Annotated in this window: 89 protein-coding genes and 2 pseudogenes (1 of these 91 only partly in view); 57 read left to right on the top strand and 34 right to left on the bottom strand. The window is 71.3% G+C overall.

Translation table 11 applies throughout. The features are described from left to right. Positions 1 to 967: hypothetical protein (locus ABXJ56_RS06580; RefSeq protein WP_353998906.1), on the bottom strand; the 967-nt coding region annotated here is incomplete at its 3' end. An 83-nt stretch (positions 968 to 1050) separates the two neighbouring features. Beyond that, positions 1051 to 2058: a hypothetical protein gene (locus ABXJ56_RS06575; RefSeq protein WP_353998905.1), complete on the bottom strand. Its 1008-nt coding sequence runs from the start codon at positions 2056 to 2058 to the stop codon at positions 1051 to 1053. 567 nt (positions 2059 to 2625) lie between these two features. Here ABXJ56_RS06575 and dnaB point away from each other — a divergent pair. Further along, positions 2626 to 3999 (top strand): replicative DNA helicase, encoded by a 1374-nt coding sequence (gene dnaB, locus ABXJ56_RS06570; protein WP_353998904.1) that lies wholly within the window; start codon positions 2626 to 2628, stop codon positions 3997 to 3999. Positions 4000 to 4023: 24 nt separating this feature from the next. On the opposite strand, the gene ABXJ56_RS06565 is transcribed toward dnaB, so the two are convergent. Next, positions 4024 to 4248: a hypothetical protein gene (locus tag ABXJ56_RS06565; RefSeq protein ID WP_353998903.1), complete on the bottom strand. Its 225-nt coding sequence runs from the start codon at positions 4246 to 4248 to the stop codon at positions 4024 to 4026. Between the two features lie 98 nt (positions 4249 to 4346). Between ABXJ56_RS06565 and ABXJ56_RS06560 the strand changes: the two genes are divergently transcribed. Both ABXJ56_RS06560 and ABXJ56_RS06555 read left to right on the top strand, forming a co-directional pair. Then, the gene (locus ABXJ56_RS06560; RefSeq protein ID WP_353998902.1) at positions 4347 to 5153 is read left to right on the top strand and encodes an alpha/beta fold hydrolase; all 807 of its coding nucleotides are present in this window, start codon (positions 4347 to 4349) and stop codon (positions 5151 to 5153) included. A gap of 70 nt (positions 5154 to 5223) precedes the next feature. Then, a complete protein-coding gene (locus ABXJ56_RS06555) occupies positions 5224 to 6159 on the top strand; it encodes an NAD(P)/FAD-dependent oxidoreductase (RefSeq protein ID WP_353998901.1) in 936 nt (311 codons plus the stop codon). Between the two features lie 28 nt (positions 6160 to 6187). Here ABXJ56_RS06555 and ABXJ56_RS06550 read toward each other — a convergent pair whose 3' ends face one another. From ABXJ56_RS06550 to ABXJ56_RS06540, 3 genes are all read right to left on the bottom strand, one after another. Further along, on the bottom strand, positions 6188 to 6556 hold the full coding sequence (locus tag ABXJ56_RS06550; protein ID WP_353998900.1) for a rhodanese-like domain-containing protein: 369 nt from the start codon (positions 6554 to 6556) through the stop codon (positions 6188 to 6190). 198 nt (positions 6557 to 6754) lie between these two features. After that, positions 6755 to 7564 (bottom strand): SDR family oxidoreductase, encoded by an 810-nt coding sequence (locus tag ABXJ56_RS06545; RefSeq protein ID WP_353998899.1) that lies wholly within the window; start codon positions 7562 to 7564, stop codon positions 6755 to 6757. Positions 7565 to 7658: 94 nt separating this feature from the next. After that, complete coding sequence (locus ABXJ56_RS06540; RefSeq protein ID WP_353998898.1) at positions 7659 to 8600, bottom strand: LysR family transcriptional regulator; 942 nt, start codon at positions 8598 to 8600, stop codon at positions 7659 to 7661. Between the two features lie 122 nt (positions 8601 to 8722). Between ABXJ56_RS06540 and ABXJ56_RS06535 the strand changes: the two genes are divergently transcribed. From ABXJ56_RS06535 to ABXJ56_RS06525, 3 genes are read left to right on the top strand one after another with little or no spacing between them, the layout of a single operon-like run. After that, positions 8723 to 9715: a putative oxygenase MesX gene (locus ABXJ56_RS06535; RefSeq protein ID WP_353998897.1), complete on the top strand. Its 993-nt coding sequence runs from the start codon at positions 8723 to 8725 to the stop codon at positions 9713 to 9715. A gap of 31 nt (positions 9716 to 9746) precedes the next feature. Beyond that, the gene (locus tag ABXJ56_RS06530) at positions 9747 to 10784 is read left to right on the top strand and encodes a methionine synthase (protein ID WP_353998896.1); all 1038 of its coding nucleotides are present in this window, start codon (positions 9747 to 9749) and stop codon (positions 10782 to 10784) included. Continuing rightward, positions 10771 to 11376 (top strand): flavin reductase family protein, encoded by a 606-nt coding sequence (locus tag ABXJ56_RS06525; protein WP_353998895.1) that lies wholly within the window; start codon positions 10771 to 10773, stop codon positions 11374 to 11376. The genes ABXJ56_RS06530 and ABXJ56_RS06525 overlap by 14 nt, the downstream gene beginning before the upstream one ends. A 21-nt stretch (positions 11377 to 11397) precedes the next feature. On the opposite strand, the gene ABXJ56_RS06520 is transcribed toward ABXJ56_RS06525, so the two are convergent. Then, on the bottom strand, positions 11398 to 12810 hold the full coding sequence (locus ABXJ56_RS06520) for a phytoene desaturase family protein (RefSeq protein ID WP_353998894.1): 1413 nt from the start codon (positions 12808 to 12810) through the stop codon (positions 11398 to 11400). Further along, positions 12807 to 13643 (bottom strand): UbiA family prenyltransferase, encoded by an 837-nt coding sequence (locus tag ABXJ56_RS06515; RefSeq protein WP_435404960.1) that lies wholly within the window; start codon positions 13641 to 13643, stop codon positions 12807 to 12809. Before ABXJ56_RS06515 ends, ABXJ56_RS06520 begins: the two co-directional genes overlap by 4 nt. A 262-nt stretch (positions 13644 to 13905) precedes the next feature. Between ABXJ56_RS06515 and ABXJ56_RS06510 the strand changes: the two genes are divergently transcribed. Both ABXJ56_RS06510 and ABXJ56_RS06505 read left to right on the top strand, forming a co-directional pair. Beyond that, a complete protein-coding gene (locus ABXJ56_RS06510) occupies positions 13906 to 14799 on the top strand; it encodes an aminoglycoside phosphotransferase family protein (RefSeq protein ID WP_353998893.1) in 894 nt (297 codons plus the stop codon). A gap of 13 nt (positions 14800 to 14812) precedes the next feature. Next, entirely contained in the window at positions 14813 to 15538 is a 726-nt protein-coding gene (locus ABXJ56_RS06505) for a tyrosine-protein phosphatase (RefSeq protein ID WP_353998892.1), read from the top strand. Here ABXJ56_RS06505 and ABXJ56_RS06500 read toward each other — a convergent pair. The 8 genes from ABXJ56_RS06500 to ABXJ56_RS06465 form a co-directional block, all read right to left on the bottom strand. After that, the gene (locus tag ABXJ56_RS06500) at positions 15516 to 16358 is read right to left on the bottom strand and encodes a GNAT family N-acetyltransferase (RefSeq protein ID WP_353998891.1); all 843 of its coding nucleotides are present in this window, start codon (positions 16356 to 16358) and stop codon (positions 15516 to 15518) included. The two genes, ABXJ56_RS06505 and ABXJ56_RS06500, sit on opposite strands and share 23 nt — an antisense overlap. Before the next feature lie 10 nt (positions 16359 to 16368). Next, entirely contained in the window at positions 16369 to 17016 is a 648-nt protein-coding gene (locus ABXJ56_RS06495; RefSeq protein WP_353998890.1) for a dihydrofolate reductase family protein, read from the bottom strand. Positions 17017 to 17141: 125 nt separating this feature from the next. After that, entirely contained in the window at positions 17142 to 18539 is a 1398-nt protein-coding gene (locus ABXJ56_RS06490; RefSeq protein ID WP_353998889.1) for an NtaA/DmoA family FMN-dependent monooxygenase, read from the bottom strand. Next, the gene (locus tag ABXJ56_RS06485; RefSeq protein WP_353998888.1) at positions 18536 to 20242 is read right to left on the bottom strand and encodes an ABC transporter ATP-binding protein; all 1707 of its coding nucleotides are present in this window, start codon (positions 20240 to 20242) and stop codon (positions 18536 to 18538) included. The genes ABXJ56_RS06490 and ABXJ56_RS06485 overlap by 4 nt, the downstream gene beginning before the upstream one ends. 1 nt (position 20243) lies before the next feature. After that, positions 20244 to 21107: an ABC transporter permease gene (locus ABXJ56_RS06480; protein ID WP_353998887.1), complete on the bottom strand. Its 864-nt coding sequence runs from the start codon at positions 21105 to 21107 to the stop codon at positions 20244 to 20246. Beyond that, complete coding sequence (locus tag ABXJ56_RS06475; RefSeq protein WP_353998886.1) at positions 21104 to 22120, bottom strand: ABC transporter permease; 1017 nt, start codon at positions 22118 to 22120, stop codon at positions 21104 to 21106. The genes ABXJ56_RS06480 and ABXJ56_RS06475 overlap by 4 nt, the downstream gene beginning before the upstream one ends. Then, complete coding sequence (locus ABXJ56_RS06470) at positions 22098 to 23744, bottom strand: ABC transporter substrate-binding protein (protein WP_353998885.1); 1647 nt, start codon at positions 23742 to 23744, stop codon at positions 22098 to 22100. Before ABXJ56_RS06470 ends, ABXJ56_RS06475 begins: the two co-directional genes overlap by 23 nt. A gap of 227 nt (positions 23745 to 23971) precedes the next feature. Further along, positions 23972 to 25648 carry an FAD-binding dehydrogenase gene (locus ABXJ56_RS06465; RefSeq protein ID WP_353998884.1) on the bottom strand — a complete coding sequence of 559 codons (1677 nt, stop codon included), beginning with the start codon at positions 25646 to 25648 and terminating at the stop codon, positions 23972 to 23974. 38 nt (positions 25649 to 25686) lie between these two features. Between ABXJ56_RS06465 and ABXJ56_RS06460 the strand changes: the two genes are divergently transcribed. From ABXJ56_RS06460 to ABXJ56_RS06445, 4 genes are read left to right on the top strand one after another with little or no spacing between them, the layout of a single operon-like run. Beyond that, positions 25687 to 26964, top strand: coding sequence for an MFS transporter (locus ABXJ56_RS06460; RefSeq protein ID WP_353998883.1), 1278 nt, complete (start codon positions 25687 to 25689; stop codon positions 26962 to 26964). After that, positions 26961 to 28124, top strand: coding sequence for a PQQ-dependent sugar dehydrogenase (locus tag ABXJ56_RS06455; RefSeq protein ID WP_353998882.1), 1164 nt, complete (start codon positions 26961 to 26963; stop codon positions 28122 to 28124). Before ABXJ56_RS06460 ends, ABXJ56_RS06455 begins: the two co-directional genes overlap by 4 nt. After that, on the top strand, positions 28124 to 28975 hold the full coding sequence (locus ABXJ56_RS06450) for an endonuclease/exonuclease/phosphatase family protein (protein ID WP_353998881.1): 852 nt from the start codon (positions 28124 to 28126) through the stop codon (positions 28973 to 28975). Before ABXJ56_RS06455 ends, ABXJ56_RS06450 begins: the two co-directional genes overlap by 1 nt. A gap of 48 nt (positions 28976 to 29023) precedes the next feature. Continuing rightward, the gene (locus ABXJ56_RS06445; protein WP_353998880.1) at positions 29024 to 29314 is read left to right on the top strand and encodes a DUF2277 domain-containing protein; all 291 of its coding nucleotides are present in this window, start codon (positions 29024 to 29026) and stop codon (positions 29312 to 29314) included. A 29-nt stretch (positions 29315 to 29343) separates the two neighbouring features. Here ABXJ56_RS06445 and ABXJ56_RS06440 read toward each other — a convergent pair whose 3' ends face one another. After that, positions 29344 to 29676, bottom strand: coding sequence for a hypothetical protein (locus ABXJ56_RS06440; RefSeq protein ID WP_353998879.1), 333 nt, complete (start codon positions 29674 to 29676; stop codon positions 29344 to 29346). Positions 29677 to 29759: 83 nt separating this feature from the next. Between ABXJ56_RS06440 and ABXJ56_RS06435 the strand changes: the two genes are divergently transcribed. After that, positions 29760 to 30842, top strand: coding sequence for an ATP-binding protein (locus ABXJ56_RS06435; protein ID WP_353998878.1), 1083 nt, complete (start codon positions 29760 to 29762; stop codon positions 30840 to 30842). On the opposite strand, the gene ABXJ56_RS06430 is transcribed toward ABXJ56_RS06435, so the two are convergent. Then, positions 30799 to 31293, bottom strand: coding sequence for a hypothetical protein (locus tag ABXJ56_RS06430; RefSeq protein ID WP_353998877.1), 495 nt, complete (start codon positions 31291 to 31293; stop codon positions 30799 to 30801). The genes ABXJ56_RS06435 and ABXJ56_RS06430 overlap by 44 nt on opposite strands. Positions 31294 to 31300: 7 nt before the next feature. Next, positions 31301 to 31720 carry a DUF6855 family protein gene (locus ABXJ56_RS06425; protein ID WP_353998876.1) on the bottom strand — a complete coding sequence of 140 codons (420 nt, stop codon included), beginning with the start codon at positions 31718 to 31720 and terminating at the stop codon, positions 31301 to 31303. Positions 31721 to 31834: 114 nt separating this feature from the next. On the opposite strand from ABXJ56_RS06425, the gene ABXJ56_RS06420 reads away from it, so the two are divergent. The 7 genes and pseudogenes from ABXJ56_RS06420 to ABXJ56_RS06390 all read left to right on the top strand — a co-directional run. After that, entirely contained in the window at positions 31835 to 32572 is a 738-nt protein-coding gene (locus ABXJ56_RS06420) for a CDP-alcohol phosphatidyltransferase family protein (protein ID WP_353998875.1), read from the top strand. A gap of 33 nt (positions 32573 to 32605) precedes the next feature. Continuing rightward, positions 32606 to 33079: a DUF2231 domain-containing protein gene (locus tag ABXJ56_RS06415; RefSeq protein WP_353998874.1), complete on the top strand. Its 474-nt coding sequence runs from the start codon at positions 32606 to 32608 to the stop codon at positions 33077 to 33079. Continuing rightward, positions 33076 to 34068 carry a zinc-dependent alcohol dehydrogenase gene (locus tag ABXJ56_RS06410; RefSeq protein WP_353998873.1) on the top strand — a complete coding sequence of 331 codons (993 nt, stop codon included), beginning with the start codon at positions 33076 to 33078 and terminating at the stop codon, positions 34066 to 34068. Before ABXJ56_RS06415 ends, ABXJ56_RS06410 begins: the two co-directional genes overlap by 4 nt. Positions 34069 to 34099: 31 nt before the next feature. Continuing rightward, positions 34100 to 34489 (top strand): 6-pyruvoyl trahydropterin synthase family protein, encoded by a 390-nt coding sequence (locus ABXJ56_RS06405; protein WP_353998872.1) that lies wholly within the window; start codon positions 34100 to 34102, stop codon positions 34487 to 34489. Then, positions 34464 to 35522 carry a glycosyltransferase family 4 protein gene (locus tag ABXJ56_RS06400; protein WP_353998871.1) on the top strand — a complete coding sequence of 353 codons (1059 nt, stop codon included), beginning with the start codon at positions 34464 to 34466 and terminating at the stop codon, positions 35520 to 35522. The genes ABXJ56_RS06405 and ABXJ56_RS06400 overlap by 26 nt, the downstream gene beginning before the upstream one ends. Further along, on the top strand, positions 35477 to 36334 hold the full coding sequence (locus tag ABXJ56_RS06395) for a hypothetical protein (RefSeq protein ID WP_353998870.1): 858 nt from the start codon (positions 35477 to 35479) through the stop codon (positions 36332 to 36334). The genes ABXJ56_RS06400 and ABXJ56_RS06395 overlap by 46 nt, the downstream gene beginning before the upstream one ends. Positions 36335 to 36348: 14 nt before the next feature. Further along, a pseudogene (locus ABXJ56_RS06390) lies at positions 36349 to 36852 on the top strand (lysylphosphatidylglycerol synthase domain-containing protein); the annotation flags it as partial. A gap of 432 nt (positions 36853 to 37284) precedes the next feature. Here ABXJ56_RS06390 and ABXJ56_RS06385 read toward each other — a convergent pair. Further along, entirely contained in the window at positions 37285 to 38064 is a 780-nt protein-coding gene (locus ABXJ56_RS06385; RefSeq protein ID WP_353998869.1) for a RibD family protein, read from the bottom strand. Between the two features lie 83 nt (positions 38065 to 38147). Between ABXJ56_RS06385 and ABXJ56_RS06380 the strand changes: the two genes are divergently transcribed. The 3 genes from ABXJ56_RS06380 to ABXJ56_RS06370 all read left to right on the top strand — a co-directional run bounded on the left by ABXJ56_RS06380 (position 38148) and on the right by ABXJ56_RS06370 (position 41319). Next, entirely contained in the window at positions 38148 to 39089 is a 942-nt protein-coding gene (locus ABXJ56_RS06380) for a hypothetical protein (protein WP_353998868.1), read from the top strand. 137 nt (positions 39090 to 39226) lie between these two features. Beyond that, on the top strand, positions 39227 to 40105 hold the full coding sequence (locus tag ABXJ56_RS06375; protein WP_353998867.1) for an SDR family oxidoreductase: 879 nt from the start codon (positions 39227 to 39229) through the stop codon (positions 40103 to 40105). Positions 40106 to 40296: 191 nt separating this feature from the next. Then, entirely contained in the window at positions 40297 to 41319 is a 1023-nt protein-coding gene (locus ABXJ56_RS06370; protein WP_353998866.1) for a TerC family protein, read from the top strand. Here ABXJ56_RS06370 and aztA read toward each other — a convergent pair. Next, on the bottom strand, positions 41279 to 41956 hold the full coding sequence (aztA, locus tag ABXJ56_RS06365) for a zinc ABC transporter ATP-binding protein AztA (RefSeq protein WP_353998865.1): 678 nt from the start codon (positions 41954 to 41956) through the stop codon (positions 41279 to 41281). The two genes, ABXJ56_RS06370 and aztA, sit on opposite strands and share 41 nt — an antisense overlap. Before the next feature lie 55 nt (positions 41957 to 42011). On the opposite strand from aztA, the gene aztB reads away from it, so the two are divergent. From aztB to ABXJ56_RS06340, 5 genes are all read left to right on the top strand, one after another. Next, on the top strand, positions 42012 to 42866 hold the full coding sequence (gene aztB, locus ABXJ56_RS06360) for a zinc ABC transporter permease AztB (RefSeq protein WP_353998864.1): 855 nt from the start codon (positions 42012 to 42014) through the stop codon (positions 42864 to 42866). A 13-nt stretch (positions 42867 to 42879) separates the two neighbouring features. Further along, positions 42880 to 44121 carry an ABC transporter gene (locus tag ABXJ56_RS06355; RefSeq protein ID WP_353998863.1) on the top strand — a complete coding sequence of 414 codons (1242 nt, stop codon included), beginning with the start codon at positions 42880 to 42882 and terminating at the stop codon, positions 44119 to 44121. A gap of 1 nt (position 44122) precedes the next feature. After that, positions 44123 to 45040, top strand: coding sequence for a zinc ABC transporter substrate-binding protein AztC (gene aztC, locus ABXJ56_RS06350; protein ID WP_353998862.1), 918 nt, complete (start codon positions 44123 to 44125; stop codon positions 45038 to 45040). Between the two features lie 36 nt (positions 45041 to 45076). Continuing rightward, positions 45077 to 46297 carry a zinc metallochaperone AztD gene (aztD, locus tag ABXJ56_RS06345; protein ID WP_353998861.1) on the top strand — a complete coding sequence of 407 codons (1221 nt, stop codon included), beginning with the start codon at positions 45077 to 45079 and terminating at the stop codon, positions 46295 to 46297. 73 nt (positions 46298 to 46370) lie between these two features. Beyond that, positions 46371 to 47120 (top strand): YqjF family protein, encoded by a 750-nt coding sequence (locus ABXJ56_RS06340; RefSeq protein ID WP_353998860.1) that lies wholly within the window; start codon positions 46371 to 46373, stop codon positions 47118 to 47120. 18 nt (positions 47121 to 47138) lie between these two features. Here ABXJ56_RS06340 and ABXJ56_RS06335 read toward each other — a convergent pair whose 3' ends face one another. From ABXJ56_RS06335 to ABXJ56_RS06320, 4 genes are read right to left on the bottom strand one after another with little or no spacing between them, the layout of a single operon-like run. Further along, positions 47139 to 47534 (bottom strand): DUF2256 and DUF3253 domain-containing protein, encoded by a 396-nt coding sequence (locus ABXJ56_RS06335; RefSeq protein WP_353998859.1) that lies wholly within the window; start codon positions 47532 to 47534, stop codon positions 47139 to 47141. Positions 47535 to 47541: 7 nt separating this feature from the next. Further along, positions 47542 to 47853 (bottom strand): hypothetical protein, encoded by a 312-nt coding sequence (locus ABXJ56_RS06330; protein WP_353998858.1) that lies wholly within the window; start codon positions 47851 to 47853, stop codon positions 47542 to 47544. Further along, entirely contained in the window at positions 47850 to 48440 is a 591-nt protein-coding gene (locus ABXJ56_RS06325) for an Asp23/Gls24 family envelope stress response protein (RefSeq protein WP_353998857.1), read from the bottom strand. The genes ABXJ56_RS06330 and ABXJ56_RS06325 overlap by 4 nt, the downstream gene beginning before the upstream one ends. Continuing rightward, complete coding sequence (locus tag ABXJ56_RS06320; RefSeq protein WP_353998856.1) at positions 48437 to 49018, bottom strand: RNA polymerase sigma factor; 582 nt, start codon at positions 49016 to 49018, stop codon at positions 48437 to 48439. Before ABXJ56_RS06320 ends, ABXJ56_RS06325 begins: the two co-directional genes overlap by 4 nt. A 145-nt stretch (positions 49019 to 49163) precedes the next feature. Between ABXJ56_RS06320 and ABXJ56_RS06315 the strand changes: the two genes are divergently transcribed. Both ABXJ56_RS06315 and ABXJ56_RS06310 read left to right on the top strand, forming a co-directional pair. Beyond that, a complete protein-coding gene (locus tag ABXJ56_RS06315) occupies positions 49164 to 49655 on the top strand; it encodes an Asp23/Gls24 family envelope stress response protein (protein WP_353998855.1) in 492 nt (163 codons plus the stop codon). Between the two features lie 68 nt (positions 49656 to 49723). Continuing rightward, positions 49724 to 51457, top strand: a complete 1734-nt coding sequence (locus tag ABXJ56_RS06310; protein WP_353998854.1) for an alpha-glucosidase — start codon at positions 49724 to 49726, stop codon at positions 51455 to 51457. Here the strand turns inward: ABXJ56_RS06310 and ABXJ56_RS06305 are convergent, their stop codons facing one another. Continuing rightward, positions 51458 to 52483 (bottom strand): hemolysin family protein, encoded by a 1026-nt coding sequence (locus ABXJ56_RS06305; protein ID WP_353998853.1) that lies wholly within the window; start codon positions 52481 to 52483, stop codon positions 51458 to 51460. After that, positions 52480 to 53898 (bottom strand): hemolysin family protein, encoded by a 1419-nt coding sequence (locus ABXJ56_RS06300; protein ID WP_353998852.1) that lies wholly within the window; start codon positions 53896 to 53898, stop codon positions 52480 to 52482. The genes ABXJ56_RS06305 and ABXJ56_RS06300 overlap by 4 nt, the downstream gene beginning before the upstream one ends. A gap of 180 nt (positions 53899 to 54078) precedes the next feature. Here ABXJ56_RS06300 and chrA point away from each other — a divergent pair, with 180 nt between their 5' ends. The 4 genes from chrA (at position 54079) to ABXJ56_RS06280 (ending at position 57936) form a co-directional block, all read left to right on the top strand. Continuing rightward, the gene (chrA, locus tag ABXJ56_RS06295) at positions 54079 to 55278 is read left to right on the top strand and encodes a chromate efflux transporter (protein WP_353998851.1); all 1200 of its coding nucleotides are present in this window, start codon (positions 54079 to 54081) and stop codon (positions 55276 to 55278) included. 81 nt (positions 55279 to 55359) lie between these two features. Continuing rightward, the gene (locus ABXJ56_RS06290) at positions 55360 to 56736 is read left to right on the top strand and encodes a pyridoxal phosphate-dependent decarboxylase family protein (protein WP_353999979.1); all 1377 of its coding nucleotides are present in this window, start codon (positions 55360 to 55362) and stop codon (positions 56734 to 56736) included. 85 nt (positions 56737 to 56821) lie between these two features. Further along, the gene (locus ABXJ56_RS06285; RefSeq protein ID WP_353998850.1) at positions 56822 to 57616 is read left to right on the top strand and encodes an acyl-CoA synthetase; all 795 of its coding nucleotides are present in this window, start codon (positions 56822 to 56824) and stop codon (positions 57614 to 57616) included. After that, positions 57613 to 57936: an amino acid transporter gene (locus tag ABXJ56_RS06280; RefSeq protein ID WP_353998849.1), complete on the top strand. Its 324-nt coding sequence runs from the start codon at positions 57613 to 57615 to the stop codon at positions 57934 to 57936. Before ABXJ56_RS06285 ends, ABXJ56_RS06280 begins: the two co-directional genes overlap by 4 nt. Before the next feature lie 54 nt (positions 57937 to 57990). Here the strand turns inward: ABXJ56_RS06280 and purB are convergent, their stop codons facing one another. Beyond that, a complete protein-coding gene (purB, locus tag ABXJ56_RS06275; RefSeq protein ID WP_353998848.1) occupies positions 57991 to 59370 on the bottom strand; it encodes an adenylosuccinate lyase in 1380 nt (459 codons plus the stop codon). 53 nt (positions 59371 to 59423) lie between these two features. Beyond that, positions 59424 to 59930 (bottom strand): low molecular weight protein-tyrosine-phosphatase, encoded by a 507-nt coding sequence (locus ABXJ56_RS06270; RefSeq protein WP_353998847.1) that lies wholly within the window; start codon positions 59928 to 59930, stop codon positions 59424 to 59426. A gap of 157 nt (positions 59931 to 60087) precedes the next feature. Here ABXJ56_RS06270 and ABXJ56_RS06265 point away from each other — a divergent pair, with 157 nt between their 5' ends. Then, the gene (locus ABXJ56_RS06265; protein ID WP_353998846.1) at positions 60088 to 60369 is read left to right on the top strand and encodes a hypothetical protein; all 282 of its coding nucleotides are present in this window, start codon (positions 60088 to 60090) and stop codon (positions 60367 to 60369) included. Then, the gene (locus ABXJ56_RS06260) at positions 60366 to 61751 is read left to right on the top strand and encodes a hypothetical protein (RefSeq protein ID WP_353998845.1); all 1386 of its coding nucleotides are present in this window, start codon (positions 60366 to 60368) and stop codon (positions 61749 to 61751) included. Before ABXJ56_RS06265 ends, ABXJ56_RS06260 begins: the two co-directional genes overlap by 4 nt. Here ABXJ56_RS06260 and ABXJ56_RS06255 read toward each other — a convergent pair. Further along, positions 61726 to 62115 carry a phage holin family protein gene (locus ABXJ56_RS06255; protein WP_353998844.1) on the bottom strand — a complete coding sequence of 130 codons (390 nt, stop codon included), beginning with the start codon at positions 62113 to 62115 and terminating at the stop codon, positions 61726 to 61728. The genes ABXJ56_RS06260 and ABXJ56_RS06255 overlap by 26 nt on opposite strands. A 68-nt stretch (positions 62116 to 62183) precedes the next feature. Between ABXJ56_RS06255 and ABXJ56_RS06250 the strand changes: the two genes are divergently transcribed. The 11 genes from ABXJ56_RS06250 to ABXJ56_RS06200 all read left to right on the top strand — a co-directional run bounded on the left by ABXJ56_RS06250 (position 62184) and on the right by ABXJ56_RS06200 (position 73536). Beyond that, the gene (locus tag ABXJ56_RS06250; protein ID WP_353998843.1) at positions 62184 to 63296 is read left to right on the top strand and encodes a histidinol-phosphate transaminase; all 1113 of its coding nucleotides are present in this window, start codon (positions 62184 to 62186) and stop codon (positions 63294 to 63296) included. Positions 63297 to 63300: 4 nt separating this feature from the next. After that, positions 63301 to 64458, top strand: a complete 1158-nt coding sequence (locus ABXJ56_RS06245) for a thiamine pyrophosphate-dependent dehydrogenase E1 component subunit alpha (protein WP_353998842.1) — start codon at positions 63301 to 63303, stop codon at positions 64456 to 64458. Between the two features lie 50 nt (positions 64459 to 64508). Beyond that, on the top strand, positions 64509 to 65474 hold the full coding sequence (locus ABXJ56_RS06240) for an alpha-ketoacid dehydrogenase subunit beta (RefSeq protein ID WP_353999978.1): 966 nt from the start codon (positions 64509 to 64511) through the stop codon (positions 65472 to 65474). 19 nt (positions 65475 to 65493) lie between these two features. Next, the gene (locus ABXJ56_RS06235; RefSeq protein WP_353998841.1) at positions 65494 to 66861 is read left to right on the top strand and encodes a dihydrolipoamide acetyltransferase family protein; all 1368 of its coding nucleotides are present in this window, start codon (positions 65494 to 65496) and stop codon (positions 66859 to 66861) included. A gap of 157 nt (positions 66862 to 67018) precedes the next feature. Continuing rightward, entirely contained in the window at positions 67019 to 68131 is a 1113-nt protein-coding gene (locus tag ABXJ56_RS06230; RefSeq protein WP_353998840.1) for a metal ABC transporter solute-binding protein, Zn/Mn family, read from the top strand. Next, on the top strand, positions 68128 to 68958 hold the full coding sequence (locus ABXJ56_RS06225) for a metal ABC transporter ATP-binding protein (RefSeq protein ID WP_353998839.1): 831 nt from the start codon (positions 68128 to 68130) through the stop codon (positions 68956 to 68958). Before ABXJ56_RS06230 ends, ABXJ56_RS06225 begins: the two co-directional genes overlap by 4 nt. Next, a complete protein-coding gene (locus ABXJ56_RS06220) occupies positions 68955 to 69845 on the top strand; it encodes a metal ABC transporter permease (protein ID WP_353998838.1) in 891 nt (296 codons plus the stop codon). The genes ABXJ56_RS06225 and ABXJ56_RS06220 overlap by 4 nt, the downstream gene beginning before the upstream one ends. A gap of 45 nt (positions 69846 to 69890) precedes the next feature. Beyond that, entirely contained in the window at positions 69891 to 70304 is a 414-nt protein-coding gene (locus ABXJ56_RS06215) for a Fur family transcriptional regulator (protein WP_353998837.1), read from the top strand. Then, positions 70291 to 71313: a permease gene (locus ABXJ56_RS06210; protein WP_353998836.1), complete on the top strand. Its 1023-nt coding sequence runs from the start codon at positions 70291 to 70293 to the stop codon at positions 71311 to 71313. The genes ABXJ56_RS06215 and ABXJ56_RS06210 overlap by 14 nt, the downstream gene beginning before the upstream one ends. Continuing rightward, positions 71306 to 72124 carry a TIGR03943 family putative permease subunit gene (locus ABXJ56_RS06205; RefSeq protein ID WP_353998835.1) on the top strand — a complete coding sequence of 273 codons (819 nt, stop codon included), beginning with the start codon at positions 71306 to 71308 and terminating at the stop codon, positions 72122 to 72124. Before ABXJ56_RS06210 ends, ABXJ56_RS06205 begins: the two co-directional genes overlap by 8 nt. 5 nt (positions 72125 to 72129) lie before the next feature. Then, on the top strand, positions 72130 to 73536 hold the full coding sequence (locus tag ABXJ56_RS06200; RefSeq protein WP_353998834.1) for a hypothetical protein: 1407 nt from the start codon (positions 72130 to 72132) through the stop codon (positions 73534 to 73536). Here ABXJ56_RS06200 and ABXJ56_RS06195 read toward each other — a convergent pair. Then, positions 73518 to 75137, bottom strand: coding sequence for an MFS transporter (locus ABXJ56_RS06195; RefSeq protein WP_353998833.1), 1620 nt, complete (start codon positions 75135 to 75137; stop codon positions 73518 to 73520). The genes ABXJ56_RS06200 and ABXJ56_RS06195 overlap by 19 nt on opposite strands. 191 nt (positions 75138 to 75328) lie before the next feature. Between ABXJ56_RS06195 and ABXJ56_RS06190 the strand changes: the two genes are divergently transcribed. Both ABXJ56_RS06190 and ABXJ56_RS06185 read left to right on the top strand, forming a co-directional pair. Continuing rightward, positions 75329 to 75631: a hypothetical protein gene (locus ABXJ56_RS06190; protein WP_353998832.1), complete on the top strand. Its 303-nt coding sequence runs from the start codon at positions 75329 to 75331 to the stop codon at positions 75629 to 75631. An 80-nt stretch (positions 75632 to 75711) separates the two neighbouring features. Beyond that, positions 75712 to 76380: a DNA-3-methyladenine glycosylase gene (locus ABXJ56_RS06185; RefSeq protein ID WP_353998831.1), complete on the top strand. Its 669-nt coding sequence runs from the start codon at positions 75712 to 75714 to the stop codon at positions 76378 to 76380. 3 nt (positions 76381 to 76383) lie between these two features. Here ABXJ56_RS06185 and ABXJ56_RS06180 read toward each other — a convergent pair whose 3' ends face one another. Next, positions 76384 to 77016, bottom strand: coding sequence for an HAD family hydrolase (locus tag ABXJ56_RS06180; RefSeq protein ID WP_353998830.1), 633 nt, complete (start codon positions 77014 to 77016; stop codon positions 76384 to 76386). A 77-nt stretch (positions 77017 to 77093) separates the two neighbouring features. On the opposite strand from ABXJ56_RS06180, the gene ABXJ56_RS06175 reads away from it, so the two are divergent. The 6 genes and pseudogenes from ABXJ56_RS06175 (at position 77094) to rpsN (ending at position 79812) form a co-directional block, all read left to right on the top strand. Beyond that, positions 77094 to 77558: a GNAT family N-acetyltransferase gene (locus ABXJ56_RS06175; protein ID WP_353998829.1), complete on the top strand. Its 465-nt coding sequence runs from the start codon at positions 77094 to 77096 to the stop codon at positions 77556 to 77558. A gap of 20 nt (positions 77559 to 77578) precedes the next feature. Then, positions 77579 to 78591: pseudogene (locus ABXJ56_RS06170) on the top strand (DUF222 domain-containing protein); the annotation flags it as partial. Positions 78592 to 78660: 69 nt separating this feature from the next. Then, the gene (locus ABXJ56_RS06165) at positions 78661 to 78918 is read left to right on the top strand and encodes an HNH endonuclease (protein ID WP_353999977.1); all 258 of its coding nucleotides are present in this window, start codon (positions 78661 to 78663) and stop codon (positions 78916 to 78918) included. Between the two features lie 177 nt (positions 78919 to 79095). Then, complete coding sequence (gene rpmB, locus ABXJ56_RS06160) at positions 79096 to 79332, top strand: 50S ribosomal protein L28 (protein WP_053546896.1); 237 nt, start codon at positions 79096 to 79098, stop codon at positions 79330 to 79332. Continuing rightward, complete coding sequence (gene rpmG, locus ABXJ56_RS06155) at positions 79332 to 79502, top strand: 50S ribosomal protein L33 (protein ID WP_005051772.1); 171 nt, start codon at positions 79332 to 79334, stop codon at positions 79500 to 79502. Before rpmB ends, rpmG begins: the two co-directional genes overlap by 1 nt. Before the next feature lie 4 nt (positions 79503 to 79506). After that, on the top strand, positions 79507 to 79812 hold the full coding sequence (gene rpsN, locus ABXJ56_RS06150; protein ID WP_353998828.1) for a 30S ribosomal protein S14: 306 nt from the start codon (positions 79507 to 79509) through the stop codon (positions 79810 to 79812). 78 nt (positions 79813 to 79890) lie between these two features. On the opposite strand, the gene ABXJ56_RS06145 is transcribed toward rpsN, so the two are convergent. Next, on the bottom strand, positions 79891 to 81666 hold the full coding sequence (locus ABXJ56_RS06145; RefSeq protein ID WP_353998827.1) for a M20/M25/M40 family metallo-hydrolase: 1776 nt from the start codon (positions 81664 to 81666) through the stop codon (positions 79891 to 79893). A 310-nt stretch (positions 81667 to 81976) separates the two neighbouring features. Here ABXJ56_RS06145 and ABXJ56_RS06140 point away from each other — a divergent pair, with 310 nt between their 5' ends. After that, positions 81977 to 82264 (top strand): HU family DNA-binding protein, encoded by a 288-nt coding sequence (locus tag ABXJ56_RS06140; protein WP_053546899.1) that lies wholly within the window; start codon positions 81977 to 81979, stop codon positions 82262 to 82264. Positions 82265 to 82397: 133 nt separating this feature from the next. After that, positions 82398 to 84374, top strand: a complete 1977-nt coding sequence (locus ABXJ56_RS06135; protein ID WP_353999976.1) for a cytochrome c oxidase assembly protein — start codon at positions 82398 to 82400, stop codon at positions 84372 to 84374. A gap of 39 nt (positions 84375 to 84413) precedes the next feature. Here ABXJ56_RS06135 and ABXJ56_RS06130 read toward each other — a convergent pair whose 3' ends face one another. Next, positions 84414 to 84510: the 3' portion of a hypothetical protein gene (locus ABXJ56_RS06130; RefSeq protein ID WP_353998826.1), read on the bottom strand. 968 nt of this gene lie beyond the right edge of the window; 97 of the gene's 1065 nt are visible here — the last part of the coding sequence; the start codon falls outside the window, past its right edge — the gene reads right to left on this strand; its stop codon occupies positions 84414 to 84416.

Raw genomic sequence — 84510 nt, 5'->3', positions numbered from 1 at the left:
TGTGTCCGGTTCCGTGGGTTCCGCTGGGGGTGGTGGAGTCGACGGTGGTGGCGTCTCCGATGACGGAGATGGCGTTGCCGTCGGCGGTGAGGGGTGCGGTGATGGGGGCGAGGATCTGGGTTCCGCCGAGGATCGAGTCCGATCCGTTGGTGATGCCCAGGAGCCCGTCTCCGTTGTGTCCGGTTCCGTGGGTTCCGCTGGGGGTGGTGGAGTCGACGGTGGTGGCGTCTCCGATGACGGAGATGGCGTTGCCGCCGGCGGTGACGGGTGCGGTGATGGGGGCGAGGATCTGGGTTCCGCCGAGGATCGAGTCCGATCCGTTGGTGATGCCCAGGAGCCCGTCTCCGTTGTGTCCGTTTCCGTGGGTTCCGCCGGTGGTGGTGGAGTCGACGGTGGTGGCGTCTCCGATGACGGAGATGGCGTTGCCGCCGGCGGTGACGGGTGCGGTGATGGGGGCGAGGATCTGGGTCCCGCCGAGGAGCGAGTCCGACCCGTCCGTGACCCCGACCACCGGAGCGTCGGCGACGGGTTCCGCCGCAGGCTCCTCCGCGACCGGCGCCGCGGAGGCGGCATCCGTTCCCGTGCCGGCATCGATCGTCGTGGCGTCCCCGATGACCGACACAGCGTTGCCGCCGACGGTGACCGGCACGTGGACGTCGACGATCGCCTGCGACCCGCCACCGACGCCGTCCTGACCGCTCGTCACGGCCTCGACGGGTGCGGATTCTGCGGCGGGTGCTTCGGTGACCGCGTCGACCGACGAGGCGTCGCCGATGACCGAGAGCGCGTTGCCCCCGATGGTGACGGGGAGATCGACGTTCAACACGGCCTGGGTGCCCGAGAGCAGCCCGTCTTCGCCGGTCGTGTCTCCGAGGAGGTCGACGGCATTCGCCGCCGCGCCGCCGGCGAGGGTGATACCGCCGGCCAGCAGCGTGCCCCAGAGGGCGCGCGTGAGCATGGTGTTCATGGTTGTCTCTCCTGACAGTTGACTGATCTGAGCGCGCGGACGCGCGATGGATGCGTGCCGCAGCGGGTGCGGCTCAGCGCGGATCAGTCAGGGGAGACGTCGGTGGCGTGAGGCGGCGCCGGTGGGGTCGCGTGATTCTCGAGTCGACCTCGTCGCACCCAGGCACGGTGTGCGACGAGCGGCCCGAGCGCCGCGAGGGCCACGGCGCCCGGACCAGCGCCACCCGGTCCGGAAGCTGCCGCCGGGAGGCACAGGCCCCCGGCGAAGAAGGAAGTCGTGGGTGAGGAGTCTCCGCCCGATACGACGGATGCCGCCGTCTGATCGGCGGAAGAGACCGCGTCGGGAGAAGCGGTGAAAGCGAACGTCTCGGAGGGCATCGCCGACGAGGCCGACGCGACTCCCCCGGGCGACGAGGTCTCGGCGGGCAGCGACTCAGTGCCGGAACTCGGGACATCGACCGTGACGCCCGGACCGTTCGTGGCGACCTCCGCGATCGGCGGAGTCGTCGGCGCCGGAGTGACCGGATCGACGTCGGGGGATGCAGGGGCGACCGGCGGAAGTCCGACGGACTCGCCGGTGTCGGAGACGGTGCTGACGACCGAGCCGAGCGTGCGGTCGGCGGTGGTGCTCAGGTCTACGACGGCGTCGTCTGCGCCGATTCCCGTGACGACGGTGCCCACGACCGGAACCTCGGTCACGAGGTCCACGACCGGTGTGGTGATCGACTCGACCACGCCTCCGGTGACGATCTCAGCAACCGGCTTCACGATCGGCTGGGCTACGTCGCCGGCGGTCTCCACCACCGCGGTGACCGGCTCGGCGATCGGTGAGGGGGCGACCTCGACGGCAGACTCCGCGACTCCGCCCACGGTGCCGCCGACAACGTCGACGGTGCCCGTCACGGTGTCCGCGGCCGTGTCGACGACTCCCACCACGGCACCCAGAAGACCGGGGCGATCGCGCTCATCCTCGGCGGCGTGCGCGGAACCCGAGGCCGACACGAGAGAGAGGATCATCCAGGCAAGTGCGAGGAAGCAGCCGGCGAGTGCCAGGCGGAGCGTCCTCGACAGCGTCGAGTGCGTCGCTTCCACGTTCACCTCCTGAGACGGATGTGCGTCGCGCGTCGCAATCACGACGCGGTCGAGAGGGTGCCTGGGTCGGCGACGTTACTCGCGGCCGTCTGCGATGTCTATCCCTTTCCTGAGAAAAAGAGGGACGGAGGGGTCGGCGACGGGGACTCGGTGGGGTCGTCTCGCTGCTCTGCTCCATGCCCATGAATGCAACTCGGGCTGTGCGTCGGGCGTGTCGATTTGTACACAGGTCCACACAGCACACCAAACCTTCAACGCCTGCTTCAACTCGGTGTTTCTCCACAGCCTGTGAAACGGAAAACCCCTGGTCAGACGGCTACCTGTGTGGGGTTTCGGAGATATCCACGGGTTTTGTCCACAGGTGTTGTTCACAGGTGCGACGGCGTTTCCCGCATGTTCTCCACACACTTATCCACAGGGGTGTTTGCGGATGTCGGACCCCCTTCATACCGTGGGGTTCGGTCATCGAGGCGTGCCGTCCCGATGGCCTGCTCTCATTCGCGATTCGCGCACGACCGGTTCCGGCTCCACCATCCGCATCCCTTCTCGAGGAGGACGACAGCGCACATGTCGATCGCAGACATCTCGGACGAGCGGCTGGGCGGACCCCGAGAGTACGAGCGCACGCCCCCTCACGATCTCGTGGCCGAGCAGAGCGCGCTGGGCGGCATGATGCTGTCGAAGGACGCCGTCGCCGACGTCATCGAGTCGCTCCGCGGCACCGACTTCTACATCCCCAAGCACGAGGTGATCTTCGAGGCGATCCTCACGCTGTACTCGCACGGTGAGCCGACCGACGTCGTCGCCGTCACCGACGAGCTGATCAAGGCGGGTGAGCTCCAGCGGGCGGGGGGAGCGGATTACCTCCACACCCTGACCTCGATCGTGCCCACGGCCGCCAACGCCGGCTACTACGCGTCGATCGTCTCCGAGCGCGCGCTCCTTCGCCGACTCGTCGAGGCCGGCACGCGCATCGTGCAGATGGGGTACGCCGGGCAGGGCGAGGCGCTTGACCTGGTGAACACCGCGCAGGCAGAGATCTACTCGGTCACCGGCGCCGAGGCGGTCGAGGACTACGTTCCGCTGAACGTCGCCGTCGACGCGGCGGTCGAGGACATCGAGGCCGCTCGCGGGCGCGACGGCCAGATGACCGGCATCCCGACCGGCTTCTCCGGACTCGATGCGCTCACCAACGGCCTTCACGGCGGCCAGATGATCGTCGTGGCCGCCCGTCCCGCGATGGGTAAGTCGACCCTCGCGCTCGATTTCGCTCGCGCGGCGTCGATCAAGGCGAACCAGCCGACGATCTTCTTCTCGCTCGAAATGGGTCGGAGCGAGATCGCCATGCGTCTCATGAGCGCCGAGGCCGCCGTTCCGCTGCAGAACATGCGCAAGGGCACGCTCGATTCGCGGGACTGGACGACGATTGCCTCGGTCCGCGGCAAGATCAACGACGCGCCGCTCTACATCGACGACAGCCCGAACATGACCCTCGTCGAGATCCGCGCCAAGTGCCGGCGACTCAAGCAGCGCGTGGGACTCAAGATGGTCGTGATCGACTATCTCCAGCTCATGACGAGCGGTAAGCGCGTCGAGTCGCGTCAGCAGGAGGTCTCGGAGTTCTCGCGTGCCCTGAAGCTGCTCGCGAAGGAGCTGCAGGTGCCGGTGATCGCGCTGTCGCAGCTGAACCGTGGTCCCGAACAGCGCGCCGACAAGAAGCCCGCGATCAGCGACCTGCGTGAGTCGGGCTCCATCGAGCAGGACGCCGACATGGTCATCCTGCTGCATCGCGAGGCCGCCTACGAGAAGGACAGCCCTCGCGCAGGCGAGGCCGACCTGATCGTCGCGAAGCACCGAAATGGTCCGACCGACACGGTCACCGTCGCCTTCCAGGGCCACTTCTCCCGCTTCACCGACATGGCCCCCGGCGACTTCGGCTGATTCGCGTGGAGGCGCGGGCCGCCCTCACGGCTTCGGATCACTCGTGTCTGGGGCTGCACTCAAAGCGCGCTTGCGCGCGGCGCGACCCTTGATCCGAGCGACGAGGCGATCCAGCAAGAAGCCAACGAGCTTGGACAAGCCAAGATTGACGGCGACAAGCGTTCCCAGGAGTGCGACGAGTCCACCGACGAGTAGTCCGACAACGATCGGCATGATGAACAAAGCGGAGAAGAAGCTCCCGTTGTCCATGACGTCAAGATAGCCCAGCGGTCGATGCGCACGAGATGCCCACGGGCTTCCATCCGCGGCATCCTCACCCTTCGTCCGTTCGGCGCGAGAATGGGCGCATGGATGCCGCACCGCGCCCGCTGACGGAGATGCCCGACCCGCAGTACGTCATGGTGGGCGAGGGCTACCGCATCGCCACCTACTCGTGGGGGGATCCGGATGCCGAGACGGTGCTCGCCGTGCACGGATTCTCGTCGAGCTGTCGCGACAACTGGGTCAGCACCGGCTGGGTTCGCGACCTGACCCGCGCGGGGTTCCGCGTCCTTGGCGTCGATCAGCGCGGGCATGGCGCCAGCGACAAGCCGCACGACCCTCGCGCGTACGAGATGCGGGCCTTCATCGATGATCTGGCAACGGTGCTCGACACCTACCTGATCGACTCGGCGCGCTACCTCGGATACTCCCTCGGCGCCCGCGTCGGCTGGCAGCTCGCCGTCGACCGCCCGCAGCTCGTGACCCGCGCAGTCCTCGGCGGCATCCCCGACGGGACACCCCTGGCGCGTCTCCAGCTCGATCAGGCCAAGGCCTACGTCGCGGACGGCACACCGGTCACCGATAAGGTCACCGGCAACTACGTGACCCTCGCCGAGCGGGTGCAGGGCAACGACCTGGCCGCGCTCGTGGCTCTGGCCGAGGGGATGCGCTTCGGCGAGGACGGCGACCCCGATCCTGCGCGGCCCCCACAGCAGCCCGTGCTGTTCGCCACCGGCAGTGAGGACGCCATCCTGCCGCGGTCGCTCCGCCTCGCCGAGGCGACCCCGACCGGGGTGTTCGTCGAGATCCCGGGCCGGCACCACTTCAACACCCCGGGGTCCCGGGACTTCCGCGCCGCCGGGTTGGAGTTCTTCCGCGGCGCGGAGAACTGACGGCGCCTGTCTCCCGGCCCGCGACGCGGTTCGCGAGCCTCGCCGTCGCACCGCACGGGAGGATGGGCGCATGGCAGTGAATGTGACGGTGGTCGGCGGCGGCATCTCGGGACTCGCGTGCGCACGCGCGGCGGTGGCCGGAGGGCTGTCGGTGAGGGTCCTCGACCGCGGGCGTCGCGTCGGCGGTCGCCTCGCGAGCCGGAAGCTGTGGGATCGACCCGTCGACCTCGGCGCATCGTACTTCGTGGTCGCCGAGTCGACACCCTTCGCGCAGATCGTCGCCGGATGGCAGGAGCGCGGCCTCGCCCGGCCCTGGACCGACACCTTCTCGGTGATCGACGCCGAGGGCGCACAGACCCGCAAGAGCGGGCCGGTGCGCTGGGCCGCCCCGCGCGGTCTGCGCTCTCTCGCGGTCGATCTCGCCGAAGGACTGGACGTTCGGAGCGAAACGGCGGTAGAGAAAGTGGCGCCGTACCGCGTCGACGGCGAAGACGCCGGAGAGGTCGTACTCGCGATGCCCGGGCCGCAGGCGGCGCGGCTGATCGAGGCGGCTCCCGGCGCCGGAGGCGACTGGGAGCCGGTCATCGCCGTCGCGCTGCGCTGGGATGCCCGTCAGTGGCCCGAGGACCTGCACGGCGCGTTCGTCGACGGCCACCCCGATATCGCGTTCATCGCCGACGACGGGGACCGCCGCGGTGACGGAGCGCCGGTGCTCGTGGTCCACACCACGTCCGACCTCGCCCGACGTCACCTCGACGAGCCGGCCGGCGCCGTTCCCACCGTCGTCGCGGCGACCCGCGCGACGCTGGACATCGACGTCGATCCGGCGGCGTCCTTCGCTCACCGTTGGACGTTCGCGCGCCCCTCGCAGACCGAGGGCGCGCCGTTCCATCGCGAGCCCGGCCTCTCGGCCTGCGGCGACGCGTGGGGCGATCGCTCCGCGGTGCGCACCGCGTGGGAGTCAGGCCACGCCCTGGGCCTCGCACTCGCCTCCGATCGGAGTTGAGCCGTTATGCGCGGCACGGTCATCCACCTCACGGAATGACGAGCAGTCTCGTGGCCCGCTCGGCCGCGGCGATGCCTCCGGCATCCGTGACGGAGAGGCCTACGTCTTTCATCGCGGCCACCGCCTGCGCGGAGCGGTTGCCTGACGCGCAGTAGACGACGTACTCGTCTTCGGGGTTGAGCTCCGAGACGGTGTCCTCGAAGTCGGGCGACTGGAGGTCGATGTTGACAGCGCCGTCGAGGTGTCCGTCGGCGAATTCCGCCGGGGTGCGCACGTCGACGAGAACGGTGTCTTCATCGACGGCGATCGACGGGGACGCGGTGGCTGCGCACCCGCTCATCGCCGCGGCGAAGACGAGGGCCGCTCCGATCGCCGATGCGCGCAGGCGGCGGCGCATCAGGCGTGGCCCTGGCAGCGCTGATCCGCGGGCACGCCCCGGAGCGCCTCCTCCACATGCTGGCCGCACCCGGCCCAGGTTGCCTTGCCGCACTGGTCACACGTCACACGAGCGCACATCGCTTCTCCCCCGCATCGGTCGGTGAGGATCGTAACATACCCCGGGGGGTATTTTGTCGGAACAGCCTGGCGCAAGTAATCAGTCTCCGGCGGTGCGCCAGTCGTCGGAGGTGAGGTGGGACCCTGCCTGCGGCCCCATCTGCAGCATCCCGCCGTCGATGACCCAGCTCGCACCAGTGACGTAGGAGGTGGCGGCGGAGGCGAGAAGGACGGCGACGGCCGCGATCTCGTCCGGCGTGCCGGGGCGTCCGAGGGGGATGCCGGCGCGGTGAGTGGTCTCCGCTTCCTCCGCGTCCATGTCGTTGATGGGCGTCGCGATCTCGCCGGGCCCGAGAGAGTTCACGGTGATGCCGTGCTGCCCGAGCTCCAGCGCCATCGTCTTCACGAGTCCGCCGAGGCCGTGCTTCGACGCGACGTAGGCGGAGCTTCCGACCCGCGGCTGGTGCTCGTGGACGCTCGTGATCGCGATGATGCGTCCGCCGCGACCGGCGGCGACCATGCGGCGGGCAGCCGCCTGCATCCCGACGAACGCGCCGTCGAGGTTGAGGCTCACGATCTTCCGCCATTCCTCGATGTCGATGTCGAGGAACGGCCCTCCGGTGCCGCCGCCGGCGTTGTTGACGAACACATCCACCCCGCCGAGTTCGTCCGCGAGGGCGTCGATCACCTTCGGTGCGCCGTCCAGATCGGTGGCGTCGAACCGCGTGACCACCGCGCGCTGACCCCGGGCGCGCACCGCGTCGGCGGTCTCGTTCGCGCCGTCCTCGTCGGAGTGCCACGTGACCCCGACGTCCATCCCCGCCTCCGCGAGCGCGATGGCAGTTGCCGCCCCGATGCCGGAGTCGGATGCGGTGACGATGGCGTACCGGGGGGTGAAGGTGTCGGTCATGGTGCGACGGTAACCCGCGGGGATTTCGCCGGCGGGGTCTTGCGGGGTGGCGCCACGGTCGCTACGGGAACCGACGGACTCGGGCTCCTGCGCCTCAGCCCAGCAGTGTGACGCCGAATTCCGCCACGACGGTGCGGAGTTCGGCGAGGTACGACTCCGCCTGGTCGGTCAGGGGGATCGCCGATCGGCCGATCCAGCCGATCTCGATGCGTTCGTCGACCTCCAGCGGGATAGCGACGATCTCCGGGTCGAGGTCGTCGCTGATGATGCCCGTCGAGATCGTGTAGCCCTCGAGGCCGATCATCAGGTTGAAGATCGTCGCGCGGTCCGAGACCCGGATCTCCCGCGCGCTCGACAGGGTCGAGAGGATCTCCTCCGCGAAGTAGAAGGAATTGTTGGCGCCCTGGTCGAATGTCAGCCGGGGCAGGTCCACGAGGTCGTCCAGCGTCACGCGATCGCGCGTGGCGAGCGGGTTCTTCCGTGAGATGAAGATGTGCGGCGACGCGAGGAACAGCGGGCGGAAGACCAGCCCGGCGTCGCGCAGCAGCTTGTCCAGGACGTTCCCGTTGAAGTCGTTCCGATACAGGATGCCGAGCTCGCTGCGCAGCGTCCGGACGTCCTCGATGATGTCCCACGTGCGGGTTTCGCGGAGGGAGAAGTCGTACTCCGCCGCGTCGCTCGCCCGCACCATCCGCACGAACGCGTCGACGGCGAACGAGTAGTGCTGCGCCGACACCGCGAGCAGGCGCCGCGACGGCGGGCGCCCGATGTACCGCTCCTCGAGGAGGGACATCTGCTCGACCACCTGTCTCGCGTACCCGAGGAATTCCGTCCCGTCGGCGGTGAGCGTCACCCCCCGCGCGGAGCGGAGGAGGAGCGTCCGGCCGACGCGCGCCTCGAGATCCTTCATCGCGGCCGACATCGTCGGCTGCGCGACATAGAGGAGGTCGGCCGCTGCGGTGATCGATCCCTCCGCGGCGACCTCGATGAAGTACCGCAGGTGCTGCAGGGTGACGCCGTCCGGTCCGCGAGCCATAGCGGCATCCTATAGATCCGGATAGTCGGGGGTGGTTTCTCGATAGCCGCGCTCTGCCTGCACGATGGACCACTGACCTCCGCAAGGCCGAGCCCGGCCGAACGAGCCACGGATCGACCGCCATGACCACCACGTTCACGTTCACCACGACGACCACCCGCTTCGACGAGGACTACGCACCGGCCGAGGGGACCCGCGCGACCACCAACTTCGCCAACCTCGCCCGCGGTGACGATCGCCGCGCGAACCTGCGGAACGCGCTGACGATGATCGATCGCCGGTTCAACGATCTCGCGCGCTGGGACAACCCCGATGGTGATCGCTACACGGTCGAGCTCGAGATCGTCTCCGTCGGACTCCGGTTCGCCGCGGAGGGGGAGGATCGCGAGTTCCCGCTCCTCGAGGTGCTCGACGTCTTCATCGTCGATCGGCGGACGGGGGAGCGCCACCACGGCATCGTGGGCAACAACTTCTCCTCCTACATCCGCGACTACGACTTCAGCATCGCTCTGCCGGCGGCCACCGAGGCGGCCGGACGGTTCACGATCCCGGAAGACTTCGGCGTTCTGCACGGGCGCCTCTTCCAGGAGTTCGTCGACTCCGCGGCGTTCGAGGAGCGGTTCGCCGCGCCGCCCGTCATCTGCATCAGCGTCTCGACCAGCAAGACGTATCGGCGCACCGCCAACCACCATCCGGTGCTCGGCGACGAGTACCGCCAGGACGAGCCGTCGCTGACCGACGCGTACTTCGGGAAGATGGGACTCCAGGCCCGCTACTTCCTGCCCCCGGGGGCGAAGGCCCCGCTGGCGTTCTACTTCCGCGGCGATCTGCTCGGCGACTACACGAACCTGCAGCTGATCGGCACGATCAGCACGATGGAGACGTTCCAGAAGATCTACCGCCCGGAGATCTACAACGCCAACTCCGCCGCCGCCGACGTGTACCGGCCGACGCTCGACCAGCAGGACTACTCACGCACGTTCGTGGCCTACGACCGCGACGAGCGCAGCCAGCTTGCCGTCATCCAGGGGAGGTACGCGGAGGAGCACCTCATGAAGCCGCACGGCGCGGACCTCCAGCGCTGGGCAGCCGCCCACCCCGCCCCCGTCCTATGACACCCGGATCGACCTCGGAAGACGCAGCACCGTGAACACACTCCTCCCCACATCCATCGTCGGCAGCCTGCCGAAGCCGTCCTGGCTCGCCGAGCCCGAGACGCTCTGGTCGCCGTGGTCGCTCGAGGGCGACCAGCTGGCGGAAGGGAAGCAGGACGCGCTGCGCATCGCCGCGGCCGAGCAGGTACGTCGCGGCATCGACGTCGTCAGCGATGGCGAGCAGACCCGCCAGCACTTCGTGACGACCTTCATCGAGCACCTCGAGGGGGTCGACTTCACCGAGCGCCACACGGTCCGCATCCGCGATCGGTACGACGCCAGCGTTCCGTCCGTGGTCGGCGCGGTGAGCCGCCCGAACCCGGTCTTCGTCGACGACGCGCGATTCCTGCGTCAGCAGACGGATCAGCCGATCAAATGGGCGCTTCCCGGGCCGATGACGATGATCGACACCCTGTACGACCGGCACTACAAGAGCCGCGAGAAGCTCGCGTGGGAGTTCGCCGGCATCCTCAACCAGGAGGCGAGGGAGCTCGAAGCCGCCGGGGTCGACATCATCCAGTTCGACGAGCCGGCCTTCAACGTCTTCTTCGACGACGTCCGCGACTGGGGCGTGGCCGCGCTCGAGCGCGCGGCGGAGGGGCTCCGCTCCGAGACGGTGGTGCACATCTGCTACGGGTACGGCATCAAGGCCAACAACGACTGGAAGGCGACCCTCGGGTCCGAGTGGCGCCAGTACGAGGAGTCTTTCCCGCTGCTCCAGCGCTCGCGCATCGACACGATCTCCCTCGAGTCGCAGCACTCGCACGTGCCGATGGACCTCATCGAGATCCTCCGGGGCAAGAAGGTGATGCTCGGCGCGATCGACGTCGCCAGCGAGACCGTGGAGACACCGGAGGAGGTCGCCGACACCCTGCGGAAGGCGCTGCGGTTCGTCGACGCGGATAAGCTCGTTGCGAGCACGAACTGCGGCATGGCGCCTCTGCCTCGGGATGTCTCCCTCGGCAAGCTCAGCGCACTCAGCGCGGGTGCCCGCATCGTTCGGGAGGAGATCGCCGGTGCCCAGCCCTGACAACGCCTCGTCGCCCCGCGCGTGGGCGCCGACGCACCCGCTCGAACCCGCCGAGGTCACCGAGGCGGGCTTCGCCACCTCGCTCCCCGCGGATGACTTCAAGGCCCTCTTCCGCGGTCATCCGGCCGGTGTCTCCGTCATCACGGCGGATGCCGGCGACGGACCGGTCGCGCTCACGGCGACGTCCGTGGCGTCGGTGAGCGCCGATCCGCCGCTGCTGATCTTCTCGATCTCGACGCTCTCGTCCGCTGCGGCAACCCTCGCCCGGGCCGAGACCGTCGTGGTCCACCTCCTGGATGCCGACGACATCGATCTGGCCAGGCTCGGCGCGACCAGCGGCGTCGATCGCTTCGCCGACGAGGCCCGCTGGACGCGCCTGACCACGGGGGAGCCGGTGTACCGGGGCGTCCGCGCGTGGGTGCGCTGCGCGGTCATCAACCGCATGGATGCCGGCACCTCCACGGTAATCGCCGCGCACGCGCTGCAATCGCACATCGAGCGCGATGTCGCGCCCGGCGAGCCCGGCGACGCCCTCGTGCACCACAACCGCAGCTGGCACCGCCTCAGCGAAGGCTCGCGCCTCGACGCCTGAGCCTCACGGGGTCGCGCCCCCTCACGCGGGGTGCTTCGCCAGGAGCTTCGCGACGGTCATCATCGCGCCGCCGAGGACGGCGGGGATGCCGCCGCCGGGGTGCACGGACGCGCCGACCCGCCAGAGCCACGGCGCGCGGAGGTCGTGCTGCGCCGGCCGGTGGAAGGGTCCGCTCATCCACAGCGGCCGCGCCGTGCCGTAGAGGGCCCCGTGCGGTTCGCCGAACGAGCCGAAGTAGCGCGGGTCGAGCACGACGACGTCGGTCATCGCGTCCGTCAACGGTGCATCGAGGCCCATCGTCCGCGAGATGCGCTCGACCTCGCGCCGCACGAACGGGTGCTCCAGCGTGTACTCCGCGCCGTCGGCGGGACTCGTCAGGAGGATGCCGAGGGTGCTGCGGTCGTTCGGATAGATCTCGCCCGCGCGGTAGTGGTTGACGAACGCCATGGTGTCAGCCGGTTCGTCGCCCGCGGCGAGGCTCCGGTACAGCGCGGCGGGCTTGGTGGGGAGGACGACGCTGTGCGCAGAGGTGGTCTCGGGGAGCGGATCGGTGAGCACCCCGTAGATCGCCACCGCCGAGCACGACAGCGTCTGCGACGAGCGGCGGGGCCGGTCTCGGCCGAGGAGCGTGTCGAGCCGGTCGGCATCGAGACCGCTGACGACCAGATCCGCGGGGTATGCGGCATCCGTCGTGGTGACCCGTCCGCGGTCGATGCGCGTCACGGCAGCGCCGGTGCGGATGTCGACCCCCGCCACCTCTGCGAGGCGCTGCAGCGCGAGGACGATCTCGTACACGCCGCCGCGCGGCACCCAGACGCCCGACGCCGCCATGATCGCCGGCATGCTCGCGTACAGCGCAGGGGTGCGCGCGGGCGAGACGCCGGCGTTGAGCGTGTGGATGGCGATGATCTCGCGGAGGCCGTCCGGCATCCATTCGAGACTGTCGAGGTACGCGGTCGTGCTGAGGCGGCGGCCGTAGACGGCGAGGAGCCGCCGGAGCGCCGGCAGTGACGACCGGTCGAGCGGGTCGGCGACGAGCAGTGCCGTCGCATCGTCGGCGAGAGGTGCGTGGAGATCGCTGAAGCGCTTCCACGCGGGGTACCAGGGGTGCTCCGGCGGAACGGGGAGCGTCACCTCTTCGCCGTCGTAGTAGTAGCGACCGACCTCGGGGAGGCGCTCGAGCTCGAGGTCGGCGACCCCGGTGATCGGCCGCGGTCCGGAGCCGAGCAGGCCGAGCAGCCGCTCCCAGACGCCGGGGAACGTGACGAGCGACGGACCGGTGTCGATGCGCTCGCCGCCGACGTCGAGGCGCCGGCTCTTCCCGCCGACGGTCTCGCGCGACTCGAGGAGGGTGACGTCGTGTCCGGCATGGGCGAGGAGAGCGGATGCCGCCAGCCCGCCGAGTCCGGCCCCGACGACCACGATGCGGCTCACGGGTAGATCCCGAAGAACATGGCCGCGAGCAGCAGACCGCTCGCGACGGAGCCGGCGATGTAGGGGAACGCGATCGACAGCGGGTACAGGCGCCGTCCCGTCGCGGGGGTCGGTCGGGCCAGCATCCACACCACCAGGACTCCCGAGATCGCGAGGTTCACCGCGGCGACGGGAAGGCTGATGAGGGCGAACAGCACGGTGGACACGAGCCACCAGGCGCCGCTCCAGATCGCTGTGCCGCGGGGGCCGAGCCGGACGGCGGTGGTGGTGATGCCCGCCTCCCGGTCCTCGTCGATGTCCTGCACGGCGTCGTACGCGTGCTTGGCGATGCTCCACGCGAACAGGCCCAGGATCGCCGGCCACACCGGTGCGGCGCCGAGGGCGATCGGCATGATCAGCAGCGGCATCCCGTAGGCGGCGTTGCTGAGCGAGTCGAGGAACGGGCGACGCTTGAACTGCAGCGGCGGTGCGGAATAGAAGACGAAGACGCCCGCGTAGATCGCGATGAGCCCGACCGCGGGGAGGGGGAGGGTGAGCAGGAAGTAGATGAGGAACGGGATGTTGAGCGCGGCGACCGCCCACACGATCAGGCGGACTTCGCGCGGGTGGATGCGCGCACCCTCGATCGTGCCCTTGCGGGAGTTCAGTGCGTCGGTGTCCTGATCGAAGATGTCGTTGACGCCGTAGATCAGCAGGTTGAAGGGCAGCGTCAGCCACAGGATGATCGGCAGCGCCCGGAGGTCGAACGGCACGCCCGTGAGCCACACCCCGACCGCGCCCGAGCCGATCGTGTTGATCCACAGAACCGGACGCGAGATGTGGATGAGGCGCACGAGGGCGTGCCACGCGACAGCCGGTCCGGTGCGCGGCGCTGCGCCGGCGTGCTCAGTGATGGCGACCTCCGCGAGAGGCGGACGACGCGGATGCGCGGAAAACGGCGATGGCAGGACTCCGACTCCTGAGGACGGCGGATGCCGCACGCGATGGGGTGTGACGCGATTCTAACTTTCGCCGGGTGGGCGCGGGCCGACGGGGATCGGTGCGCGCGACGCCGCGCGGCGGCCCCGAAACGCCTCGCCTCTATAGCCTGAGGCGATGCACACCGATCAGATCCCGCTCGACGCGGACGTCGTGCGCGCGCTGATTCGCGAACAGTTCGCCGACGACGAGCCGGTGGAGCCGGTCGAGACGTCGGCGACGACCAGCTACGTCTTTCGCGTGGGCGCGGCCCACTCGGCCCGCTTCCCGATGCGAAAGACCGACGCGCTCGAGTCTCGGCGGGTGCTCGAGCGCGAGCAGGAGGCGATGGACCGCTTCGCCCGAGCCAGCACCGTCCCCTCGCCCCGGATCGTGTTCGTGGGACGTCCGGGTCGCGGCTACCCGCTCCCGTGGTCGGTGCAGACCTGGATCGAGGGCGAGGTCGCGACCCCCCGCTCGGGTGCCTCGTCGCACGGGTTCGCCCGTGACCTCGCTGATCTGATCGGGGCGTTGCGCACGGTCGACCCTGGCGGTCGGGTCTTCTCCGGATCCGGGCGGGGCGGACGCCTCGCGGACCACGACGAGTGGGTCGAGCACTGCCTGCGCCGAAGCGAGTCTCTGCTTCCGGTCCCACGGCTGCGGGACGCGTGGGGGTCGCTGGGTCGCACCGGCCGCACCGAACCGGACGTCATGTCGCACAAGGACCTCACGCCGTTCAACCTGGTCGTCCGTGACGGCCGTCTTCTCGGCGTGCTCGACACCGGGGACTTCGGCCCGGCGGACCCCGCACTCGATCTGGTCGCGGGGTGGCACCTGCTCGATGACGAGACTCGAAGCGCCTTCCGCGAGCGCCTCGATGTCCCATCCGACCAGTGGGCTCGGGGAGGCGCCTGGGCCCTGCAGCAGGCGCTCGGTCTTGTCTGGTACTACGAGAGGACCAACCCGGCAATGAGCGACCTGGGTCGGAGCACCCTCGAACGCATTCTCCGGGCGCCGGAGTTCTCGCTCTGACGAAGGGGGCATCTTGAGGGTAGAGGGGCTCGCCAACGTACGGGACCTCGGGGGGCGGGAGCGGCGGGACGGAACGCTGACACCGTCGGGTGTGTTCTTCCGCGCCGAGAACCTGGATCGCGTGACCGACCGGGGGTGGACCGCGCTCCGCCAGGTCGGCGTGCGCACGGTCATCGACCTTCGACGTCCCACTGAAGTGACTGACGCCGTTCCCGATGACCTCGCCGTCCTCCGCGTCGACCTCGACGGCGACGAGCGCGAGTTCTGGGAGGTTTTCGAGCGGGACGGGCGGTGGGGCACGCCGCTCTACTACGACGCGCATCTCCGCGCGCTGCCTCACCGCCTCGCGGGCGTGCTCGACGCGATCGCGGCCGCGCCGGAGGGCGGCATCCTGTTCCACTGCGGGGCCGGATGGGATCGCACGGGTCTCGTCGCGGCCGTCCTCCTCCGGGCTGTCGACGTGACCGACGACGCCGCGCTCGCCGACTACCTGGCCTCGTTCGCCAACGCCGAGGCGATGAGCACACTGCACGACCGGTCGTTCGACGTGGAGCGGCGCCGGGAGGTGCTCGACGCCCACGGCCACACCGCCGATACCGCGTTCCGCGCGGTCTACGGCCGGCTCGACCTGCGTGACTGGTTCCGGCACGCGCGACTCGATGACGCCACGGTCCAGGCGGTGACGACCTGGCGCGGACACGTGCTGACGGATGCCGTCAGCCGAGCTCCAGGCTCGTGATCCCGAACAGGCCGTCGGTGTCGATCGCCGGTGCGGGGCCCGTGTACATCCGCGCGGTCTCGAACGTCGGCGCCCAGCCGAGGGACTGCGCCCAGACGACGGCGCGAGGATTGATGCCGGCGGCGTCGACGGCGACGGCGGTCGCTCCCGACTCACGGGCAAGCGCACTCACGAGCGCTGTCGCGACCGTGGGATCCGACGCGAACACCGGGCCGACGCGTGCGGCATCCCGCGCACGGCGGAGCACTGCGAAACCGACGATCCCGGCATCCGTGATCGCGACGAGGCCGTGACGCTCGGCGAGACTGATCCACGCCGCGAGGAAGGCATCGCGCGGAGCACCGAAGTGGCGGTGGTCGAACGCGGCCAGCGCGTCGAAGGGCACGGCGCGCGCGTCGACGAGGCGGATGCCGGCCGGTGGGTCGGCGAGCGGAGGAGGGCCCTCGAACCGCGTGTTCGTCCACGCCGGACGGAAGCCCGAGCGCCGGTAGTTCGGCTGCTGCGCGACCACGCCGTCGAGGGCGACCGTGCGGCCCGACATCCGCTCCATGCCCGCCTGCCACGTGCGATACCCGAAGCCGCGTCCTCTCACGTCGGGGCGCGCGATGTACATGCCGAGGAAGCCGAACGCCTCGCCGTAGCGGATCACCGAGATCGACGTGACGGGATCACCGTCGAGCCGGCCGACCAGGAAGCCGCCGGGGTCGGCGACGAGGAACGCCTGCGCGTCCGTGCGGCCCGGGTTCCAGCCCTCCGCCGCGGCCCACTCGGCGATGAGCGCGACGTCATCGACGCTGGCGGTGCCGACCTCGAACCCCATGGCGCCGACGCTATCGTCGGAAGACGATGTGGATCACGCCGCTCTCGGCGACTTCGCTCGTCATCTCGTACGCCTGCTCGAGGCCGTCGAGCCCGTCCCAGACACGGATGCCGCGTCCGAGCACGACGGGGGCGACCATGACGTGGAGGTCGTCGACGAGCCCCGCCTTCAGCGCCGCGTGCGCCGTGCGGATGCCGCCGCCGACGCGGACGTCGCTTCCGGCGGCCGCCGTGCGCGCCTCGTCGACGACGTCGTGCACCTCGCCGGAGCGGAAGTGGAACGTCGTGCCGCCGGCCATCCGCAGGGACGGCCGAGGTGCGGTGCGGGTCAGGACGAACACCGGATAACCGAAGGGCGGCTCGTCGCCCCACCACCCACGCCAGTCTGGATCGTCGGGGTGCGCGTGAAGGCCGAACATCGCCGCACCCATGACCTCTGAGCCGACCCCCTCGACGGCGGCCGCGGCGTATCGGTCGTCCACTCCCGTGGTACCGGCGCCGCTGCTGTCGCCGAGCACGCGGGCACGGAATGTCCGCGTCGCGGCGTAGGCCGCGGTCAGACGACCCCAGTCCTCGCCCGTCGGGTCGTCCTCGGTCGGGCCCAGGGCGGCGGTGTATCCGTCGAGAGAGGCGAAGAGGTCGAGGCGGACGCGCGTCACGAGAGTCAGGTTCTCACGCGCGGCATCCGTCGTCGAGTGGCAGTTGTGGCCGCCTCAGCCCGCGCGAGGCGGCCGCGACGGCCACCCGAACGCGGCGCCCTCCGGGCCGCGCCCGCACGCCGTGCTCAGACGGTGCTGAGGGCGCGCGCCTCCTCCCACGTCCGAGCCCCGGTGGCGAAGGCGCCACGGTACTTCGCCGCCGGATGCCGGTCGTTGAGGAGCGGCGCGCCGAAGAGCTTCTGCCGCAGAGGGCCGGGGCCGTACTCCGACTGCGCCAGCCCGCGCTCGCGCAGCACCGGCAGGACCTTCTCGGCGAACTCCTCGAACGACCCCGGCAGCACCCAGTTGATGACGTTGACGCCGTCCACCCCCGCCGCCTGCCACTCAGCCAGACGATCCGCGATCTGCGCGGGCGTGCCGATGACGCGCGAGCTGCGGCGGCCGAGGATCGCCACGTCGCCTACGAGCGGCTCGCGATCGGTCACGGCCTGCGACACCCAGGACAGGAATCCCCGCGCGGTGTTCGTGTCGATGTCCTTGATGGGCGTCGAGGGATCGTACACGCGGCCGAACTTGTCGACCAGAGCCGAGTGCGCGAGGTATCCCTCGGTGCTCGAGTAGCGGTCGTACTCGGCGGCCTTCTCGTGGGCCTCCTCCTCGGTGTCGCCGATGATGAAGCTGAGCCCCTGGAAGAACTTGATGTCACCGGGCTCGCGTCCCGCCTCGACCGCCAGGCGGCGGGTGTCCTCGATCTGCCGACGAGCGATCTCCGGGGTCGGGGCGATGATGAAGGTCGCCTCCGCGTTGCGCGCCGCGAACTCCCGACCGGATGCCGACGACCCGGCCTGGAACAGCAGCGGTGTGCGCTGCGGCGACGGGGCGGGCAGGTGCGGGCCCTCGACGCGGTAGCGCTCGCCCTCGTGGTAGATCTTGTGGATCTTCGTGGCGTCGGCGTAGACGCCGGATGTCTTGTCTTTGAGCAGCGCCCCGTCGTCCCACGAGCCCTCCCACAGCTTGTAGACGACATCGACGTACTCCTCGGCCCAGCGGTAGCGCTCGCTGTGATCGGTGAGCTGGGGCAGGCCGAAGTTGCGCGCGCCGTTGTCCTGGGTGCCCGTGACGATGTTCCACGCGATGCGTCCGCGCGAGATGTGGTCGAGGGTCGAGACCTGGCGGGCGAAGTTGTACGGGTGGTTCTGCGCGACGTTCGAGGTCAGGGCGAGCCCGATCTCGCGCGTCGAGACCGCGAGGGCGCCGAGGAGGACCGTCGGGTCGTTGCTCGGGATCTGCAGGCCATGCCGCGCGTAGACTTCGAAGTCGGCGTCCGCGTCGCCGTAGTGCCCCGTGACGTCGGCGAAGAACATCGCGTCGAACTTCGCCTCCTCGAGCAGTCGGGCGAGGTCCACCCACAGGTCGACGTTCTCGAAGTCGACCTGCTGCGCCTCGGGGCGGCGCCAGTGACCGTGCTGGATGTGGGAGTTCGTGTTCATCACGAACGCGTTGAAGTGCAGAGGGGTGGTCATGCGCGGACTCCGTTCCGGGGGTCGTCGAGGGTGGGCAGGGAGCGGACGAGCTCCTGCGTGTACGGATGCTGCGGGTCGGTGAAGATCTGCTCCGACGCGCCCTCCTCGAGCACGCGCCCGTCCTTCATCACCAGCACCCGGTCGCTCATGTGGTGGATGACGCCGAGGTCGTGCGAGATGAAGAGGTAGCTCAGGCGGTATTCGTCCTGCAGCGAGACGAGGAGGTCGAGGATCTGCGCTTGGACGGACACGTCGAGGGCGGACACGGCTTCATCGAGGACGACGATCTCCGGCGACGTGGCCAGCGCCCGCGCGATGGCGACCCGCTGGCGTTGTCCGCCCGAGAGCCGGATGGGAGAGCGGTCGAGAGTCTCGGAGGGCAGGGCGACCTGTGCCAGGAGGTCCGCGGCGCGGGCGCGCTGGGCGCTGCGGCCGCGCACGTCGGCGCCGATCGCGTCCGTGAGGATGCGCTCCACGTTCCACCGCGGATCGAACGAGCTCAGCGGGTCCTGATAGACGACCGCGATGCGGCGGCGCAGGTCCCTGCGGCGGCGTTCGGGCACGCCCGACCAGGGTCGATCGAGGAGGGTGACTTCGCCCTCGTCGGCGTCCTCGAGGGCCAGCGCGATGCGCGCCGTCGTGCTCTTTCCCGATCCGGACTCGCCGACGATTCCGAGGGTCTCGCCGCGATGGAGCGTGAACGAGACGTCGTCGACGGCTGTGGTGCGCGACCCGTCGGGTGCGGTGAACCGCCGGGTGAGTCCGCGCGCGACGAGGACCGGATCGATGCCGGCGGTGTCGGTGTGGGCGCGCACGAGGTGCAGGTCCGGCGGTGTCGAGGTGTCGGGAGCGAGGCGCTCGCCGCGGGTCCGCCCGCTCGGGACGGCGGCGATCAACCGCCGGGTGTACGGATGCCGCGGCCGCTGCAGCACGTCCTCCGCCGGTCCCTGCTCGACGACGTCGCCGCCGCTCATCACCAGGATCTCGTCCGCCAGCTCCGCGACGACGGAGAGGTCGTGACTGATGAGGAGGAGGGAGGTGCCGCGCGCCTTCATCTCGCTCAGAAGGTCGAGGACCTGCGCCTGCACCGTGACATCCAGGGCCGTCGTCGGTTCGTCGGCGACGACGAGGTCCGGATCCCACGCCAGGGCCGAGGCGATGAGTGCGCGCTGGCGAAGACCCCCCGACAGCTGGCCGGGTCGCTGGCGCGCGCGCAGATCGGGGCGCGGCACCCCGACATCCGTGAGGAGGTCGACGACTTTCCGGCGGCGCGACGCGCGGTCGCCCCACCCGTGGAGGCGCAGCGCCTCCTCGATCTCCGCGCCGACCGGACGCAGGGGGTCGAGCGAGACGAGCGCGTCCTGCTGGATGAATCCGATCCGCCGACCCCGGATGCCGCGCCAGGCGGACTCGGACTGACGGGTGAGGTCGAGCTCGTCCAGGTGCACACGACCGCGCTCGATGACCGAGCCCTCCCCGGTGAGGCCGACGAGGGTGCGGGCGGTGACGCTTTTGCCGGATCCGGACTCACCGACGATCGCCAGGCATCGTCCGGCACGGAGCGAGAAGCTCACGTCCCGCACGACGCTGCGGTGCCGGCCGTCGCGCGTGAATCCGACGGTGAGCCCCTCGACCGCGAGCCGGACCTCGGGGAGATCCGCGCGGGCGGGGTCGCTGGTCTCGCTGATACCGAGAAGGGTCATGTCACTGCGCTCTCTCGAGATGGTTCTGGACGCGGCGTCCGACAGTGGTCGCCGCGAGGGCGAGCACCAGGATGACGGCGCCGGGGATGAAGGTGAGCCAGGGCGCCTGCAGCAGGTATGCGCGGCCGGCGTCCAGCAGCGCTCCCCATTCGGAGGACGGGGGCGCGACGCCGAGCCCGAGGAACGCCAGACCCGACGCCCAGACGATCGACTGCCCGATCGACATCGTGAACAGGGCCACGAGAGGCCGCATCGCGTTGGGCAGGATGTGCTGGGCGATGATGCGACCGCGCGGGTGGCCGAGCGCTCGTGCCGCTTCGACGTAACCGGCGTTCCGCTCGGCGAGGATCTGACCGCGCACCATGCGCGCGTAGCCGGGGGCGGTGCTGATGCCGACCGCGAGGATCGCCGTCCCCGCCGACGGACCGAGGATGGCGACCATGAGCAGGGCGAACAGGAGGATCGGGAACGCGAACGCGACCTCGATCACGCGGTTGATGACGGCTGCGGTGACCCGGTCGCCGAGTGCGGCGAGCGACCCGAACACAACCGCGATCACCATCGCGAGCCCCGCGGCGCCGACGCCGATCAGCAGAGACTCCCGTGTGCCGTAGACGACACGGCTGTAGAGATCGCGTCCGCCCTCGTCGGTGCCGAACCAGAACTGCGCCGACGGCGGGCGCAGCGCGTTGGCGAAGTCCTGCGCGGTCGGGGAGTGCGTCGCCAGCACAGCGGGCGCCACGGCGGCGAGGACGAACAGGCTCAGGACGACCAGCGAGGCGAGGAGGCCCCAGGCCGGGCGGAACGTCCTCCTCCCACCGGTGCGAGCGCCGGGGCGGATCGGAGCGATCTCGGAGACGGTCATGACGTGGTGATCCTCGGGTCGACGACGGAGTACAGCAGGTCCACGAGCAGGTTCGCGACGACGTAGACGAGGGCGACGAGGACGACGATGCCGGTGACGACGGGCAGGTCTTGCGAACCGACGGCGGCGACGAGGGTCTCGCCGATTCCGGGACGGGAGAAGATCGCCTCGACGATGACCGCGCCCGAGATCGTCGCCCCGAGCGCCCAACCGGTGAGGGTGAGGGCGGGGAGGGCCGCGTGCCGCAGGACGTGCCGCAGGCGCACGCTCAGATCGCCGGCACCGCGGAGACGGGCGCTCAGGACGAAGGGCTGGCGCAGCGTCTTCTCGAACTCGGTGCGCGTGGCCTGCCCCATGAATCCGGCCAGCGGGATGGCGAGGGTCAGCGCGGGAAGGACGAGCCCGCCGAGCCCCGTGCCGCCCATCACCGGGAACCAGCGCAGGTGCAGTGCGAACACCAGGAGCAGCAGGATGCCGAGCCAGTACGGCGGGAGCCCCGCCGCGAGGGTGTCGGCGCCGGAGCCGAGCGACCGGACCCGCGGACCACGACCGGCGGTGAGGGTCACCCAGAACACCATGATGATCCACGAAAGGGCGATCGCCGAGAGGGTCAGGGCGAGGGTGGCGCCGAGCTGCTCGGCGATGATGTCCCCGACGGGACGGAACTGCTGATAGGACATGCCGAGGTCGCCGCGCGCGAGACCGCCGAGATAGGTCGCGTACTGCGTGATCACGGGATCGTCGAGACCGAACTGCGCGATGATCGGCGCGAGTTCCTCCGGCGTGCGCTGCTGCGCCTGTCCCGTGCGGATGTTCAGGATCGCGGTCGCGCGGTCTCCGGGCAGGGCGAGCTGGGCGAGGTAGGCCGCCGTCGCCGCACCCCAGAGCACGACGAGGGCTCGGAGGACAGCGGAGAGGACGGCGCGGATGCGGCGAGCCGGGTCGCCCGCGGGGCGGGTGGCCGGGGTCGCGAGAACCCCGGCCACCGCCTCATTCGACGAAGTGAGCGTCATAGAACGTCGGTCCTCCCTGTGCGTTCTCCTGCCAGACCCCCCGCAGGCCGGGGCTCACCGCGAGGGTGCTGAGGCGCGCGTAGAGGCCGATCGAGGTCGCGCGGTCGGCGATGAGCTCCTGCGCCTGGGCGTAGAGGTCGGCCTGGGCTTCGGCGTCGGGTTCGGAGTTGGCCGCGAGGATCAGCGCCTCGAGTCCGGCATCCGCGTAGAAGGAACTGTTGGAGTAGTTCGGGTTGTCTTCGGTGCTCGGACGCCAGTTGATGTAGAGGATGCCGGAATTGATGGCCGTCCAGTACCCGACCGACAGGTCGTACGCGTCGGGCGTGCTGTACTTCCCGCCCCAGAGCTCGGCGGTGCTGAGGGGGAGGAGCTCCACCTTGAATCCGACGGCCTTGGCCTGCTCCTGCACCGCCTGGAGGATCGACGCGCCATCGGTGTTGATGATGGAGCCCGCCCCATAGGGGAGGAGGGCCTCGAGGACCTCGCCGTCCTTGACGCGATACCCCTCGTCGTTCACCTCGGTCCAGCCGGCTCCCTCCAGCAGCGCCACCGCCTGCTCGGGGTCGTAGTCGTAGGTGTCGGCGGCGGCCTGGCTGTACGCGGGCGTGGTCTGGCTCACCGCGCCGTTCCCCTCGAACGGGATGACGCCCCCCTGGCCGATCGTCTCGACGATGGTGCGGCGGTCGAGTGCGTAGGCGAAGGCCTTCCGCACGTCCTCGTCCACGAACGGTCCCTGCACCGTGTTGAAGGAGATCTGCTGGGGACGGCCGGCGGTGACGTACTTCTCGAGCGTGTAGCCCGCATCGTCGAGGCTCTGCCACGAGGTGGCCGGGACGTCGTAGATGAGGTCGGCCTCGCCGGACTGCAGCGCCGCCACCCGCGTTGTCGGGTCGGAGACGAACCGCCAGTCGACCTTCTCGACGAGCGCGGGGCCCGTGTGCCGGGCGTTCGCCGGCCACGACGTGTACGCCTCGTTGCGGGCGAGGATGACGTTCTGCCCGCGGTTCCACTCCTCGACGGTGAACGCGCCCGATCCGATCGGCGCCGCGCAGTTCTCCTCGTCTGTGCGGGTCTCCAGGGCCTCCTGCGACTGGATGCCGAAGTAAGCCTGCGTGAGGTTCTGGATGAAGTTCGTGTACGGGCGGGACAGGTGCACCGTCACGGTGAGCTCGTCGACCGGCTCGGCGCGGTCGTAGTACCCGCCGAGCCACACCGCGGCGGTGCTGTTGCCGCCGTTCACCCAGTAGTCGAAGTTGTAGGCGATCGCCTCGGCATCCACGGGCGACCCGTCGGTGAACGAGACGCCCTCCTTGAGGGTGATCTCGTACGTCAGGCGGTCGTCCGAGACCTCCCATTCCTCGGCGAGCCACGGTACGACCTCGCCGTCCTCGTCGAGGGAGAAGAGGCTGTCGAGCACCTGGTACGAGATGTAGGCCTGCTCGATCCAGCCGCCGAAGATGCACGAGGGCTCCTGCTGGTGGGCGTACACGATCGTGCCGCCGTCGACGGGCGCGGCGTCAGGGCCCGGCGCGGCGGCGCTCGAGCTGCAGGCGGTGAGGGACAGGAGGGCGAGGGACGCGGCGGCGGCGGTGAGCGGCAGCAGGCGGTGGCGGCGAGAGGGCATCGGTGTTCCCGGGGACGGAGGACAGGTACAGCCCGAGTGTCGCGATGTCCTCCGTCCGCGGCGAGCGGCCCGGACACACGCCGTCGAACAGCGTCACGTGGCTTCATTCCCCGTCATCCGGCGTCACGCGCGCCGTTCGAGTGGCGGTTGTGGCCGCCTCCGCTCGCGCGAGGCGGCCACAACCGCCACCCGAACGCGGCGCCCCGCCGCGCCGCGCCCGCCCCCGGCTACAGCCGTGCGACCAGGGACCGCCCGGCGGCGCGACCGGTGAAGATGCAGCCGCCGAGGAACGTCCCCTCGAGGGCGTTGTAGCCGTGCGCGCCCCCGCCGCCGAAGCCCGCGGCCTCGCCGACGGCGTAGAGGCCCGGCATCCGTGATCCGTCGGGCGTGAGCACGCGGCTCTCGAGGTCGGTCTGGATGCCGCCGAGCGACTTGCGGGTGAGGATGTGCAGCTTCACCGCGACGAGCCCGCCGCCCTTCGGGTCGAGGAGGCGGTGGGGCGTGGCGGTGCGGGTGAGGCGGTCGCCGAGGAAGCGCCGGCTGTTGTGGATGCCGATCACCTGCTGGTCCTTCGAGAACGGGTTGGCGATCTCGGCGTCGCGCTGGCGGATCTGCCGTTCGATGTGATCGGCGTCGAGGATCGGGTCGTCGGTCAGCGCGTTCATCCGCGCCACGAGGTCGCGGACGGTCGTGGCGGTGACGAAATCGGGTCCGAGATCGCGGAAGGCGCGCACCGGGGGAGGCGCCCCGCGGCCGAGCCGGCTCCTGATCAGCAGGCGATAGTCGCGGTTGGTGATGTCGGGGTTCTGCTCCGACCCCGAGAGGGCGAACTCCTTCTCGAGCATCTTCTCCGTGAGGATGAACCAGGAGTGATCGAACTCGGCGAGATCCGGCGTCGTGCGCAGGAGCTTCAGGGTCCCGAGCGTGTCGTAGCCGGGGAGCCCGGGCGCGGGGAGGCGCCGCCCGCGCGCATCGAGCCACAGCGACGAGGGTCCGGGGAGGATGCGGATCGCGTGCCCCGGCCAGATCGGATCCCAGTTGCGGATGCCCTCGGTGTAGTGCCACATGCGATCGCGGTTGACCAGGCGGGCACCCGCGGCGTCGGCGATGTCCAGCATCCGTCCGTCGACGTGGTGCGGGACGCCCGTGACCATCGACCGCGGCGGCGTGCCGAGGCGCTCGGGCCACCACTTCCGGACCAGGTCGTGGTCGCCGCCGATCCCGCCGGTGGCGATGACGACCGCCTGCGCGCGGAGCTCGAACGATCCGATCGGGTCGCGATTCGACCGGACGCCGCGCGCGGCGTCGTCGGGCGCGAGCGTCGTGCCGTGCACCCCGACGACCGCGCCGTTCTCGACGATCAGACCGTCGACCCGGTGCCGCGAGTGCAGGCGGACGAGGCCGGAGGCCATCGCCTCGCGCGCCCGGTCGGCGAAGGGCTCCGAGACGCCGGTGCCCGTGCCCCACGCGACGTGGAAGCGCGGAACCGAGTTGCCGTGGCCACCCGCGGTGCCGTCCCCCCGCTCGGCCCAGCCGAGGACCGGAGCGAAGCGGATGCCGTGCTCGCGCAGCCACGGGAGCTTCTCGGTCGCGGCGAACTCGACGTATGCGCGCCCCCACCGCTGCGCCCACTCGTCTTCCGGGTGGTCGCCGTCGAGGCGGTCCCACCCGGCGGAACCCTGCCAGTCCTGCCACGCGAGATCGAACGAGTCCTTCACCCCGAGGCGGCGCTGCGCGGGGGAGTCGACGAGGAAGAGCCCGCCGAACGACCAGAACGCCTGGCCACCGAGATTCTGCCCGTTCTCCTGGTCGACGATCGCCACGCGCTTGCCCGCGCGGACGAGTTCGCTGCTCGCGACGAGGCCCGCCAGGCCCGCGCCGACGACGATGACGTCTGCGTCCATGGGCCCATCATGGTCGTTTCACCGTGCAGACTCGACCCATGGGTGCCGTCCTCTTCTCCCAGCTGCTGCAGCGCGTGGCCTCCGCCGCGGGCGCGCTCGCCCTCGGCGCCTACTTCGTCGACCTCGCCCGTGAGGGGGCGCCGGTGGGAGCCCTGCTTCTCGGCATCCTGTCGGGGCTGAGCTTCCTGGCCGAGCTCGTCATCGCGCCGATCGCGGGCTCGGCGAGCGACCGACGCGGTCGACGGATCTTCCTCATCGCCGCGCCGCTCCTCGCCGCGGCGGGCATCCTGATCACCCCCGGAGCCTCTCTCGTCGCGGCCGCTCCCTCCATCGCGATCGTCGTGGTCATCATCGGCACCTCGCGCCTCCTCGACGGCGTGGGTGCCGCGATCGCGGCGCCGGCGATCCTCGGTCTCCTCGCCGACGACAGCGACGATGACCGGATGCGGCGCGGCCGCGTCACGAGCCTGTACGAGCTCGTCTCGTCCGGCGGCATCGCCGTCGGGGCGGTCGTGGGTCCGCTCCTGTACGCCGGGCTCGGCCTCTGGTCGTTCGTCGCGCTCGCCGCGGTCTACGTGGCGGCATCGGTGCTGATCCTCGTGTTCGTCCGGCACACGCCCCCGCTGCGTGCCGCGGAGGCGCGCCCCTCCGTGCGCGAGCGGCTGCGCGTCCTCGCCCAGCCGCGGCTCCTCGCCTTCCTCCCGGCCTGGATCGCCGTGAACGCGATCCTCGGTACCTGGGTCACGTCGCAGATCACCTTCGTCCTCGCCGGCGATCAGCGGGCGCCCGGGCAGCTGTTCCCGGGCGCGTTCGCCGACAACCCCGCGGGTCTCTCGGCGGTGCTCGGGGTGTACGTGCTGGTCTTCAGCGCCTGCATCGTCGCGTGGGCGTTCTTCATCGGCAAGCTCCCCACCGTGCCGGTGCTCTTCTTCACCGTCGCCGGGGCGATCGTGGCCTCCGTCGGGCTGCTCCTCGCCAACCGCGGGGTGCCGCTGGCGATCGCGATCCCGATCGTCGTGCTCGGGATGTTCCTCGAAGCCGGCTTCACCCCGGCCGCCCTCACCCACCTCAGCGACATCTCCGCCGAGACCCGCGAGAACCGCGGCCTCATCATGGGCGCCTATTCGGTCGTCGTCGGGGCCGGGTACCTCCTCGGCAACGTCCTCGGCGGCGCGTTCGCCGAGTGGCTCCTCTTCGACGGCCTCGCGATCCTCACCATCCTGCTGGCGGTCGTCGCGCTGATCTCGATCACGGTGATGTTCGTCGTCGAGAGACGGATGCCGCAGCCCGCGGCATCGGAAAGGACCGCCGCATGACGATCCCCGCCCGCCGCGTCCGTCGCCGCGTCCCCCGCCGACGTCTCGTCGCGGCCGCCGCCGTCCTCGCCGTGGGCGGACTCGTCCTCGCCAGCTGCGCGGGAGGGACGGAGGAGACGGATGCCGCGCCCACGGCCTCGGCATCCGTGTCGCCGTCGTCCGCGCCGTCGGCGACGGCACCGTCTGCGGCGCCGTCGGTGGTCCCGCAGGGCGCGCCCGCGACGGTCGCGGGAGACCTCGCGGCGCCGTGGTCGGTCGCCGTCGTCGGCGAGGCGGTGCTCGTGAGCGAACGCGACACCGGCGACATCCGCGAGGTCGTCGGCGACACCACGCGCGTGGTCGGCAGCGTGCCGGGCGTCGTCTTCGGCGGCGAGGGCGGACTCCTCGGGATCGCCGCCGACGGCGATGACGGTCTCTTCGTGTACTCGACGGGATCAGGCGGCAACCGCGTCGAGCGGTTTGCGCTCACCGGGGCTCCCGGCTCGCTCGCGTTCGGCGAGGCGGCGACGGTTCTCGACGGCATCCCGTCGGCGCGCACGCACAACGGTGGGCGCATCGCGCTCGGCCCGGACGGAATGCTCTACGTCACGGCCGGCGACGCGAACGTGTCCGATCTCGCGCAGGACCTGGACTCCCTCGCGGGGAAGATCCTGCGGATGACGCCGGAGGGGGCGGTGCCGGACGACAACCCGTTCCCCGACTCGCTCGTCTACAGCTACGGTCACCGCAACCCGCAGGGCATCGCATGGGCGGAGGACGGGACGCTGTTCGCGTCGGAGTTCGGCCAGAACACGTGGGATGAGCTGAACGTGATCACCCCCGGTGCGAACTACGGCTGGCCGACCGTGGAGGGACAGGGCGGAGGCGCGGGCTTCGTCGACCCGGTGCAGCAGTGGGGGACCGCCGAGGCGAGCCCGAGCGGCATCGCCGTGATCGAGGGGACCGTGTTCATCGCGAACCTCCGCGGCGAGCGGGTGCGCGCGGTGCCCTTGGCCGACCCGTCGACGGCGACGGAGTACTACGTCGGCGAGTTCGGCCGGATCCGCGACGTCGTGGCCGCACCCGACGGTGACCTGTGGATCCTCACCAACAACACCGACGGCCGCGGTGCCGGCCCGCGTGACGGCGACGACCGGCTGCTGGCCGTGACGGTCGGCTGATGGGTCTCCCGGTGATCGGACCCGTTCCCGCTCCGGGGATCCACGTCATGACGTTCAACATCCGGCGCCGCTCGTCGCGCCCGGGTGGTCCGGTCGCGGACCGGTGGGAGCGTCGGCGCGCGCTCGTGGCCGAACTGCTCCGAACGGAGCGACCCGCCGTCGTCGGCATCCAGGAGGCGATGCCGGATCAGGCGGATGCCGTGGGCCTCGCCCTGGGGGAGACGTATCGACGTCTCGGGCGGGGGCGGGAGCGCGAGGGCCGCGGCGAGGGCTGCCCGATCTTCGTCGACACCGCGCGGTTCGACATCCTCGCGCACCGGCAGGAGGCGCTGTCCGAGACCCCGGAGGTGGCGGGATCCCGCGGGTGGTTCGCCGCCGCGCCGCGGACCGCGGTGGTCGCGACCCTGCGCGACCGGGTGACCGGGGCGGTGTGCGAAGTGATCAACACTCATTTCGACCACGTCTCGCCGCTCGCGCGGGTGCGGTCGGCGGAGCAGATCCGTCGGATGGTGATCGCGGGCGGACGCCCCGCCGTGGTGCTCGGGGACCTGAACGCCGGGGCCGGGTCGCGTCCGCTGCGGGTGCTCCTCGGCGACGGAGTGCTGTCGGACGCGTGGACCCGGGCGGCGGAACGTCGCACCCCGGAGTGGGGCACACGACCGAACTACCGCAGGCCCCGTCCCGACGGGCGCCGCATCGACTGGCTGCTGGTCGGCGGCGGCAGCCGTGACGGCGAGGGGATCGAGGTCGACGTCGCCGCGATCAACGGCGAGGCCGTGCGCGGGCGCTGGCCGTCCGACCACCTCCCCGTACAGGCCGTCCTCCGCCTCCCGCCGCCTTCCCGTTCCTGACGCCGAGGGGCGTTTCGCGGCGGCATCCGGCGGAGTAGCGTCGGCGGCATGTGCCGGAACATCCGCGTGCTCCACAACTTCGAGCCGCCTACCACCGATGACGAGGTCCGCGAGGCCGCGCTGCAGTTCGTCCGCAAGGTCAGCGGGTCGACCCGCCCTTCGCGGGCCAACGAGGCGGCGTTCGACCGGGCGATCGACGAGATCGCGGGGGCGACGCGCCGGCTCCTCGACGACCTCGTGACTACCGCCCCGCCGAAGAATCGCGAGGCCGAGGCGCTGAAGGGCCGCGAGCGTCACGAGAAGCGCATGGAGCGCGAGGTCCGCATCCGCACCGCCTGACCCGCCGTGGCGCTCCCTCGACGCCGAGATCAGGGGCCGAGGTAGATCAGCGCCAGAGGCACGAGCATCAGGATGCCGAGCACACCGCCGATGATCGACAGCACGAAGCGCGACCCACGCCGCACGGCGACGATCACCCCGACCACGCCGAGCACGAGCGCGATGATCCCGGCGATCGCGAGGAAGGGCAGCAGGACGATCCCCAGCCACCAGATGGCGTTCATCTCCGGGATCAGCCCGATCAGGAACACCGCGAGCGAGGGCAGGAGCACGAGGGCGGCGACGATCACCGCGATGAGGCCGAGGACGTCCAAGCGGCGCCGGCGAACCTCCGGCGCCGGCATCGGTGCGGGCGTGGTCATGTCGTCCCCTTCGTCGGAGTCAGGCGGAGCCGTGCGGTGCGATCCTATGGGCATCGACCCCCGGTTTCGCTAGCGTGAGACCCGTGGATCCGCGACTGATCATCGGCACCCAGGTCGACTCCGGCGACCCCGCCGAGCTCCTCCCGACGAAGTTCAACCGCCACACGTTCTGGTGCGGGCAGAGCGGATCCGGCAAGACCTACGCCCTCGGAGTCGTGCTCGAGCAGCTCATCGGCGCGACGCGCCTGCCGGTGGTGGTCCTCGACCCCAACTCCGACTTCGTCCGGCTCGGCGAGACCCGGACGGATGCCGATCCCGCTGCCGCGGCCGAGTGGGCCTCGCGCAGCATCCGTGTCCTCGGTCCCGGTGGCGATGAGCCGCTGAAGATCCGCTTCGTCGACCTTCCGACCCGCAGCCGCGCGGCGATCATGCGCCTGGACCCGGTGATGGACCCCGAGTTCTTCAACATGGCGCTGCGGGTCAGCCAGCAGTTCCAGGGCCACACGCCCACGCCGGAGCAGTTCGCGCAGTGGCTCCACCGCGACGACGACCCCGAACGTCGCCGCTTCGCGATGCGGCTGGAGAACCTCGGCATCCTCGACTGGGACATCTGGGCGTGGGGCGGGAGGGACGCGTCCGACGTCATCGACGAGGAGCACGACGCGACGGTGCTCGACCTCGGCGCCTTCCGCGAACCGGGGGAGTTCAAGGCCGCAGCGCTGTCGGTGCTCGACCACCTGTGGCAGAACCGCGAGCAGCGCCGCCCGCGCCTCATCGTCATCGACGAGGCGCACAACCTCTGCTCCCCGGACCCGCAGACGCCCGCCGACCGGCTGCTCACCGAGCGCATCGTGCAGATCGCGGCGGAAGGGCGGAAGTTCGGGCTCTGGCTCGTGCTGTCCACGCAGCGGCCCTCGAAGGTGCACCCCAACGCCCTCTCGCAGTGCGACAACGTCGCGCTCATGCGCATGAACGCCCCGAACGACCTCGCCGCGCTCGCCGAATCGTTCGGTTTCGTCCCGCAGGACCTCCTGATGCGCTCGCCGGTCTTCGGTCAGGGTCAGGCGATCTTCGCGGGCGGCTTCGCCGCGTCTCCGCAGCTGGTGCAGATGGGCGCGCGGCTCACGGTCGAGGGCGGCTCGGACGTGCCGGTCCCGCTCCGCTAGCGGCACCCGCTCCGGGATCCGCCTCGTTCCCGGCATCCGTTCCCGCGGCCGCGTCCGCCTCGCCATCCCGAGCGAACAGCCGCCGCACGCCCCCACGCGCGAGCATCAGAGCGATGATGAGGGCCGTCACCGCGAAGAAGCCGCCGAGGCGCACGGCATCGCCGAAGACGAGGTCGACCAGCTCCAGCACGAGGAACTTGCTTCCGGGCAGCACCAGCACGAGCGCCGCGATCCGGATCGTCCGCGCCAGGGCGCCGGAGGGCGAACGGATGCCGCGCAGCAGACGCGTCTTCACCCACAGCACGCCCTCGAGCACGACCTTCAGCAGGACGGCGGTGAGGAGGGCGAGGAGGAAGCTCTCCGAGATGACGGCCGGGAACAGCTGGATGAACGTCCCGAGCACCACCAGATAGACGAAGACGTCGACGAGGTCGAGCGGACGCAGGCGCACTCGGACCTCAGCCGAGGGCTCGTACGCGGTTGTTCCGCGCGTTGTGCTCGAGCTCGACCAGTCCGAGGAGCTCCAGGAGCGGGGGCAGGTACATCCCGAAACGGCCCCGGTACCCCTTGCGCTGCCCGTACCAGCCGCCGACCGGATTGCCGGGCGAACGTCCCCACGCCTCGACCGAGCCCTCCGGCGGCGTCTTGCCCTCGTCGGCGGCGCCGAGCGGCATCCATTCCCCGTGCGCCCGCAGCATCTCCGCGAGGTCGTCCACCGCGCGGGCGAGATAGGTGAGGCGCGTCCCGCCGACCTGGCACACCAGGACCGCCGGATCGACGCTGTCGTCACGGTGCATCGTGTACGCCGACGTCCCGGGCGGTGTCGTCAGGCGCCACGGGTCTTCGGCGGTACCCGTTCCGGTCGTCGCGTTCATCATGACCGCCCCCTCTCGGGCTGGATGGGCGAGCGAAGCATAGTCCCCGCCCACGCCCCGGGTAAAGATCCCCCCGCGTTCGGCCCCGGCCCTTTCCGGCCGCATTATCGTGACTGCATGACCCAGCTGCGCCTCGCGAACGCCCCCTCGGCGGCGCGGCCGGCGCGCTCCGGCGGGGTCGCCGAGGCCGGGGTCGTCGTCCTCGTCCCGCTCGCCGCCGCGGCTCTGTGGGCGCTGCTGCACACGCCGCACGGCCTGGTCATCCTCCTCGCGATGGTCGCGGCGCTCATCGTCCCGGGCGTCGCCGCGGTGTCGATCCTCCGGCGCCGCCCGCGCGCGGTCACCCCGGCCGACCGCGTCACTCTCGGCCGGGTCGGACTCACCGGAGTCGTCGCCGCCGCGACCGTCCTGGTCCTCGCCGGCAGCCTCCCCGCCCGCACCTGGGTGGTCGCCGCCGTGATCGGAGCGGCGCTCCTCCTCGACGCGATCGACGGGTGGGTCGCGCGGAGCACCGGAACGGCGACGGATGCCGGAGCCCGCCTCGACATGGAATCCGACGCCGCGCTGCTGCTGGTGCTGTCGATCCTCGCGGCCCCGACGGTGGGCTGGTGGGTGCTCGCGCTCGGCGCGATGCGCTACCTCTTCGTCGCGGCATCCTGGATCCGTCCGAAGCTCCGCGGCGACCTGGCGTACAGCTCGTTCCGCAGGACGGTCGCGGCGATCCAGGGCATCGCCCTGCTCGTGGCGCTCGTGCCCATCGTGCCGGTGCCGCTGGCCGCCGCATCGGTCGCGATCGCCCTGACGCTCCTCGTCGCGTCGTTCGGGCGTGACATCATTGCGCTCGAGCGCGCCTGAGCCCGCTTTCCGCCCCGACCGGACGAGAGAGTCATGGATCTGCCCCTTCACCCCCTTGTCGTGCACGCCGCCGTCGTTCTGGTCCCGCTCGCCGCGGTGCTGGTGATCACGGCGGTGTTCTGGGCGCGGGTGCGCGTGCAGGTGGGGGCGGTCGGTGCGGTGCTCGCCCTTCTCGGAACCGTCTCGTTCTTCGTCGCCCACCGCTCGGGTTCGGCCCTCGCCGAGATCGTCGGCACCCCGTACGCGCACATGGCGTGGGCCGACCCCGCTCTCGCCGCGGCCGTCGTCTTCGGCGTGCTCGCGGTCGCGTGGTACGTCCAGGCCGTGCTGCTCCACCGGGCGGCGGCCCGGGACACCGCGCCCGCGCGCGGTCGTACGATCGCCGAGCGCGTGACCGGCATCCTCGCCTCCGTCGCGGGGGTCGTCGCGTGCGTCTTCACGTTCCTCGTCGGCCACTCCGGTGCGGAAGAAGTGTGGTCGGGCGTGGCCGCGGCGGTCCCCGCGTGACGGACGGTCCCGGCGCCGCGCGCGCGTACTGGTCCACCGAGCCGGGTGCCGGGGAGCTGCGCGACGAGACGCTCCGCGCCCCGCGCCCCGGCGAGGCGCGCGTCCGCGCCCTTCACTCCGGCATCAGCCGCGGAACCGAGCTGCTCGTCCGCCGCGGCGACGTGCCGATCTCGCAGCGCGAGCGCATGCGTGCTCCCTTCCAGGAGGGCGACTTCCCCTTTCCGGTGAAGTACGGCTACCTCTCCGTCGGCGTCGTCGAGGACGGACCCGCCGACCTCATGGGGCGCCGCGTGTTCTGCCTGCACCCGCATCAGGACCGCTTCGTCGTCGCCGCGTCCATGCTCACACCCCTCCCCGACGCGGTCCCCTCCCGGCGCGCGGTGCTCACCGGCACGGTGGAGACGGCGCTGAATGCGCTGTGGGATGCGCCGCCCTGCGCGGGCGACCGCATCGCCGTCGTCGGCGGGGGGCTCGTCGGCGGGGCGGTCGCCCTGCTCCTGCGTCGCTTCCCCCTCGCCCGGCTGCAGATCGTGGATCCGGATGCCGCGCGCCGGCGCCAACTGGCCGAGGCGGGTCTCGACGCCGTGGCGCCCGAGGACGCGGTCGGCGACTGCGACATCGTCTTCCACGCCTCGGCATCCGAGTCCGGGCTCGCCCTCGCCCTCGGGCTCCTCGGCGACGAGGCGGAACTCGTGGAGATGTCGTGGTTCGGCGCGCGCGAACCCCGCGTGCCGCTGGGGGAGGACTTCCACTCCCGCCGCCTGCGGATCACCGCCAGCCAGGTGTCGCGGATCGGCGCCGCCCGGCGCGCGCGCCGCGACTCGGCCGACCGGCTCGCGACCGCGCTGGAGCTCCTCGCGGACCCCGCGTTCGACACCCTCCTCGCGGCCGACATCGCCTTCGACGAGATCGATGACGCCTTCGCCGCGCTCGAGGACGGTCGCATCGGCCCCGGGTGCGTGGTCGTGACGTACCCCGGCGCCCCCTGAACCCGACCCGACCCGACTCCGAGAGGACCCCATGTTCGGACTCACCGTCCGCGATCACGTGATGATCGCCCACAGCCTGCCCGATGAATTCTTCGGCCCCGCCCAGGGGCTGCACGGCGCGACCCTCGTGGTCGAGGCGACCTGGCGGAGCCCGCGCCTGGACGACCACGCGGTCGTCATCGACATCGGCGAGGCCTCCCGCCACCTCTCCGAGGTGCTCGACCCGCTGCGCTACGCGAACCTCGACGAGCACCCCGCGTTCGCCGGGACCCTCAGCACCACGGAGGCCGTCGCCGCCCACATCGCCGACGCGCTCGCCGAACGGCTCGACCCGGCCGCGGGCATCACCGGGATCGGCATCGTCGTGCGCGAGCATCCCGATGCGTGGGTGACGTATGACCTCGACCTCGCCGGTCGCTGACCGCGCCTTCGTCGTCCCCGCCGATCTCGGCGGCCCGAGCGGCGGAAGCGCCTACAACACCGCGATCATCGCCGCTCTCCGCGCGGGCGGTGTCGACGTCGTCGAGCGGGGCGTCCCCGGTGCGTGGCCGCGGCCGACGGAGGCCGATCTCGATTCCCTCGCGGAAGCCCTCGCATCGGCGCGCGAGGTCGTCGTCGACGGCATCGTGGCCTGCGCGGCGCCCGATCGGATCGCGGATGCCGCGGCGGCCGGCATCCGCGTCGTGATCCTCGTGCACCTGCCGCTGCCCGCCGAGTCCGGGCTCTCGGAGGCCGACGCCGACACCCTCGCGCGCGGGGAGCGGGCCGCGCTGGAAGCGGCGGATCTGATCCTCTGCACGAGCGCCTGGGCGCGTGACGACCTGCGGGCGCGCTACGACGTCGCCGCCGAGGTCGTGCGGCCGGGTGTCGATACCGCGGATCCCGCGATCGGGAGCACACCGCCTCGGCTGCTGATCCTCGGTGCCGTCACGCCGCGGAAGAACGCGGTCGTCGCCCTGTCGGCACTCGAACCGCTGCGGGATCGCGCGTGGGAGGTCGTGGTCGCCGGGCCGGCCCGGGACGCCGATCCCTACGTCGCCCGGGTCACGGGCGCGGTCGAGGCGCTCGGCGTCGATCGTGCGCGCGTCGTCGGCGCCGTCTCGGGGCGTCGACGCGAGCGCCTGTGGCGCGAGACCGACCTGCTCCTCCTGCCCTCGCTCGTCGAGCCCTACGGCATGGTCGTCACCGAGGGCCTGGCCCGCGGCATCCCGGCCCTCGTCGCGGCCGGCACGGGGGCGGTCGAAGCGCTGGTCGACGGCACCGAGTCCGGGGCGCCCCTCCCGGGTCTCGCGCTCGACCCGGACCGCCCGGCGGAGTGGACCGACGCGATCGCGCGCTGGCTGGACGACGCCGACCTCAGTGCCGCCTGGCGGGCCGCGGCATCCGATGCCCGGTCTAGACTTCGAGGATGGCCGCACGCCGCGACGCAGCTGCGGGACCTGCTCCGATGGTGAGCCGTCCCGTTCCCGCCGATTGGCTGTCGCTGCGGCGCCAGGCCGATCACACCGCCCGCGAGGCGGCGCTTCCGCTCGTGCGGGAGGCGGTGGCCGCGCTCGGCGCGGAGGACGCGCCCGTGCGCGTCATCGACGTCGGCGCCGGAACCGGCTCCAACCAGGCGTGGCTGGCCGATCGGCTCGCGCCGCTCGAGCAGCACTGGATCCTCGTCGACCACGATGCCGATCTCATCGACGCCGTGGATCCGGTCGCCCCGCCCTCGGTGTCGTCGCTCACGCGCCGCATCGCGACGGTCGCCGAGCTCCCCGACGTCGTCGCCGAGGGCGAAGGGCCGGTGCTCTTCACGTGCGCGGCCCTTCTCGACCTGCTCTCCCCGGAGGATGCCGCCGTGCTCGTCGACGCGATCGCACGGACCGGATCGGCGGCCCTTCTGAGCCTCAGCGTCACCGGCGACGTGTCGATCGATCCGCCGCACCCCGCGGACGCCGCGATCACCGCCGCCTTCGACGCGCACCAGCGCCGCGACGACCTCCTCGGCCCGGATGCCGCCGACCATGTCGCCGCCCTCCTCCGCGATCGCGGACAGCGCGTGGAGGTCGCCGCGACCCCGTGGCGGCTGGACGCGGCGGACCAGGCGCCGCTCCTGCAGCGCTACCTCCACGATCGGGCGGATGTCGCGATCGAGCACGACCCCGCGCTGGCCGACCTCGTCGCCGCCTGGCGCGCGGAGCGTCAGGGCCAGATCGACCGGGGCGCGCTCATCGTGCGCGTCGGGCACGCCGACATCCTGAGCCTCCCCGCCACCGCGTGAGCGGAGTCGGACGGATGGCGGGTCGAGGGCGACTGGTCGCCGTGGCCCTCCTCCAGATCGTCGTCACCGTCGGCATCCTCGCCGTCGTGGTGTGGCGCTTCGGACTCGCCCCGCTCGTGGATGCGGTGACGCAGCTGCCCTGGTGGGCCTACCCGACCGGCGTCGCCCTCGGCGCTGCCGGCGTCGTCGCCCAGGCCCTCCGCTGGCGGGTCGTCGCGCGGCACCACGCGATCCGCATCCCTCTCGGACCCGCGATCGCCCGTTGCTGGCAGGCGTCCTTCCTCAACAGCGTGCTTCCCGGTGGTCTGGCCGGAGACGCGCTCCGCGCCGCCGACGACAGCAGCGACGCCGATGTCGACGCCGGGCGACGCGCTCTCGCCAGCGGATTCGCCGCGATGGCGGGAGAGAGGCTGGCCGGCACCGCGGTGGTCTTCCTCGCCGCCGGGGTCGCTCTCGCCGCCCCCGCCCCGCTCTTCGCGCTCGGCAGCGTCGGGATCGCGGTGCTCGTCTCCGCGATCGCCTGGCGGTGGCTGCGCCGGCTGTCGGCCCGTGAGCTGATCGCGGTCATCGCCCTCGCCGTCGCCGGGTGGGCGGCGTTCGCGGGGATCTTCGTCGTGTCGGCCCTGGCCCTGGCTCCCGCGCTGAGTCTCGCCGTGCTTCCCGGGACGGCGGCGATCGCGATCGCCGGCATGTCGATCCCGCTCGGCGTGGGCGGCTGGGGCACGCGCGAGGCCGCCGCGGCGTGGGCGTTCGACCTCGTCGGCTCCACCGCCGAGCTGGGCATCACGGTGTCGATCGGCTACGGCATCCTCGCCCTGGCATCGACCCTCCCCGGTGCGGTCGTCGTCGCCGTACGCACACTCCCCCGCGTCCGCGAGGTCCGCCGGGCGCGCGAGCGTCGGCGGGCGAGGGCGGCATCCGAGCGCGGGCGGGCGCCGAACCGGCCGGTGTCAGAAGGTGAACTCGGTGCAGAGATCCGCGCCCAGCGGGAATCTGCGCACCGGTCCGCGAAGGGCGTCCGCGAGACGGTCCTCCCCGTCGAAGCGGATGCCGGGCACACCGTCGCCGATGAGCACCGGCGCGGTGGTGAGGTACAGCCAGCGGAGGGCGTGGTCGCCGACGAAACGCGACACCGTCACCCCTCCGCCCTCGATCAGCACCCGTGACAGTCCTCGCGCTTCGAGCACGCCGAGGATCTCGCGTGGCGTGAGCGAGCGCAGGCCTGGGACCCGCACGATCTGCACGTGCGGACCGACCTCGACGTCGACCGGGGTCGCGGCATCCACCAGCCAGAGCGTGGGCGCGGCGCCGTCGTGCAGGAGGCCGGATGCCGCCGGGATGCGCGCGGATGCGTCCAACACGACCCGCACGGGGTTCGCTCCGGCGACGGCGCGGACGGTGAGGCGCGGGTCGTCGTTCGCGACCGTCCGCCAGCCGACGACGACGGCGTCGACGAGGGCGCGGAGGCGGTGGAGGTGCCGGCGATCCTCTTCGCCGGTGACGAAGCATGCATCGCCGGTCCGGGCGGCGATGAAGCCGTCGAGGCTCTGGCCGAGCTGGGCGACCGCGAGCGGGCCGCGGGCGTTCGCCAGCGGTGTGTAGATCTCCGCGAGCTGCGCGCACGCGGGCTCGTCGCCGGCGAGCAGCTGTCGCCAGGCGCGGTCGTCGGGGTCGGGGGCGCCGCCGCTCGCCGATGAGGGCGTCGGTCCTCCGGCGGTGGTGGGCGGCATCCTTCCAGCGTAAGCGTCCGGTCCGATCCGCGGGGCGGGCTTGCATTCGGGCCGTGGCCGTGGGAGCGGCGTACGATCGCCGGATGACATCCGAGGATGCCGTTCCCGTCTCCGACCTGCAGGCCGCCCTCGGCGACCTCGACGTCCACGACGTGCTCCACGGCGACGCCGCGCGGATCCTCTTCGCGTCGGGCAATCTGAGCCGCGTCTTCGGCGTCCGCACCCGTGCCGGCGACGACGTCGTCGTGAAGATCCGCCCCGACTCCGCGCGCCTCGACGACGTCTTCGCGGTGCAGGTCGCCCTGGCCGGACAGGGGCTGCCGGTACCCGCGCCGGTCCGTGGTCCCGTGCGGGCGGACGGCGTCGCGGTCTCGGTCGAGCGGCTCGTTCCGGGCGGTGCCACGCGCGGTCCCGGCCCGGGCGCCGCGCGGGCGTTCGCCGACGTGCTGCACCGATTGATCCGTTCCGCTCCGCCGGCCGGCGACCACCCCGGGCTCCACGTCGACGAACCGGCCTGGGTGGCGTGGGGCCACGGGGGTGCGTCGCTCTGGCCGGCTCGGGATGACGCCGGCACGCCGATCGACGGGCCGGGTCCGGACGACGTCGATGAGGCGGGCGCTGCCGCGCGAAGCGTCCTGCGCTCCCTGGAGCGGCCGGTCGTGATCGGCCACGGCGACTTCGAGGACCAGAACCTGCGGTGGAACGGCGACGCGATCCACGCCGTGCACGACTGGGACAGCCTCATCGCCCAGCCGGAGTGCGCGATCGTGGGCGGGGCGGCGGCGATCTGGCCGGCCGGCGTCGTGGCCTGGTGCGCCACGCCGGGGGAGGTCGCGGAGTTCCTCGGGGCCTACGAGACGGTGCGCGGGCAGGCGTTCGACGAGGACGAGCGCCGTGCCGCGTGGGCCGCGGCGCTCTGGCAGCGGGCCTTCAACGCACGAAAGCACGCCGCCGACGGGGGAGGGATGCAGCTCGACCTCTTCCGGCGCGACGCCGACGAGCTCCGACGGCACGCCGGCTGCTGATCGGCGCGCTCCTCCGGGGATCGCCTCCGCGCCGACGCAGGCGATCCCACGAGAACAGGAGGATCCGGGGCGAGACGTCCTGTTCTGGTCGGCTCTCCTGTTCTCGAACGCGCGCAGGTGTGCCACACTCGGCGCTCGTGACCCACCGCTCCGCCCCCGCCACCCCGCTCCTCGGCCGCACCGCCCTCGTCACCGGCGTCTCCCGGCGCCGCGGCATCGGCTTCGCCGTCGCGTCGGCGTTCGCGCGCCGGGGTGCGCATGTCGCCATCCACCACCACCGCACCCACGACGAGGGTCAGCCGTGGGGCGCCGACGATCTCGAGGCGGTGCGGGACGGCATCCGGTCCCAGCTCGTGCCCGGTGCCGAGCTCGTCGACATCGGGGCGGACCTGTCGGATGCCGCGGCGATCCCGCGCGTGATCGATGCGGCCGCCTCGATCACGGGCTCCGTCGAGATCCTCGTGTGCAATCACGCGCGCAGCGGCGGCGACGGCAGCATCCTGGACATGACACCGGAGACCCTCGACGCCTTCTGGGACGTCAACACCCGTGCGACGCTCCTGCTCACCTCCGCGTTCGCCGCCCGCCGGCACACCCCCGGGGAGCGCCGTCGTCCGGGCGACCGCATCGTCGGCGACGGACCCTTCGCGGCCCCGACGGGGCACGTCTTCTGGATGACCTCCGGCCAGATCCACGGCCCGATGCGCGGCGAGGTCGCCTACGCCACAAGCAAGGCGGCGCTGGCGGGGGTGACGAAGACCGTCGCGGCGGAGCTCCTCGAACTCGGCATCGTCCTGAACACGATCGACCCGGGTCCGGTCAACACCGGATACCTGGATGCCGAGACCACCGACCGCGATCTCGACGGCCTCGACGCGCGCGTCGCCGGAACACCGTTCGGCCGGTTCGGCCGGCCCGAGGATCCGGCCGCGCTCATCTCGTGGCTGGCGTCGCCCGAGGGCAGCTGGGTGGTCGGCCAGGTGCTGAGCAGCGACGGCGGCTTCCAGCTGGCCTGACCCGCCGCGCTCCACAGGGGATTCTCAGCCACGCGAGCGGATCCTCCCCTAAGGTTGCACGGTCCAAGGGGAGTACCCCGACACGGTGGATTCGTCATCACGGAGGCTTCTCGCCTCCCGGATCGCCGGTCTCCGTCGGAGATGGGGAAGACCTTGGCGTCGATTCGTCCACGCCATGGTCTGGAGACCCTGTGAACATCACGCCCCTTGTGTGGGGGATCACCATCGCGGTGACCGTCGCCTTCTTCGTCTTCGAGTACTTCGCGCACGTGCGCAAGCCCCACGCGCCGACGATCGGGGAGTCCGCCCGCTGGTCGGTGTTCTACATCGCCCTCGCGCTCCTCTTCGGTGTCGGCATCGGCGTGGTGTCGGGCTGGCGGTTCGGCGGTGAGTACTTCGCCGGCTACCTCACCGAGAAGGCGCTGTCGATCGACAACCTCTTCGTCTTCCTGATCGTCATGACCGGGTTCGCGGTGCCGAAGATCTACCAGCAGAAGGTGCTGATGATCGGCATCGTCATCGCGCTGATCATGCGCGGTGCGTTCATCGCGGTGGGCGCGGCGCTCATCGAGAACTTCTCCTGGATCTTCTACATCTTCGGCGCGCTGCTGCTCTTCCTCGCCTACCGACAGGCCTTCTCGCACGGGGAGTCCGACCCCGCCAACGGCAAGTTCATGACGATGGTCCGCCGCATCCTGCCGGTGAGCGACGAGTACAACGGCGACCGCCTCTTCGTGAAGAAGGACGGTCGGCGCTTCGTCACCCCGATGCTCCTCGTCATCGTCGCGATCGGCTTCGTCGACCTGATCTTCGCCGTCGACTCGATCCCCGCGATCTACGGCCTCACCAACGAGGCTTACATCGTCTTCACCGCCAACGCCTTCGCCCTCATGGGCCTGCGCCAGCTGTACTTCCTCATCGGCGGTCTGCTGGAGCGCCTGATCTACCTCGCCCAGGGTCTCGCCGTGATCCTCGCGTTCATCGGTGTGAAGCTCGTCTTCCACGCCCTGCACGTCAACGAGCTGCCCTTCATCAACGGCGGCGAGCCGGTGCTGTGGATCCCCGAGATCCCGATCTGGCTGTCCCTGCTGTTCATCGCCGCGACCGTCACCGTCGCCACCGTCGCAAGTCTCGCCAAGACCCGCAGCGACCGCCTGCGTCGCCCGGTCGAGGTCAAGCAGGACATCGAGGACGCGCGCGACCCGCGTCCCTGACGCCCGTATCGATCCGGCCGCCGTCGAGGGGAACCACGACGGCGGCCGTGTCGATGAGGCGCGCGTCGTGGCTGACGCACACGACCGTCGCACCGCGCGCGGCCTCCGCGGCGACCGTGTCGAGGATGAGCCCGGCACTGCGGGCGTCCACCGCGGTGGTCGGCTCGTCCAGCAGAAGGAGATCCGCGCGCCCGACCAGGCCCTGAGCGATCAGGACGCGCTGCTGCTGGCCGCCCGACAGTGCCGCGAACGGGCGCTGCGCGAGGTCGAGGACGTCGAGGCGCGCCATCGCCTGCGCGATGTCGTCCCGCATCCGATCGGACAGCCGCCGCCAGAGCCCTGCCCGCCGCCACGTGCCGACGGCCACCATGTCGGACGCCGTCAGCGGGAGGCGCGGAGTGAGCGCGGTGCGCTGCGGCACGAACGCCACGGTGCCGCCCCGTTCGACGGTGCCTCGCGTGAGTGGCGTCGTGCCGGCGATCACCTCGAGGAGCGTCGACTTCCCCGCGCCGTTCGGACCGACGATGACGGTGAGCGCCCCGCGGTCCAGCGCGAGGTCGACCCCGTCGAGCGCGACGACATCGCCGAACCGGACGGACGCCGCGCGGACGACGACGGCGGGAAAGGCATCAGGCACGCACTCGATCCTACCGTTTTGATAATGGTTCTCATTACCGGTACGGTCGTGCCTCGTGTCCTGGCTCTTCGACCCCTTCGCCCCCGAGTTCGTGCAGCGCGCGCTCCTCGGCGGGGCGCTCGTCGCGGTCCTCTGCGGCGTCGCGGGAACCTGGGTGGTCGTGCGGGGCATGGCGTTCCTCGGTGAGGCGCTGGCGCACGGGATGCTTCCCGGGGTCGCGCTCGCGACCGTCTGGGGCCTTCCCGTCCTGATCGGCGCCGCGGTCAGCGCCGTGGTCATGAGCATCGGCATCGGTGCGGTCCAACGGCGCGCCCGCCTGTCGTACGACACGAGCATCGGCCTGCTCTTCGTCGGGATGCTGGCGCTCGGCGTCGTGATCATCTCGCACGCCGGCAGCTTCGCCACCGACGCGACCGCCATCCTGTTCGGCGACATCCTCGCGATCACCACCGGCGACCTCGTCGTCCTGGCCATCGCGGTCGTCCTCGGCGTCGCCACGGCGGTCATCGCGCATCGGCCCCTCGTCGCGCTCGCCGTCGACGAACGCGTCGCGCGGGTGCTCGGACTCCGGCCCTCGTGGGCGCAGGCGGCGCTGGTGGGCCTGGTGACCCTCGCGGTCGTCGCGTCCTACCAGGCGGTCGGGTCGCTCCTCGTCGTCGGTCTCCTCGTCGCACCGGCCGTCGCCGCGCGGCAGTGGACCGAGCGCCTCCCCACGATGATGGTGCTCGCCTCCGCGCTCGGCATCCTCTCCGTCGTCGGCGGCCTCGTCCTCTCCTGGCACGCCGCCACCGCCACCGGCGCGACGATCGCCGGCGCGGCCGTCATGGCCGCCGTCCTCTCGTGGGGTCTGCGCGCCGCCACCGAGACCCTCCGCCGCCGCTCCCTCGCCTCCTCGCCCGCCCTCGCGTGACTCGAAAGGTCGCATGTCTTCGCTCCGTCCCGTCCCCTCGTCCTTCCTCGCCGCCGTCGCCGCGCTCAGCCTGCTGACCGGGTGCGCGTCCGCCGACCCGGCCCCCGGCACGGACACCGCCGCCACGAGTGGCGCCGACGCGGATGCGCACGGCGAGATCGCGGGCGCGGAGGAGCTCGCCGAAGCGCAGGTGGGTCTCACCCTCGTCGGTCCGGGCGGGGGCGTCACGCACCTCGACCTTCTCGACGAGTCGGTCGCCGACCTCGGCACGGTGCGCGAGCCGGATGCGGTCCACTCGGACGGTCGGTACCTGTTCGCGATCGACGAGACCGGGGTGTCGATCGTCGACAGCGGCGTGTGGACGTGGGACCACGAGGACCACTTCCACTACTACCGCGCCGAGCCGCGCGTGATCGGTGACGTCGAGGGCGCGGGTGTCGCGACGGTCACCACGACCTCGTCCTCGACGACGGGAGGCACGGGGGTGTTCTTCCCCGAGTCCGGGGACGCCGTGCTCCTCGACACCGAGGCGCTGTCGAAGGGCGAGCTCGTGGAGCGCTTCCGCGTCGCGGGTGATCCCGGCAGCGGCATCGTGCTCCCCGTCGGCTCCTTCGCCGCGATCGCCGCGGGCGACCGCGTCATGCTGCGCGACGGCGACGGCGAGCAGGTGGGTGTCACCGAGGACTGCGTCGCCGCCGAGGGGTCGATCACCACCCGCGTCGGCGGGGTCATCGGGTGTGAGGACGGCGCGCTCCTCGTCACCCTGGCCGACGGGATGCCGCAGATGGAGCGGATCCCGTACCCGGACGACGCCGCGCCGCGCGCCCGGCAGTTCGCGAACCGGGAGGGCCGCCCCCGCGTCGCCGCGCTCGCCGGGGAGGGCGGCGAAGCGGGCATCTGGATCCTCGACACCCGCGCGCGCACCTGGACGCTGCTGCCCGCCCCCGAGCCGCTCGTGCAGGTCACCGCCGTGGACGACGACGACGCGCACCTTCTCGCACTGACCGAGAGCGGGCGCGTGCTGATCCTCGACGGCGAGACCGGCGCGCTGCGTGCCGCCACCGAGCCCCTCGTCGCCGGGAGCCTCGCCGACGGCGCCGGCGGCATCCGCCTGCTCGCCGACCAGCAGCGCGCGTACCTCACGGGTCCCGTCGAGCGGACGGTGTGGGAGCTCGACTTCGCCGACGACGCGCGGATCGCGCGGACGTTCACACCGACGACCGCGCCGCTGTTCGCCGCGCTGACGGGACGCTGACATGCGCCGGATCACCGCCACCCTCGCCCTCGCGCTGACGAGCGTCGTCCTCGCCGGCTGCGCCCCCGCGGCCGGAACCGACGGCGACCGCCCCGTCGTCGTGGTGTCCACCAACATCCTCGGCGACGTCGTCGACAACCTCGTCGGCGATGACGTCGAGGTCGTGACCCTGATGCGCCCCGGCGCGGATCCGCACTCCTTCGAGATCTCGCCGGCCGAAGCCGCGCAGCTGCGCGACGCCGACCTCGTCGTCTCCAACGGGATCGGCCTCGAGGAAGGACTGCAGCAGCACCTGGATGCCGCCGCCGAGGCCGGCGCGCGCACGTTCGTCGCGGGCGATGCCGTCGACGTCCTGCCGTACACCTCCACGGATGCCGGCGGCGCGGACGACCCGCACTTCTGGACAGACCCCGCCCAGATGATCGCCGTCATCGACGCCCTGGAAAGCGCCCTGCGCGACCTGGACGGCATCGACGCCGAGGCGGTGACCGAGCGGACCGCGGCGTACCGCGCAGAGGTCGAGGACCTCGACGCCGAGATGGCGGCGGCCTTCGCCGCGCTCCCCACCGAGCGACGTGCGCTCGTGACGAACCACCACGTCTTCGGCTACCTCGCCGACCGGTTCGACTTCCGCGTGATCGGCGCCGTCATCCCCGGCGGGACGACCCTCGCCGCCCCCAGCACGAGCGACCTGGCCGACCTCGTCGGCGCCATCGAGGAGGCGGGGGTGCCGACGATCTTCGCCGAGTCGTCCCAGCCCGACCGGCTCGTCCGCGCGCTCGCCGAGGAGGCGGACGTGCGGGTGGACGTCGTCGAGCTGTTCACCGAATCCCTCACGGATGCCGCCGGCGGAGCGCCGGACTACCTGACCATGATGCGCGCCAACACCGAGCGCATCTCCGACGGCCTGTCGCGCTGAGCGCGGGCTGATCCCCCACAGAAAGAGGAACACCACATGCGAACTCCGCTTCACCGCGGCGCCGGAATCCTGGCCCTGGCCCTGGGTGCGACCGTCGCGCTCACCGCGTGCGCCGGGTCACCGGCATCCGCCCCCGCCTCCGACGCCCCGGCGTCCGACGCGGCCTCCGGCGCCGCCCAGGATGCCGGTCTCCGCGTCGCCCTGTCCTACCCCGGCGGCATCGTCGTCCTCGACGGCGAGACCCTCGAGGTCGTCGGCGACGTGAACTCCGAGGAGTTCACCCGCCTGAACCCCGCGGGCGACGGCCGACACGTCATGGTCACCACGAGCGAGGGCTTCCAGGTGCTGGACGCGGGCACCGCCGACACCGAGCCCGTGCTCACCGACCGGCTGTTCGAGGCGGAGGCCGCCGGCCACGTCGTCGTCCACGCCGGCAAGACCGTGCTCTACGCCGACGGCACCAGCGACACGACGATCTTCGACACCGACGACCTGCTGGCCGCCGGCGACGAACTCCCCGAGACCACGGTGATCGAGGGGGTGGAGGCGCACCACGGCGTCTCGATCGTCCTCGAGGACGGATCGTTCGTCACCACCGTCGGCAACGCCGACGGGCGCACGGGCATCACCGTCCAGGATGCCGACGGCGCCACGATCGCGGAGAGCGCGGAGTGCCCGGGCATCCACGGCGAGGGCACCGCGCAGGACGAGGTCGTCGTCTTCGGCTGCGACAACGGCGCGCTCGTGTACGACGGCGACGAGATCGTCAAGCTCGACGCCCCCGACCAGCCCTACGGCCGCACCGGCAACCTCTTGGTGAGCGAGACGAGCCCGCTCGTCCTCGGCGACTACAAGGACGACCGGGATGCCGAGGGATACCTCCTGCACCGCGTCGCCGTCATCGACACGGCCGCTCCCTCCCTCGAGGTGATCGACATGCCCGAGGGCGCGGAGTACACCTTCCGCGACCTCGTGCGCGGCCCCGAGGACCTCGGCTACATCCTGGCCTCGGACGGCAGCATCCACGTCCTCGATCTCGAAGCGGGCGCCTTCGTCGACGCCTTCCCGGTGATCGAGGCGTGGGAGGGTCCGGCCGACTGGCAGGACGCCCACCCCGCCATCAAGGTCAGCGGCGACATCGCCTACGTGACCGAGCCGGCGAGCAACGAGGTCCACGCCGTGGATCTGACCACGGGAGAGGTCGTGGCCAGCGCGACGCTCGAGGTCACGCCCAACGAGATCGCGCTCACGCGCTGACTCTTCCCCGTCGGGGTCGCGCCGCGTTCGCCGGCGCGACCCCGACGTCGTCTTCCCGGCGGAGAATCGAAGGGTGACGATCCCGGCCCACGCCCCTGATCTGCCGGAGCGCGCCGTCCTGTCGCAGGTGTGGAGCCATGCCGTCTTCGTCCACTGGCGCCTCGAGCCCACCGAGGTCGCGCCGATGCTCCCTCCGGGCGTCCGCCCGGACGTGCACGACGGCTCGGCGTGGGTGGGGCTCGTGCCGTTCGTGCTCTCGCGCTTCCGCTTCCTGCCCCTTCCCGCCGTGCCGTGGCTCGGAACCTTCGCCGAGATCAACGTCCGCACCTACGGCGTCGATGCCGCCGGTCGCCGCGGTGTCGTCTTCCGCACGCTCGAGGCCGAGCATCTGCCGCCGGTCCTCGCGGCCCGGGCCCTCTTCGGGCTGCCCTACCGGTGGGCGTCGATCGGACTCTGGACGGATGCCGCGGCATCCGCCGTCGCGTTCCGCTCGCGCCGCCGCGATGCGCGCGGGCGTCCGCGCGGGCCGGGGACGCGCATCGCCGTCCGCGTAGCCGACGACGAGGTCGTCGACACCGACCTCTCCCGCTTCCTCACCGCACGGTGGGGCTTCCACGAGCGTCACCTGGGGGCGACCCGCTGGGCGCAGAACACCCACGAGGAGTGGCCGCTGCGGACGGCGGAGCTCCTCGAGCTGGACGACGATCTCGTCGCGGACGCCGGGTTCCCGGGGCTCGCGGCGCGTCCGCCGGACTCCGTCCTGTCGATGCCCGTGGGGCACCCCGGCTTCACCACACGCTTCGCGCGGGCGCGTCGCATCTGAGCGAGTCCGCGGAGCGTCCTAACGCGCGCGGCGGATGCGGATGGGTCCGCGCGCGGTGGACGGGTCCACGACCGTGCCCCGCTGCGTGATCTCGACCTCGCCCGCCGCGACGAGCCGGCGTGCGGCACGGCGAGCCGGCTCCATGAGATTGCGCCAGTCGTCGCCGCCCACTGCCCGTGCGGCCTCGGAGGGGCAGATCGTCGCGGTCGTCGCCCGTGCGGCCAGGAGCTCCCGGATCGCGTCCTCCAGCGCGCTGTCGACGGACCGCACGCCGCGCCGTCGGCACGCGTCCGAGCAGTAGGCGACCTTGTCCCAGTTCGCCGCCCACTTCTTGCGCCACTGCATCTCGCGGCCGCAGGATGCGCACGTCTTCGACTGCGCCCGCGGGTCGGGTGTCGATCGCGACCGGCCCATGGCGGTCTCAGTGGATACGGGCGATCTGCACCGTGATCGTCGCGTCCTCGGGGGAGTTCTCGGCGAGCACGTCGGCGACGCGGCGCGCGGTCTCGGGTGTGCCGAACTCGGGATCCGTGGCGATGCGGGCCGCAACCCGGGGGATGCCGTCGCGCACCGACACGGCGATGTCGGCCTGCCGCTCGCCGGAGCGCCCGGTCGCGGCGGCGAGGATGCCGGAGATCTGCTGCAGGGGTGAGCCGTACACGTCGACGACGCCGTCGACCGCGCGCACGCGGGAGACCAGACCGCCGTCCGGTTCAGGAGTGGTGAGAGTCATGACGATTCCTTGTCGGACGCGTAGCCGTGGAGGTCTTCCACCGTGATGTTGACCCCCACGACCTTCAGCTCGGTGTGCTGGTTCAGGGCCGTGTAGACCAGGTCCCGCACGCGCGCAGTCGTTTCCGGCACGGGCAGTCCCCACGCGATGCTGGCGGTGACATCGACCTCGACGGGCTCTCCGGGGATCTCGGCGTCGCCGATGATCTGGGTGCGGCCGATGTAGACGCCCGGCACGGCATCCCCCGTCTCGCGGATGAGCGCGCGCACCGCGCCCTCCGTGACCGAGATCGACACGCGGGGGTCGTCGTGGTGGATGGGGAAGCTCCGGCCCGCGCGCAGCTCGGAATGGACCGCCGACAGGATGCCGTTGAGCCAGTCCTGCGGGGGAGGGGGGAGGCGCTCCGCATCGTCGGCCATGAGGTCGCGGGACAGCCGCCCGACCCGCTCGAGCGCGTCGAGGGCATTGAGGCAGTCGGGGCACGACTCGATGTGCGCGTCGGCGGGGAGACGGCCGGCGGTGAGGTAGTCGCTCAGTTCGTCGACGGTGCGCCCGCAGTCCAGGATCTCGGGGGGAGTCTGGGTCATCGCCAGTCCTCCATCCGGATCGCGATCGAACTCCGTGCTCGTGACAGCAAGCCTCTCACGGTGCTGGCGCTCGTGGTCATCTCCTCGGCGATCTCGGCGTAGCTGAGGTCGGCGACCTCGCGCAGCAGCCAGGCGCGTCGCTGGTCCTCGGGGAGTTCGTCCAGCGCCGCCGACAGGGCGGCGAGCTGGGCCTGGCGCACCGCGCGGACCTCCGGATCGGGGTGTGCGCTCTGCACCAGGGGGACGTCCTCGATCGGCACGTCGGCGGTGCGGCGGCGGAGGCGTGCGAACGCCTCGCGGCTGGCGATGCGCATCAGCCAGGCGCGGACCGCGGAACCGTCGCGGAGGGAGGGGAGCTGCTTCCAGGCGGTGATGAACGCATCCTGCACGACGTCGTCGGCCTCGCTCAGCGATCCCACGATCCGGGATACGTACGCGCGCATGAGAGAGCTGTGCCGCCGCACGATCTCGCCGAACGCGGTGGCGTCGCCGTCCACCGCGCGCTCGACCAGGATCTGGTCGGATGCGGCCCCCAACGGTGATCCCGTCGCTGCGCCCGCCCCAGCGATGCCGCCCATCCCCACCTCCCAGCAAACGCTCAGGAACTTCGCCGTGACGAATACGGCGGGACGACCCTCCTATTCGCAGAGCAAACGTAACGCTCGCAGATCGCCCCGAATCGGGGTTGATTTCCCCTCGTTCGACAGATAAAGGAGCCGGATCATGGTCGCCAACGACATCACGACCACCCCCGCCGACGAGACGCGCGCCCCGAAGAGCGCCGCCTCCCGCGTCGACCGTCCCACCTCGTCCTTCACGGGCGCGCGCGACGAGAACGCCGCCGGCCGCACCACCATCTCCGACGGTGTCGTGGCGAAGGTCGCCGGCATCGCCGCGCGCGAGGTCCCCGGTGTCTACGCCCTCGGCGGCGGCGGCGCGCGTGCATTCGGCGCGATCCGCGACGCGATCAACGCCACCGACCTCACGCAGGGCGTCAAGGTCGAGGTCGGCGAGACGCAGGCCGCGGCCGACCTGACCATCGTGGTGGAGTACCCGTCGCCGATCCAGGAGGTCGCCGGAAACGTCCGCGCCGCCGTCGCGGGTGCCATCTCGCGCCTGGTGGGCCTGGAGGTCGTCGAGGTCAACGTCGAGGTCAACGACGTGCACATCCCCGGCGACGACAGCAACGACGAGGAGCCGTCGCGCGTCTCCTGATCGAGACCGCGCTCTGCGGTTCCCCACCCTGCGGGTCGCCATCGACGTCGCCCCGTAGGGTGGGGGCCATGAGCGCCGAGTACGCATGGTGGACCTCCGCGGTGGTCTACCAGATCTACCCCCGTTCGTTCCAGGACTCCGACGGCGACGGCATCGGCGACCTGCGCGGCATCCTGCGCCGCGTCGATCATCTCGCCGAACTCGGAGTGGATGTCGTCTGGTTCTCTCCGCTATACCGCAGCCCGCAAGACGACAACGGGTACGACATCAGCGACTACCAGGACGTCGATCCCCTCTTCGGCACGCTCGACGACCTCGACGAGGTCATCGAGGCCCTGCACCACCGCGGGATCAAGGTGGTCATGGACCTCGTCGTCAACCACACCAGCGACGAACACCCGTGGTTCGTCGAGTCGCGCTCCTCCCGCGACAGCCCGAAGCGCGACTGGTACTGGTGGCGCGACCCCCGCGACGGATTCGAGCCCGGGACACGCGGCTCCGAACCGACGAACTGGGGCTCCTTCTTCTCCGGTCCCGCCTGGGAGTGGGACGAGCAGACCGGGCAGTACTACCTGCACCTGTTCAGCCGGAAGCAGCCCGACCTCAACTGGGAGAACCCGGAGGTGCGCGAGGCCGTCTACGCGATGATGCGCTGGTGGCTCGACCGCGGGGTGGACGGCTTCCGGATGGACGTCATCAACCTCATCTCCAAGGACGTCGGCCCGGAGGGCGCGCTCTCCGACGCGCCCGTCGCGAGCGGCCTGTACGGCGACGCCACCGCCGCGAGCGCGAACGGCCCGCGGCTGCACGAGTTCCTCCAGGAGATGCACCGCGAGGTGTTCGCGGGGCGGCGCGACTCGCTGCTCCTCGTCGGCGAGACCCCCGGCGCCACCGTCGAGGACGCGCGGCTGTTCACCGACCCCGCACGCGCGGAGCTCGACATGGTCTTCACGTTCGAGCACATGGGTCTCGACACCGTCGACGGCGACCGCTTCCAGCACCGGCCGCTCGACCTCCGCGATCTCAAGGCGACACTCACGCGATGGCAGACCGGTCTCGCCGAGACCGGGTGGAACTCCCTCTACTGGGACAACCACGACCAGCCGCGCGTCGTGTCGCGCTTCGGCGACGACGGCGAGCACCGGGTCGCCTCCGCGAAGGCGCTCGCGACGGTCCTGCACCTGCACCGCGGCACCCCGTACATCTACCAGGGCGAAGAGCTCGGGATGACGGATGCCGGGTTCACCTCGTTCGACCAGTACCGCGACATCGAGTCGCTGCGCTACGTCGACGACAAGCGTGCGATCGGCGAGTTCGACGACGAGCAGCTCCTGCGCGCCCTCGCCTTCGGCAGCCGCGACAACGCGCGGACGCCCGTCCAGTGGGACGGTTCGGTCCACGCGGGCTTCACCAAGGGTGAGCCGTGGATCGAGGTCAATCCCAACCACGACCGGATCAACGCGGAGGACGCCCGCGCCGATCCGGCGTCGGTGTTCCACTACTACCGACGGCTCATCGCGCTCCGCCACGACGATCCCGTCGTGCAGACCGGCACCTTCACCCTCGTCTGGCCGGAGGACACCGAGGTCTACGCGTTCCACCGTGCGCAGGACGGCATCCGGCTCACCCTCGTGGCCAACTGCTCGAGCGAGGGCGTGGAGCGGGATGCCGGCGACCTGGGCATCGGGCGGGCGGGCGTCGCGATCGCCACCCACGACGACCCGCCGCAGGCGCCCTCGGGACGCCTGCGGCTGCGGCCGTGGGAGTGCGTCGTCTACCGCGTGGAGGACGACACCGTCTGATCAGCCCGCCGCGCCGACGGTCGCCTCACCGGGGAGGACCCGCTTGACGACGTCGGTGAGGGTGACGACGCCGACGGCCCGGCCCTCGGATTCCACGACCACCAGCTGGACGCTCGCCTCGCGCATGCGGCGGAGAGCCTCGTGCACGAGGAGGTCCTGCGACAGTCGCAGGACCGGCCGCGCGAGGGTGGACACGCCATCGGTGTCATCGCGCAGCAGCGTGTCGCGCACGTGCACGACCGAGCGCGGCTCACCGTCCCGGTCGAGGACGAGCACCCGCAGGTGACCGGTGCGGCGCGCCGCCTCGCGCACGGCGGCGAGATCGGCATCCGTCGTCACCGCCGTCGGCGTCGCCGTCGGGACGGTGATGTCGCCGAGGGTGAGGCTCTCGAGCTCGATGACCTGCGAGATCTGCGTGCGCAGCTCGGGCTCGAGCACGCCCACCTGGCTGGAGTACTCCACGAGGTGGCGGATCGTGTCCGCGTCGCGGCCGCCGACCGCGGCGCGGTCCACCGGCTCGACACCGCTGCGCGCGACGAGCGCGTTCGCGATGCGGTTCACCCACAGGAGGAACGGGCGCAGCGGCCAGACGTAGGCGCGCGCCGGGATGCCGACGATGCGCGCCGCGGTCTCGGGGTGAGCGATCGCCCACGACTTCGGGGCCATCTCGCCCACGACGAGGTGGAGGAAGGTCACCGCGAGCAGCGACAGCGCGAACGCCGCGCCGCCGGCGAGCCACTCGGGCGCACCCCAGGAGGCGAAGACGGGTCCGAGCCACGCATCGACCGCGGGCTTGGTGACGGCACCGAGGGCGAACGTACAGGCCGTGATGCCCAGCTGGGCGCCGGCGAGCATGAGGGTGAGCTCGTTCATCCCCCGCAGCGCCGCGCGCGCCGAGGGATCCGTTGTGGCGGTCTCCTCCAGCCGGTGCCGGCGCGCCCCGAGCAGGGCAAACTCGATGACGACGAAGAACGCGCTCAGCACGATCAGCGCCACGGTGGCGATCAGGACGATCCAGCCGTTCATCGCTGCGCCTCCTCGGTGTCGTGGGCCGCGTCCCGCAGGGCCTCGGACGCCTCCCGGTCGGCGTCGCGCTCGGTGACGAGCTGAACCCGCAGGACGTGCGGGACGTGCCGGTCGAGCTCGATGACCTCGATGAGGAGCGCGCGGGAGGTGTGGTCGTCCTCGATGACGTCGGCGCCCTGCAGGGGGAGCTCGACGCGGACGGTGTCGCCCGGTTCGGGAAGGCGTCCGGCGGCCGCGATCGCGAGTCCGGACAGCGTCTCGAAGTCGCCGCGTTCCAGGTCGGCGCCGATGACGCGCTCGACCTCGTCGATGTGGAGGTCGCCGTCCATCTCCCACGTATCGTCCGCGGTCTGCACCGCTCCCGCCCCGTCCTCGGCATCGTGCTCGTCGGAGATCTCGCCGACGAGTTCCTCGGCGAGATCCTCCAGAGTCAGGACACCCGCGAACCCGCCGTACTCGTCGATGACGCAGGCGAGCTCGTTCTTCGTCGCCGTCAGCTGGCCCAGGGCGTCCGGGAGGGGCATGAGGGTCGCGAGCACGAGCGGTTCGCGCATGATCGCGGTCACCGGACGCGGGTCGTCGCGGTCGGTCCCGAGGACGTCGACGAGGTGGACGACACCGACCGGCTCGTCGCGCTCGCCGATGACCGGGTAGCGCGTGTGCGCCTCCGCCATCAGCGCCCGCACGTGGGAGATCGGGTCGGTGACGTGGACGACATCGACCTGGACGCGCGGGATCATCGCGTGCTCGACATCCTGCTCCGGGAAATCGAGGATGCGGTCGAGCATGAGCGACAGGTCCGCCGGCAGGTCGCCGCTGTCGCGGGAGTCCTCGATGATGTGCTCGAGGTCCTTCGCCGTCGCCGAGGTGTCCACGTCGTGGACGGGTTCGACCCGGACGAGACGGAGGAGGCCCTCGGCGGACTTGTCGAACACCCAGATGAGCCACCCGAAGACCGTCAGGTAGCCGAGGGTGGTCGGCGCGAGCGCGCGCGACAGCGGCTCGGGGTTCGCCAGGGCGAGGTTCTTCGGGTAGAGCTCGCCGAAGATCATCTGCACGACGGCGGCGAGCACGAGGGCGCCGACGGTGCCGATCGTGATGCCGACCGCGGCGGGGATCCCGGCGCCTCCGAGAAGCGTGCCGAGGGACTCGCCGATGAACGGCTCGGCCACGTAGCCGACGAGGAGGCCGGTGACGGTGATGCCCAGCTGCGCGCCGGACAGCATGAACGACGTCCGCTGCGTGACCTTGAGGGCGCGCCGGGACGCGGCGTCGCCGGCGTCGGCCTGCGCGCGCAGTTTCGCGCGGTCCACCGACATGTAGGCGAACTCCTGCGCGACGAAGTAGCCGTTCGCCGCGATGATGATCGCGGTCAGGACGATGCCGAGGAGAAGGAAGAGCAGTGCGGTGATCATGGAAGGATCACCCCCCGCGCCGGACGCGAGGAAAAGGGGACAGGGGCGAGAACGCCCGGACTATGACCGGGGTCGTCTGTCGACGACCCCGCGCGTGAGTGTCCGTTCACGTGCTGGTATGCACCTCCGAGTCAGAATGGTGATGATTCTAGGTCATCACGACCGGGTATTCTCCCGCCCGTGAGCTCCCCCCGACGCGCCGGAACCCCCGCGGAGGTGTTCGCGGCCTTCCTGAAGCTCGGGCTGACGTCCTTCGGCGGCCCCGTCGCCCACCTCGGCTACTTCCGCGACGAGCTCGTCACCCGCCGCCGCTGGATCGACGATCGCGGCTACGGCGAGCTCGTCGCCCTGAGTCAGTTCCTCCCCGGACCCGCCTCGAGCCAGGTCGGGTTCGGGCTCGGCCTCCTGCGCGCCGGCCCCCTCGGTGCGCTCGCCGCGTGGCTCGCCTTCACCCTGCCGTCGGCGATCATCATGGTCGCCTTCGCGTACGGAGCGGACCTCTTCGGCGGCACGATCGGCTCCGGCATCCTGGACGGACTGAAGATCGTCGCCGTCGCGATCGTCGCGCAGGCGGTGTGGGGAATGGCGCGCACGCTCACCCCCGACGCGCGTCGGGCGTCGATCGCCGTCGTCGCGGCGGTGCTCGTCCTGGTGGTGGCGGGGACCCTCGGTCAGGTGGCCGCGATCGTCCTCGGGGCGCTCGCCGGGCTCGTCCTCTGCCGGATGCCGGGGGAGACGCCGGGACCGGACCTGGACTTCGGCGTCTCGCGGCGGGCGGGGGTCACCGCCCTCGGGATCTTCGCGGTGCTGCTCGTGGGACTCCCGATCGCCGCGGCGGCACTCGGGGGAACGGTTCTCGGCGTCGCTGATGCCTTCTTCCGTGCGGGTGCGCTCGTCTTCGGCGGCGGTCACGTCGTCCTCCCGCTGCTGGAAGCCGAGGTCGTCACCGGCGGATGGGTCGACGCCGAGCAGTTCCTCGCCGGGTACGGCGTCGCCCAGGCGGTGCCGGGCCCGCTGTTCACCTTCGCCGCCTACCTCGGGGCGCTCGCCGCTCCGGGGGCCGCGGGCCTCGCCACGGCGGCGGTCGCGCTGGTGGCGGTGTTCGTCCCGGGCTTCCTGCTGCTCGTCGGCGTGCTGCCGTTCTGGAGCGCGTTGCGGACGCGCCCGGCGGCCCAGGCGCTGCTGCGCGGCGCGAACGCCGCGGTGGTCGGTATCCTCGCCGCGGCCCTCTACGACCCGGTCTTCGTCACCGCCGTGACGGGGCCCGCGTCCTTCGCGCTCGCCCTCGTCTGCTTCGTGCTGCTGATCTCGTGGCGCGTGCCGCCGTGGGTGGTGGTCATCGTCGGCGCCGCCGGCGGCGTGGGTCTCGCGTTCCTCTGAACACCCCCTCGTCCGCCCGCACCCGGCTACCGTGGATCCGACCCGACACGGGTCGTGAGGACCGGAGCCGCCATGACCGAGATGACCCCACCCGACCGCATGCACGCGATCTCGCCCGAGACGCGCGCGGTCGTCGACGATGTGCTGGAGTACGCCCGTCGCCGCGCCCTGTACGAGGACATCCCGCTCGACAAGCCGCTGCGGCCGAGCGATCTCGCGCGCCTCGCTCCGCGCACGGTCACGCCGGAGGGGATCGGCGCCCGGCGCGCCATCGCCCTGTTCGAGAACGTCCTCGCTCCGGCGTGCATCTCCACCGACCACCCCGGGTATCTCTCCTTCATCCCGTCGGCCCCCAGCAAGGCGGCGCTCGCCTTCGACGTCGTCGTCTCGGCATCCGCCGTCTACGCAGGGTCCTGGATGGAGGGCGCTGGCGCGGTGTTCGCCGAGAACGAGGTGCTGCACTGGCTCGCGCGCGAGTTCGGCCTGCCCGAGGGCGCCGGCGGCGTCTTCGTCCAGGGCGGGACGATCGGCAACCTCTCCGCCCTCGTCACGGCGCGGGATGCCGCACGCCGGCGCCTGCGCGAGGCCGACCGCCCGACCCCGGCGCGCTGGCTCGTCGTGTGCAGCGCCGAGGCGCACTCGTCCATCGCCTCCGCCGCGGCGGTCATGGACGTCGACGTCCTCCCCGTTCCCGTCGACGGGGCCGGCCGCCTCCACGGCGACGCCGTCGCGCGCGCGCTCGACGACCACGGCGACGCCGTCTTCGCCGTGGTCGCCACCGGCGGCACCACCAACTTCGGCATCGTCGACGACATCGCCTCGATCGCCGACGTCACCGCCGCGCGCAGGGTCTGGCTGCACATCGACGGCGCCTACGGCCTCGCGGCGATGCTCGTCCCCGAGATGCGCGGCGCCTTCGCCGGCGTCGAGCGGGCCGACTCGGTCATCGTCGATCCGCACAAGTGGCTGTTCGCGCCGTTCGACGCGTGCGCGCTGATCTACCGCGACCCCGCGCTCGCCCTCGCCGCGCACACGCAGAAGGCCGAGTACCTCGACACCCTGACCGACACCCCGGACTGGAACCCGTCCGACCTCGGCATCCAGCTCACCCGCCGGGCGCGCGGACTCCCGCTGTGGTTCTCGCTCGCGACCCACGGCACCGAGCACTACCGCGCCGCGATCGCGTACGGCATCGACCTCGCCGCGCGGATCGCCGACGACATCCGTGCGCGCGACGAGGTCTCGCTCGTGCGCGACCCGCAGCTGTCCGTGGTGGTGTTCCGCCGTCACGGGTGGACGATGGCCGACTACAAGGCCTGGTCGGACCGGCTCCTGGACGACCAGCGCGCCTTCGTCGTGCCGAGCTCGCACGCCGGCGAACCGGTGCTGCGCTTCGCGATCATCTCGCCGCTGACGACCTACGAGCTCCTCGTGGACGTCCTGGATTCGCTGCGCTGAGGCTCCGCGCCCTCCCCGCCGGCCGCGCCTTCGGGCGCACGATCTACACTGGAAGGGTTCGTTCCGCCGCCACAGGAATGCCCCCGTGACCCCTTCTTCTTCCGCCCGCACGTTCGAGGTGCGCCACGTGCAGCTCGCACGCGCCGGCTTCGCGGCGCTCGCGGCGCTGATGATCACCTTCTCGCCGGACCACTCCGCCGAGGTCGGCGCGGCCGTCTTCAGCGGGTTCGCGGTCGCCACCGGGCTCGTCTTCCTCCTGGCCGCGTGGCTCGTCTCCCCGGCCGGCGGGCGCGGTGCGGCGATCGCCCTGGGCACGGTGACGGTGCTGGCGGGCATCGTCTCGGGCCTTCCTCCGGTGCGTTCGGTCGTCGGCTTCTTCCTCGTCGTGATCGCATGGGCCGTCATCGCGGGAGCCATCGAGCTCGCCGTCGGCGTCCGCGCCCTGCTCCGCGCGCGCCGTGCCGCCCGAACGGGCGACGAAACGGATGCCGCGCCGCGTCGCGCCGGCTACGTCGCGCCCTGGACCCCGCGCGACGGCGCGACTCCGGCACCCCCGCTCTCCCGCGGCGATGCGCGCGACGCCGTCGTCGTCGGCGCCCTCGGCATCCTGCTCGCCGCGGGCATGCTGCTGGTGCCCACCGGCTACGCGCTGCGGTACACGATCGAGGAGGTCGGACAGACCTTCACCCTCACCGGGATCATCATCGCCGTGGGCATCTTCGGCGCCTACGCCGCCATCGTGGCGGTCTACCTCGGCATCGCCGGGTTCTCGCCGCGCCCCGCCGCCGCATCCGCATCGCCCGATCCGACGGCGTCCGCCGCTCCGGGCACCTCCCCGACCGGTGCCCCGACGCCGGCCGAACAGAAGGATTCCGCGTGACCGAGAATCAGCCCTCCCGCCGTGACCTCATGAAGCCCCTCCAGCTGGTCGGGCTCGCCTTCGTCGCGGCGCTGTTCGCCGGCGGCGTCACGCTGGTGTCGATGGGCTTCTTCCAGTCCAAGCCCGCCGATGAGGCGCAGGGGGCCCTCGTGCTGGCCCTCATCGTCGCCGGCATCGTCTTCATCGCGACGCTGCTGATCGTCTCGCTGCTGCTCCTGGTCGTCGACCCGGCGCAGGTCGCCGCACCGGTGGACCGCCCGGTGCTGTACGACCCCGAGCCCGACGCGACGGACGGGCCGGAGACCCCGCCCACCCGCTGATCCCCGCGCAGCGGCACGCCCACGCGGGACCGCTCGCCCGACGGGCGAGCGCGCTCAGGCCAGGTCGACCAGGCGTGCCGCGAGACCGGTGTACCCCGCCGGGGTCAGTGCACGCAGGCGCGCCTTCGCGTCGTCGCCGATGTCGAGGCCGTCCACGAACTCCGCCAGCTCGACCGCGCCGACACGGCGTCCGCGCGTGAGGTCCTTCAGCAGCGCGTACGGATCGGTGATCTGGGAGCGACCCGCGGCGATCTCGGCGCGCACGACGGTCTGGATCGCCTCGGCGAGCACCTCCCAGTTCGCGTCGAGATCGGCATCCAGCACGTGCTGCGAGAGCGAGATCTCGCCGAGTCCGCGCGTGAGGTTGTCCAGCGCCAGGAGCGAGTGCCCGAGGGCGACGCCGATGTTGCGCTGGGTCGTGGAGTCGGTGAGGTCGCGCTGGAGGCGGGAGGTCACGAGCGTCTGCGACAGGGTCTGCAGGAGCCCTGCGGCGATCTCGAGGTTCGCCTCGGCGTTCTCGAAGCGGATCGGGTTGATCTTGTGGGGCATCGTGGAGGACCCGGTCGCTCCGGCGACGGGGATCTGCGCGAAGAAGCCCAGAGAGATGTACGTCCAGACATCCGTGGCGAGATTGTGCAGGATGCCGCCGGCGTGACGGATCCGGTCGTAGAGCTCGACCTGCCAGTCGTGCGACTCGATCTGGGTCGTGACCGGGTTGAACCCGATGCCGAGACCCTCGATGAATCCTCGCGAGACCTGGGGCCAGTCCACATCGGGTGCGGCGGCGACATGCGCCGACCAGGTGCCGGTGGCGCCGGAGAACTTCGCGAGGTAGTCCCCACCCGCCACCTGGGCCGCTACCCGCCGGAGGCGCCAGACGAACACGGCGAGCTCCTTGCCCATCGTCGTCGGCGTCGCGGGCTGGCCGTGGGTGCGCGAGAGCATCGGCGCATCGCGGTGCGCGTCGGCGAGGGTGGCCAGGGCGTCGATGACGCGGTGCAGCGCCGGCAGCCACACCCGCTCGACGGCACGGTGGACCGTGAGGGCGTAGGAGGCGGAGTTGATGTCCTCGCTCGTGCAGGCGAAGTGCGTCAGCTCGGCGAGGCCCGAGAGGCCGAGGGTGTCGAGGCGGTCGCGCACCAGGTACTCGATCGCCTTCACGTCGTGGCGGGTGACCGCCTCCTTCTCGGCGAGCCACGCGATCTCGTCCGCGCCGAAGTCGACGTAGAGGGCCCGCAGGCGCGTCTTGTCGTCCTCGCTCAGCGGAGAGGTGCCGAACAGGGAGAGATCGGTGAGCGTGATGATCCACTCGACCTCCACCTCGACGCGGGCGCGGTTCAGCCCGGCCTCCGAGAGGTAGTCGGCCAGGGGGGCCACGGCGGCCCGGTAGCGGCCGTCGAGGGGGCTGAGCGGCTGCGGCGGCAGAGAGGTCACGGTACTCCCGTCGGGACGAGGCTCTACCCGCGGCGCCGAGCGCGCCCGCGTGCTCACACGTGCGGTCGGATGGCGGGTTGGAGTTGCCGGAAGAGCGCCCGGCTCGCGCTCTCGATCATACCGAGCACCTGATCGAACATCCGGGGGCCGGCGTAGTAGGGGTCGGGGACGTCGAGCGACGGCGCGGCGGAGTCGAACGACAGCAGCAGGGCGATCTTGTCGGCATCCGACTCGGAGCGCGCCCAGCCGCGCAGGATCCGCTCGTGCGAGCGGTCCAGCGCCACCACGAGGTCGTTCTGGGTGAAGTCGGCGGGGGCGAACTGCCGTGCGCGATGGCGTTCGCCGTCGTACCCGTTGCGCGCCAGCGCGTCGATCGTGCGCGCGTCCGCGCGCTCGCCGACGTGCCAGTCCCCCGTGCCGGCGCTCGAGGACACCACGCGGGCGGAGAGCCCCGCCGACGACGCCAGGGAGCGGAACACCACCTCCGCCATCGGGGAACGGCAGATGTTCCCCGTGCAGACGAAGACGACGCGGAAGGGCTCCACGCGGGGGTCGGACATGGGGTCCATTCTGGCCCGCCGGCGTCGGTCGCGCACGCACCATCCGACCGGCCCCGCCCTCCTGCACAGGCCGGGCGGTGGGTCTGCGGCCGGCCGACTGTGCACAATCGAGCGGATGCCGTCCGCACGGGCGCTCCGCGGCGCGGACGATGGGCCCATGCCGCCCCTGCTGTGCACCCCGCCGTCCACCGCCGTGCTCGAGACCGTCGTGCGCGAGCTCGACGGTCTCGTCCTCCGCCTCGACGAGCTCATCGCGCGGGTGCGAACGCTCGGCGACGGCACCGACTGGCAGGCGGAGGCCGCGCGGGAGTTCCACGCGGCGGCGACGGCATGGGCGGGCCGGGTCGGTGCGCTCGCGTGCACGCTCGCTCAGGTGCGCTTCAGCGCGGGGGCGGCCCTCCAGCTCCAGCGCTGGCGCGCCGAGACGGACTGCGCGTGAACGCCCCGACGCCCCCGGCGGGGGAGCTGGAGATCCGCGGGGGCGGTGCCGTCGCCGTCGACACCGAGACGCTGCGGCGGACGGCGGCCGCCTTCGACGGCGCGATTGTCGACCTCGAGGGCCTGGTCGGGGCCCTGGGGCCCCTGCAGAACATGCTGTTCACGGAGCGGGCCGACGCGTGGTCCGCGGCGGCCGAGGCCGCCGACCTCGCGGCCCGGATGCGGGATGCCGTCGCGGAGGGCGAGCGCATCGCGACGGCGCTCCGCGACGCGGCGACGCTCTACGAGCTGGTCGAGACCGTCGTCGCCCATCGCGCCGCCGTCCTCTCCGGCGACGCCGACGCCGCTCGAGTGCTCGCCGCGCGGATCCGCGAGCTCCGCGCCGACGACGGCGCACTGATCCTCGCGGCGTGGGGGGCGGAGGCGGAGCGGACCGCGATGTGGCCGGGGGAGCTGGTCCGCCAGGCGACGGAGCTGGGTCTCCTCGTCGGCAGCGACTACAGCTGGCAGGCGGGCGTGTTCGGCGGCGCGGCGCTCGGGCTGTCGACCCTCGCGCTCGCGTCCGTGATCGGGACGACGGGGATGGGCCGGGTTCCGGCCGGAACCCGCCTCGAGGGTGCGCTGCCGCCGGTGGTCGTCCGCGCCCTGCCCTCCTCGCCGGCCGGGGCATCCGTGCCCCCGCGGAACCTCGCCGACGCCGCCTCCCGCATCCCGGGCCCCGGTGAGGCGCGGGTGCGCGTGGAGAAGTACACGATGCCTGACGGGTCCCGGCAGTTCGCGGTGTACGTCGCGGGCACCTCCACGGCGGCGGTCGGCGGGAGGAACCCGTGGGACAACCGCTCCAACGTCGAGCTGTACACCGGGCACACCTCGGCGTCGTACGCGGCGACTCTGCAGGCGCTGGAGGACGCCGGCGCCGAACCCGGTGACGTGGTGCACGCGTTCGGCCACTCCCAGGGTGCGATGATCACGGGGCACCTGGCCATGGAGGGGCCGTATGCCACCGAGACCCTGGTGTCGTTCGGCACACCGCGCGAGATGGACCTCGGCGCCGACACGTGGAGCATGTCGGTGCGGCACACCGACGACCCCGCGGTCGCGCTCTCCGGCGGAGGGGCGATCGCGGCGACGGGGGCGGCGGGGAGCGTCCTGGTCGAGCGCGCCGCCGACCCGAACACCGGGCCGCACGACACCACGGTGCCCGCGCACCGGCTCACCGCCTATGCCGAGACCGCGGCCCTCATCGACGCGTCGACGGATCCGCGCATCGACACGGTGCGCGGCGTCTTCGACGAGCTGGCGACGGCCACCGACATCCGTGCGACGGAGTACGCCGCCGAGCGGGGGGAGGGGCCGGTCAGTCCCGCTTCGGGCGGAGGATGATGCCGAACACCCAGTTGATCAGCGAGATCAGGATGGCGGCGACCAGACCCCACCAGAAGTCCTCGACGCGGAGGCCGAAGCTCCACAGCGACGTGATCGCCGCGGTCAGCCACAGCAGGAAGGCGTTGATCACCAGACCGATGAGGCCGAGCGTGAGGATGTACAGCGGGAAGGCGAGGATCTTGATGACCGTCCCGATGACGGTGTTCACCAGGGCGAAGATCGCCGCGACCAGCAGGAGGGTGAGGACGAGCTGCAGCGTCTCGCCCGGCGGGAAGGCGATCACCGTGACCTGCAGGGCGGGGATCAGGGTCACGACCCAGATCGCGAAGGCATTGACGACGACGCGGATGAGGAATCCCATGCCGGTCAGTCTTCCACGCGGGCGTCGAATCCTGTCGTCTTCCGGGCGCACGCTCGTAGACTGCGGGAGTGACCGACGCCCCCGACATCCCCGTCCGCGTGCGCCCGGAGATCGCCGCCCTCCCCGCCTACCGCCAGGGCCGGCAGGCAGGCGCCGAGGCGTTCAAGCTCTCCAGCAACGAGAACCCGTACACACCTCTCCCCGGCGTCCGCGAGGCGGTGGCCGCGGCGATGGAGTTCAACCGCTATCCGGACGCGACGGCCGCAGCCCTCCGCGAGCGTCTCGCCGCGCGGTTCGACCGGACCGCCGATGAGGTGCACGTCGGCGCGGGGAGCGTGTCGATCCTCGCGCAGCTGGTGCAGGCCGTGTCCGGCCCCGGCGACGAGGTCGTCTACGCGTGGCGGTCGTTCGAGGCGTACCCGTGGCTGTCGGTCGTCGCCGGCGCGACCTCGGTCGCCGTGCCGCTCACCGACGGCGCCCGCCATGACCTCGACGCGATGGCGGCGGCGGTCACCCCCCGCACGCGCGCCGTCATCGTGTGCAGCCCGAACAACCCCACGGGCCCCGTCGTCCGCCACGACGAGTTCGACGCCTTCGTCCGCGCGGTGCCGAGCGACGTCCTGGTGATCCTCGACGAGGCGTACGCCGAGTTCGTCACCGATCCCGACGCGGTCGACGGTCTGCGGGTGCTCGGGGGCGAGGAGTTCCCGAACGTCGTCGTCCTCCGCACCTTCTCCAAGGCCTTCGGGCTCGCGGGACTCCGCGTCGGGTACGCGATCGGCCACCCGCGGATCCTGGACGCCGCGCGGAGCACGACGATCCCGCTCTCCGTCACCGCCGCCGCCGAGGCCGCGGCGCTGGCGAGCCTCGACGCGGAGGAGGAGCTCCTCGCCCGCGTCCGCGAGATCGCCGACCGCCGCGACCGGCTGGCCGCCGGGCTCCGCGAGGCGGGCTGGGACGTCCCGCAGGCGCAGGGGAACTTCGTATGGCTCCCCGCCGGCGCCGAGTCGCTGACGCTCGCGGCGGCCTTCGACGCGGCCGGCCTCATCGTCCGGCCCTTCGACGGAGACGGCATCCGGATCTCCGTAGGAGAGCACGAATCTGTCGCCAAAGTCCTAGAGATCGCGGCATCCGTTGTGAGAGACCTCCCAACGGGGCACTCCGGACGACGGATAGCGTAGAACGGTGACTCCGCCCGAGAACGCGGCCGCCTCGGCGGCGAACGATCCTGCGGACCTCGTCCGCGTGCTCGACGCCGACGGCGTCTTCGCCCCGACGCCCGCCGCCGAGCCGTACCTCGACCTGATCGATGCGCTCGACGACACCACGCTCGAGGGCCTGTACCGCGACATGGCCGTCATCCGCGCCTTCGACGTCCAGGCGACGAACCTGCAGCGTCAGGGACAGCTGGCGCTGTGGCCGCCGAGCTTCGGGCAGGAGGCGGCGCAGGTCGGATCGGCCCGCGCCGCCCGCGCGCAGGACCACCTCTTCCCCTCGTATCGCGAGCACGCCGTGACCCGCATCCGGGGCGTCGACCCGATCGACATCATCCGGCTCATGCGCGGGCTCACGCACGGCGGCTGGAACCCGTCCGATCCCCGGAACGGCAACACCCACATCTACACGCTCGTCCTCGGCGCCCAGACGCTCCATGCGACCGGCTTCGGCATGGGGCTCGTCTTCGACGGGCGCTGCGGCACGGGAGACCCCGCACGCGACGAGGCCGTCATCGTCTACTACGGCGACGGCGCGTCCAGCCAGGGCGACGTGCACGAGGCGATGGTGTTCGCAGCCTCCTACAAGACGCCGGAGGTCTTCTTCCTGCAGAACAACCAGTGGGCGATCTCCGTGCCCGTCGCCACGCAGTCGCCCGTGCCGTTGCACCGACGCGCCGCCGGGTACGGGATGCCGAGCATCCCGATCGACGGCAACGACGTGCTCGCGAGCTACGCCGTCACCCGCCGCGCACTCGACGAGGCGCGGGCGGGCGAGGGTCCTCGCGCGATCGAGGCGCTCACCTACCGGATGGGTGCGCACACCACGAGCGACGACCCGACGAAGTACCGCACGCGTGACGAGGAGGAGTCGTGGCGCCGCCGCGACCCGCTCGCACGCATGGAGACGTACCTGCGCGGACGCGGGGCGAGCGACGCGTTCTTCGCCGACGTCGCCGCCGAGGGCGCCGCGCTCGCCGACGACGTGCGCACACGCACCAATGCCCTCGGCACGATCGAGGCGTCGTCGATGTTCGCGCACGTCTACTCCGAGCCGCACCCGCTCGTGGCCGAGCAGGCGGCGTGGCTCCAGTCCTACGAGGCGTCCTACGAGGAGGGAACGGCGTGACCGACACCACGACGGCGGCATCCGCCGCCCCGGCATCCGCTCCGACGACGATGCCGATGAGCCGTGCGCTGAACGCCGGCCTCCGCGCCGCGATGACCGACAGCGACCGCGTCCTGCTCATGGGCGAGGACATCGGGCGCCTCGGCGGCGTCTTCCGCGTCACCGAGGGCCTCATCGCCGATTTCGGCGATCGACGGGTCCTCGACACCCCGCTCGCGGAGTCGGGCATCGTCGGCACGGCGATCGGCCTCGCGATGGCGGGATTCCGTCCGGTGGTCGAGATCCAGTTCGACGGATTCGTCTTCCCCGCGTTCGACCAGATCACCACCCAGCTCGCGAAGCTGACGAACCGTCACGAGGGCGCGCTGTCGCTCCCGATCGTCATCCGCATCCCCTACGGCGGCCACATCGGCGCCGTGGAGCACCACCAGGAGAGCCCGGAGGCGTACTTCACGCACACGCCGGGCCTGCGCGTGGTGAGCCCGTCGACGCCGAACGACGCGTATTGGATGATCCAGGACGCCATCGCGTCCGACGACCCGGTCATCTTCCTCGAGCCCAAGGCGAAGTACTGGATGAAGGGCGAGGTCGACACCTCGTCCCGCGCCGCTGAGCTGCACGCCTCACGGGTCGTCCGCCGCGGCACCGACGTCACCCTCGTCGGGCACGGCGCGATGGTCACGACCCTCCTGCAGGCGGCGGCGCTCGCCGAGTCCGAGGGCACGAGCTGCGAGGTCGTCGACCTCCGCTCGCTCTCGCCGGTGGACTACGGTCCTCTGCTGGATTCCATCCGCAAGACCGGTCGCATGGTCTACGCGCAGGAGGCGCCCGGGTTCACCTCGCTCGGGAGCGAAGTGGCGGCGACCGTCATGGAGCGCGCGTTCTACGCGCTGGAGGCCCCGGTCATCCGCGTCTCCGGCTTCGATGTGCCCTTCCCCCCCGCGAAGCTCGAGGGCGCGTACCTTCCCGATGCGGATCGCATCCTCGAGGCCGTCGACCGGTCCCTCGCCTACTGACCCCGAGCCAGGAGCACCCATGAGCACGCAGACCTTCGTCCTCCCCGATGTGGGGGAGGGCCTGACCGAGGCCGAGATCGTCTCGTGGCGGGTCGCGCCCGGCGACACCGTCGCGGTCAACGACGTGCTGGTCGAGATCGAGACGGCGAAGTCGCTCGTCGAGCTCCCCTCGCCCTTCGCCGGCATTGTCGGTGACCTGCTCGTCGCCGAGGGCGACACGGTCGATGTCGGCGCGCCGATCATCACCGTGACCGCCGCGACGGATGCCGCGTCCCCCGCCGCGCCGGCGACGGTCGGCCAGAGCGAGCACGGTGCACCCGCGGAGACCCCCTCGGAAGGGGACGGCGCGGTGCTCGTCGGGTACGGCACGGGCGGGCAGGTGCAGTCACGGCGGAAGAAGCCCGCGCCGAGCGCGCGCGAGCGCGTCGCGTCGTCGGTCGGCGTCATCGCGAAGCCTCCGATCCGCAAGCTCGCCCGCGACCTCGGCGTCGACCTCGGCGCGGTGGCGGCCTCCGGTCCTGCCGGGGAGGTCACGCGCGAGGACGTCGTGAAGCACGCCTCGCAGGCGAGCGTCTTCCGCAACATCGAGACGCCCGCGTGGGGCGATGTGCGCGAGGAGTCGATCCCGGCGCGCACCGCCCCGGCATCCGTTCCCGCTCCGGTCGCCGCTCCCGCACCCGCGGGCGACCGCGAGGAGACGATCGCGGTCAAGGGTGTGCGCAAGGCCACGTCGTCGGCGATGGTGCAGTCGGCGTACTCGGCGCCGCACGTGTCGGTGTGGACCGACGTCGACGCCACGCGCACGATGGAACTCGTCAAGCGTCTGAAGGCCTCGCCGGACTTCGCCGACATCAAGGTCTCGCCGCTGCTGATCATGGCGCGCGCCGTCATCTGGGCCGTGCAGCGGACGCCGATGGTCAACGCCGCGTGGGTCGACGGTGAGAACGGAGCGGAGATCCGCGTCCGTCGCTTCGTGAACCTCGGCATCGCGGCGGCGACGCCCCGGGGCCTCCTGGTGCCGAACGTGAAGGACGCGCAGGACCTCTCTCTCCGTGAACTCGCCCGGGCACTGGAGAAGCTGACGCTGACCGCGCGCGAGGGCAAGACCTCGCCCGCCGATCAGCAGAACGGCACGATCACGATCACGAACATCGGTGTCTTCGGGATGGATGCCGGCACCCCGATCATCAACCCCGGCGAGTCGGGCATCGTCGCGCTCGGCACGATCCGCCAGAAGCCCTGGGTCGTCGACGGCGAGGTGCGCCCGCGCTGGGTCACCACCGTCGCCGGGTCCTTCGACCACCGCGTCATCGACGGCGACGGCATGTCGCGCTTCATCGCCGACGTCGCCTCCATCCTCGAGGAGCCCGCCCTCCTCCTCGACTGAGGGCGGGTGCGCCGCACGCTCAGGTGGCAGTCGTGGCCGCTTCGGCGCGGGCGAGGGGGCGCAGAGTGACACCCGAGAGCGTCCGCAACAGCTGAGCGCTTCCTGACTCGACGCACCCTGAGTTGATAACGATTATCAGGATGCTTATCATCGAGGAATGACTACCCGACGTCTCCTCGTTCTCGCTGCCCTCGGGGCTGTGTCCGTCCTCGCGCTGGCCGGGTGCGCCTCCGGCGAGACCCCCGCCGCGACTCCCGCCGCCGAGTCCACGGTCGCCGACCCGATCATCGTCGTCACCTCGACGAACGTCTACGGCCAGATCGCGCAGGAGATCGGCGGCGAGTTCGTCGAGGTCACCTCGATCGTGACGTCCGGGACTCAGGACCCGCACTCGTACGAGGCGTCCGCGCAGGACCAGCTGACCGTGGCGGATGCCGACATCGTCGTCGAGAACGGCGGCGGGTACGACTCGTTCATCGACGGTCTGCTCGAGGCGAGCGGCTCGGACGCGCACGTCATCACGGTCGCGGAGTTCTCGCACGACTGGCCGGGTGAGGACGGCGCCGCTCACGACCACACCGAGGAGGAGTCGACCGCCGAGCCCGAGGCGACCGCCGAGCCCGACGACCACGACCACGACCACGCGCACGAGGGCGAGGAGCACGCGCACGACGACCACGCCCACGAGGGCGAGGAGCACGCCGAAGGCGACGGTCACGACCACTCGGGTCACGATCACATCGAGGGCTTCAACGAGCACGTCTGGTACGACCCGCACACCATCGAGCACTTCGCCGAGGCGCTCGCGGAGGAGTTCGCCGAGCAGCGCCCGGAGGACGCCGACGCGTTCGAGGCGAACGCCGCGGCCTTCATCGACGGCATCGCCGACCTCGAGGCCTCCCTCGCCGAGATCGACGCCGCCCACGCGGGCGAGGCGGTCTTCGTCACCGAGCCCGTCCCGGTCTACCTCGCCACCGCGGCAGGCCTCGAGAACGTGACTCCCGACGCCTTCAGCGAGGCCGTCGAAGAGGGCCAGGACGTGCCGCCCGCCACCCTCCTCGAGGCGATGAACCTCCTCGCCGACGGTGATGTGCGCGTCGTGATCGCGAACGCGCAGACCGGCGGAGCGGAGACCACGCAGATCATCACGGATGCCGAGGGCCGGGGCATCCCGGTGATCGAGTTCACCGAAACGCTCCCGGAGGGCCAGACTTACCTCTCGTGGATGCAGGAGAACATCACGGCGCTCTCGGACGCTCTGGCGGAGTGAGCACCGAGCACGAACAGGCCTCGAGCCCCGCACTGCGCATCCGCGGTGCGGGGCTGCGGCGTGCCGAGCGCGAGCTGTGGGGCGGACTCGACCTCGACGTCCAGCCCGGAGAGTTCATCGCCGTCCTCGGGCCCAGTGGGTCGGGCAAGACCACGCTCCTGCGCGCGATCCTCGGTCTCGAGCAGCTGAGCTCGGGCACGATCGAGGTGCTCGGGCGTCCCGTCCGCCGCGGCGGCAACCGGCGCATCGGGTACATCCCGCAGTCGCGTCCCCTCCCGCCCGAGACGTCGCTCCGCGGCCGGGACCTCGTCGCCCTCGGCGTCAGCGGTCACCGCTTCGGCCCGCCCATCCCGCGCCGAGCCGATCGCGAGAAGGTCGACGCGCTCCTCGCCGAGGTGGGCGCCGCCGGCTTCGCCGACCGCCCCGTGGGTCTCCTCTCCGGCGGCGAGCAGCAGCGTCTCCGAGTGGGCCAGGCGCTCGCCGACGACCCCGGCCTCCTCCTCTGCGACGAGCCGCTGACGAGCCTCGACCTCGCCAACCAGCAGGCCGTCGTCGCGCTCATCGACCGCCAGCGGCAGGAGCGCAACGCCGCGGTCCTGCTGGTCACCCACGACATCAATCCCGTGCTCGATCGCGTCGACCGCATCCTCTACATCGTCGGCGGACGCTTCACCCTCGGCACCCCCGAGGACGTCCTGCGCTCGGAGGTCCTCACCGATCTCTACGGCGCGCCCGTGTTCGTCCTGCAGGCCGGCGACCGGCTCGTGGTCGTCGGCGCACCGGATGCCGAAGAGAGTCACCACCACCACGACGAGGATCACCGATGAACTGGGGCGAGATCTCCGAAGCCCTCTTCGGCGGGGTCGAGGTGTACGGACAGATCCTCGCCCTCGTGTCGAACTCGGTGTGGGCGGGCGCGATCCTCGGCCTGGTGGGCGGCCTGATCGGCGTCTTCGTGATGCAGCGCGACATGGCCTTCGCCGTCCACGGCATCAGCGAGCTGTCGTTCGCGGGAGCGGCGGCCTTCCTCCTCATCGGATGGGATGTCGTCACCGGCTCGATCGTCGGCTCCCTCATCGCCGCCGCCCTCATCGGGTGGCTGGGTGCCCGCGCGCGGGAGCGCAACTCGATCATCGGCGTCCTCATGCCGTTCGGGCTGGGACTCGGCATCCTGTTCCTCGCCCTGTACCAGGGGCGGTCGGCGAACCGCTTCAGCCTCCTCACCGGGCAGATCGTGTCGGTGCCGTCGAGTCAGCTCGGGATGCTCATCGTGATCAGCGCACTCGTCCTCGTCGCGCTGCTCATGATGTGGCGCCCGCTGCGGTTCGACTCGCTCGATCCGCAGTCCGCGGCCGCCCGCGGCGTGCCGAGCACCGTCGTGTCGCTCGGGTTCATGCTGCTCCTCGGACTCATCGTCGCCGTCGCGGTCCACATCATCGGGGCGCTGCTGGTGATGGCGCTCCTCGTGACTCCGGCGGCCGCGGCGATGCGCATCGCGACCGGTCCGATCGCGGTGCCCGTGCTCGCGGCGCTGTTCGGGTTCGTCTCGGCGGTGGGCGGCATCCTGGTGGCGATCGCCGGCACGCTCCCGGTGAGCCCGTACATCACGACGATCTCGTTCCTCATCTACCTCGTCTGTCGCATCGTCGGCGGACGCCGGGGGCGTGTGACCCGTCGACGCGAGACCGCGCGCACCGCGGTCGCCGCCGCATGACCCGCTCCCAGGCGGCTCGGAAGGCCCGCCGGTAGACTGCCCGCCATGGCTCAGCGCAACACCTGGCAGCGCGAGCGCGTCCGCGAGGCGCTCGCCGACGCCCCCGGATTCGTCAGCGCGCAGGCGCTCCACGCGCTGCTGCGCGACGAGAACACCGGCATCGGCCTGGCCACGGTGTACCGCGCCCTCGCCGGGCTCGCCGCCCAGGGCGACGCCGACTCGCTCCAGAGCCCGGACGGGGAGGCGCTCTACCGGGCGTGCACGAGCACCGGGCACCACCACCACCTGATCTGCCGCTCCTGCGGACGCACGGTCGAGATCGAAGCGACCGACGTCGAGCAGTGGGCCCACGACACCGCGGAGAAGCACGGGTTCACCCGCGCCGAGCACGTCGTCGACATCTTCGGCGTGTGCGCGACGTGCACGGCCGCCGCCGAGAACGAGCGTGCCGGCGACTGAGCGGGCCCGCACGGCGCCGCCCGCGCGCCCGACGAAGACCCTCGTCGCGCTCGGGATCGGTGCCGTCGTCGTCGCCGCGCTCTTCGCGATCGACCTGTTCGCGCCCGCGCTCTTCTCCGCCTCCCTCCCGACCCGGGCCGAGGACGGACTCACCCTCGCCCTCAGCGTCCTGATCGAGTCGCTGCCGTTCGTCGCGCTCGGTGTCGTGCTCTCGATCGCGGTGCAGGTGTGGGTGCCGCCGGGAGTCATCGAACGGTGGATGCCGCGCCGGGCGTGGGCGCGCCGCGCCGTGCTGTCGCTCCTCGGCATGGTCGTCCCCGTCTGCGAGTGCGGCAACGTCCCGTTCGCCCGCGGTCTCCTCATGCGCGGATTCAGCGTTTCCGAGACGATGACCTTCCTCATCGCCGCGCCGATCGTGAACCCCATCGTCATCATCACCACGCATCAGGCGTTCGGGTTCGACGACGGCATCCTCATCGTCCGCCTCGTCGGCGGCTACCTCATCGCGAACCTCATCGGCTGGCTCTACTCGCGCCACCCGGATCCGGATGCCGTGCTCACCGATCGCTTCCGGGCGACGTGCGAGCTCGCGGCCCACGACACCAGCGGTCGCGCGCAGCGGAGTCTCGCCCAGTTCGTCGTCGAGCTCCGGGCCGTCATGCCGGCACTGATCATCGGCTCCGCGATGGCCGGTGCGATCCAGGTGCTCGTGCCGCGCGAGGCGCTGCTCGCGATCGGCTCGAACCCGGCGCTGTCCATCGCGGCGATGATCGCGCTGGCGATGGTCGTGTCGATCTGCTCCAACGTCGACTCGTTCTTCGCGCTGTCGTTCGCCTCGACCTTCACGCCCGGGTCCATCGTCGCATTCCTGCTCGTCGGGCCCATCGTCGACGTGAAGATGCTCGCCCTCCTGCGCACCACCTTCACCACCCGCACGCTCGTCGTCATCACCGTGGTCGTCGTCCTCGCCGCCTTCGCGATCGGGACGGGGGTGAACCTCGTTGCCTGATCTCCTCCGCCGTCAGTCGCTCCTGACCCGTTGGCTCGGGGTCGGACTCGCCGCGATCCTCTCCGTCGTCACCCTGTCGCTCGTGATCACCGGGCGCATCTCGCTGTACATCAACCCCGACTCGGCCTGGTTCGCCGCGGGGATGTCGGTGGTCATCCTGATCGGCACGATCGGCACCTTCGCCCTCCCGCTCGGCGCCGAGGCCGACCACGGTCACGATCACGGCGACACGCCGGAGCCCGTCGCCCACGGCCTCGATCGCGACCACGCTGACGCCGACCGTCACCAGCCGACCCCGGCCGGTCCGCTCACGACCGTGGGCGCGGTGGGGACCGCGGTCGGCGGGGTCGCGGCATCCGGTGTCGTGGTCCTGAGCCTGGTGCTCGCGCCCGCGACCCTGTCGGCGGAGCTGGCGATGTCGCGCGACACGGGAGCTGCCCCGCTCTTCGCGGGATCGGATGCCGTCACCCTCGCCACGACGGGCGACACCGCCTCGTTCGGCGTGGGCGAATGGGCGGCGGTGTTCGCGACCTCCACCAACCCCGATGCGTTCGCCGGTGACGAGGTGGAGCTGGTCGGATTCGCGACGCCGAGCGAGTCGGGCGACTTCTCGCTCACCCGCCTGGTCATCACGCACTGCGTCATCGACGCGCAGCCGGCGAGCATCCCCGTCGTCGAGGTCGGCACCCCCGAGACGGGGCAGTGGGTGAGCATCACCGGCACCGTGCGGTCGACATCCGACGGCCGCCTGGAGATCGCGGCGGCCTCGATCGAGGAGATCCCCGAGCCCGCGGACCCGTATGAGTACTGAGCCCCATGAGTGCTGAGCCCGTCTCCCGCCGCGCCCGCGCGCATCGGCGGCGCTCGCGATCGTTCGTCGTCGGCGTGATCGCCGTCGTCGGGGTCCTCGCGGTGTTCGGTCTCGTCGGCGCAGCCGTCACGGTGATCCAGGGGCCGCGCGTGACGTCGGTGCAGGTCGATCCGGAGGCCGCCACGAACACATCGGGCTCCCGCATGATCGTCACGACCACGCAGTCGCTCGCCGAGGTCGACCCGTCGCAGGTCACCATCACCCCGGCGACCCCCTTCGCCGTCGACACGTCGGGGCGGAGCGTCGGGGTCCGGTTCACCCTGCCCCTCTACGACGACACCGAGTACACCGTCACGATCGACGACGTCGAGGGCATCGGCGGCGGCCCGACGGCGAGCGTCACCGAGAGCTTCCGCACACCGCCCCTGCAGACCTACCTCCTGCAGCGCGGGGACGACGAGGACGTCATCGCCCGCACCGACCTCGAAGGGACGGGGTCGGCGGTGTTCCGGCATCCGCACATCGAGGACTACCGCGCCACGACCACCCACCTCGTCATCTCGGTGCAGGGGGAGGACGGCACCTCCGAGCTGCTCGTGACCGACCTCGACGGCGAGAACCTCCGCGAGATCGCGCTGCCCGATGTCGGGTACGTGTCGAATCTGCAGAGCGCCGATCGAGGCGATCTCATCGGGTTCACCTTCTCCGACCGTGACCTCGGCGCCGACGGCGGGCGCGAGAGTCGCCTGTACACTGCGTCTGCGAGGGGGAGCGATCCCGTCGCAGCGCCGGTCGAGGTGACCGGCGCCGACACTCGCGTGGCGGCGTGGCGATTCGTGCCTGACACCGACAGCATCCTGATGATCTCGTTCGACGGCACGCTGCTGCTCACCGGTTCGGGAGGCGACGGCGCGACCGCTCTCGGTTCGGCCCTCGACATCGAGGGGATCGCGCGCGGCTCGTCCGTCGCGGTCGTCGAGCGGGTCGAGGAGCTCGTCGAGATCGACCTCACCGACGCGTCCGAGTCGCCCCTGGTCGACCCGGTGCCGGACCTCGGCGGAGCGACCACGGTCACGCCCCTCCCGGACGGCTCGACCATCCGCACCGGCGCGGTGCTCGAGGACGGTGCGCCGACGGGCCGGACGGCCGTCTCCCTCGTGGGTGTCGACGGCGCCGCGACCGAGCTGACCGAGATCGCCGCGACCGATGCCGTGCTGCAGACCTGCGTCTCGCCGAGCGCGCGATACCTCGCGGTGATGGTGGCTCCGGATGCCGTGAACAATCGCTACGACACCTATGGCCTCCCCCTCCCCGAGCGGGTGGAGACGCGCATCTTCGAGATCGCGGACGGCGCGGAGGTCGTCCCGCTGATCGGATCGTCGGTCGCGTGGTGTCAGACCCCGCGGGCCTGAGGTTCTGCCGAGGGGGCGGCGGCGACCTCGCGGGGGAGGCCGCGCGAAAGCATGAGGGCGACCACCGCGAGGGCGAACACGAGGAACAGTGCCTGCCGCAGCGAGGCGACCTGGGTCTCGGCGTAGGTCTGCGCGATCTGGGCAGCCTCGTCCGGGGTCGCCCCGCCCGCCTCGAGCGCCTGCTCGGCCTCGGCCTGCGACAGGATCGGCGTGCCCGTCTCGGTGGCCGCGACCACCTGCTGGCGGATGCCGGACGGCAGGTCGCTGCTCTCGATCGCGCCGGTGAACCCCGAGGTGAGCAGCAGGATGAACACCGATCCGACCAGCGCCGTGCCGAACGACGAGCCGAGGTTCTGGAAGGTGCCCTGCAGGCCGCCGACCTCCGAGGTGTCGGAGGCGGTCACCGCTGACATGTTGACGTTGCCCAGCTGCGAGGCGAGGAGGCCGAAGCCCGCCCCGACGATGAACATGCCGACGGCGAACACGACGCCGGCGAGATCGGGCTGGACCGCGGCGAACACCAGGAGCACACCGAGCGCGAGCACCGCCTGCCCCCAGCGCGCGATCTGCCGCGGAGATCGCAGCGTCGACAGGCGCGAGCCCACCACCGAGAAGAGGATGAGGCCGAGCGAGAGCGGCAGGATGCGCAGGCCCGTCTGCAGGGCGTCGTACCCCTGGATCGTCTGCAGGTAGACGGGCACGACGAAGAAGAGGGCGGCGATGGCGAAGTACTGCGACAGGAACATCGCCAGGCCGCTGCGGAGGGCGGGGATTCCGAGGAGCCCGACCTTCAGGAGCGGACTGCCGCCCGTCCGCTCGAGGTGGCGCTGGCGGCGGACGAACAGCCACAGCACGACGATCGCGAGCAGGATCAGGTACGCGACGGGCGAGACGCCGAACGGGGCGATCGTGACGTCACCGACGACGGGCGGGTCCAGCGGCACGATCCAGCCCCAGCTCTTGCTCTGGAGCACCGCGAACACCAGCATCGCCATGCCGCCCGCCGACAGGATGACGCTCCCGAGGTCGATGCGGACGGAGCCTTCCCGCGCGGCATCCTTGATCCGTCCGGAGAGGAGGAGGACGGCGATCATGACGATCGTCTCCGCCGCGAACACGAAGCGCCACGACGCGTAGGTCGTCACCAGGCCGCCGATGAGCGGACCGGCGGCGGCGGCGATGCCGGTGGCGGCCCCGAGCGCGGAGAAGGCGACGACGCGCTCGCGACCCGAGTAGTTGACGGCGGCGAGGGCGGCGATCGCAGGGATGACGAGGACTGCGCCGAGCCCCTCGACGAGCGACCAGCCGAGGAGCAGCACGGTGAGGTTGGGGCTCAGTGCCGTCGTCAGCGACCCGAGACCGTAGATGACGGCGCCGATGCGGAAGGCCCGCGCACGTCCCCAGCGGTCGCCGAGCTTCCCGCCGGTGAGCATGAAGGCCGCCATGGTCAGGGCGTAGAAGGTGATCGCCGCCTGCATGCCCGTGATCGTCGTGCCGAGGTCGGACGCGACCGTCGAGATGGAGACGTTCATCACGGTGCTGTCGAGGATCATCACGAACTGCGACACGCACAGGAGCAGGAGCACCGACCATCGACCCATGGGCCGGACGCTACGACTGTGACGGGGCGGGGGCATCCCCCACGGCGGATGAGATCGGGCGGGGCCGCCAGGCTGACCTCGCGAACGCGTTATCCGCTGTCCACGCGGACTGCGAACCTCTGGTCGGGGTCAGATAACGTGAGTCTCCTTCCGGCCCACTAGCGGGGAAGCGATCTGGTGCGGAGTAGAGGGTGAACGACGAACAGCAGGTCTCAGATGCCATCGTCTTCTGGATTGGCCACGGGGATGCGGTCACGCCCATTCGGAACGATGACCGGGTTCGGGAAGAGTACGGTGCGGACGTGGGCGAGCGTCTACTTCTCGAGATACATCAGCTGGAGGAGGACTTCTACCAGTCCGATGCACACGTCGTCGCCCCGGACCTGCAGTCGATGATGGATTCCGCGAAGGCCGACTTCCGCATCCTGCATCCGCACATACCCAGAGCGGCCGTCGATGCCTTGGGTTGGGCCTACGCGTTCGACTACAAGTAGGTCACGCCACCGGTGCCGCATCTGCTCCTGAGCGCGATGGAGAGAAGCACCCTCGACAGCTCCTCGCCTAGCCTGGGCGGATGGCTCCCGTCCGACCTGCAAGCGCCGCGGATCTCGTCGTCTTGCCGCTGGAGGTCGCGCCGCGCCTCCTGGGTGCGCACCTGACGACCGTGGTCGCGGGCGAGGCGGTGACCGTCCGGATCACGGAGGTGGAGGCATACCACGGCCGCGGGACCGGCGACCTGCCCGATCCCGGCTCGCACGCGCGCATGGGACCCACGCCGCGCAACGCGACGATGTGGGGTCCGCCCGGTCATCTTTACGTGTACCTCAGCCACGGCATCCATTCGTGTGTGAACGTCGTCTGCGGGCCGGAGGGCGTCGCCGGTGGTGTGCTCCTCCGCGCGGGGGAGGTGATCACCGGAGCGGATGTCGCGTGGGCGCGTCGCCCGGCTGCTCGCGCGTCACGCGAGTTGGCCCGCGGCCCCGGCCGCCTCGGCTCGGCCGTCGGCCTGCGTCATGCGCTGCACGACGGCATCGACGCGCTCGCCGGGACCGAACTCAATGGGGCGACCGCGCTGCTGGAGCTTACCGAGGTGGCGCTCGACGGGGTGGCGTCGGGGCCGCGCGTCGGTGTCGCCGGCATCGCGGGCACCGCAGCTTTCCCCTGGCGATTCTGGATCCCCGGCGACGACACGGTGTCGCCCTTCCGTTGGGGCCGCGGCGCCCGTGAGGCGGCGGGCGCGTAGTAGTCAGCCTTGGTCGGTGAGCATCCGCGACAGCTCGTCCAGAGAGTTCACGACGACATCGGCGAGCTCCACCTCCCGCCGCCGCGCATGCAGATGTCCCCACGGCCCGCGACGAATGAAAGCGGTCCGCATGCCGACGGAGCGCGCGGGCAGGATGTCGTTGTCGAGGCGATCACCGACGTAGAGCACGCTGGAGGATTCCACATTCATCGTCCGCAGGACGCGCGTGAAGAAATCCGGCGACGGCTTGGCGACGTTCCATACTGCCGAGGACGCGATCAGCTCCGCTTCGAACCCTGCGTCGCGGAGTTCTCGTTCGGCGACCTCCGGTTGGTTGCCAGCGATCCCGATCCGATATCCGGCCTCAGCGAGACGCGCGAGGCACGGTAGCGCGTCCGGGTAGAGGTCTGTTCCGATCTGCTCTCCTCGCCTGGGCGGGTCTACGCCCAGAATCCGCCAGGCAGCGCGGTGGTCCTCTCCGCGTTCGATGAGTGCTCCGAGCATTCCCATGAGCGCGAATGGAGTGACGCCGGCGGCCCGAGCAGCCCGCGTCCACTGCGCGGTCTCGTCGACGAGTGTTTCGCCGACGTCGAAGACGACCGCCCTGACGTCCGTCAGATGATGGAGTTCACTCACCACGCGATCCTTCCAGGCCCCCGGGAGTGAAGGGGTCCCGGCTGTGGCTCGCACAGTGTGTCTGACACGATGTGGCCATGGGTGTCGGCGTGGTGATGCGACGGGCGGTCGAGGGCGACCTCTCCGGGCTCGTCGACCTGAAGGTCGCCTGGGCTGACCGGCCCGGCGAGGGCGAAGAGCGGGTGACACTCACGAGCGCTCTTCGCGAGTGGATCGGTCGGAGCGACGTCGTCTGTGTGGTGGCCGATGATGGCGGGCGTCTCGTGGGGATGGCGTGGATGGTGGTGTTCCGGCGTGTTCCGAACCTGGGCGACACCGAGCGTCTCTCCGCGGATCTGCAGAGCGTGTTCGTCCTGGCGCCGTACCGCCGCCGCGGCATCGGCCGGCGCCTGATCGCGACGGTGTGCGACCTTGCTGACGACTGCGGGATCCGTCAAATAGGCGTTAGCTCGAATCTAGTTGCGAAGACGCTTTATCTGAGCGCCGGATTCCGGGGATCTGAGCTGTTGTTGGTTCGAACGGTCAGGCCTCAAATGTCGTAGGTGCGTTCTATCTTTGAGGTATGGATGGTTCGTGTCTTGAGGACATCGCGGGGGCGCTGGCGGGGCTGGTTGCGGCGGGTGGTGACCGGCCGGTGACGGCGTTGGCGCCGGGGGAGTTGCTGGGGGTGCTGGAGGCGTTCGGGGCGCTCAAGCGTCACGTGGATGCCGGGCTCGCTCCTGTGGCGGCGGAGATCGCTCGGCAGTCGCGGCGGGAGCTCGGTGGGGATTCCCTGGCGCGGAGGGCGGGGTTCTCCTCCGCCCCGGTGCTGATGGCGACCACGGTCGGAACCACGGTCGGGGAAGCGATGCGGTGGGTGCAGGTCGGGGAAGCGACCGCACCTCGTGCCGCACTGACCGGTGAGGAGCTTCCCGCGAAACATCCGCATGTGGCCCGCGCGGTCGCGGACGGCACCTTGGGGATGACGGGGGCTGCGGCGATCACCGCACTGCTGGACCGTGTCGCCCTCCGGGTGGACCCGGAACGGCTCGAGCGTGCGGAGGAGGAGTTGGTGGGGTGGTGCCGGGGCTTCGCCCGGATCAGCTCGCGAAGCTCCTCGCCCGGGCGGAAGCGCACCTGGACCCCGACGGTGTTGAACCCCGTCACGAGGAGTGCGTTGCCGACCGGTCGTTCACCCTCCAGGAACGCGACGGGATGCTGGTTCTGGCGGGGAAGCTGGATGCCGAGACCGGGGCGCCGGTGAAAGCCGCGATCGAAGCGATCGTGGGCGGGGTGCTGCGCCGCAACGAACACGCCGACACCGATGCCGGGGAACGGGATCCCCGATCGGTGCGGCAGATCCAAGCGGATGCCCTCGCGGACCTGTGTCGCCACGCGATCGGCTGCACCGAGGTCCCCACCGGCCCACAGGCCACCATCGTGGTCCGGGTCGATCTCGCCGACCTGGAATCCGGCACCGGCGCGGCGACCATCGACGGACTCACCCAGCCGATCCCCGCCGGGGCCGTCCGGCGTCTCGCCGCCGACGCACAGGTCATCCCCTGCGTCCTCGGCGGGGACAGCGACATCCTCGACTGGGGACGAACAAGACGCCTGTTCACCCCGGCGCAGAAACTCGCCCTCGTCGAACGCGACGGCGGGTGCGTGTCCTGCGGGGCGCCCCCGGCCTGGTGCCACGTCCACCACATCACCTGGTGGAAACGCGACGGAGGATCCACCGACCTCGGCAACGGGGTGCTGCTGTGCACCGGGTGCCACCACCGCCTCCACGCCGACGGCTGGGACATCCACATCGACGGAACCGGCACCCACGCCACCGTCTGGCTGATCCCCCCACCCTGGATCGACCCGCACCGCACCCCACGCCCCGCCGGCGCCCGCAGATACACCCTCACCGCCTGACGCGGATCACGGCGCGCCGTGCGCGCGTGCTAGACTCGTCGTTTGTCTGCCCGCACTCCAGCGGACAGTTCGCACCCCACCCCGAATCTCCGCCGGAAACGGCGGTGTCGTGCGGGGTGCAGACAAGGGATCTTGGGTGGCACCGTCCGGTGTCACGGTACAGAAGGAGACATCACCATGGCAGCAGTGTGCCAGGTGACTGGAGCGGTTCCCGGCTTCGGTCACAACATCTCGCACTCGCACCGCCGGACGAAGCGTCGCTTCGACCCGAACGTGCAGAAGAAGACCTACTTCGTTCCCTCGCTTGGTCGCAAGATCACGCTGAACGTCTCGGCCAAGGGCATCAAGGTCATTGACGCCCGCGGCATCGAGTCGGTCGCGAAGGACCTGATCGCGAAGGGTGTGAAGCTCTGATGGCCAAGAAGGCACAGGACGTCCGTCCGATCATCAAGCTGCGTTCGACCGCCGGTACGGGGTACACCTACGTGACGCGCAAGAACCGCCGCAACAACCCCGACCGCATCGTGCTGAAGAAGTACGACCCGGTCATCCGCAAGCACGTCGAATTCCGAGAGGAGCGCTGATCTCATGGCCAAGAAGAGCAAGATCGCGCGCAACCAGCAGCGCCAGGAGGTCGTCGACCGCTACGCCGCGAAGCGCGCCGAGCTGAAGAAGGCCCTCGTCGACCCCGCGTCGACCGACGAGCAGCGCGAAGCCGCTCGCCTGGGCCTGCAGAAGCTGCCCCGCAACGCATCGCCGGTCCGTCTGCGTTCGCGCGACGTCATCGACGGTCGCCCCCGCGGCGTGCTGACGAAGTTCGGCATCTCGCGTGTGCGCTTCCGCGACATGGCCCACCGTGGGGAACTCCCCGGTGTGACCAAGTCGTCCTGGTAAGCACCAGACGCCACTGTGAAGGGCGGGCCTCCCGAGGGAGACCCGCCCTTCGTCGTTCCTACGACGCGACTGTGCGCGTCACGACTCCGAACGAATGCGACGGTGACGCGAGGCGGCCAGCGCACTCACTGCCACACCGCCCAGGAGAAGCACGCCGGCTGCCAGAGCGAACGGTGCCACGGAACTGCCGCCGGTCGTCGCCAGGTCACCGCGACCGCTGCCGGCCGCCGGAGCGGGAGTCACCGTCTCGACCGGTTCCGTCGTCGGCTCGGCACCCGGACCGGTCGGCTCCGGCTCCGGCGACGGCACCGCGGGATCCGTCGGCTCGGGCTCGGGGCTCACCGGCGGCTGCGCGTCGACGAGGTCCCAGGCCAGCACGTGCGCGGCCCACCCGATCGCCGGGGCGAAGGCATCCACCGACTCCCGATTGACGTTCTCGAGGGTGTCCGTCGGGCGGTGGTAGTTGCTGTCCAGGGGCTCCCCGGCGGTTCCGCCGAAGATCGCCGCCTCCTCCTCCGTCTTGATGGTGTCGGCCCCCGAGAAGAGTCCACCCGCCGGGATGCCGGCTTCGATGAACGCCTGGTAGTCCGAACGGCCCGAGAACTCACTGTCCACCCACGGCTGCTCCACGCCGTCGAAGTAGTCCGTGAAGATCGCTTCGAGCTCGATGGAGCCCTCGGGCACCGTCACGGGCGCCTCGAAGGTCGACTGGTCGGCATCGTAGACACCGACGGTGTAGTTGTCGGAGCCGATCATGTCGTAGTTCAGGTACGACGAGATGCGCTCGAGCGCCGCGGGATCGTTTGCGGCGAGATCGGTGACGTAGTGGGTCGAGCCGAGCAGCCCGATCTCCTCCGCGCCCCAGAAGGCGAGGCGGATCTTCCGGTCATTCGGGAACTCGTACGCCGCCACCTGATCGGCGAGGGCGAGCAGTGCCGCCGATCCCGACGCGTTGTCATTGACGCCCGGCCCCGCGTCGACGCCATCGAGGTGGGCGCCGATCACGACGACATCCTCGGGATCGCCGGCGACGGACTCCGCGATCACGTTGAACGTGGGGACCTCGACGAACTCCTTCTCGATGACCGCGTCGGCGGTCGGCACGGGCTCCTCTGCCTCCTGCGCCGCGCCGACGAGGTCGATCAGCGTCTGGCCGTCCTCCGGCGTCAGCGACCCCGCGGGAGCGGCGGACTCGTCACGATCGCCGACGGTGCCGTTCTCGATCAGCCCGGGGACGTTGTTCGCGATGAACACCGCGGAGGCGTCGACGGCGGTGGCGTTGGCGACCTTCTCCCCGAACGCGCACACGCCGCGCTGGACGATGACGATCGATCCGGCGGGGATCGCCGCGAACGACGCGGGGTCGCAGCCCAGGCGGCCGCCCTCCTCGGCGGCGGGGATCGCCAGCGGCGCCCCGACGACGGGTGTCGCGGTTCCCTCGGCATTGATCATGTGACCGCCGGTGTAGACCGCTTCGCCGACGGTGAGGGTGACCGGGCCTTCGACCACGTCGTCGACGGTGAACACCTGGCGCTCGACCGTGAAAGCGCCGGTCGCCTCGAGTGCCTCCTCGACATAGGTGGCGGAGGCCTCGTAGCCGGGGCCGTTCCAGATGCGGTAGCCCTCTGCGGAGTAGGACTCGCTGATCTCCGCGAGCTCGGCGAGGTGGGCCATGACCTGCTCGCCGGTCAGTCCGAGGGTCGTGTGTTCCGTCGGACCCTCCGGTACGGCTGCCCACGCCGGCTGCGCCAGCGCACCGCCGCCGAAAAGGCCGACGGCGGCGACGACCGCGAGAGTCCGTACGCGGCGGGAGGAGAGGGAGGACGGGGTCTTCGTCGTATGCGTCTTATGCAACGGGGAGTTCGCCTTTCAGGGGTCAGGTGCGCTCCGGTGCGCACTCGACACATCCTGCGCGTATGGACAGGAAATCCAAAGCAAATCCTGCACTTTTCACCCGGGCGTAACAATCCACGTGGTGGTCACTCGCGTCACAGGAGCCTCAGAATGAGGGCGACACGCCGGGCGATTGAGCCCGAAATGCCCGTGAATCCGCGGAAACACGGGGGTCATTGGTACTGTCGAGGCGGTCCATCCGACCAACGGAGGTGCGAATCCTTCGTCCGCAGTAACGAGAGGCGACATCCGTCGCCTGGAGGACAACCACATGGCCGACAAGTCCATCACCAAGACCGAGCTCGTCGCGAGCATCGCAAGCGCCACCGGACAGAGCCAGTCCGCGGTGTCGGGCGTGCTCGACGCTCTCTTCTCCACCGTCTCCGAGGCGGTCGCCAAGGGCAGCAAGGTTTCGATCCCCGGCTGGATCGCCTTCGAGCAGGTCGAGACGTCGGCGCGCACGGGCCGCAACCCCCAGACCGGCGAGGAGATCAAGATCCCCGCGGGCAAGCGCGTCAAGGTCACCGCCGGCTCCAAGCTCAAGGCTGCCGTCAAATAACGACACCCGACCTCCGGAAGGGGGATGCCGTGCTCTCACGGCATCCCCCTTCTGCATGCCGCCGTAGGCTGGAACGGTGACCTCCGCCCCCACTCTGCGCGCCCCCGCATCGCGCCGTCCCGCCGACGGCGGGATCGGGCCGCGCGCGCTGCGCCTGGTGGGTCCGGCGATCCTCGTCGTGTCCTCGGTGATCGTGCTCGTCTGGGCGCTGATGTACGGCGGTGCGGTCGCGCCGCTCGCGATCGGCGACCCGGGACCGTTCGTGCGGTGGAGCGTCCCGATCGTGAAGCTGACGGTCAACCTGGCCGCGGCGGGGATGGTCGGCATCCTCGTCACCGCGCTCTTCACCCTCCGTGCCGGCGAGCGTCCGTTCGAGACGGCTCTGGATGCCGCATCCGTCTCCGCCGCGGTGTTCACCGTCGCGTCGGCGGCAACCGGGTTCCTCACCTTCGTCGACGCCTTCAATCCGCAGGTGGGCCCGGGGCCCGAGTTCGGCGCCCAGCTCGGTCGCTACCTCGTCGAGACCGAGCTCGGTCGCACGTGGCTCATCACGACCATCGCCGGTGCGGTGCTGACGATCCTCACCTTCGCGGTGCGCTCGTGGACGCCGACCTTCTTCGTCGCGATCCTCGCGATGGCGACGCTCGTCCCGATGGGCACGCAGGGCCACTCGGGCGAGGAGGCCTTCCACCACGAGGCCATGACCGCGCTCATCCTGCACATCATCGGCGCCGCCATCTGGCTGGGCGGCCTGATCCTCATGGTGCTGGTCCGGCCGCTCCTGCCGAAGCCGCAGCTCGCGACGGTTCTGGCGCGGTACTCGAGCATCGCGCTGGCTGCCTTCGTCATCGTCGCGGTGTCGGGGACCGTGCGGGCGGCCATCGGCCTGCTCGACTGGGATGCGCTGTTCTCGCCGTACGGCGCGATCCTCATGGTGAAGGTCGTCGCCCTCATCGCCCTCGGCGCCCTCGGCGCCTGGTACCGCACCCGGCTCATCGGACGCCTCCGCGAGGAAGCGGCATCCCGCGTCTTCTGGCTGCTCATCGCGTGCGAGCTCGCCCTCATGGGTGCGGCGAGCGGTGCGGCGGCCGCGCTCGCGCGCACGCCCACCCCCGGCGTCGTCCCGCTTCCGGCCGAACTGAGCGCCGCGCAGATCCTGTCCGAGGCGCCGCTGCCGCCCGAGCTGACCCCGGAGCGGTGGATCACGGCGTGGAGCATCGACCTCCTGTGGGTGATGCTCGCCGGGTTCCTCGCGTTCTTCTACCTCGCGGGCGTCCTCCGGATGCGCCGTCGCGGCGACCGCTGGCCGCTGCATCGCACGATCCTGTGGATGACGGGTCTCCTGCTGCTGGTCTGGGTCACGAACGGCTCGGTCAACGTCTACGGGCACTACCTGTTCAGCATGCACATGATCGCCCACATGCTCCTCAGCATGGCGATCCCCGTCCTCCTCGTCGTCGGCGCCCCCGTCACGCTCGCCGCACGTGCGATCCGCAAGCGCGACGACGGCACGCGGGGCGGCCGCGAGTGGATCCTGTGGGCCGTGCACTCCCCGGTTGCCCGGGTCCTCACGAACCCGTTCGTCGCGGCGGGTCTCTTCATCGGATCGCTCTGGGTCTTCTACTTCACCGACCTCTTCCGATGGACGCTCTACGACCACCTCGGACACGAGTGGATGGTCGCGCACTTCCTGCTCACCGGATACCTGTTCGCCCTCACCCTCGTCGGGATCGACCCGGTGCCGTGGCGTCTGCCCTACGCCGGCCGGCTCCTTCTGCTCATCGGCGTGATGGCCATGCACGCGTTCTTCGGCATCGCGATCATGATGCAGACCGGGCTCATGGTCGCCGAGTGGTACGGCTCCATGGGGCGCACGTGGGGTCCGACGCCGCTCGAGGACCAGTACATCGGCGGCGGTGTCGCCTGGTCGGTCGGTGAGATCCCCACCCTCATCCTCGCCGTCACGGTCGCGATCCAATGGAGCCGCAGCGACGCGCGCGATCAGAAGCGCAGCGACCGGCACGCCGACCGCACGGGCGACGCCGAGCTCGAGGAGTACAACGCCCGCCTCGCGCAGATGGCCGAGCGCGACGCGCGAGCCGGACTGTAGCGACGAGTCGATCAGGGGCGGATGCTGAGCGGACGCCGCTCAGTCGGGTGCGCGGACGATGATCGTCGCGGTCCCGTCCGGAAGCACCGTGATGTCGCCGGCGACGGGGAAGCGGACCTCTTCGCTGAGCGGCGAG

The organism is Microbacterium aurantiacum (genome assembly GCF_040532595.1).
GTDB classification, from domain to species: Bacteria; Actinomycetota; Actinomycetes; order Actinomycetales; family Microbacteriaceae; genus Microbacterium; species Microbacterium chocolatum_B.
The sequence above is the reverse complement of the archived record's forward strand: the minus strand, read 5'-3'. Positions and strand labels throughout refer to the sequence as shown.

What these genes read in the sequence shown, in the direction of transcription:
- ABXJ56_RS06490 (WP_353998889.1), bottom strand. Translation starts at nt 18,539, where the DNA reads ATGACCACCCCTCTGCACTTCAACGCGTTCGTGATGAACACGAACTCC.
- ABXJ56_RS06305 (WP_353998853.1), bottom strand. Translation starts at nt 52,483, where the DNA reads ATGAACGGCTGGATCGTCCTGATCGCCACCGTGGCGCTGATCGTGCTG.
- ABXJ56_RS06185 (WP_353998831.1), top strand. Translation starts at nt 75,712, where the DNA reads ATGGCTCCCGTCCGACCTGCAAGCGCCGCGGATCTCGTCGTCTTGCCG.
- ABXJ56_RS06465 (WP_353998884.1), bottom strand. Translation starts at nt 25,648, where the DNA reads ATGGACGCAGACGTCATCGTCGTCGGCGCGGGCCTGGCGGGCCTCGTC.
- ABXJ56_RS06450 (WP_353998881.1), top strand. Translation starts at nt 28,124, where the DNA reads ATGGGTCTCCCGGTGATCGGACCCGTTCCCGCTCCGGGGATCCACGTC.
- ABXJ56_RS06290 (WP_353999979.1), top strand. Translation starts at nt 55,360, where the DNA reads ATGACCCCACCCGACCGCATGCACGCGATCTCGCCCGAGACGCGCGCG.
- ABXJ56_RS06460 (WP_353998883.1), top strand. Translation starts at nt 25,687, where the DNA reads ATGGGTGCCGTCCTCTTCTCCCAGCTGCTGCAGCGCGTGGCCTCCGCC.
- ABXJ56_RS06485 (WP_353998888.1), bottom strand. Translation starts at nt 20,242, where the DNA reads ATGACCCTTCTCGGTATCAGCGAGACCAGCGACCCCGCCCGCGCGGAT.
- ABXJ56_RS06550 (WP_353998900.1), bottom strand. Translation starts at nt 6,556, where the DNA reads ATGCGCCGCCGCCTGCGCGCATCGGCGATCGGAGCGGCCCTCGTCTTC.
- ABXJ56_RS06395 (WP_353998870.1), top strand. Translation starts at nt 35,477, where the DNA reads ATGGCCGCACGCCGCGACGCAGCTGCGGGACCTGCTCCGATGGTGAGC.
- ABXJ56_RS06535 (WP_353998897.1), top strand. Translation starts at nt 8,723, where the DNA reads ATGACCACCACGTTCACGTTCACCACGACGACCACCCGCTTCGACGAG.
- ABXJ56_RS06320 (WP_353998856.1), bottom strand. Translation starts at nt 49,018, where the DNA reads ATGGGCGGCATCGCTGGGGCGGGCGCAGCGACGGGATCACCGTTGGGG.
- ABXJ56_RS06445 (WP_353998880.1), top strand. Translation starts at nt 29,024, where the DNA reads ATGTGCCGGAACATCCGCGTGCTCCACAACTTCGAGCCGCCTACCACC.
- ABXJ56_RS06230 (WP_353998840.1), top strand. Translation starts at nt 67,019, where the DNA reads ATGACTACCCGACGTCTCCTCGTTCTCGCTGCCCTCGGGGCTGTGTCC.
- ABXJ56_RS06510 (WP_353998893.1), top strand. Translation starts at nt 13,906, where the DNA reads ATGCACACCGATCAGATCCCGCTCGACGCGGACGTCGTGCGCGCGCTG.
- ABXJ56_RS06385 (WP_353998869.1), bottom strand. Translation starts at nt 38,064, where the DNA reads ATGCCGCCCACCACCGCCGGAGGACCGACGCCCTCATCGGCGAGCGGC.
- ABXJ56_RS06300 (WP_353998852.1), bottom strand. Translation starts at nt 53,898, where the DNA reads ATGATCACCGCACTGCTCTTCCTTCTCCTCGGCATCGTCCTGACCGCG.
- ABXJ56_RS06355 (WP_353998863.1), top strand. Translation starts at nt 42,880, where the DNA reads ATGTCTTCGCTCCGTCCCGTCCCCTCGTCCTTCCTCGCCGCCGTCGCC.
- ABXJ56_RS06175 (WP_353998829.1), top strand. Translation starts at nt 77,094, where the DNA reads ATGGGTGTCGGCGTGGTGATGCGACGGGCGGTCGAGGGCGACCTCTCC.
- ABXJ56_RS06255 (WP_353998844.1), bottom strand. Translation starts at nt 62,115, where the DNA reads ATGGGATTCCTCATCCGCGTCGTCGTCAATGCCTTCGCGATCTGGGTC.
- rpmG (WP_005051772.1), top strand. Translation starts at nt 79,332, where the DNA reads ATGGCCAAGAAGGCACAGGACGTCCGTCCGATCATCAAGCTGCGTTCG.
- ABXJ56_RS06540 (WP_353998898.1), bottom strand. Translation starts at nt 8,600, where the DNA reads ATGGCTCGCGGACCGGACGGCGTCACCCTGCAGCACCTGCGGTACTTC.
- ABXJ56_RS06555 (WP_353998901.1), top strand. Translation starts at nt 5,224, where the DNA reads ATGGCAGTGAATGTGACGGTGGTCGGCGGCGGCATCTCGGGACTCGCG.
- ABXJ56_RS06455 (WP_353998882.1), top strand. Translation starts at nt 26,961, where the DNA reads ATGACGATCCCCGCCCGCCGCGTCCGTCGCCGCGTCCCCCGCCGACGT.
- ABXJ56_RS06565 (WP_353998903.1), bottom strand. Translation starts at nt 4,248, where the DNA reads ATGGACAACGGGAGCTTCTTCTCCGCTTTGTTCATCATGCCGATCGTT.
- ABXJ56_RS06240 (WP_353999978.1), top strand. Translation starts at nt 64,509, where the DNA reads ATGCCGATGAGCCGTGCGCTGAACGCCGGCCTCCGCGCCGCGATGACC.
- ABXJ56_RS06195 (WP_353998833.1), bottom strand. Translation starts at nt 75,137, where the DNA reads ATGGGTCGATGGTCGGTGCTCCTGCTCCTGTGCGTGTCGCAGTTCGTG.
- rpsN (WP_353998828.1), top strand. Translation starts at nt 79,507, where the DNA reads ATGGCCAAGAAGAGCAAGATCGCGCGCAACCAGCAGCGCCAGGAGGTC.
- ABXJ56_RS06400 (WP_353998871.1), top strand. Translation starts at nt 34,464, where the DNA reads ATGACCTCGACCTCGCCGGTCGCTGACCGCGCCTTCGTCGTCCCCGCC.
- ABXJ56_RS06270 (WP_353998847.1), bottom strand. Translation starts at nt 59,930, where the DNA reads ATGTCCGACCCCCGCGTGGAGCCCTTCCGCGTCGTCTTCGTCTGCACG.
- dnaB (WP_353998904.1), top strand. Translation starts at nt 2,626, where the DNA reads ATGTCGATCGCAGACATCTCGGACGAGCGGCTGGGCGGACCCCGAGAG.
- ABXJ56_RS06470 (WP_353998885.1), bottom strand. Translation starts at nt 23,744, where the DNA reads ATGCCCTCTCGCCGCCACCGCCTGCTGCCGCTCACCGCCGCCGCCGCG.
- ABXJ56_RS06235 (WP_353998841.1), top strand. Translation starts at nt 65,494, where the DNA reads ATGAGCACGCAGACCTTCGTCCTCCCCGATGTGGGGGAGGGCCTGACC.
- rpmB (WP_053546896.1), top strand. Translation starts at nt 79,096, where the DNA reads ATGGCAGCAGTGTGCCAGGTGACTGGAGCGGTTCCCGGCTTCGGTCAC.
- ABXJ56_RS06545 (WP_353998899.1), bottom strand. Translation starts at nt 7,564, where the DNA reads ATGACCGACACCTTCACCCCCCGGTACGCCATCGTCACCGCATCCGAC.
- ABXJ56_RS06335 (WP_353998859.1), bottom strand. Translation starts at nt 47,534, where the DNA reads ATGGGCCGGTCGCGATCGACACCCGACCCGCGGGCGCAGTCGAAGACG.
- ABXJ56_RS06310 (WP_353998854.1), top strand. Translation starts at nt 49,724, where the DNA reads ATGAGCGCCGAGTACGCATGGTGGACCTCCGCGGTGGTCTACCAGATC.
- aztD (WP_353998861.1), top strand. Translation starts at nt 45,077, where the DNA reads ATGCGAACTCCGCTTCACCGCGGCGCCGGAATCCTGGCCCTGGCCCTG.
- ABXJ56_RS06315 (WP_353998855.1), top strand. Translation starts at nt 49,164, where the DNA reads ATGGTCGCCAACGACATCACGACCACCCCCGCCGACGAGACGCGCGCC.
- aztC (WP_353998862.1), top strand. Translation starts at nt 44,123, where the DNA reads ATGCGCCGGATCACCGCCACCCTCGCCCTCGCGCTGACGAGCGTCGTC.
- ABXJ56_RS06215 (WP_353998837.1), top strand. Translation starts at nt 69,891, where the DNA reads ATGGCTCAGCGCAACACCTGGCAGCGCGAGCGCGTCCGCGAGGCGCTC.
- ABXJ56_RS06405 (WP_353998872.1), top strand. Translation starts at nt 34,100, where the DNA reads ATGTTCGGACTCACCGTCCGCGATCACGTGATGATCGCCCACAGCCTG.
- ABXJ56_RS06425 (WP_353998876.1), bottom strand. Translation starts at nt 31,720, where the DNA reads ATGATGAACGCGACGACCGGAACGGGTACCGCCGAAGACCCGTGGCGC.
- ABXJ56_RS06420 (WP_353998875.1), top strand. Translation starts at nt 31,835, where the DNA reads ATGACCCAGCTGCGCCTCGCGAACGCCCCCTCGGCGGCGCGGCCGGCG.
- ABXJ56_RS06380 (WP_353998868.1), top strand. Translation starts at nt 38,148, where the DNA reads ATGACATCCGAGGATGCCGTTCCCGTCTCCGACCTGCAGGCCGCCCTC.
- ABXJ56_RS06415 (WP_353998874.1), top strand. Translation starts at nt 32,606, where the DNA reads ATGGATCTGCCCCTTCACCCCCTTGTCGTGCACGCCGCCGTCGTTCTG.
- ABXJ56_RS06325 (WP_353998857.1), bottom strand. Translation starts at nt 48,440, where the DNA reads ATGACCCAGACTCCCCCCGAGATCCTGGACTGCGGGCGCACCGTCGAC.
- ABXJ56_RS06200 (WP_353998834.1), top strand. Translation starts at nt 72,130, where the DNA reads ATGAGTGCTGAGCCCGTCTCCCGCCGCGCCCGCGCGCATCGGCGGCGC.
- ABXJ56_RS06220 (WP_353998838.1), top strand. Translation starts at nt 68,955, where the DNA reads ATGAACTGGGGCGAGATCTCCGAAGCCCTCTTCGGCGGGGTCGAGGTG.
- ABXJ56_RS06330 (WP_353998858.1), bottom strand. Translation starts at nt 47,853, where the DNA reads ATGACTCTCACCACTCCTGAACCGGACGGCGGTCTGGTCTCCCGCGTG.
- ABXJ56_RS06560 (WP_353998902.1), top strand. Translation starts at nt 4,347, where the DNA reads ATGGATGCCGCACCGCGCCCGCTGACGGAGATGCCCGACCCGCAGTAC.
- ABXJ56_RS06480 (WP_353998887.1), bottom strand. Translation starts at nt 21,107, where the DNA reads ATGACCGTCTCCGAGATCGCTCCGATCCGCCCCGGCGCTCGCACCGGT.
- ABXJ56_RS06140 (WP_053546899.1), top strand. Translation starts at nt 81,977, where the DNA reads ATGGCCGACAAGTCCATCACCAAGACCGAGCTCGTCGCGAGCATCGCA.
- ABXJ56_RS06265 (WP_353998846.1), top strand. Translation starts at nt 60,088, where the DNA reads ATGCCGCCCCTGCTGTGCACCCCGCCGTCCACCGCCGTGCTCGAGACC.
- ABXJ56_RS06475 (WP_353998886.1), bottom strand. Translation starts at nt 22,120, where the DNA reads ATGACGCTCACTTCGTCGAATGAGGCGGTGGCCGGGGTTCTCGCGACC.
- ABXJ56_RS06500 (WP_353998891.1), bottom strand. Translation starts at nt 16,358, where the DNA reads ATGGGGTTCGAGGTCGGCACCGCCAGCGTCGATGACGTCGCGCTCATC.
- ABXJ56_RS06440 (WP_353998879.1), bottom strand. Translation starts at nt 29,676, where the DNA reads ATGACCACGCCCGCACCGATGCCGGCGCCGGAGGTTCGCCGGCGCCGC.